Origin of the sequence: Duganella zoogloeoides, from assembly GCF_034479515.1 — a bacterium.
GTDB lineage: Bacteria > Pseudomonadota > Gammaproteobacteria > Burkholderiales > Burkholderiaceae_D > Rugamonas > Rugamonas zoogloeoides.
On the sequence record NZ_CP140152.1, the window covers coordinates 4,871,723 to 4,987,065 of the forward strand.

At 63.6% G+C, this 115,343-nt stretch carries 101 protein-coding genes and 1 other RNA gene (2 of these 102 running past the window's edge); 37 read left to right on the forward strand and 65 right to left on the reverse strand.

Annotation, left to right across the window (positions count from 1 at the left end):
- The 3 genes in view from deoC to xapA are tightly spaced (at most 55 nt apart) and all read right to left on the reverse strand, a layout consistent with a single transcriptional unit that may run on beyond the window.
- Positions 1-606: the 5' portion of a deoxyribose-phosphate aldolase gene (deoC, locus tag SR858_RS21485; protein ID WP_019921497.1), read on the reverse strand. It extends 366 nt beyond the left edge of the window; only the first 606 of its 972 coding nucleotides appear in the window; the start codon lies at positions 604-606; the stop codon falls past the left edge of the window.
- A complete protein-coding gene (locus tag SR858_RS21490; protein ID WP_019921496.1) occupies positions 603-1,796 on the reverse strand; it encodes a phosphopentomutase in 1,194 nt (397 codons plus the stop codon). The genes deoC and SR858_RS21490 overlap by 4 nt, the downstream gene beginning before the upstream one ends.
- A 55-nt stretch (positions 1,797-1,851) precedes the next feature.
- Positions 1,852-2,691: a xanthosine phosphorylase gene (gene xapA, locus SR858_RS21495; protein WP_019921495.1), complete on the reverse strand. Its 840-nt coding sequence runs from the start codon at positions 2,689-2,691 to the stop codon at positions 1,852-1,854.
- Between the two features lie 265 nt (positions 2,692-2,956).
- Between xapA and SR858_RS21500 the strand changes: the two genes are divergently transcribed.
- From SR858_RS21500 to SR858_RS21510, 3 genes are read left to right on the forward strand one after another with little or no spacing between them, the layout of a single operon-like run.
- Positions 2,957-4,123 carry a carbohydrate kinase gene (locus tag SR858_RS21500; RefSeq protein ID WP_019921494.1) on the forward strand — a complete coding sequence of 389 codons (1,167 nt, stop codon included), beginning with the start codon at positions 2,957-2,959 and terminating at the stop codon, positions 4,121-4,123.
- A gap of 12 nt (positions 4,124-4,135) precedes the next feature.
- Positions 4,136-5,047 (forward strand): pseudouridine-5'-phosphate glycosidase, encoded by a 912-nt coding sequence (locus SR858_RS21505; protein ID WP_019921493.1) that lies wholly within the window; start codon positions 4,136-4,138, stop codon positions 5,045-5,047.
- Between the two features lie 13 nt (positions 5,048-5,060).
- Complete coding sequence (locus SR858_RS21510) at positions 5,061-5,978, forward strand: LysR family transcriptional regulator (protein WP_019921492.1); 918 nt, start codon at positions 5,061-5,063, stop codon at positions 5,976-5,978.
- Here the strand turns inward: SR858_RS21510 and pcp are convergent.
- From pcp to SR858_RS21530, 4 genes are all read right to left on the reverse strand, one after another.
- The gene (gene pcp / locus SR858_RS21515; RefSeq protein ID WP_019921491.1) at positions 5,968-6,618 is read right to left on the reverse strand and encodes a pyroglutamyl-peptidase I; all 651 of its coding nucleotides are present in this window, start codon (positions 6,616-6,618) and stop codon (positions 5,968-5,970) included. The genes SR858_RS21510 and pcp overlap by 11 nt on opposite strands.
- A gap of 80 nt (positions 6,619-6,698) precedes the next feature.
- Positions 6,699-7,658, reverse strand: coding sequence for a DUF979 domain-containing protein (locus tag SR858_RS21520; RefSeq protein ID WP_019921490.1), 960 nt, complete (start codon positions 7,656-7,658; stop codon positions 6,699-6,701).
- Positions 7,655-8,353, reverse strand: a complete 699-nt coding sequence (locus tag SR858_RS21525; protein WP_019921489.1) for a DUF969 domain-containing protein — start codon at positions 8,351-8,353, stop codon at positions 7,655-7,657. The genes SR858_RS21520 and SR858_RS21525 overlap by 4 nt, the downstream gene beginning before the upstream one ends.
- A gap of 68 nt (positions 8,354-8,421) precedes the next feature.
- Positions 8,422-10,773, reverse strand: a complete 2,352-nt coding sequence (locus SR858_RS21530; RefSeq protein ID WP_026637226.1) for a TonB-dependent receptor — start codon at positions 10,771-10,773, stop codon at positions 8,422-8,424.
- 507 nt (positions 10,774-11,280) lie between these two features.
- Between SR858_RS21530 and SR858_RS21535 the strand changes: the two genes are divergently transcribed.
- The 4 genes from SR858_RS21535 to SR858_RS21550 all read left to right on the forward strand — a co-directional run bounded on the left by SR858_RS21535 (position 11,281) and on the right by SR858_RS21550 (position 15,958).
- The gene (locus SR858_RS21535; protein ID WP_026637225.1) at positions 11,281-12,276 is read left to right on the forward strand and encodes a BMP family lipoprotein; all 996 of its coding nucleotides are present in this window, start codon (positions 11,281-11,283) and stop codon (positions 12,274-12,276) included.
- A gap of 88 nt (positions 12,277-12,364) precedes the next feature.
- Positions 12,365-13,894 carry an ABC transporter ATP-binding protein gene (locus tag SR858_RS21540; protein ID WP_019921486.1) on the forward strand — a complete coding sequence of 510 codons (1,530 nt, stop codon included), beginning with the start codon at positions 12,365-12,367 and terminating at the stop codon, positions 13,892-13,894.
- Positions 13,891-14,970: an ABC transporter permease gene (locus tag SR858_RS21545; protein WP_019921485.1), complete on the forward strand. Its 1,080-nt coding sequence runs from the start codon at positions 13,891-13,893 to the stop codon at positions 14,968-14,970. The genes SR858_RS21540 and SR858_RS21545 overlap by 4 nt, the downstream gene beginning before the upstream one ends.
- A gap of 16 nt (positions 14,971-14,986) precedes the next feature.
- Positions 14,987-15,958 carry an ABC transporter permease gene (locus SR858_RS21550; protein WP_019921484.1) on the forward strand — a complete coding sequence of 324 codons (972 nt, stop codon included), beginning with the start codon at positions 14,987-14,989 and terminating at the stop codon, positions 15,956-15,958.
- A 29-nt stretch (positions 15,959-15,987) separates the two neighbouring features.
- Here the strand turns inward: SR858_RS21550 and SR858_RS21555 are convergent, their stop codons facing one another.
- Positions 15,988-16,383: a c-type cytochrome gene (locus SR858_RS21555; protein ID WP_019921483.1), complete on the reverse strand. Its 396-nt coding sequence runs from the start codon at positions 16,381-16,383 to the stop codon at positions 15,988-15,990.
- Between the two features lie 211 nt (positions 16,384-16,594).
- Between SR858_RS21555 and SR858_RS21560 the strand changes: the two genes are divergently transcribed.
- Positions 16,595-18,256, forward strand: a complete 1,662-nt coding sequence (locus SR858_RS21560) for a methyl-accepting chemotaxis protein (RefSeq protein ID WP_019921482.1) — start codon at positions 16,595-16,597, stop codon at positions 18,254-18,256.
- Positions 18,257-18,271: 15 nt separating this feature from the next.
- On the opposite strand, the gene SR858_RS21565 is transcribed toward SR858_RS21560, so the two are convergent.
- Positions 18,272-20,239 (reverse strand): methyl-accepting chemotaxis protein, encoded by a 1,968-nt coding sequence (locus SR858_RS21565; protein ID WP_019921481.1) that lies wholly within the window; start codon positions 20,237-20,239, stop codon positions 18,272-18,274.
- A 21-nt stretch (positions 20,240-20,260) separates the two neighbouring features.
- Positions 20,261-21,061, reverse strand: a complete 801-nt coding sequence (locus tag SR858_RS21570; protein WP_322533931.1) for a TorF family putative porin — start codon at positions 21,059-21,061, stop codon at positions 20,261-20,263.
- Between the two features lie 198 nt (positions 21,062-21,259).
- Here SR858_RS21570 and SR858_RS21575 point away from each other — a divergent pair, with 198 nt between their 5' ends.
- Positions 21,260-22,183 (forward strand): type 2 periplasmic-binding domain-containing protein, encoded by a 924-nt coding sequence (locus SR858_RS21575; RefSeq protein ID WP_019921479.1) that lies wholly within the window; start codon positions 21,260-21,262, stop codon positions 22,181-22,183.
- A 72-nt stretch (positions 22,184-22,255) separates the two neighbouring features.
- Here SR858_RS21575 and SR858_RS21580 read toward each other — a convergent pair whose 3' ends face one another.
- The 10 genes from SR858_RS21580 to puuE form a co-directional block, all read right to left on the reverse strand.
- Positions 22,256-23,323 carry a S1/P1 nuclease gene (locus SR858_RS21580; protein WP_154819918.1) on the reverse strand — a complete coding sequence of 356 codons (1,068 nt, stop codon included), beginning with the start codon at positions 23,321-23,323 and terminating at the stop codon, positions 22,256-22,258.
- Positions 23,324-23,331: 8 nt separating this feature from the next.
- Complete coding sequence (locus tag SR858_RS21585; RefSeq protein WP_026637224.1) at positions 23,332-24,570, reverse strand: phospholipase D-like domain-containing protein; 1,239 nt, start codon at positions 24,568-24,570, stop codon at positions 23,332-23,334.
- Between the two features lie 9 nt (positions 24,571-24,579).
- Positions 24,580-26,316 (reverse strand): bifunctional metallophosphatase/5'-nucleotidase, encoded by a 1,737-nt coding sequence (locus SR858_RS21590; protein WP_026637223.1) that lies wholly within the window; start codon positions 26,314-26,316, stop codon positions 24,580-24,582.
- A gap of 160 nt (positions 26,317-26,476) precedes the next feature.
- Positions 26,477-29,908, reverse strand: a complete 3,432-nt coding sequence (locus SR858_RS21595; protein WP_019921475.1) for a TonB-dependent receptor — start codon at positions 29,906-29,908, stop codon at positions 26,477-26,479.
- 702 nt (positions 29,909-30,610) lie between these two features.
- Positions 30,611-32,092 (reverse strand): amidohydrolase family protein, encoded by a 1,482-nt coding sequence (locus SR858_RS21600; protein ID WP_026637222.1) that lies wholly within the window; start codon positions 32,090-32,092, stop codon positions 30,611-30,613.
- A 25-nt stretch (positions 32,093-32,117) separates the two neighbouring features.
- Positions 32,118-33,422: a guanine deaminase gene (gene guaD / locus SR858_RS21605; protein WP_019921473.1), complete on the reverse strand. Its 1,305-nt coding sequence runs from the start codon at positions 33,420-33,422 to the stop codon at positions 32,118-32,120.
- A gap of 16 nt (positions 33,423-33,438) precedes the next feature.
- Positions 33,439-34,554 carry a xanthine dehydrogenase accessory protein XdhC gene (gene xdhC, locus SR858_RS21610; RefSeq protein ID WP_019921472.1) on the reverse strand — a complete coding sequence of 372 codons (1,116 nt, stop codon included), beginning with the start codon at positions 34,552-34,554 and terminating at the stop codon, positions 33,439-33,441.
- Position 34,555: 1 nt separating this feature from the next.
- Positions 34,556-36,889, reverse strand: a complete 2,334-nt coding sequence (gene xdhB / locus SR858_RS21615) for a xanthine dehydrogenase molybdopterin binding subunit (RefSeq protein ID WP_019921471.1) — start codon at positions 36,887-36,889, stop codon at positions 34,556-34,558.
- Entirely contained in the window at positions 36,886-38,370 is a 1,485-nt protein-coding gene (gene xdhA, locus SR858_RS21620; protein WP_040377758.1) for a xanthine dehydrogenase small subunit, read from the reverse strand. The genes xdhB and xdhA overlap by 4 nt, the downstream gene beginning before the upstream one ends.
- Before the next feature lie 7 nt (positions 38,371-38,377).
- Positions 38,378-39,331 (reverse strand): allantoinase PuuE, encoded by a 954-nt coding sequence (gene puuE / locus SR858_RS21625; RefSeq protein ID WP_019921469.1) that lies wholly within the window; start codon positions 39,329-39,331, stop codon positions 38,378-38,380.
- 126 nt (positions 39,332-39,457) lie between these two features.
- Here puuE and uraH point away from each other — a divergent pair, with 126 nt between their 5' ends.
- The 5 genes from uraH (at position 39,458) to SR858_RS21650 (ending at position 45,927) form a co-directional block, all read left to right on the forward strand.
- Entirely contained in the window at positions 39,458-39,811 is a 354-nt protein-coding gene (gene uraH / locus SR858_RS21630) for a hydroxyisourate hydrolase (RefSeq protein WP_019921468.1), read from the forward strand.
- A 58-nt stretch (positions 39,812-39,869) separates the two neighbouring features.
- Entirely contained in the window at positions 39,870-41,381 is a 1,512-nt protein-coding gene (locus SR858_RS21635) for a tetratricopeptide repeat protein (RefSeq protein WP_322533937.1), read from the forward strand.
- 170 nt (positions 41,382-41,551) lie between these two features.
- Positions 41,552-42,841: an HlyC/CorC family transporter gene (locus SR858_RS21640; protein ID WP_026637221.1), complete on the forward strand. Its 1,290-nt coding sequence runs from the start codon at positions 41,552-41,554 to the stop codon at positions 42,839-42,841.
- Positions 42,842-42,976: 135 nt separating this feature from the next.
- Entirely contained in the window at positions 42,977-44,701 is a 1,725-nt protein-coding gene (gene pilB / locus SR858_RS21645; RefSeq protein ID WP_040377740.1) for a type IV-A pilus assembly ATPase PilB, read from the forward strand.
- An 11-nt stretch (positions 44,702-44,712) separates the two neighbouring features.
- The gene (locus tag SR858_RS21650; protein ID WP_019921464.1) at positions 44,713-45,927 is read left to right on the forward strand and encodes a type II secretion system F family protein; all 1,215 of its coding nucleotides are present in this window, start codon (positions 44,713-44,715) and stop codon (positions 45,925-45,927) included.
- 120 nt (positions 45,928-46,047) lie between these two features.
- Here SR858_RS21650 and SR858_RS21655 read toward each other — a convergent pair whose 3' ends face one another.
- Positions 46,048-46,404 carry a histidine kinase gene (locus tag SR858_RS21655; protein ID WP_154819917.1) on the reverse strand — a complete coding sequence of 119 codons (357 nt, stop codon included), beginning with the start codon at positions 46,402-46,404 and terminating at the stop codon, positions 46,048-46,050.
- Between the two features lie 178 nt (positions 46,405-46,582).
- Here SR858_RS21655 and SR858_RS21660 point away from each other — a divergent pair, with 178 nt between their 5' ends.
- From SR858_RS21660 to SR858_RS21675, 4 genes are all read left to right on the forward strand, one after another.
- Positions 46,583-47,461: a prepilin peptidase gene (locus SR858_RS21660; RefSeq protein ID WP_019921462.1), complete on the forward strand. Its 879-nt coding sequence runs from the start codon at positions 46,583-46,585 to the stop codon at positions 47,459-47,461.
- On the forward strand, positions 47,458-48,063 hold the full coding sequence (coaE, locus tag SR858_RS21665; protein WP_019921461.1) for a dephospho-CoA kinase: 606 nt from the start codon (positions 47,458-47,460) through the stop codon (positions 48,061-48,063). The genes SR858_RS21660 and coaE overlap by 4 nt, the downstream gene beginning before the upstream one ends.
- A gap of 106 nt (positions 48,064-48,169) precedes the next feature.
- Positions 48,170-48,925, forward strand: coding sequence for a cell division protein ZapD (gene zapD / locus SR858_RS21670; protein WP_019921460.1), 756 nt, complete (start codon positions 48,170-48,172; stop codon positions 48,923-48,925).
- A gap of 9 nt (positions 48,926-48,934) precedes the next feature.
- On the forward strand, positions 48,935-49,108 hold the full coding sequence (locus SR858_RS21675; RefSeq protein ID WP_019921459.1) for a DNA gyrase inhibitor YacG: 174 nt from the start codon (positions 48,935-48,937) through the stop codon (positions 49,106-49,108).
- Positions 49,109-49,239: 131 nt separating this feature from the next.
- Here the strand turns inward: SR858_RS21675 and SR858_RS21680 are convergent, their stop codons facing one another.
- From SR858_RS21680 to argJ, 6 genes are all read right to left on the reverse strand, one after another.
- Complete coding sequence (locus SR858_RS21680) at positions 49,240-50,007, reverse strand: anti-sigma factor (protein ID WP_026637220.1); 768 nt, start codon at positions 50,005-50,007, stop codon at positions 49,240-49,242.
- On the reverse strand, positions 50,004-50,570 hold the full coding sequence (locus tag SR858_RS21685) for a sigma-70 family RNA polymerase sigma factor (protein WP_019921457.1): 567 nt from the start codon (positions 50,568-50,570) through the stop codon (positions 50,004-50,006). The genes SR858_RS21680 and SR858_RS21685 overlap by 4 nt, the downstream gene beginning before the upstream one ends.
- A gap of 86 nt (positions 50,571-50,656) precedes the next feature.
- The gene (locus SR858_RS21690) at positions 50,657-51,202 is read right to left on the reverse strand and encodes a DUF3455 domain-containing protein (RefSeq protein WP_019921456.1); all 546 of its coding nucleotides are present in this window, start codon (positions 51,200-51,202) and stop codon (positions 50,657-50,659) included.
- Between the two features lie 104 nt (positions 51,203-51,306).
- The gene (locus SR858_RS21695) at positions 51,307-51,729 is read right to left on the reverse strand and encodes an NUDIX domain-containing protein (protein ID WP_019921455.1); all 423 of its coding nucleotides are present in this window, start codon (positions 51,727-51,729) and stop codon (positions 51,307-51,309) included.
- The gene (locus tag SR858_RS21700; RefSeq protein WP_019921454.1) at positions 51,726-52,601 is read right to left on the reverse strand and encodes an ATP-binding protein; all 876 of its coding nucleotides are present in this window, start codon (positions 52,599-52,601) and stop codon (positions 51,726-51,728) included. Before SR858_RS21700 ends, SR858_RS21695 begins: the two co-directional genes overlap by 4 nt.
- Positions 52,601-53,839, reverse strand: coding sequence for a bifunctional glutamate N-acetyltransferase/amino-acid acetyltransferase ArgJ (gene argJ, locus SR858_RS21705; protein WP_019921453.1), 1,239 nt, complete (start codon positions 53,837-53,839; stop codon positions 52,601-52,603). The genes SR858_RS21700 and argJ overlap by 1 nt, the downstream gene beginning before the upstream one ends.
- A 320-nt stretch (positions 53,840-54,159) precedes the next feature.
- On the opposite strand from argJ, the gene SR858_RS21710 reads away from it, so the two are divergent.
- Entirely contained in the window at positions 54,160-55,380 is a 1,221-nt protein-coding gene (locus tag SR858_RS21710) for a porin (RefSeq protein WP_026637219.1), read from the forward strand.
- A 13-nt stretch (positions 55,381-55,393) separates the two neighbouring features.
- Positions 55,394-55,804 carry a hypothetical protein gene (locus tag SR858_RS21715; protein WP_019921451.1) on the forward strand — a complete coding sequence of 137 codons (411 nt, stop codon included), beginning with the start codon at positions 55,394-55,396 and terminating at the stop codon, positions 55,802-55,804.
- A 59-nt stretch (positions 55,805-55,863) separates the two neighbouring features.
- Here SR858_RS21715 and SR858_RS21720 read toward each other — a convergent pair whose 3' ends face one another.
- The 3 genes from SR858_RS21720 to secA all read right to left on the reverse strand — a co-directional run bounded on the left by SR858_RS21720 (position 55,864) and on the right by secA (position 59,613).
- Positions 55,864-56,370, reverse strand: coding sequence for a GNAT family N-acetyltransferase (locus tag SR858_RS21720; protein WP_322533943.1), 507 nt, complete (start codon positions 56,368-56,370; stop codon positions 55,864-55,866).
- Positions 56,351-56,641 carry a type II toxin-antitoxin system TacA family antitoxin gene (locus SR858_RS21725; RefSeq protein WP_026637217.1) on the reverse strand — a complete coding sequence of 97 codons (291 nt, stop codon included), beginning with the start codon at positions 56,639-56,641 and terminating at the stop codon, positions 56,351-56,353. Before SR858_RS21725 ends, SR858_RS21720 begins: the two co-directional genes overlap by 20 nt.
- A gap of 173 nt (positions 56,642-56,814) precedes the next feature.
- Entirely contained in the window at positions 56,815-59,613 is a 2,799-nt protein-coding gene (gene secA, locus SR858_RS21730; RefSeq protein WP_019921448.1) for a preprotein translocase subunit SecA, read from the reverse strand.
- A gap of 241 nt (positions 59,614-59,854) precedes the next feature.
- Here secA and SR858_RS21735 point away from each other — a divergent pair, with 241 nt between their 5' ends.
- Entirely contained in the window at positions 59,855-60,334 is a 480-nt protein-coding gene (locus SR858_RS21735) for a DciA family protein (protein WP_019921447.1), read from the forward strand.
- A gap of 118 nt (positions 60,335-60,452) precedes the next feature.
- Here the strand turns inward: SR858_RS21735 and lpxC are convergent, their stop codons facing one another.
- From lpxC to SR858_RS21760, 5 genes are all read right to left on the reverse strand, one after another.
- Entirely contained in the window at positions 60,453-61,388 is a 936-nt protein-coding gene (gene lpxC, locus SR858_RS21740; RefSeq protein ID WP_019921446.1) for a UDP-3-O-acyl-N-acetylglucosamine deacetylase, read from the reverse strand.
- Between the two features lie 42 nt (positions 61,389-61,430).
- Complete coding sequence (locus SR858_RS21745) at positions 61,431-62,273, reverse strand: DMT family transporter (RefSeq protein WP_019921445.1); 843 nt, start codon at positions 62,271-62,273, stop codon at positions 61,431-61,433.
- Between the two features lie 209 nt (positions 62,274-62,482).
- A complete protein-coding gene (locus SR858_RS21750) occupies positions 62,483-63,811 on the reverse strand; it encodes a type II toxin-antitoxin system HipA family toxin (RefSeq protein WP_019921444.1) in 1,329 nt (442 codons plus the stop codon).
- Positions 63,812-64,270 carry an XRE family transcriptional regulator gene (locus SR858_RS21755; protein WP_322533947.1) on the reverse strand — a complete coding sequence of 153 codons (459 nt, stop codon included), beginning with the start codon at positions 64,268-64,270 and terminating at the stop codon, positions 63,812-63,814.
- Between the two features lie 37 nt (positions 64,271-64,307).
- Positions 64,308-65,105: a helix-turn-helix transcriptional regulator gene (locus tag SR858_RS21760; RefSeq protein WP_019921442.1), complete on the reverse strand. Its 798-nt coding sequence runs from the start codon at positions 65,103-65,105 to the stop codon at positions 64,308-64,310.
- Positions 65,106-65,199: 94 nt separating this feature from the next.
- Between SR858_RS21760 and SR858_RS21765 the strand changes: the two genes are divergently transcribed.
- From SR858_RS21765 to SR858_RS21775, 3 genes are all read left to right on the forward strand, one after another.
- The gene (locus SR858_RS21765; protein WP_019921441.1) at positions 65,200-65,970 is read left to right on the forward strand and encodes a class I SAM-dependent methyltransferase; all 771 of its coding nucleotides are present in this window, start codon (positions 65,200-65,202) and stop codon (positions 65,968-65,970) included.
- A 70-nt stretch (positions 65,971-66,040) separates the two neighbouring features.
- Positions 66,041-66,496 carry a DUF2628 domain-containing protein gene (locus SR858_RS21770; RefSeq protein ID WP_019921440.1) on the forward strand — a complete coding sequence of 152 codons (456 nt, stop codon included), beginning with the start codon at positions 66,041-66,043 and terminating at the stop codon, positions 66,494-66,496.
- A gap of 104 nt (positions 66,497-66,600) precedes the next feature.
- Positions 66,601-67,389 (forward strand): nucleotidyltransferase domain-containing protein, encoded by a 789-nt coding sequence (locus tag SR858_RS21775; protein WP_040377739.1) that lies wholly within the window; start codon positions 66,601-66,603, stop codon positions 67,387-67,389.
- A gap of 52 nt (positions 67,390-67,441) precedes the next feature.
- Here SR858_RS21775 and SR858_RS21780 read toward each other — a convergent pair whose 3' ends face one another.
- The 18 genes from SR858_RS21780 to rnpB form a co-directional block, all read right to left on the reverse strand.
- On the reverse strand, positions 67,442-67,945 hold the full coding sequence (locus SR858_RS21780; protein WP_019921438.1) for a peroxiredoxin: 504 nt from the start codon (positions 67,943-67,945) through the stop codon (positions 67,442-67,444).
- 124 nt (positions 67,946-68,069) lie between these two features.
- A complete protein-coding gene (gene ftsZ / locus SR858_RS21785; RefSeq protein ID WP_019921437.1) occupies positions 68,070-69,287 on the reverse strand; it encodes a cell division protein FtsZ in 1,218 nt (405 codons plus the stop codon).
- Positions 69,288-69,465: 178 nt separating this feature from the next.
- Positions 69,466-70,698, reverse strand: coding sequence for a cell division protein FtsA (ftsA, locus tag SR858_RS21790; RefSeq protein WP_019921436.1), 1,233 nt, complete (start codon positions 70,696-70,698; stop codon positions 69,466-69,468).
- Between the two features lie 34 nt (positions 70,699-70,732).
- A complete protein-coding gene (locus SR858_RS21795) occupies positions 70,733-71,557 on the reverse strand; it encodes a cell division protein FtsQ/DivIB (protein ID WP_019921435.1) in 825 nt (274 codons plus the stop codon).
- Positions 71,558-71,564: 7 nt separating this feature from the next.
- On the reverse strand, positions 71,565-72,524 hold the full coding sequence (locus SR858_RS21800) for a D-alanine--D-alanine ligase (protein WP_019921434.1): 960 nt from the start codon (positions 72,522-72,524) through the stop codon (positions 71,565-71,567).
- Positions 72,525-72,526: 2 nt separating this feature from the next.
- Complete coding sequence (gene murC / locus SR858_RS21805) at positions 72,527-73,918, reverse strand: UDP-N-acetylmuramate--L-alanine ligase (protein WP_019921433.1); 1,392 nt, start codon at positions 73,916-73,918, stop codon at positions 72,527-72,529.
- Positions 73,919-73,935: 17 nt separating this feature from the next.
- Positions 73,936-75,012 carry an undecaprenyldiphospho-muramoylpentapeptide beta-N-acetylglucosaminyltransferase gene (gene murG, locus SR858_RS21810; protein WP_026637214.1) on the reverse strand — a complete coding sequence of 359 codons (1,077 nt, stop codon included), beginning with the start codon at positions 75,010-75,012 and terminating at the stop codon, positions 73,936-73,938.
- Positions 75,009-76,229 (reverse strand): putative lipid II flippase FtsW, encoded by a 1,221-nt coding sequence (gene ftsW / locus SR858_RS21815; RefSeq protein ID WP_019921431.1) that lies wholly within the window; start codon positions 76,227-76,229, stop codon positions 75,009-75,011. The genes murG and ftsW overlap by 4 nt, the downstream gene beginning before the upstream one ends.
- A complete protein-coding gene (gene murD / locus SR858_RS21820) occupies positions 76,229-77,737 on the reverse strand; it encodes a UDP-N-acetylmuramoyl-L-alanine--D-glutamate ligase (RefSeq protein ID WP_019921430.1) in 1,509 nt (502 codons plus the stop codon). The genes ftsW and murD overlap by 1 nt, the downstream gene beginning before the upstream one ends.
- A complete protein-coding gene (mraY, locus tag SR858_RS21825) occupies positions 77,734-78,903 on the reverse strand; it encodes a phospho-N-acetylmuramoyl-pentapeptide-transferase (RefSeq protein ID WP_019921429.1) in 1,170 nt (389 codons plus the stop codon). Before mraY ends, murD begins: the two co-directional genes overlap by 4 nt.
- A gap of 2 nt (positions 78,904-78,905) precedes the next feature.
- On the reverse strand, positions 78,906-80,306 hold the full coding sequence (locus SR858_RS21830) for a UDP-N-acetylmuramoyl-tripeptide--D-alanyl-D-alanine ligase (protein WP_019921428.1): 1,401 nt from the start codon (positions 80,304-80,306) through the stop codon (positions 78,906-78,908).
- Positions 80,306-81,862 (reverse strand): UDP-N-acetylmuramoyl-L-alanyl-D-glutamate--2,6-diaminopimelate ligase, encoded by a 1,557-nt coding sequence (locus SR858_RS21835; protein WP_154819916.1) that lies wholly within the window; start codon positions 81,860-81,862, stop codon positions 80,306-80,308. Before SR858_RS21835 ends, SR858_RS21830 begins: the two co-directional genes overlap by 1 nt.
- Positions 81,859-83,634, reverse strand: a complete 1,776-nt coding sequence (locus SR858_RS21840; RefSeq protein ID WP_019921426.1) for a peptidoglycan D,D-transpeptidase FtsI family protein — start codon at positions 83,632-83,634, stop codon at positions 81,859-81,861. The genes SR858_RS21835 and SR858_RS21840 overlap by 4 nt, the downstream gene beginning before the upstream one ends.
- Positions 83,631-83,906 (reverse strand): cell division protein FtsL, encoded by a 276-nt coding sequence (gene ftsL, locus SR858_RS21845; protein ID WP_019921425.1) that lies wholly within the window; start codon positions 83,904-83,906, stop codon positions 83,631-83,633. The genes SR858_RS21840 and ftsL overlap by 4 nt, the downstream gene beginning before the upstream one ends.
- A complete protein-coding gene (gene rsmH / locus SR858_RS21850) occupies positions 83,903-84,901 on the reverse strand; it encodes a 16S rRNA (cytosine(1402)-N(4))-methyltransferase RsmH (RefSeq protein WP_019921424.1) in 999 nt (332 codons plus the stop codon). The genes ftsL and rsmH overlap by 4 nt, the downstream gene beginning before the upstream one ends.
- An 8-nt stretch (positions 84,902-84,909) precedes the next feature.
- Positions 84,910-85,338: a division/cell wall cluster transcriptional repressor MraZ gene (gene mraZ / locus SR858_RS21855; RefSeq protein WP_026637213.1), complete on the reverse strand. Its 429-nt coding sequence runs from the start codon at positions 85,336-85,338 to the stop codon at positions 84,910-84,912.
- 657 nt (positions 85,339-85,995) lie between these two features.
- Positions 85,996-87,507 carry a glycerol kinase GlpK gene (gene glpK / locus SR858_RS21860; protein ID WP_019921422.1) on the reverse strand — a complete coding sequence of 504 codons (1,512 nt, stop codon included), beginning with the start codon at positions 87,505-87,507 and terminating at the stop codon, positions 85,996-85,998.
- 57 nt (positions 87,508-87,564) lie between these two features.
- An RNA gene (rnpB, locus tag SR858_RS21865) (RNase P RNA component class A) lies at positions 87,565-87,912 on the reverse strand.
- 116 nt (positions 87,913-88,028) lie between these two features.
- Between rnpB and SR858_RS21870 the strand changes: the two genes are divergently transcribed.
- Positions 88,029-89,741 (forward strand): thiamine pyrophosphate-binding protein, encoded by a 1,713-nt coding sequence (locus SR858_RS21870; RefSeq protein WP_019921421.1) that lies wholly within the window; start codon positions 88,029-88,031, stop codon positions 89,739-89,741.
- A gap of 2 nt (positions 89,742-89,743) precedes the next feature.
- Here SR858_RS21870 and SR858_RS21875 read toward each other — a convergent pair whose 3' ends face one another.
- Positions 89,744-90,271: a hypothetical protein gene (locus tag SR858_RS21875; protein ID WP_019921420.1), complete on the reverse strand. Its 528-nt coding sequence runs from the start codon at positions 90,269-90,271 to the stop codon at positions 89,744-89,746.
- 74 nt (positions 90,272-90,345) lie between these two features.
- Positions 90,346-91,443 (reverse strand): porin, encoded by a 1,098-nt coding sequence (locus SR858_RS21880; protein ID WP_019921419.1) that lies wholly within the window; start codon positions 91,441-91,443, stop codon positions 90,346-90,348.
- Between the two features lie 865 nt (positions 91,444-92,308).
- On the opposite strand from SR858_RS21880, the gene ftsY reads away from it, so the two are divergent.
- The 4 genes from ftsY (at position 92,309) to rpoH (ending at position 96,133) form a co-directional block, all read left to right on the forward strand.
- Entirely contained in the window at positions 92,309-93,349 is a 1,041-nt protein-coding gene (gene ftsY / locus SR858_RS21885; protein WP_019921418.1) for a signal recognition particle-docking protein FtsY, read from the forward strand.
- Between the two features lie 23 nt (positions 93,350-93,372).
- Complete coding sequence (ftsE, locus tag SR858_RS21890; protein ID WP_019921417.1) at positions 93,373-94,029, forward strand: cell division ATP-binding protein FtsE; 657 nt, start codon at positions 93,373-93,375, stop codon at positions 94,027-94,029.
- Positions 94,026-94,943, forward strand: a complete 918-nt coding sequence (ftsX, locus tag SR858_RS21895) for a permease-like cell division protein FtsX (protein WP_019921416.1) — start codon at positions 94,026-94,028, stop codon at positions 94,941-94,943. Before ftsE ends, ftsX begins: the two co-directional genes overlap by 4 nt.
- Before the next feature lie 290 nt (positions 94,944-95,233).
- On the forward strand, positions 95,234-96,133 hold the full coding sequence (gene rpoH, locus SR858_RS21900; RefSeq protein ID WP_026637211.1) for an RNA polymerase sigma factor RpoH: 900 nt from the start codon (positions 95,234-95,236) through the stop codon (positions 96,131-96,133).
- Positions 96,134-96,223: 90 nt separating this feature from the next.
- Here rpoH and SR858_RS21905 read toward each other — a convergent pair whose 3' ends face one another.
- The gene (locus SR858_RS21905) at positions 96,224-96,487 is read right to left on the reverse strand and encodes a hypothetical protein (RefSeq protein ID WP_019921414.1); all 264 of its coding nucleotides are present in this window, start codon (positions 96,485-96,487) and stop codon (positions 96,224-96,226) included.
- Positions 96,488-96,656: 169 nt separating this feature from the next.
- On the opposite strand from SR858_RS21905, the gene SR858_RS21910 reads away from it, so the two are divergent.
- Positions 96,657-97,172 (forward strand): hypothetical protein, encoded by a 516-nt coding sequence (locus SR858_RS21910; protein ID WP_019921413.1) that lies wholly within the window; start codon positions 96,657-96,659, stop codon positions 97,170-97,172.
- Positions 97,173-97,180: 8 nt separating this feature from the next.
- Here the strand turns inward: SR858_RS21910 and SR858_RS21915 are convergent, their stop codons facing one another.
- Positions 97,181-97,504: a helix-turn-helix domain-containing protein gene (locus SR858_RS21915; protein WP_019921412.1), complete on the reverse strand. Its 324-nt coding sequence runs from the start codon at positions 97,502-97,504 to the stop codon at positions 97,181-97,183.
- On the reverse strand, positions 97,504-97,689 hold the full coding sequence (locus SR858_RS21920) for a type II toxin-antitoxin system RelE/ParE family toxin (protein ID WP_019921411.1): 186 nt from the start codon (positions 97,687-97,689) through the stop codon (positions 97,504-97,506). Before SR858_RS21920 ends, SR858_RS21915 begins: the two co-directional genes overlap by 1 nt.
- Positions 97,690-98,003: 314 nt before the next feature.
- Here SR858_RS21920 and ggt point away from each other — a divergent pair, with 314 nt between their 5' ends.
- From ggt to SR858_RS21935, 3 genes are read left to right on the forward strand one after another with little or no spacing between them, the layout of a single operon-like run.
- Complete coding sequence (gene ggt / locus SR858_RS21925; RefSeq protein WP_019921410.1) at positions 98,004-99,764, forward strand: gamma-glutamyltransferase; 1,761 nt, start codon at positions 98,004-98,006, stop codon at positions 99,762-99,764.
- A gap of 19 nt (positions 99,765-99,783) precedes the next feature.
- Positions 99,784-100,521, forward strand: coding sequence for an ABC transporter ATP-binding protein (locus tag SR858_RS21930; RefSeq protein ID WP_019921409.1), 738 nt, complete (start codon positions 99,784-99,786; stop codon positions 100,519-100,521).
- Positions 100,514-102,901 carry a type II CAAX endopeptidase family protein gene (locus SR858_RS21935; RefSeq protein ID WP_019921408.1) on the forward strand — a complete coding sequence of 796 codons (2,388 nt, stop codon included), beginning with the start codon at positions 100,514-100,516 and terminating at the stop codon, positions 102,899-102,901. Before SR858_RS21930 ends, SR858_RS21935 begins: the two co-directional genes overlap by 8 nt.
- Here SR858_RS21935 and SR858_RS21940 read toward each other — a convergent pair.
- Both SR858_RS21940 and garD read right to left on the reverse strand, forming a co-directional pair.
- The gene (locus SR858_RS21940) at positions 102,891-103,697 is read right to left on the reverse strand and encodes an NAD-dependent epimerase/dehydratase family protein (RefSeq protein WP_026637209.1); all 807 of its coding nucleotides are present in this window, start codon (positions 103,695-103,697) and stop codon (positions 102,891-102,893) included. The genes SR858_RS21935 and SR858_RS21940 overlap by 11 nt on opposite strands.
- Before the next feature lie 79 nt (positions 103,698-103,776).
- Entirely contained in the window at positions 103,777-105,297 is a 1,521-nt protein-coding gene (gene garD, locus SR858_RS21945) for a galactarate dehydratase (RefSeq protein ID WP_051120310.1), read from the reverse strand.
- 414 nt (positions 105,298-105,711) lie between these two features.
- Between garD and SR858_RS21950 the strand changes: the two genes are divergently transcribed.
- From SR858_RS21950 to SR858_RS21965, 4 genes are all read left to right on the forward strand, one after another.
- Positions 105,712-106,410, forward strand: coding sequence for a FadR/GntR family transcriptional regulator (locus SR858_RS21950; protein ID WP_026637207.1), 699 nt, complete (start codon positions 105,712-105,714; stop codon positions 106,408-106,410).
- 160 nt (positions 106,411-106,570) lie between these two features.
- Positions 106,571-107,377, forward strand: coding sequence for a rhamnogalacturonan acetylesterase (locus SR858_RS21955; protein WP_019921404.1), 807 nt, complete (start codon positions 106,571-106,573; stop codon positions 107,375-107,377).
- Entirely contained in the window at positions 107,374-108,801 is a 1,428-nt protein-coding gene (locus SR858_RS21960; protein ID WP_084669929.1) for a pectinesterase family protein, read from the forward strand. Before SR858_RS21955 ends, SR858_RS21960 begins: the two co-directional genes overlap by 4 nt.
- Before the next feature lie 12 nt (positions 108,802-108,813).
- Positions 108,814-110,664: a glycoside hydrolase family 28 protein gene (locus tag SR858_RS21965; protein WP_019921402.1), complete on the forward strand. Its 1,851-nt coding sequence runs from the start codon at positions 108,814-108,816 to the stop codon at positions 110,662-110,664.
- 64 nt (positions 110,665-110,728) lie between these two features.
- Here SR858_RS21965 and SR858_RS21970 read toward each other — a convergent pair whose 3' ends face one another.
- The 5 genes from SR858_RS21970 to SR858_RS21990 form a co-directional block, all read right to left on the reverse strand.
- Positions 110,729-111,613, reverse strand: a complete 885-nt coding sequence (locus tag SR858_RS21970; RefSeq protein WP_019921401.1) for an SMP-30/gluconolactonase/LRE family protein — start codon at positions 111,611-111,613, stop codon at positions 110,729-110,731.
- Positions 111,601-113,175: an aldehyde dehydrogenase (NADP(+)) gene (locus SR858_RS21975; protein WP_019921400.1), complete on the reverse strand. Its 1,575-nt coding sequence runs from the start codon at positions 113,173-113,175 to the stop codon at positions 111,601-111,603. The genes SR858_RS21970 and SR858_RS21975 overlap by 13 nt, the downstream gene beginning before the upstream one ends.
- Before the next feature lie 71 nt (positions 113,176-113,246).
- Positions 113,247-114,155: a 5-dehydro-4-deoxyglucarate dehydratase gene (gene kdgD / locus SR858_RS21980; RefSeq protein ID WP_019921399.1), complete on the reverse strand. Its 909-nt coding sequence runs from the start codon at positions 114,153-114,155 to the stop codon at positions 113,247-113,249.
- 189 nt (positions 114,156-114,344) lie between these two features.
- Positions 114,345-115,130 carry a FadR/GntR family transcriptional regulator gene (locus tag SR858_RS21985; protein WP_019921398.1) on the reverse strand — a complete coding sequence of 262 codons (786 nt, stop codon included), beginning with the start codon at positions 115,128-115,130 and terminating at the stop codon, positions 114,345-114,347.
- Positions 115,131-115,257: 127 nt separating this feature from the next.
- Positions 115,258-115,343: the 3' portion of an HDOD domain-containing protein gene (locus tag SR858_RS21990; RefSeq protein WP_019921397.1), read on the reverse strand. The gene runs 745 nt beyond the window's last position; 86 of the gene's 831 nt are visible here — the last part of the coding sequence; the start codon falls outside the window, past its right edge; its stop codon occupies positions 115,258-115,260.

Below are 115,343 nucleotides of genomic sequence, written 5' to 3' on the forward strand. Positions count from 1 at the left end.
CACCAGTTCGCCGGTGGCCAGGATGGCTTTCACATGCGCGTCGCCGCAGGCCTGGCGGTAAGCCAGCATCTCGTCGTACAGCGCCTGCCAGTTGCCGGTCAGGACGTGCTGGCGCGTGATGACGATATCGATCTCGGAAGCGCCGGCAGCCACCGACAGTTCGATCTCGCGCACCTTGGTTTCCATGCTGGTGAGACCAGCCGGGAAGCCGGTGGAGACGGCGGCGATCGGCAGGCGGCCTTGCAGCACTTCACCCGCCGGCTTGATCATCTCGTGGTACACGCACACGGCGCCGGTGGTGAGCGGGTAATCGGACAGGCCCAGCGCCTCGACCAGGTCGGCGCGCAGCGGACGCATGGCCTTGCGACACAGGCGCTCCACGCGGCCCGGGGTATCGTCGCCGGACAGCGTGGTCAGGTCGATCAGGCCGATGGCCTTGACCAGCCACGCGGCCTGGTATTCCTTTTTCACCGTGCGGCGGTTGGCCAGGCTGGCGGCGCGGCGGTCGGCCGCGCTCTTGTTGATGTGGATGTGGTTGATCCAGCCCAGGTCCAGCGGGACGGCTTCGTTACGCTTGAAATCAGCGAGGTGCAAGTCTTGGCTCATAACAGGTTGTTTCCGTTGGAAAGTGGTGGCACGCCCAGGTGGTGCGCGAGGGTCTGGCCGATGTCGGAGAACGATTCCGAGATCGGCAGCTGCTGCGGTATTACGCCAGGGCCGAAGAAGATCATCGGAATGTGTTCGCGCGTGTGGTCGGAGCCGGGCCAGGTCGGATCGCAACCATGGTCGGCGGTGATCACGGCCACGTCGCCTTCCTGCATGCGGGCGAGGAACTCGGGCAGGCGCGCATCCATTTCATGCAGCGCGTTCGAATAGCCGGTGACGTCGCGGCGGTGGCCGAAGGCCTGGTCGAAGTCGACGAAATTGACGAACGTGAGCGACTTGTCGCCCGCCTCGTCCTGGACTTTCAGCAGCGCGTCGAACAGCGCCATATTGTCCTTGCCCTTGACCACGCGCGACACGCCTTGCGTAGCGAAGATGTCGCTGATCTTGCCGAGCGCGATCACTTCGCCGCCATCGTTCTTCACGTGGTCGAGCAAGGTGGGCGCCGGCGGCGCGACCGCGTAGTCGTGGCGATTGGTGGTGCGGGTGTAATTGCCGTTGGCGCCAGTGAACGGACGCGCGATCACGCGGCCGATGTTGTACGGCTCCACCAGCTTGAAGGCGATCTCGCACACTTCGTACAGGCGCTCGAGGCCGAACGATTCTTCATGCGCGGCGATCTGCAGCACCGAGTCGGCCGAGGTATAGATGATCGGCTTGCCGGTGGCGACGTGTTCATCGCCATGCTTGTTGATGATTTCCGTGCCCGACGCGTGGCAGTCGCCGAGAAAACCCGGCACGCCAGTCAGATCCTGCAGCTTTTGCGTGAGCTCCGCCGGGAACGACGGCACCGTTTTCGGGAAGTAGCCCCAGTCGAATTCCACCGGCACGCCGGCGATCTCCCAGTGGCCGGACTGGGTATCCTTGCCGGTGGAGCGCTCGCGCGCGGCGCCCCAGGCGGCGGTGAAACCGTCACGTTGACTGAAGCCCTGGGCCCACTCGCCGCTGGCGGCATGGGCGGCCGCGGCCAACCCCAGTTTTTCCATCACCGGCAATTGCATCGGCGTGCCAGCCTTGGCGGCCCAGTCGGCGATATGGCCAAAGGTGTTGACGCCGACATCGTTGTACTTGTCCGCGTCGGGCGTGGCGCCGAGGCCGAAGGAATCAAGCAGGAGGATAAATGCGCGTTTCATGGTGTGCTCCTTCAAAAGCAAAAAAGGGCGGACCAGCCGCCCCTTCGGGTATTACTTACGCTTGCGGGGTTTTGCCCACGTTGGCCAGGAAGGCCAAAATCACTTCGATCAGCGATGTGGCGGCAACGGCTGCGTATTTCAGCGTTTGCTCGTGCGACAGCGGGAACGGCGACAGGCCCTCTGCCAGGTTGGTGATGGCGGACACGCCCACCACTTTCAGGCCGCAATGACGGGCCGACACCACTTCAGGCACCACCGACATGCCGACCACGTCGGCACCCAGCGTCTTGAAGGCGCGGATTTCGGCCGGGGTTTCGAAGTTGGGGCCGGCGTAGGCGATGTACACGCCTTCGTGCAGCGGCACGTTCTTTTCCTTGGCCGACGCGTGCAGCAGCGCGCGCAGGTCGGCATCGTAGGCGTTGGCCATGCTGAAGAAGCGCGGACCGAAACGCTCGTCGTTGGGACCCATCATCGGGGTGCCAGGCAGGTAGTTGATATGGTCGGTGAGGGCCACCAGCGAGCCGGCATCGACTTCGGTGCGCAGCGAACCGGCCGCATTGGTCACGAACAGCATTTCGCAGCCCAGCAGCTTCATGGTGCGCACGGCGCTGGTCATCACGCCCAGGCCATAGCCCTCGTACACGTGGCCGCGGCCCTTCATGCACACCACCTGCACGCCCGCCAGGGTGCCCACCACCAGTTCGCCGGCGTGGCCATGCACGGTGCTGATCGGGAAGCCCGGCAGCTCGTTGAAGCTGATGGTAACCGCGTCGGTCATCTGCTCGGCCAGCACGCCCAGGCCGGAGCCCAGGATCATCGCCACGCGTGGCTTGAAGTCTGCAGGAATGCGGGCACGGACGATTTCGGCGGCCTGGAATGGGGAGTTGCTGGACATGGTTTTCCTCTGTTGTTCTTGGGATGGGCCGATCGGGTCGAGCGGAGATACGGCCATGGGACGAGCATGGAGATTCGACATGATGCCTCATCCCCATTATGTATGGCAAATACCATTTTTCTTAACCATTTATACTTGGTGCATATAAATGGGCCAGTATTATAAATCATCCGAAACTTCGCTGACGCAAGCTACTGATAGCGGTTGACCACTTTCAGACATTTGTTTACCATCACAGACAAATGTTTAAACCAAATCAACCCGTGTGAACGAACTCTCGAAGAAGGAACAGCTGTACCAGCTGATCCACGCCAATCCCTTCATCTCGCAGCAGGACCTGGCGGCGGACCTGGGCCTGTCGCGCTCCGCCGTGGCCGGCCATATCGCCAGCCTGATCCGCGAGCGGCGTCTGCTCGGCCGCGCCTACGTGCTGCCGGCGCCGCGCGAGCAGCGCCCGGTGGTGTGCATCGGCGCGGCCAACGTGGACCGCAAACTGCGCACCATCGCTGCCCTGCAAGCCGGTACCTCGAATCCCGCCACCGCCTCGGAAGCCTATGGCGGCGTGGCGCGCAATATCGCCGAGAACCTGGCGCGCCTGCACACCCCGGTGGCGCTGCTGACCGCCCTCGGCGACGACGGCGCCGGCCGCGCGCTGCAAGACCATGCGCAGGCCACCGGGATCGACACGCGCGGCAGCCTGGCGCTGGCCAATACCGCCAGCGGCACCTACACCGCCATCCTCGACGCCGAGGGCGAACTGCACGTGGCCCTGGCCGACATGGCGCTGTACGACCAGCTGACGCCCGAATTTCTGGCCAGCCGCGCGCCGCAACGCGCCGCCGCCGCGCTCACGGTCGCGGACCTGAACCTGCCACGCGACACGGTGGCCGCGCTGATCGACAGCGCCCGTGCCGACGCCGCTGGCGCACCGCTGGTTCTTGTCGCCGTCTCGCAGCCCAAGATGGCGCGCCTGCCGCACGACCTGCACGGCGTGCGCCTGCTGATCCTCAACCGCGCCGAACTCGAAACCCTGGCCGGCCGCCCGCTCCCCACCGAAGCCGACGTGCGCGCCGCCTGCGCCGAGGTGCAGCAACGCGGCGCGCGCGACGTCATCGTTACCTGCGGCAGCCAGGGCGTGTTCCACACCCGCGCCGGCCAGCTGGTGTGGCTTGCCGCGCACCAGGTAAAAGTGGTCGATGTAACCGGCGCCGGCGATGCCTTCTCCGCCGCCGTCTGCTGGTCGCTGGTGCAGGAACAAGACAGTGCCGACCTGACCCTGGCCTGCCGGCGTGGCCTGGCGCTGGCCGCCGTCACCGTGCAAAGCGCCAGCACCGTGGCGCCGCTGCCCGATGCCGGCCTGCTCGACAACATCTCCGATACCGATGCGGCGCACGACCCCGGCCATGCCGCGCCGCTCTATACCAACGCATAACAAGGAACCATCATGCATCAATACCTGCTGTTTTCTCCCGAAGTTGCCGCCGCCCGCGCTGCCGGCAAGGCCATCGTCGCACTGGAATCGACCATCATCTCGCATGGCATGCCGTATCCGCAAAACGTGCAGATGGCGCGTGAAGTGGAACAGATCATCCGCGACGGCGGCGCCGTGCCGGCCACCATCGCCATCATCGGCGGCAAGATCTGCATCGGCCTCTCCGATGAACAGTTGGAGCTGCTCGGCACCTCGCCCGACGCCATGAAAGTGAGCCGCCGCGACCTGCCGTTCGTGCTGTCGCAGTCGAAGCTGGGCGCCACCACCGTGGCCGCCACCATGATCTGCGCCGAACTGGCCGGCATTTCCGTGTTTGTCACCGGCGGCATCGGCGGCGTGCACCGTGGCGCCGAGACCAGTTTCGACATCTCGGCCGACTTGCAGGAACTGGCGCAGACGTCGGTGGCCGTGGTGTGCGCGGGCGTGAAATCGATCCTCGACATCGGCTTGACGCTCGAATACCTGGAAACCCACGGCGTGCCGGTGGTGAGCGTGGGCCAGCGCGGCTTCCCGGCGTTCTTTACCCGCGAGAGCGGCTTCAATGCCGACTTCCAGCTCGACACCCCGGCCGAGCAAGCAGGCTTCATCCGCACCAAGTGGGCACTGGGCCTGAAGGGCGGCGTGGTGGTCAGCAACCCGGTGCCCGCCAGCGAAGCGATGCCGAAAGAAGAGATCGACGCCATCACGCTGCAGGCGCTGGGCGAAGCGGATGATCAGGGCGTGACCGGCAAGAACGTCACGCCGTTCCTGCTCGCGCGCATCAAGGCGCTGACCGCAGGCCGCAGCCTGGTGACCAATATCGCGCTGGTGAAAAACAATGCGCGCTGCGGCGCCGCGCTGGCGGTGGCGATGCTCGCCGCCTGATACACTAACGCCCATGTCCATCGACCTGAAACAACTGAAATACTTCCTCGCCGTCGCAGAAGAAAAGAGTTTCAGCCGGGCGGCCGAGCGGCTGCACATATCGCAGCCGCCGCTCAGCCAGCAGATCATGAAGCTCGAGAGCGAACTCGGTGTGAAGCTGTTCGCCCGCACCACGCGCACGTTCGAGCTCACCGTGGCCGGCAAGGCGCTCATGAGCGAGGCCTCCGACCTGCTGGGCCGCATGCGCATGACCATCGACACCATCCGCCAGATCGATCGCGGCGAAGTCGGCCGGCTGCGCGTGGGCATCGTCGGTTCGGCCATGTGGGGGCCGATCCCCAGCCTGCTCGAGGAATTCCAGACCAAGTTCCCGCGCGTGACCTGGACCATCCATGAGCTGGGCCCCACCCTGCAATACGAGGCGCTGCGCGCCAAGCAGGTGGACGTGGGATTCTGGCGCGAGCCGCGCATCGACGAAGATCTGCTGCGCCAGGATCACCTGCGCCAGGAGCTGTGCTTCAGGGAGGATGTGTGTGTGGCGATCAACGAGCACCACCCGCTGGCCAAGGCCGACGCCATCGAGTTGATCGACATCGCCAACGAACCGATGCTCACGCTGGCGCTCGACAAGTCGTCGTTCCCGCGCTATTTGATCCAGTGCTGCGTGGATGCCGGCTTCCAGCCGACCATTTTCCAGGAAGCGACCGAGCCGCAAACCCTGCTGGCGATGGTAGGCGCGGGCCTGGGCGTGACGCTGCTGCCCGAAACTACCAGCCGCATCGGCTGGCCCGGCGTGGTGTTCGTACCGATCCGCACCAACCCGCCATCGGCCAATCTTTACATTACCTACACCGCGCTGGACGACGCGCCGGTAGTGCGCGCCTTCCTCAACATTCTCAATCCACCGGCCCGCACCGACATCAGTGAGTGACGCCACCCGACTCGCGCACATCGACGGTGTGGGCGAGCGTGGTGCGGATCGCGATGCGCAAGCCTTCCACCATGTCGTCGAGCCGCATGCTGGCAGTGCCCGGATGGGCGGCGGCCTGCTGCGGCAGGTACGGAATATGGATAAAGCCGGCGCGCATGGTGGTGCCCCAGTCGCGCGCCTGGTGCATCAGGCCATAGAACACGTGGTTGCACACGAAGGTGCCGGCGGTTTGCGACACCGACGCCGGCAGCCCCGCCTCGCGCAGCGCGTGGACGATGGCCTTGATCGGCAAGGTGGAAAAGTAGGCGGCCGGCGCGCCATACACTACCGGTTGATCGATGATCTGGCGCTGCACGTTGTCGGCAATCGGGGCATCGTCGATATTGATGGCGACGCGTTCGATCGACAGATCGACGCGGCCACCCGCCTGCCCCACCGCGATCACCATGCATGGCTGCAGCTCTTCCACCGCGTGGTGCAGCACCTTGTTGGCCTGGCCGAATACGCACGGCAGCTGACGCGCGTGGACGATGAAGTCGCCCTCGCTCCAGCCCTGCAAGGCACGCACGGCTTCCCACGATGGGTTGATGGTCTCCTGGTTGAACGGCTCGAAGCCCGTCAACAGGATGATTTTTCGCATTGGCATATTGGTTACCTCCTACCTCCTACCAGGACGCTACTCTACTCCAATTGTCGTTGCCCGGCATGACCGTTACAAATTCATCCGAGGTTCATCAGAAAGTACAGCAGCGCGATATTGGCCAGTAATACCGGCACTGCGGTGGCCACCTGCGCCTTGATCACGGCGTTCTTGTCCGGCAGTTCGAGCAGTGCGGCCGGCACGATATTGAAGTTGGCCGCCATCGGCGTCATGAGCGTGCCGCAGTAGGCGCTGAACATGCCGATCGCCGCCATCACCGCCGGATTGGCGTCGAACACACCGACCAGCACCGGCACCCCGACGCCGCCAGCGATCACCGGGAAGGCCGCAAAGCCGTTCCCAATGATGATGGTAAACAGCGCCATGCCGAGGCAGTACACGGCCACCGCCACCAGCTTCATGTCCATGTCGATGTACGATGTGACAACGTGCGCCACCGCCTTGCCCATGCCCGCCTCGGAAAACAGCAGGCCCAGTACCGCCAGCATGTGCGGCAGCACCACCGCCCAGCCCAGGTGATCGACCAGCCGCCGCGATTCGCGCAGCGCCTGCACCGGCGTGGCGCGGGTGAGCGCACAGGCGATGGCGACGGCAATCAGCGAACCGCAGCCCAGGCTCGCCAGGGTCAGATTTTTCTGGTCGAGCAGGAACCGGCCGTCGAATTGCACATCCTTTAATAGCGTGGAACCGATCATGGTCACAAACGGGATGGCCAGCGCGGGCAGCAGCAGCTTGTGACCGAGCCGCGCAGCGCTGCTTTGCCGTTCCTGCGGCGTGCGTTCGCCGTGGCGGCCCAGCGCCACGCCACCGAAGCCGGCGATCAGCGCCATCACCACCATCAGCGCACCGGCAGCCATGGGTGGCAGTTCTTCGCCGGCCAGGTACACCAGCGCGTACAGGCCCCAGAACAGCGCGCTCGAATACCGTTTCGGATTGTGGCGGTCGCGCAGCGTCATCACGGCAATCGCCAGCAGCATCGCACCCAGCACATAATAAAAATAGTCGAGGCGGATGATCATGGCGCCATCCGTTTCATGGTGCGCGCAATCTGGGCGTCGAACCGGTGCAGCCGCCATGCGTGAATGATGAAGGCGGTAACCGCCGTCGGAATGCCCCACAGCGCGATGTGCAGCGGATCGACGTTCAGTCCCTCGCCGAGCAGGAAAGTCTGCATCAGCACGATGGCGCCGAAGGCGACAAACACGTCCTCGCCGAAGAACAGGCCGACGTTGTCGGTGGCGGCGGACATGGCGCGGATACGGTGGCGCAGGATATCGGGCAGCTGCGGGTAGCGTACCTCGGCCGCGCCTTCGGCCATCGGCGCGATCAGCGGGCGCACCATGTTGGGGTGGCCGCCGATGCTGGTCAGTCCGAAGGCGGCGCTCACTTCGCGGATGGCGAGATAGACGATCAGCAGGCGGCCGGTGGTGGCCGACTTGATGCGGGCGATCGACGCCTGCGCATGCTCCTTCAAGCCGTAGCGCTCGAGCAGGCCGATGGCGGCCAGCGGCAGCAGCAGGATCAATGGCAGGTTGCGGGTTTTGATAAACGCCGCGCCCAGCGTGGCCAGCAGGGTGGGCACGTCCATGGCGGCGGCAAAGCCGGTCACGAAACAGGCGGCGACCACCACCAGCACGGGATGGGCGCGCAAGGCAAAGCCCACGATGATCACGGCCACGCCCAGCAGCGGCCACAGATTGACGGTATGGTTCAACAAAATGCCTCCCAAAGTAAAAAGCCCCGCGCACTTTGCAGTGCGCGGGGCTTTGAATTTACAGCAAATTAGAAATTGACCTTGAAGGTACCGCCCCAGGTGCGCGGTTCGTTCATGATGCCGGTCAGGTTGTCGAAGTCGATCGCACCGAGGATCACCTGGCGGTCGGTGATGTTGCGGCCGAACGCTGCCACTTCGTATTTGCCGTTGCCCCACTTGTAGGCCGCGCGCACGCCGCCTTCGGTCAGCTTCTTGGCCGTGTACTCAGGTGCTTCGTACAGGAAGAAGTTGTAGCTGGTGCGGTAGGCCCAGTCGGTCATGGCGTAGAACTCGCCGTTGCCGATCTCGGTGCTGTACTTGAGCGTGAAGTTCAGCTGGTTCTTCGGCGCGCGCGGCAGCGGGTTGCCGTTGATGCTCGAGTAGCCGGGACGCGGGCTGGCGTTGGTCGGCGTACAGCCGCTCGAACCGTTCGAGCCTGGCGCGCTGTTGGCGTTGTTGCCGCAATGCTGAACGAACAGGTTCCTGTCCTTGATCTCGGTGTCGTTGTAGCTGTAGCCAGCGGTCATGCTGAATTCGTCGCTGAGGTTGGCCTGGAAGTCCAGCTCGATGCCCTGCCCGGTTACCTTGTCGGCGTTGATCAACTGGTTCATATTGATCGTGCCATTGCCGGCGGTGAGCTGCTTGTTCTTCATGCGGTAGTTGAACACCGAAGCGCTCAGGCGCGCGCGGCGGTCGAACAGGTCCTGCTTGACGCCCAATTCGTACGACACGGCTTTTTCGGCGCCGGCAAACGATGGACGGCTGGTCAGGTCGTCGAGTCGGCCCTGCATCGACGGTGCGCGGTAGCCGGTGGCCACGCGGCCGAACAGGTTGGTGGTCTTGCTCAGTTCATAGGTACCGCTCAAATCCCAGCTCACGTTGTGCGAGGTGTCGTCCAGGTTGAAGTCGGTGCGGCCGTCGGTCTGCACGCGCGAGGCACGGAAGTCCTTCTTGTCGTTGGTGTAGCGCACACCGCCGCGTACCTTGAACTGGTCCGATACCGTGTAGTTGAGCGAGCCGAAGGCCGCGTACGACTTGGTGTCCTGGAATTGCACCGCGTAGTTGGCGTTCTGCGGATTGCCGGGCGCGAAGCTGTTGAAGCTGATGCTGTCGATCTGGATGCTCTCGTCGAAGTAGAACAGGCCGGCGATCCACTGCAGCGGGCCGCGGTAGTTCGACTCGGCGCGGAACTCCTGCGAGAACTGGCGGTGGTTCGGCAGCACGTCGGCGGTCTCCACCGGGAACGGGATGTAGCCGGGGCCCGACGGCGGCGCGAAGGCAGCGCCATAGCCGCCATCGACGTCGGCGCGGCTGTAGAACTCAAGCTTTTCGTAGCCGGTGATCGAGTGCAGCGTGATGTCGCCGGTGGTGTACTTCAGGCGCATGCTGCCGCCCTTGGTTTCCAGGTCCTGCTGGTTGATGCCGTCGCTGGCGTATGAACCGTAGTCGAAGCCGTCCACCAGGTCGTTGGTGCCCTTCTTGATGATATTGGCGCGGAACAGTGCGGCATTGCCGTGGTAGTTACGGGCGTGGACGTTGAACAGGGCCGAGAAGTCCTTGTTCGGCTGCACCAGCGCCTGCAGGCGGAATGCCTGGTCGCCATAGCCTTCGAAGTCCTGGGTGCCCTTGCCGGCGGTGGGGTTGGTGTTGTGCACGCGGTTGTCGCGGTGCTGGCTGGTGCCCGAGAAGCGCAGCGCCACGGTGTCGCTGACCGGCATGTTGAACACGCCTTCGGCCGTCTTGGCCGAGAAGCTGCCGATGCCCAGCTGCAGATAGCCTTCGGTCTTGAAGACCGGCTTGGCCGAGTCGAACTTGATCACGCCGGCCGGGGAGTTACGGCCGAACAGCGTGCCCTGCGGGCCGCGCAGCACTTCCACCTGGTCCACGTCGAACACCGGGAAACCCTTGAGCATGGCGTTTTCCATCACGATGTCGTCCATCACCAGGCCGACCGGCTGCGACGCGTTCAGGTCGAAGTCGGTGTTGCCGAGACCACGGATGTAAAAGCGCGGGAAGGTGCGGCCGTAGTCCGACTCGATGCTGACCGACGGCGTGCGGCCGGACAGGAAGCGGATGTCGGCGGCGCCGGAGGTGAGCACATCGAGCTTGTCGCCCTTGACGGTGGCGATCGACATTGGCACATCGCGGATGTTCTCGGCGCGGCGCTGGGCGGTGACGATCACGGTTTCGAGCTGGTTGCGGGCGGCCGGGGCAGCGGTACCGGCGGCACTGGCGTCCTGTTCCGCCCCCTGTTCTGCCACGGCTGCTGCGACGGCCGCCGCTTCGGCGGCCAGGGCCGACGACAGCGGGAAGGCGCTGGCCACGGCCAGGGCGATCAGCGATGGTACGGCGGACCGCAAGACGAAACGATGTGTGCTCATGGATACTGCTCCCGGATATTGTTTATATGGTTATGTGGAAAACGCTGGATGCGATGCTAGCACGGGCAAAAAGCCCCGCAAACCGGGATTTTCCCCAGCTTGATTAATAGCTAATCGATATAAATAGCCAAGCAAAAACGAATTTGTCGTACATATCAAGACTGATGCATAGTTGTAGGCTGCTTAAAAAATAGTCGCGAGCGGCATGTTTGCTGCGTTGCAGAGTGAAAACGCGGCGGCGGCGGAGAAATTGAAGAAGGCAAGCAGCGCAAGGCGCCGTGTGAAATCGGGCCGGTGTGCATGAAAACGCAACAGTGAAAAAATATTTTATTTGGTTTGCAACGTTGCTGCGGTGCGACACGTGCGAATGCTAGTGATGGTTTCACGCAGCGGCCCCTGAAATGGTCCGATTGATTAAAAATCAGGCAGTCGATGCGAGAAAACGCGGCCAAAGTACATGTTTCGTCCAATAAAAATATACAATATCGTTCTTCCAGGAGCCTATTCATGAAACTTAAACAACTTAGTTTGACGGTTGCAGCCGTGTTGGTCGCTGCCAGCGCGTCCGCAGCGGCCCCAAAACTGGCCGTCGTGTATGACGCCGGCGGCAAGTTCGACAAATCGTTTAACCAGTCCGCATTCGAAGGCGCCTCGCGCTTCAAGCAGGAAACCGGTATCAACTTTATCGAGGTGCAAGCCTCCAGCGACACCCAGGCCGAACAGGTGCTGCGTGGCCTGGCCCGCAAGAACCTGGACCTGATCGCTTCGATCGGCTTCGCCCAGCAGGCCGCCGTGCAGAAGGTCGCCAAGGAATTCCCGAAAGTGCGTTTCGTGCTGATCGACGGTGTGGCGCAAGGCGCCAACGTCAACTCGATCACGTTTAAGGAAGAAGAAGGTTCGTACCTGGTCGGCGTGGCCGGCGCCATGGCGTCGAAATCGAAAAAGCTCGGCTTCATCGGCGGCATCGACATTCCGCTGATCCGCACCTTCGCCTGCGGCTACACGCAGGGCGCCAAGGCCGTCAATCCGAAGATCGACGTGTTCTCCAACATGGTGGGCACCACTGCCGCCGCCTGGAACGATCCGGCCAAGGGCGGCGAACTGGCGCGCTCGCAGTTCGACCGTGGCGTGGACGTGGTATTCGCCGTGGCCGGCGGTTCGGGCATGGGCACGCTGCAAACGGCCAAGGAAAAAGGCAAGCTGGCGATCGGCGTCGATTCGAACCAGAATGCGCTGTATCCGGGCTCGATCCTGACGTCGATGGTCAAGCGCGTGGACAACGCCGTGTACGACTCGTTTACGCAGGTGAAGAACGGCACCTGGAAGGCCGGCGTCACCGCCAAGGGCCTCAAGGAAGGCGGCGTCGATTGGGCGCTCGATGCGAGCAACCGCAAGCTGATCACCCCGGAGATCGAAAAGCGCGTACTGGGCGCCCGCAAGGACATCATCGACGGCAAGGTCAAGGTGATCGACATCCGTTCGGGCGCGGCCTGCCCGGTCTGATCCCTGTTTGACTTCAGAGCGCGCCGCCGGGGAGCATCCCCGGCGGCGCGTTTGGTTTTTTTCTTATTACTCCGCACCGACTACGACTATGCAGCCAGCAGTAGAATTTCGCGGCATCTCCAAGCACTTTGGGGCTGTCAAGGCGAACACGGACGTCAGCTTCGCCATCGCCAAGGGTTCGATCCATGGCCTGGTGGGCGAGAACGGCGCCGGCAAATCGACCCTGATGAGCATCCTGTACGGATACTACCGCGCCGATGGCGGGGAGATCCTGCTCGATGGCCAGACGCGCCACATCCGCACCAGCCAGGAGGCGATCGCGATGGGCATCGGCATGGTTCACCAGCACTTCATGCTGGTCGAGAACATGACCGTGCTCGATAACGTCATGCTGGGCAGCGAAGGCGGCTTCCAGCTCAAGCCCAAGCGCGCGGCGGTGGAAGCGAAGCTGCGCGAGATCTGCGCTCGCTACCGCCTCGACGTCGATCCGCTGGCCGTGATCCACGACCTGTCCGTCGGCGCGCAGCAGCGCGTGGAGATCCTCAAGCAGATCTACCGCAGCGCCAACATCCTGATCCTCGATGAGCCGACCGCCGTGCTCACGGCGCAGGAAACCGCGTCGCTGTTCGAAATCCTGCGCCTGTTCAAGGAACAGGGCAAGACCATCATCCTGATCACCCACAAGCTGCAGGAAATCCTCGACATCACCGACACCGTCACCGTGATGCGCGGCGGGCGCGTGATCGGCGCCGTGCCCACCGCCGGCACCACCAAGGAAGACCTGGCCAACATGATGGTAGGCCGCCAGATCATCAACAACCTGCCCCGCGCGCCCTACAATCCGGGCGCGCCGGTGCTGCACGTGCAGAACCTGCAATTGCAGGACGGCCAGGGCGTCAAGCTGCTGGCCGATATCGGCTTTACGCTGCGCGCGGGCGAGATCGTCGCCATTGCCGGCGTGTCCGGCAACGGCCAGAGCGAACTGATGGAGATTTTGTCGGGCATGCGCCTGCCGTCGTCGGGCCAGGTGGACTTCGAGGGCAAGGCCCTGCCGTTTGCCGGCCGCTCCGACGCCGACGGTCTGCCGCGCACCATCCGCGACCTGGGCATCGCCCACATTCCGGAAGACCGCCTGCGCGACGGCGTCGTCAAAAACTTCTCGGTCATGCACAACACCATCCTCGGCTACCAGGACAAGCTCAAGGGCCGCTGGGGCCTGTTCGACTTCAAGGCCATCGCGGCCCGCTGCGCGGCGCTGATGAAGGACTTCGATGTGCGCCCCAACAACCACGACCTGCGTATCGGCCTGCTCTCGGGCGGCAACCAGCAAAAGGTGGTGATCGCGCGCGAAGTGCTGGCGCAACCGACCTTGATGCTGGTGGGCCAGCCCACCCGTGGCGTCGATATCGGCACCATCGAGAGCATCCACCGCCAGCTGCTCGCCCTGCGCGATTCAGGCGTGGCGATCCTGCTGGTGTCGGTCGAACTGGAAGAAGTGCGGGCGCTGGCCGACCGCATTCTCGTCATGTGCGGCGGCCGCATTACCGGCGAACTGAAAATTGAAGAATTCGATACCACCCGCATTGGCTTGCTGATGGGCGGGATGCACAAATCATGAACAACCAAGACCTGCCACGCTGGGCGACAGCCTTTGTCATGCCCCTTTTGAACCTGCTGTCGGCCCTGCTGGTGACCGCGCTGGTGATCCACATGCTGGGCGAAAGCCCCACCGAGTCGCTGGCCATCCTGGTCAACAGCGCCGTCGTCAATCCGGAAGGCCTGAGCTACACGCTGTTCTATGCGTCCACGTTCATCTTCACCGGTCTCGCCGTGTCGATCGCCATGCAGGCGGGCCTGTTCAACATCGGCGCCGAAGGCCAGATGTACCTGGGCGGCCTGGGTCTCACGCTGGCCATGCTGGCCTTCGACAGCTCGCTGCCGGCGTGGGCGCTGATCCCGGTGGGCGTGCTCGGGGCCGCGCTGTTCGGCGGCCTGTGGGCGTTCCTGCCCGGCTACCTGCAAGCGAAACGCGGCAGCCACGTGGTGGTGACCACCATCATGTTCAACTTCATCGCCGCGTCCCTGATGAACTTCCTGATCGTCAAGTACATGATCCCGGACGGCGAACAGAACCCGGCCAGCCGCCTGTTTACCGAGGCGGCCGAGTTGCCGCGCCTGAACCAGTGGTTCCCGATCCTGGGCGAGACACCGCTCAACATCAGCTTCTTCCTGGCCATCCTCGCGCTGGCCGTGTACGGCGTGATGACCACCCGGTCATCGTGGGGCTTCAAGGTGCGCGCCACGGGCCTGAACAAGCACGCGGCCCACTACGCCGGCATCCGCATCAGCAAGATGATCATCGTGGTCATGCTGATCTCGGGTGCGCTGGCCGGCCTGGGCGCGGTCAACTCGGTCATGGGTTCCACCCACTACCTGTCGCTCAACTTCGTCGGCGGCGCCGGTTTCATCGGCATCGCCATTGCGCTGATGGGCCGCCAGCACCCGGTGGGCATCTTCCTGTCGGCGGTGCTGTTCGGCGCACTGACCCAGGGCGGCTTCGATTTGTCGCTGGAAAAGCAGAACATCCCGCCCGAAACCGTGATCCTGATCCAGGGTCTGATCATCCTGTTCTGCGGCGCCATGGAAAACCTGTACGCGCCGGTCATCGCCAAGATGCTGAACCTGAAGAAGTGACTAGTGAGCTAACGATATGACTTTTGACGACCTCCATCTTGGCAGCATCCTGGTATCGACCGTGCGCAATGCGCCGGTGCTGATTTTCGCCGGCATGGCCGGCCTGTTCGCCGAACGCTCGGGTGTGATCGACATCGGCCTGGAAGGCAAGATCCTCGCCAGCGCCTTCGTCTCGGCCGCGGTGGCGTACATCACGCAAAACCCGTGGAACGGCATCGCCGCCGGCATGCTGGTGTCCATCCTGCTGGCCACCCTGCAAGCCTACGTGGCCATCACCCAGAAGGGCAACCAGCTGGTCGCCGGCATCGCGATCAACATCGCCATGAGCGGTTTGACGTTTGTCGTCGCCCAGTACATCTTTCAGCAGGGCGGCCGCACGCCGGACATCGGCTCTGCGCGCCTGTTCGACGTAGTGCTGCCGGGGACCGCCGCGATTCGCGACGTGCCGTTCATCGGCTGGGTGTACGCGCACCTGATCGGCGGCCACTCGGTGCTGGTGTACCTGGCGTTCGCGCTGGTGCCGCTGGTGCACTGGCTGCTGTACCACACCCGCTTCGGCCTGCGCCTGCGCGCCTGCGGCGAGAACCCGCACGCGGCCGATGCCGCCGGCGTCAACGTCGCCCGCCAGCGCTACATCACGATGATCGTGGCGGGCGTATTGTGCTCGTTCTCGGGCGCCTACCTGTCGATCGTGCAAAGCGGCTTCTTCCTGCGCGACATGTCGGCCGGCGCCGGCTACCTGGCCTTGACAGCCATGGTGTTCGGTAACTGGCGGCCGTTGTACACGTTCCTCGGCTGCCTGATGTTCGGCTTTTTCGCTGCCGTGCAAATCCAGATCGAAGGCGTGGACCTGCCGGTGGTCGGCCGCCTGCCAGGCTCGCTGATCCAGATGGTGCCGTACGTGGTGACGGTGATCGTGCTGGCGGGATTGATGGCCAAGTCGGTGGCGCCCAAAGCTTTGGGTACGCCGTTCGTCAAGTCGCGCTAACTGCGCACTGCACCTCGCGGCTTGCCCATTCAGCGCAAGCCGCGCATATAGGCCAGCAAATCGGCCACCTGCTGCTCGTCGCTGATGCCCCAGAAGCGCATGCTGGTGCCTGGCACCACGTCGTGCGGGGCGCGCAGGAAGGCGGCCAGGTTGGCTTCGGTCCAGACCAGGCCCGAGCGCTTCATCGCTTCCGAGTACCTGTAACCGGCCGACGTGCCGGCCTTGCGGCCGACGATGGCGTTCAACTGCGGACCGTAGGCCGGTTGCGCGTACTTGCCCACCTGGTGGCACGACGCGCATTTGAGGAACGCGGCTTCACCGGCCTTCGGGTTGCCGATTTTGGCGGCAGCCGGGGCGGCGTGGACCACGGGTGCGACCAGCGCTACAGTGGCGGCGCACAACAACAGGAACTGGCGGTTTTTCATCTGAGACAAGGCTAAGCTGGCGTGACGCCGATAGCGGCGAAGTTTACAGCAAACCACGTTCAATCTATCTTTTTGGAAAGGATAGATTTCCACATGGAAACCCTTGTACAATCCTGTCCATCTATCTGCATGTCCCAGCCCCGCCTTGCAGCATCCCAGTATTACTCCGGCCCCAAGCTCCGCCGCTGTCCACCTTCACCGGAGCAGCACCATGAAACTTACCAATATCAAGATCGGCCCACGCCTGATCATCGCTTTCAGCTTCGTCCTCACCATGCTGCTGGTGGTCGCAGTCCTCAGCGTCACCCGCATGTCCGCCATCCAGCAGGCGATGGTCGAAATCACCAAGGGCAATAATATGGAAGCGAGCATGGCGTCGGCCATGCGCCTGGCCGTGGACGATCGCATGATCGCGCTGCGTAACATCGTGCTGTTGCAGGATGCGGCCGACATGCAGGCGCAGGTCGAGCGTATCCGCCACCAGGCCGCCGACTACGCCAGCGCCGAGCAGAAACTGCGCCAGACCTTCGAGGTGTACGGCATCCTGCCCGAAGAAACGGCGCTGCTCGAAGACATCAAGACCCAGGCTGCGGCAGCCCTGCCGCTGATGGAAAAGATCCAGGCGCTGGGCCTGTCGAACAACAACGCCGAAGCCACACGAGTCCTGATGCACGAGCTGCGCACCGCGCAAAAAAAATGGCAGGACAGCTTGGCCGCACTGGTCGCCAGCGAAAATCGCCAGAACGAGGAAGCCACCGCGCAGGCCGACGCTACCTATGAACTGGCGCGCAACCTCACCATCGGCATCAGCACCCTGGCCATCCTCGCCGGCCTGATCACCGCCTGGCTGATCACGCGCAGCATCACCACGCCGATCAACCGCGCCGTGGTGATCGCCCAGACCGTGGCCGCCGGCAACCTGACCAGCGACATCGTGGTGCAGGGTCGCGACGAGACCGCGATGCTGCTGGGCGCTCTGAAGGAAATGAACGCCAGCCTGCAGCAGATCGTCGGCCAGGTCCGCGCCGGTACCGACACCATGACCACCGCTGCCGGGGAAATCGCCAGCGGCAACCTGGACCTGTCGTCACGCACCGAGCAGCAGGCCGGCTCGCTGGAAGAAACCGCATCGTCGATGGAAGAGCTGACGTCCACCGTCAAGCAAAACGACGACAACGCCCGGCAGGCCAACAGCCTAGCTACCAGCGCCTCTGAGCTGGCCGGCAAAGGCGGCGTGGTGATTGCCAGCGTGGTGCAGACAATGGAAGCGATCAATGATTCGTCGAAGAAGATCGTCGAGATCATCAGCGTGATCGACGGCATCGCGTTCCAGACCAATATCCTTGCGCTCAATGCGGCGGTGGAAGCGGCGCGCGCCGGCGAGCAGGGTCGCGGCTTCGCGGTCGTGGCAACCGAGGTGCGCAACCTGGCCCACCGCAGCGCGGCGGCGGCTAAGGAAATCAAGACCCTGATCGGCGACTCGGTGGCCAAGGTCGATGCCGGCGCGGCGCTGGTGGACGAAGCCGGCACCACCATGAGCGACGTGGTGGACAGCGTGCGCCGGGTACGCGACATGATTGCCGAAATCGCCGCTGCCAGCCGCGAACAAAGCATGGGCATAGAGCAGGTCAACCACGCCATCATCGAAATGGACGGCGTGACCCAGCAGAACGCCGCGCTGGTCGAGCAGTCGGCGGCCGCCGCCGCGTCGATGCAGCAGCAGGCGGAGGAACTGGCCGACCTGGTGGGCAAGTTCGTGCTGCCCTCCTCTCCTGTCCCGGCGCAACTGGCGGCGCACCGCGCACCGCCAGTCGTCAGCGGGCGAGGCCGGGCTGGCGCAGCCAATCCAGGGCTGCGTATCGCGGCAGTGTGACCATCCCGGCAGCGGTCAACGTATCCTGAGCAGGTGCGCGCCAGCGGCCGGCGGGGCGGCGCCGCGATCGAGCTTGAATACGCTCACGGCCTGCGCCAGGTTGGCGGCCTGCTCCTGCAGGCTCTCGGCGGCGGCGGCGGCCTGCTCCACCAGCGCGGCGTTCTGCTGTGTCACGCCGTCCATCTGCACCACCGCCTGGTTGACCTGGGCGATGCCTTCGCTCTGTTCGGCCGTGGCCACCGTGATTTCGCTCATGATCTCGGCAACGCGGCGCACGCTGGACACCACGTCGTCCATCGTGCTGCCCGCTTCATCCACCAGCCGCGTGCCGGCGGCCACCTTGCCCACCGAATCGTCGATCAGTTCCTTGATCTCCCTGGCGGCCGCCGCGCTGCGCTGCGCCAGGTTGCGCACTTCGGACGCCACCACCGCGAAGCCGCGTCCCTGCTCGCCGGCGCGCGCCGCTTCCACGGCCGCGTTCAGCGCCAGGATGTTGGTCTGGAAGGCGATGCCGTCGATCACGCTGATGATCTCCACGATCTTGTTCGACGACGCGTTGATCGAGGCCATGGTGGCCACCACCTGCGCCACCACCGCGCCGCTCTTTTGCGCCACGGTCGATGCCGAGCCGGCCAGCTCGTTGGCCTGGCGCGCGTTGTCGGCGTTTTCCTTGACCGTGGACGTCAGCTCTTCGATCGACGCGGCGGTTTCCTCCAGCGCGCTGGCCTGCTGCTCGGTGCGCGCCGACAGGTCGGTGTTGCCATGCGAGATTTCGGCGCTGCCGCGCGCCACGTTCTCGGCGCTGGCGCTCACCCGCAGCAGCACGTCGTGGATATTGCCCACGAACTGGTTGAAACCGCTGCCGATCACCGCCAGTTCGTCGTTGCCGCGCACGTCGAGCTTGACACTCAGATCGGCGTCGCCGCTCGATAGCGCTGTCATGCGCGCGCCCAGCGCCCGCAACGGCGCGGTCAGGCGGAACACCACGCCGACCAGGATCAGCGCCGTGGCGACCGCGCAGATCAGGGAGACAATCAAGGTATAGAGCAGCAGCTCGCGGGCGGGCGCCGTCGCCACGCTTTTCGGGAACGTCAGCTGCACCGACCACGGCGCCGACTGGGCGTGGATGAACAGCGGCTGCAGCAGGTGCACCCAGCCTTGCTCGTCCACGTATTCGTAGGGCTGGCCCTGGCGCACGCGCTCGAGCGCTGCTGGCGGCAAGTCGTCGGCTTTCTTGCCCAGCTTTTCCGGCGCCGGATTGCTGGCGTACAGGCCACCGCTGGAAATCAGGCTCAGTTTCGCGCCTTCGATGGTCTTGAGTTCGGCGAGGATAGTCGCCAGCCGGGTAAGCATGAAGTCGGCGCTGGCCACGCCCTTGAACTGGCCGTCGATCATGATCGGCGCCACCAGCGATGCCATCAGCGTGGGCTTGCCGTCCACCGGATAGTTATACGGCTCGGTAAAGAACACCTTGCCGCTGCGCTTGGGGATGTCGTACCAGTCATTGGCGCCGGCGGCGGTATCGAACACAATGGGCTCCACGTGCAGCGCACCGCCGGCGCCGCGCGTCCAGTACGGCATGAAGCGCCCGGTGGCGTCGTACAGCGGCGCCTTGCCCGCGTACTCGGCATCCTTGCCGTCCAGTGCATTCGGCTCCCACGTGACGGCCGTGCCGACCAGGTCTTCGGACCCGGTGAGCGTGGCTTTGACCAGTTCATTGATCTGCTCGCGCGCCAGCGGCAGGTTGGCCGTGCGCGTGCCGCGCATGGCGCCGGCCAGGTTGACGATGGCCGCCAGGTTGGTGGCGATGCGCGCCTGCAGTACGCCCGACACCTCGCGGCTGGACGTGCGCGCCAGGTCCATCGCGGCCGCCTCCGCGCTGGCGCTGCTGCGGATGCCGGTGACGGTAGCGGTGATCGCCAGGCTGGCCACCACCAGCGCGGTGGCAGCGGCGCAGATCTTGCCGTTGAGAGAGAGGTTCATGGGAGGCCTGTGCAAAGAAAATCAAAAGGTGCGCAACAGCGCCACCACGAAAGTGCCCCTGGCCGGATCGGATGTCTCGATCACACCGGCGCCATTGGGCACGCCCGTGGTGTAGCGGTCGTAGGCATCGGTCGCGCCATGGGCGCGGGTATAGGCGGCCGACAGTGTCCAGCCGGGCGCCAGCACCTTGGCCACGCCCACGCGGTAGTCGCGCCAGTTCCACACGGCGTTGTTGGCCACCCGCCCTTGGCCCGCGTGCAGCTGCATCGTGTAGCCGTCGCCCAGGTCGAGGTTGGCGCCGAGGTCCAGGTAGCCGGTGCCGCGCGCGTTCTCGATGCCGAAGAATTCACGGCTGACGGTGTAGTTGTAATTGAGGTAGGCCCAGCGGTACGTGAGCCCCAGCGCTACCTCGGTGTAGTCGTAGGTGGTATCGGTGGCGGCGATATGCGCGCCCGGGTACTTGTAGACGTACACGCCAGCGCTGTAGCCGACGGCGCCATCGTTGCCGAGCTTTCCCGTATAAGTGCCGTACAGGTCCCACTCCACCGTGCCGTCTTCGACGTAACGGTCGCTGATGGTGGACAGCCAGGTGCCGAAGGCGAAGCCGCCCGGTCCCGCGTAATCGACGCCGCCTTGCAGCGCGGGCTTGCCCCAGCCCTGGCGGAAACCGCGCGAGATGTATTGCGACGCGGCGGTGACGTTGGCACTCCAGGGCGAGGCTACGGTCTGCACCACCTCCTGGCCGCGCGCCGGCGCGCACAGCGCCGCCGCAATCACCAGGCCCATGACCGGTATCGACCGGACAGCCGCATGCATTGCCATAGCACCTCCGCCTGCGCTCTCCTGCAAAGGCAGGAGTTCTGTCCCTAGCATAAGCAGTAGCCATGCTCGAAGTCAACACGCATAGCGCTGCGCGGGCCGATCCGTTGTAAAGACGACGAGGCGGCCCGCGCCGGCAGCAAGGGCGTTGGCAAGGGCCGGCGCCGCGTGGCACACTGCGGATTTTTCCTGGCTCCCTCCATGCGGCACCCCGATACCGAAGGCCGGCGCACTACCTGGCGGCGGCTGCTCGCTGCAGGCCTGCTGCTGTGCGGCGCCCCTGCCCGCGCCACCGTGGCCGCACCGACAATATTGACGTATCCGCTCACCAGCGAGGGCGTGGACAGCCGCTACGACTACGAGTGGGCGGTGCTGCGCATGGCGCTGGAGAAGTCCGGTGCACGCGCGGGCGAGTTCGATGTGCGGCGCTCGGCGGTGGCCATGTCGCCGCCGCGCGTGCTGCACGAAATGCGCGCGCAGCCGGGCCGGATCAATGTGTTCGTGCGCGCCACGTCCGCCGAACTGGAGCGCGAGTTTTTGCCGGTGCGCCTGCCCGTTGATCGCGGCCTGCTGGGCTATCGCCTGTTGCTGATACGCGCTGCTGATCAACCGCGCTATGCGCGCGTGCGCGGCGCGGCCGACCTGGCGTCCATGCGCGCGGGCCTGGGCCAGGGCTGGACCGACGTCGCCATCCTGCGCGCGGCCGGGATACCGGTGGTGGAAGGCAGCAGCTACACGGGCTTGTTTTCCATGCTCGATGCCAACCGCTTCGATTTTTTCCTGCGCTCGATCGACGAGGCCTCGCGCGAGATCGACGAGCGCCACGACGAATATCCACGGATGGCAGTCGAGCAAACGCTGCTCGTGCACTACCCGCTGCCGCGCTACTTCTTCCTGCGCCGCGATGCGCAAGGCAGGCAGCTGGCCACCCGCATCGAAGCGGGCATGGAGACCATGATCCGCGACGGTTCGCTGGGCACGCTGTTCCAGCGCTACAAGGGCGACCTGGTACGCAAGGCGCGCCTCGACCAGCGCCGCGTGATCCGCCTCGCCAATCCGCAACTGGGACCGGAGACGCCGCTGGCGCGGCACGAGTTGTGGTTCAATCCGGTGACGGGGAAGTGATGGCAGACGCCGACTGAATCCTCGCCTGCACGGCAGTTCACCGAGGCGGGATGACGGCGCAAACGCGGTCGCTTACGGCCAGATTGCTTGCAGCACCGCCGCCAGCTGGTAACCGCCCTGCGTGAGCTGCTGCTTGGCGATGGCCGAGCTGGGGACCGGGTAGTTGTCCGGCATCGCCAGCGCCCACACGTTATAGCTCTCGCCCGTGCTTTTGCTGGTCTGCTTGGTCGCCGCGCCCACCGTCACGTCGGCGTAGGCTACCTTGGAGATCGCCAGCGACTGGTCCGCCCATTGATACGGCCAGGTGGACAGGTCGCCCTTGGCCGAGACCACCGTCGGGTTGCCGGCGATGACCAGCTTGGCGAACTGCTCGGGCGTGCGCGCGCCGATGCGGCGGAACGCGTAGTTGACCACCGTGGTGTCCCAGTACGAGTGGAACGGGCGCGTGGTCTGCGGCGCGCGGGCAGGTGCCCCCGCAGCCTTGGCCTCATCCACCGGCGCGGCCGGGATCAGCTGGTCGCTGGTGGCGGTGAGCTTGACGTCGTCGAGCAGCAGGTTGTTGCCGCCGCGCGCGTCGAACACTTCGCCGGCGTCCAGCTGCGCCTGGGTGGGCACCACGAACTTGCCGTCCTTGCTCACAAAACCGGCGCCCACGTGCAGCGGCTGGGCGATGTCGCCGGCCAGGTGGGTGAGGATCAGCAGCGCCTGGCGCGGCGTGAAGTTGTGCGGGTTGGTCGCCGCATCGGCCTTGCCCTGCAGGACCGCGATGCACTGCTTGGCCGTCTGCACGATATCGTCTTCGGCCGTGCCCACGCCGTGGTCATGGTAGCTCGGCAGCTGGAACGGCACGTCGGTGTAGTGGTATTCGCTGTGCTTGGGATTGGCCGCCACGTACGAGGTCATCTCGGCGCTTTGCGGTCCGCAGTACGTGCCCTTCACGCAGTCGGCCCAGGTGGCGATTTTTTCCAGGCTCTCGCCCGGCAGCAGCAGCGCCTGCACGTGCTGCTGCGCATTGCTGCCCTTGAGCAGCTGGTCGGCGATCGCACCCACGGCGCGGTGGCCGTCGTTGCCCCAGGCCTGTACGTTGAACGAGACCAAGGCGCCCGACAGCGCCAGGATCAATGGGAGCTGCTTTTTCATCAATTGCTTCATTCTGCTTTACCTTTGACCGGTTTCGGATACTGCTTGTTGATGTTGAGCGGCTGCGCGTACGGCGACGTCCAGATCTGCTCTTGCGTGGCGGCCAGGCGCTCGGCCATTTTCTCGTTGCGCATCACCACCTCGAAATTGCGCGACAGGTCCATATAGCCGCCGGCCCAGTTGCTGGTGCCCACCCAGGCGACCTGGTTGTCGATCACCATGGTCTTGCTGTGGATGACGCGCGCGAACGGAATGAAGCCGCTCGACGACATCGGCAGGGTCACCACGCGGATCTCGACGTTGGGCAGCACCGCCAGGCTTTTCAGGTACGCCTGCGCCGGCATTTCCAGGTTCCAGTTCGAGACCATCAGCTTGACCTTCACGCCGCGGTTGGCGGCGGCGCGCACGGCGTTGTCGATCACCGCGTAATAAGGACGGGTGCCGTTCGGACCATAGCTGACCGGCGCGTAGTCGAGCAGTTGCACCCGCACTTCGGTCTTGGCGTCGGCCAGCAGCGCAGGCAGCCCGCTTTCGGAGTCGCCGATACCACGGGTGTTGTACTTGTTGGGACTGGCCAGCAGGTAGGCGTCCTGGCGGTAGTCGGCCGCCACCACTTTCTTGTTCACCTCGGGCACCTTGCCGCCCTTGGCCAGCAGGCCCTGGGCGCGCCAGTCCTGGTTGAAGACGGCCAGCACCTCGCCGACGATTTTCGCGTCGGTGATGCGCAGTCCTGTTTCGTGGATATGCTCGAACGCGCGCCAGTCGAAGTTCTGGCTGCCGATAAAAGCCTCTTTACCATCGACCACCAGGTACTTGGCGTGGATGATGCCGTTGCCGGTCAGCTTGGAAAAATCGAGGATGCGCAGCTCCAGGTTCGGAATCGCTTTCAGGCGTTCCAGCGTGGCCGGCTCGGAGAGACCCACGCCCTTCTGGTCGATCAGGAAGCGGATCTTGACGCCGCGCTGGCCGGCAGCAGCCAGGCGTTCCACCACTTTTTCGAACGCGCTGCCAGGCTTGGTGACGGCGTAGAACTGGCCGATCACGATGTCCCTCTTGGCATTGTCGAACATCTCGCTCCACACCGTCACCGGGTCGCGCAGATCGGGATTGCGCAGCACCGTTTCGGCCGGCGAGGTTTGCACCAGTTCGAAGCCGGGGATCGAAAACTCGGCGCGCGCCGGGGCGCTGACGATGGCGGTGGCAGCCAGCAGCGCTGGCACGAGGACGGACAGTAAAATTCGACGCATGGGTAACTCCTATTGCACGCGCTGGTAGCGCTGTTGTGGCTGGGCGGCGCCGGCGGGTTTGCCGGCCTGTTCGCGCTTGACCAGGTAATCGTTGAGGGCATCGATATCGCGGATACCGGTATCGGTGCGGTTGCGGCCATTGGCAAACATCGGGAAACCGTCGCCGCCTTCGGCCAGGAAGTTATTGACCATCACGCGGTACGACGCTTCGCGCTCTAACGGCTTGCCATTGAGCTTGGCGCTGCCCGGCACCACCTTGCTGCCATCGCCGCGCCGCGCATCCCACTGGTAGGTAAAGCCCTCGGACACTTGCAGCAGGCCGCGAATGTCTTCGCGCCCGCCGCTCCACTGCTGTTCGAGCAGGTCGAAAATTTGCCAGCCCTTGAGGTTCATCACCACCAGCGTGTTCCCGAACGGCAGGACCATGCGGGTCTGACCCACGCTGGCGCGGCCATTGTCGGTATCGAGATCCTGGCGCATGCCGCCGTTGTTCATGAAGCCGATCTGTACGCCGAACGGACGGCCCGCCTGCAGCACCGAATCGGCCACCAGGTCGCCCAGCGCGGACTCGCCGCTGTCGGCGCGCTTGCGCACCACGCTGGGTACCGCCAGGCGCGCCACCGGCTGCGCCAGCAGCGCCGCGCTGCGTGCGCGCGCGGTCTCCAGGTAGGCCGCCAGTTGCGCATCCTTCGGCCATTTGCCGGGCACCATCACCTCTTGGCGCGCGCGGATGTCCTTGAGCGTGTTGGTCTGCGTATCGACGGTGAGCGCGATGCGGCCCAGCACGTGGCCGCCCGTGTCCGACTGCGTGACAGTGCGGCCATCGACCTGGCACAGGTAGCCCTTATGCGAGTGGCCGCTGACCACGAGGCGCACCGCCGGATCGAGGCGCTTGACGATATCGACCACGGGGCCGGTGAGCTTGCTGCAATCGGGCTGGTCGAATTTTTCCACCGTGCTGCCGCCCTGGTGCACCAGCACCACGAATACGCCCACGCCCTGCGCTCGCAGCTCGGGCAGCTGGCGGTTGATGGCGTCCGCTTCGTCGATGAATTCGAGGCCGGCGATGCCGGAGGCCAGCGCCGCCTCGGCGGTGCTTTTCAGGACGGTGCCGATGAAGGCGACCTTGACGCCATGGGCCGTCTCGATTTTATAGGCGGGCAGCACCGGCTTGCGGGTGGCGGTGTCGATCACGTTGGCGGCCAGGTACGAAAATTTGGCGCCGCCGAAGTCTGGCTCATACTTGCAGGCCTTGTCGGCCCGCGGCGACTTGCAGCCGCCCATCTGCTGGCGCAGCAGCTCCACCCGGCCGGCATCGAACTCGTGGTTGCCCACCGAGCTGGCGCGCAGGCCCAGCAAGTTCATGGCGCCGATAGTGGGCTCGTCGGCCCACATCGACGAGATGGCGGGACTGGCGCCCACCAGGTCGCCGGCGCCGACCAGCAGCAGTTGCGGATCCTCGCGGCGCCATGCTTGCAGCGCGGCGCCGATGGTGTCGATGCCGCCCGCCTCGATGGTGCGCGTACCGCCGCCGTTGGCGCTGTCCCACACGTACTTGCTGGGCTCGAGGTTGCCGTGGAAATCGTTGAGCGTGACCAGCTCGATCTGCACCAGCTTAGAAGTGGCAACGGAAGCAGAAACCGGAGCAGCGGACGGCGCCGGCAGGCGCGTCGAGCAAGCTGACAGCGAGGCCGCCAGGGAGGCGGCCAGCACGATCGCGGCCACCGGACGAAGAGATAAGTTCATTGCAGTCCAGGCGTGTCGGAATCGATTATTGTACCGCGCAAAAGCAGGCCGGGAACAGCGTAAAAGCCCGCTGGAATAATACGTTACAAAGCAGTGCGGGCATAAAAAAACGGCCGGTGTCGCCACCGGCCGTTCCGTGTTTCAAAGACGTGTTACGAACTTAGAATTCGTACTTCACAGTCGCCTGAACGGCCCACTGCGATTCGCCTTTGGCCTGGCGTACTTCCAGGTTTTCGACGTTCTCGCGCACCTGGTAACGGTAACGACCCTGGGCATCGAGACCGGCATAGTCCACGAAGCTGCGTGCTTGCGCGCCGCCACCCTGGAACAGCACTTCATTGATACGGCCCCACTTCTTGTTCAGCAAGTTGCCGACGTTGAAGATATCGAACGTGAAGACAGCTTTATGACCGCTGAAGAAGCTCGGGATTTCCTGGGCAATGCGCATGTCGAAGCTGTTGGTCCATGGCGAGAAGTCGGTGTTACGACCGACCACGCCACCGGCTGCCTGTTTCAGCGCCTTGTTGCTGTTCACGATGTTCCAGAACTTGGTTTCGTTGGCGTTGTTGGTCGGGGTATCGCCCACGAACACCACCTGGCCCGAACCTGGCGCCGACGGGATGTACATCAGGTCGTTACCGGAGATCGAGTCGCCGTTCAAGTCATTGTTGACGGTCCAGCTGTATGGCTTGCCCGAGCGGCCTTCGTAGAACAGACCGAAGGTGGTCTTGTAGTTGTCGAAGAAACGCTTCTGGAAGTTCAGCACCGCGCTGATACGGTCTTTGACCAGGTAGCTCGAGTTGGCCGACACTTCTTCGTTCGGATTGAATACCGAACGGCCGCTGAAAGTCGAGTTCGAGGTCGACGAGGTCAGTGGCGACACTTCCTTCGCTTCGGTGTACGAGTACGCCAGCGACCAGCTATAGCCGCTCGACATCGGACGCGACAGCGACACGGTGGCGACGTTGCTGTAGCCCTTGTTGGTGCCGGTGGCGACCAGGACGTTACCGAACGAGGCATTGCTGCCTGCCTTGTTGCGGAAGGTGCTGCAAGTGCCCGAGGTGATGGCGGTGCCGCTGGCATTCCAGCAAGCGCCGTTGTAGCCGGCGGCGGTGTAGTACAGCGAACGGCCATCGGTACCGGTGCGGGTGGCCGCGCCCAGGTTGTAGTTCTGGTAGTAGATGGCGTCACGCACCTGGGTGCGCAGCAGTTCCGCGCCCAGCACGATGCCATACCATGGCAGTTCGTGGTCCAGCGCGATATTGGCTTTCCATACCGACGGCTGGCGCAGGCCTGGGGCCAGGGCATCAATCGGCGGCACCGGGGTCGAAGCTGCCAGCGTGCCTGGCGCTACACCGACGGCCGGGTTGAAACCGCCATCGGCGATCGAGCAAGGGCTGGTGGACGAGCCGCACGACAGGGTGCGGGTTGCCACGCCATTGTTCTGGAACGGGTTGGCCAGCCATACGGTCGCTGCCGCGCCCTGGAACAGGCCGGCGCCGCCGCGCAACTGGGTCTGGCGCGGGGTGTCGAACTTGAAGTTGAAGCCAGCACGCGGCTGCCACAGGGTCTGGCCGTCGAAAGTGACGGTGTTGTCGATGCCGAAGCCACCGGTCTGGCGGCCAGCAGCATTGACCGGGCCGACAGCCTGGGCGACGGCCGCATTCTGGGTTGGGCGCTCAGGGATGCTGGCACGGTCAACACGCAGGCCGTAGCTCAGGGTCAGCTGCGGGTTGACAGTCCAGACATCTTGCAGGAACAGGCCGGTGTTCTTCATGGTGAAGTTGGCGGCGGCGTTCTGCTCGAGCGTGTTGCCGGCCGAAGCAGTCAGCAGCGTGTAGCTGGTTGGACGGCCGCGACGGAAGTTCTCCAGCACCGCTTGCTCTACCTGGGCGGCAGTAGCCTGGCCGCAGTTCAGGGCGGCACCGTTATTGAACTGGTACGCGAAGTTCGTGGCAGGAACGCCGGTCAGATTGGTGTTCTGGCAGCCGAACGAATAGTTACCGTAGGTGTTTTGCAGGAACGCGTTGAAGATCTCGTTCTTGGCATAGTCGCCGCCGAACTTGATTTCATGGTCGCCCACGGTCCAGTTGGCGCCACCGTACAGATCCAGGGTCTTGGTGTTCAGGTTGTTGAACTGGCGGCTAGGCTCGGTACCGAAGTTCAGCGAACGGCTCGTTGGCACGTTGGTGAGGCCGGCCGGCAGCGCGCCGTTGAACGACAGGCTGACCGCTGGCAGCGTCGAGTTGTTGGCAGGAACACTCTGGTAATCGCGTTGCGATGCCTTGAACTCGGTCGAGAAGGTCGGGGTCCAGTCCGAGGTCAGTTGCGCAACCTTGGTCTCGATGTTTTTCTCGGTGGCGTACCACTGCGAGTTCAGCGACAGGGCGCTGCTGGTGATGTTCGGGAAGACCGGTTCCGACTGCTCGGTCTTCGAGTAACGCACCATCAGGCGGTGGTCGTCGTTGATGTTCCAGTCCAGCTTGAGCAGCTTGTCGGTCACGTCCAGCTTGGTGCCGCTTGGCGTTTCGCTGCCGCCGATGTCGATGCCGTAACCCTGGGCGATGCTTTGCGCCTGAGCGATGGCCGCTGGCGAGATCGCCACGTTGGTCAGGCTGCTGCCGATCGGACCGAAGGCCGGCGTGGTGCGCGACGATTCCAGTTTTTCGTAGTTAGCGAAGAAGAACAGCTTGTCCTTGATGATCGGACCGCCCAGGGTCACGCCCTTGGTGGTGTCCTTCGATGCAGGCGGGGCGAAGTATTCGCCGGTGGTCTGGTTGTAACGGTCGCCGGCCAGCTTGTCGTCACGGAACACGTAGTACACGCTGCCCTTGACGGTGTTGGTGCCGGACTTGGTGACGGCGTTGATGTTGCCGCCGATGTAGCCCTTCTGAGTCACGTCGTAGTTGGCGACGTTGACCTGCACCGACTGGATCGCTTCGATCGAGATCGGTTGCTTGGAGGTCGGCGAGCCGCTTGCTTCCAGGCCGAAGGTGTCATTGACGGCCACGCCGTCGATGGTCAGCGAGTTGTAGCGCGAGTTCTGGCCGGCCACGGACATTTCGCCACGGTCTTTATCGGTCTGCGACACGCGCGGGTCGGTACGGGCGTAGTCTTGCAGGTTGCGGTTGATCGAACCCTGGATCGCCAGCTCGGTCGCGCTGATGCTGGTGCCGGCGCCCATGTTCGACTTCGAGAATTTTTCGGAACGGGCGGCCGAACCGGCCACGGTCACGACTTGCATTTGCGCGCCGAGGGTCGCGTCCACGGTGGCGGTTTCCGCCAGCTGGGTGTACACGTTGTCGCGCTTCTCTTCAACGCCATCCTTGGAGATGATGATCGTGTACGGACCACCGGTACGCAGACCGCGCTGCAAGTAGCGGCCTTCGGCATCGGTCACCACCTTGGTGCTGGTGCCGGACTCGGTGTGGACGATGGTAACGGTCGCGCCAGCGGCAGGCTTGCCGTCACCAGCCGAAATGCGGCCAGCGATCGACGACGTCGTGTTCTGAGCCATGGCTGGAACTGTCGCAAGCGCGATAGACAGGCTGAACGCGATTTGCGTCAGCTTGAGCCGTTTGTGATTGATCATTGTATAACCCCAAAAAAGACTAATAGTTATGGAAACCCCGGAAAACCTACTGCGCGTCCCGCTATCGTCTCTGCGTTGCTCAGCGTACTTTCGTACGCTTCCGCTACTCGAGCCGATACCAGGCCGCTCGCTACGGTTTTTCACGGTTTCCTTTTGTCGAAACCTGCTCGTGGCAGGGATCTCCCTCTTACGTTTGCTGCAACTGGTCAGACCGTCCAAGTCCCCCCGGCACAAACGTGCAGCGGGTGAGTGTAGCGGTGAAATATGTCAGGGCTATGACGGGGATAAGCTCCGGGCAAGGAAAAAAACTTGCCTTTTTGGATCATTTAATCCGACTATGCATTAACCAAAAATCGCTGACAAATACGTTTTACCTTAAAGATTCAGATCGAAAAACTATAAATGAGCTGAAAAAAACGCTAAAAATCTGGCTGTAGCGACCGCCCCGTCAAAAACAGGCGAAATTATAAGTCAGCGGTTCTCACGTGAAATCCATTCATTGCCAAATAAGCATCAACCCCGCTCTGCTTGGCGAAATTGTGTAGCTTGTGGGCCACATTTGGCAAAAAAGATATATCCAGTGGAAGGAAATAAAGGTAGGAGTGACAACAGTCTATTACTGTCGTGCGAGGGGAAAAATTTCTGGCAAAGTGCGCGCGGGTGTGGACGTTGCGCCACACACCCGTACTTTTCAACGCTGGATCAGCGCTTTTTCTTAGGTTGCGCCTTGGCAATATCAGCTTCAAATTTGTCGAATTTGCCGTCTAAAGCTTTCAACAAGCGTTGTTTGTCTGCATCAGGCAGGAACGAATAACGGATGCTGTCGTACGAAAGTTTCTTCACTTCGCCATATGTCGGCTGGTAACGCGACGCGAATAGCACGTATTCCCCCGACAAATTGTTGCGCGAAACGCCAGCATCGTCGGTGCTGAGCACGAACGGCACGCCGTATTTGCGGAACAGAGTGACCGGGTGTTCCTGGTCTTTGATGCCCAAAATAAAGTCGTTACTGCTCAAATTGACCTCGACCGGGATATTCCGATCACGCATTTTTTTCATGATGCCGAGCGGATCGTGCTCATGGACGATGTCCATGCCGTGGCCGATGCGGCTGGCGCCGGCCACGTCGAGCGCATCCTTGATGTGGAATTTCAACCCCTCCGGTTCCACCATGCCCAACGACAGCTCACCCGCGTGCAGCGCCAGTTTCACGGCCGGATACTTCGCTTTCAGGAAGCCGTACATTTTCATGTGCAGCGCGTAGTCGCGCATCGACACGTGGGTGCTTTCCTGGCCGACGATGTTCACGCCGACGATCATCGGGCTGGCCGTGGCCAGTTTAAAGCTCGACACCATTTGCGAGAACACCTGCGACGGCGTGAGGAAACGCAGCGCGAACGGCTGGTAGCGCAGCGTGAAATCCTGGTCGTCGATGCCGGCGCCCGATTTCCTGACGTTGTCCAGGTACGCGGCGATCCAGCCGTTGAAGGCCTGGTCGCCTTCGAGCCTGGTCATGTACGCGGCCAGGTCGGCGTCGGTGACGGTGCCGGCGCGGGCCTTGTCGTCGAAACCGGCGTCCTGGGCGATCGGCGCGATCTCGAAGATGGTCTCGATGTAGCTGAGGTTTTCGTCGATGGCGCGGCGCTTGAGCGTTTGCAGGCCCTCGGCGGTATTGGTGGACGCGACCGGGTTGAAGTAGGCGAAGGTGTCGAAGAACTGGCGGTCGGGCGGGTTCTGGATGGCGCCGTGGTTGTGGTAATCCTTGTCGGACCAGCGCTGCAGCAGGTTGGCCAGGAAAGTATTGTCCTGCAGGCTGTCTTCGCCCGACAGGCACGCGCGTTCGGCCAGCGGCCTGGCGCGTTCGGCCTTGGCGACCGCCTGGTCGACGTTGATGGTATAGCCGGCCCTGTTGACGCAGAAGCCTTCCTTGTCCACCCAGCGCAGGTACTGCTCGGCGTACAGCGCGCCGGAATAATGGTGGTGCAGGTCGCCGCCCTTGGGCATCTGGGTAAAGAACATGGTCAGCTCGGCCAGCTTGGGATCCTTGCCGGCCACCATCGCAGCAAACACGTTGCTGGTGACCGCTTCATTGGTCGCTGTCTGCGCGGCCAGCGGCGTTGCGCACAGCATGGCAACGGCTAGGGGGATGGCCAGGACTCTGGAGCTGACGAAGTGTTTGTGCATGGTGCTTCCCGATGTGAATGGTGGATTAAGTGCGGACGTGGACCCGGCGCCCCCCCGAATACGTGGCGGCGATCGCCCGGTCGTCGCCCAGCAGCGCCAGCGCGAACAGCAGTTCCTCCAGGCTGGCGACACTGCTCGAGCGGCGCTGCAACAGCGGCGTACCCTGCGGATCGACGACGATGAAATCGGCCTCCGCGCCGGGGGCGAAATTGCCGATCGTGCCTTCGAGCTGCATGGCGCGCGCCGCGCCGAGCGTGGCCAGGTAAAACATCCGCAAGGCTGGCAAATGGCTGCCCTTCAAGCGCGCTACTTTATAGGCTTCATTCATGGTTTGCAACATCGAGAACGACGTGCCGCCGCCCACGTCCGTGGCCAGCGATACCAGCATGCCCGCCTGGTCGGCACGCTCGAAGTCGAACAGGCCGCTGCCCAGGAACAGGTTCGACGTGGGGCAGATCGCCGCCGCCGCGCCGGTTTCCGCCATGCGCCGGCGGTCGGTTTCGTCAAGCCAGATGCAGTGACCGTACATGGCGCGCGGGCGCAGCATGCCGTAGCTGTCATACACATCGATATAGCTGCGCGACTGCGGGAACAATTCGCGCACCCACGCGCATTCGGCTTCGTTTTCCGACACGTGGGTCTGGATATAGGTGTCGGGGTACGCGCGCGCCAGTTCGCCGGCCAGGTGCAATTGCTCGTTGGTGGACGTGGGCGCGAAGCGCGGCGTGATCGCGTACTGCGACCGGCCGCGGTTGTGCCAGCGGTTGATCAGGGCCTCGGTATCGCGCGCGCCACTTTCGGCGGTGTCGCGCAAGAACTCCGGGCAGTTGCGGTCCATCAGGACCTTGCCGGCCACCATGCGCAAGCCGCGCGCCTCGCTGGCGGTGAAGAACGCGTCCACCGACTGCGGATGCACGGTGCAATACACCATGGCGGTGGTGGTGCCGCAGCGCAGCAGCTCGTCGAGGAAGAATTCGGCCACGCCGGCCGCGTGGAGCGGGTCTTCGAAGCCCCGCTCCACCGGGAACGTATATGTCTCCAGCCACGGCAGCAGCCCTTCCGACGGCGACGCGATCATGTCGGTTTGCGGGTAGTGGATGTGGGTGTCGATAAAGCCGGGCATGAGCAGCTTGCCGCTGTAGTCATGCACCGTGGTCCCCGGCGGCAACATGGCGTGCAAGGTGGCGTAGTCGCCCGCCGCCTGGACCTTGCCATCGGCAACGATCAGCAGGCCGTCTTCATGCCAGGCGTGTGCGTTGTCGCTGAAGGCCGGATCGGCGAGAAAGTGCAGCAAGCTGCCACGGTAGGCTTGCAGGTCGGTGGTGGACATAGGGGTCTTTCTGAAATTAGGGTGTCACGGCGATGCGTTGGTGTTGCCGGAGTTGCAGACTTTGCCGAGGTTGCGGATATTGCGACTCCCAGACCATCAGCAATTGCGCGCACACGGAGGCGGCGATGGCGGCCGGGAACTTGCTGGTAATGCCGGGCAGCCCGATCGGGCACACCATGGCGGCGATGCGGTCCTGCGCGATGCCGCGCGCGGCCAGGCGCCGCTCGAATTGTACCCGTTTCGTGCTTGACCCGATCAGGCCGAACCAGCCCACGTGCGGGCGCGCCAGGATGGCTTCGGACAGGCGCTGGTCGAGCGCGTGGCTGTGAGTAAGTACCAGGTAGCTGGCGCCGTCCGGCGCGCGCGCCACCAGCGCCTCGGGGGTGTCGGTGGCTTCCACCGTGACGTTGGCCGGCACGGCAGCAGGGAACATGTCTTCGCGCTCGTCGATCCAGGTGACGGTGCACGGCAGTTCGCCCAGGGTGCGGACGATGGCTGCGCCCACGTGGCCGGCGCCGAACAGCAGCAGATGGGCACGCGGGGCCGGGCAGGCGTCGAGCAGCCAGCGGCGGCCGATTACGTCGCGGACCACGGTGGTGATGCCGGAAGTTGCGAAAGTGGTCGCGCTGGCCGTCGCGCTGAAGTCCGGCATACGAGTGCCGGGCTTCGCGCCAATCATGTCGATCGGGGTGGCAGGGTCGAGGGCCGGTGCGGCGCCCTCCCCGGCAAACACAACACCGCCGGTATCCAGCAGCAGCGCTGCCGGCGCACCGTCGATAGCGCTCAAGCGCCAGCAGTCTTCGCCCGTCCGGGTGCGCAGTCCGGTCAGCACCGCGCGCAGCGCATCATCGACCATCTCGAACGCCAGGTGCACCACGCCGCCGCAGCACTGGCCCAGCGTGGGGCCGAGCGCATAGCGTTCGAGCCTGGTGGCGCCAGCGGTGGGGTCGTCCAGCATGGCGCGGGCCAGATCGACCGCGCACAGTTCCAGGTGGCCGCCGCCGATGGTGTCGAGCCGGCGGGCGCGGGTGACCAGCATCTTGGCGCCGGTCTCGCGCGGGCCGGAACCCTCGACGATGGCCACCGTCACCAGCACCGCCGGCTCGTCCACGTTGGTCAGCCACGCATTCATCTCAGGCCCCGAGTTCGACGATGGACACGGCGCGCAGGATTTCCTCGCTGGTGGCCGGGGCGTTGAGCGGCGGGTTGACGCGGTGGCCGCCCACGCTCGAAATCGCGTCGCGAATCGCAAAGAACACCGAAAACGGCAGCAGCAGCGGCGGCTCGCCCACGGCTTTCGAGCGGTGAATGCTGTCCTCGACGTTGTCGTTCTGGTAGAGCGTCACGCGCAAGTCCTCCGGGCAGTCCGAAATGCCCGGAATCTTGTACGTCGATGGCGCGTGCGTCATCAGCTTGCCGGCGCCGTTCCACCACAGCTGTTCTGTGGTGAGCCAGCCCATGCCCTGGATGAAGGCGCCCTCCACCTGGCCGATATCGATGGCCGGGTTGAGCGAGCGGCCGGCGTCGTACAGGGCGTCGGCGCGCAGCAGCTTCCATTCGCCGGTCAGCGTATCGACCACCACTTCGGACACTGCCGCGCCGTAGGCGTAGTACGAGAACGGGTGGCCGTTCATGGTTTTCGGATCCCAGTGCAGGCCCGGCGTGGCATAAAAGCCGTCGGACCACAGCTGCACCCGCGCCAGGTAGGCTTTTTGTACCAGTTCGGAAAATGGCACGACGTGGCCGTTGACGTGCACCGCGTTGTCCGCGAAGCGCACCGGCTGGCCGTCGTCGGCGCCGTACAGCTTTATCGCGTGGTTTGTGAGGCGTTCGCGGATCTGGCGCGCGGCGTCCTGCGCGGCCTTGCCATTCAAGTCCGCGCCGGTGGAAGCGGCCGTGGCCGAGGTGTTCGACACCTTGCTGGTATCGGTGGCGGTCACCCGCAGGTTTTCCATGGAGACACCCAGTTCGTGCGCCACCACCTGCATCACCTTGGTGTTGATGCCCTGCCCCATCTCGGTGCCGCCATGGTTGACCAGCACCGAACCATCGACATACACGTGCACCAGCGCGCCGGCCTGGTTCAGGTGGGTGACGTTGAAGGCGATGCCGAATTTGAGCGGCGTGAGCGCCAGCCCCTTTTTCAGCACCGGGCTGTTTTGATTGAAGGCGTCGATGGCGGCGCGGCGGGCGCGGTAGGCGCTGCTGCGTTCCAGTTCGGCCGTCAATGCTTCGATCACGTTATCGACGATCTCCTGGCCGTAGGGCGTGATATTGCGTGAGGTAACGCCATAGAAATTGACGCGGCGGATATCGAGCGCATCGCGCCCCAGGTTGCGCGCGATGTCGTCAATGATGTATTCGATGGCGATCGCGCCCTGCGGTCCGCCGAAGCCCCGGAAGGCGGTGTTGGACTGGGTATTGGTCTTGCCGCAGCCGGCCAGGATTTCCACGTCCGACAAATAATAGGTGTTGTCGAAATGGCAGACCGCGCGCGTGGCCACGGGGCCGGACAGGTCAGCCGAGTAGCCGGCGCGCAGCGTCATGTCCACCTTGGCGGCCAGGATCTTGCCGGTATCGTCGTAACCCACTTCGTACTCGTAATAGAAGCAATGGCGCTTGCCGGTGACCAGCATGTCGTCGTCGCGGTCGGCGCGCAGCTTGACCGGGCGTTTCAGTTTGGCGGCAGCGATGCCGGCAGCGGCGGCCCACAGGGCCGACTGCGACTCCTTGCCGCCGAAACCGCCGCCCATGCGGCGGCATTCCACTTGTACCTTGTGCGAGTGCACGCCCAACGCATGGGCCACCACGTGCTGCATTTCGCTCGGATGCTGGGTGGAGCATTGCACCAGCATGCCTTGATCTTCCTTCGGTATCGCGTAGGCGATCTGGCCTTCCAGGTAAAACTGCTCCTGGCCGCCCACGAACAGTTTACCTTTGACCACGCGCGGCGCCAGGTCGAACGCGGTGCGAAAATCGCCGCGCTTGAGCGCCATTGGCGGCAGCACGTACGATTGCGCAGCCTTGGCTTCCTGCGGCGTGAGGATGGCCGGCAGCTCTTCGTAGTCGATCACGGCGCGGCGCGCGGCGCGGCGGGCGTTGTCGTGGGTGTCGGCCACCACGATGAAGATCGGCTGGCCCACGTACAGCACTTCGCCGGCGGACAGGATCGGATCGTCATGGATGATCGGGCCGCAGTCGTTGGTGCCGACGATGTCGGCAGCCGTGTACACGGCCACCACGCCGTCTGACGCGCGCACCGGCGCCAGGTCGATGCTTTTGATACTCGCGTGCGCTTTCGACGACAAGCCCAGCGCCGCGTGCACGGTGCCTTGCAGTTCGGGGATGTCGTCGGTGTACGTGGCCTGGCCCAGCACATGCAGCTCGGCCGATTCGTGCTTGCGCGGAATGCCAACGGCTTGCCAGCCTGCTTCACGCACGCGGTTGGGGGCGGTGGGCTGGTTCATGCGGACTCCCTGGCGTCTTTGAAAGCGAAGGCATTGACCGACTCGTTGCCGAGCGGCGCATCGGGGCGCGTCTCGAACCAGAACCGGCGCAGCAGGTTTTGCGCGGTCTGCATGCGGTAGGTGCCTGATGCGCGCATGTCGGACAGCGGTTTGAAATCCTGCGCCAGCATGTCCATCGCCACCCGCAGGTTGGCTTCGTTCCAGCGCAGGCCGGTGAGCGCACTTTCCGCGCGCGGCGCGCGGCGCGGTGTGGCGGCCATGCCGCCGTACGCGATGCGGGCATCGATGATCTGGTCGCCGTCGAGCGTGAACGCGAACGCCGCGCATACGGCCGAGATATCCTGGTCGAAGCGCTTGGCCAGTTTATAGGTTCGGAACTGGACATTCTCGCGCGGCAGCGGCACCCGCACGGCGGCGACGATTTCGTCAGGCTGCAAATCCTTTTTCTGGTAGTCAAGGTAGAACGCTTCGAGCGGCAGCACGCGCTGGCCCGCCGGACCTTGCAGCACCACTTCGCTGCCCACCGCGATCAGCCACGGCATCGAGTCGCCGATCGGCGAGCCGTTGGCGACGTTGCCGCCCAGGGTGCCGGCGTTACGGATCGGCAGCGACGCAAAACGCTGGCGCAATTCGCCCAGCTGCGTCGGATACAGCTCGCACAGCGCATTGTAGGCGTGTTCCAGCGACACGCCGGCGCCAATTTCCAGCATATCGCGCACCTCCTCCACCGTTTGCAGCGCGGCCACGTGGCCCAGGTAGATGATGTCGCCCAGTTCGCGCAGCTGCTTGGTCACCCACAGGCCGATGTCGGTCGAGCCGGCCAGCAGCGTGGCTTGCGGATGGGCGGCGCGCAGGGCGACGAGTTCCGCCAGCGTGCGCGGCGCGTAAAAGGTGCGGCCGTGGGCCGTATAGCTGCTGCCTGCATCGCGTTGCAGCGCTTGCAGCTGCGTGGTCAGCGCGGCGCGGTCGAAGGCGACAGCCGGCAGTTCGGTCATGCGGTGGGCCGCGTCGATGATGGGACGGTAGCCGGTGCAGCGGCACAGGTTGCCGGACAGGCAGTCGTCGATCTCGCGGCGCTGCGCCGGTTCACCGTTTTTATCGAGGTACATGCCCCACAGCGACATCACGAACCCAGGGGTACAGAAGCCGCACTGGGAACCGTGACACTCCACCATGGCCTGCTGCACCGGGTGCAGCGCGCCGTCCTGCTGCTGCAAGTCTTCGACCGTGAATAGCGCCTTGCCGTCGAGCGTGGGCGCGAACTGGATGCAGGAATTGACCGCCTTCATCTCCAGCTGGCCGGCAGGGTTGAGGCTGCCGACCACCACGGTGCATGCGCCGCAATCGCCTTCGGCGCAGCCTTCCTTGGTGCCGGTGCAATGGAGGTCTTCGCGCAGGTGCTGGAGCACGGTGCGGGTCGGTGCGCCACCGGCAAATTCGCGCACGGCGCCACGGAAGTAAAAGCGGATCGGTTCGGACATCTTGGCCTCAGGCTGCAAAAGGATGGGTGGAGCGCCAGTGGTCGGCGATATCGATGCGGCGCGTGATCCACACCTGTTCGTGGCCCTGCACATAGTCGAGGAAACGCGCCAGCGCGGCCAGCCGCGCCGGCCGGCCCACGATGCGGCAGTGCAGGCCGATCGACAGCATCTTCGGCGCGTTCAGGCCGGCCGGGTCGCCTTCGGCATACAGCACGTCGAACGCATCTTTCAGATAGTCGAAGAACTGCGTGCCCGAATTGAAGCCCTGGGCGGCGGCAAAGCGCATGTCGTTGGTGTCGAGCGTGTAGGGTACGATCAGTTGCGGTGCGGTGGTCGGCTGGCCATCGGCGCCCATGTGGGCCACCTGCTGCCAGAACGGCAGGTCGTCGCCATAGTGGTCGGCATCGTATGCGAAGCCGCCATGTTCCATCACCAGCCGGCGCGTGTTGGGCGAGTCGCGGCCCGTGTACCAGCCTTGCGGTGCGCTGCCGGTGAGCTCGCGGATGATGTCCACGGCTTCTTTCATATGGGCGCGCTCGGTGGCTTGGTCGATGTTCTGGTAGCTGATCCAGCGCAGGCCGTGGCAGGCGATCTCGTGGCCCAGCGACTGGAAGGCGGCGACGGCCTCCGGGTGACGCTTGAGCGCCATCGCCACGCCGAACACGGTGAGCGGCAGCTTGCGGTCCTCGAACAGGCGCAGCACGCGCCACAGGCCGGCGCGCGAACCGTATTCGTACAGCGACTCCATGCTCATGTGGCGGTCGGGGAACGACGCGGCGCCAATGATCTCGGACAGGAAGGTCTCGGAGCCGGCGTCGCCGTGCAGTACGCTGTTTTCGCCGCCCTCCTCGTAATTGAGCACGAATTGCAGCGCCACCCGGGCGGCGCCGGGCCAGCGGGCGTGGGGCGGGGTGCGGCCGTAGCCGATCAGGTCGCGCGGGTAGTTGTCGTAAGTGCTCATAGGTTTGTGCGGGAACGCGGGCCGGGGTATGGGGAATATATCCTTAATCATATAGGCGCCGGCGCGCGCCGGTATATGATTTACACGATAGCCGCTTGTCATTCACCGATATAGGACACTACCGCCATGGGCAAACTCAGCACGCACGTACTCGATATCACCCAGGGCAAGCCCGGCGCCGGCGTCAGGCTGGCGTTGTACGCGGTCAACGCAGAGGGCCGCACCCTGCTCACCACCGACGTCACCAATGCGGACGGACGCTGCGCCACGCCGCTGCTCGCAGGCGAACAGCTCACCGCAGGCAAGTATGAGCTGGTATTCGCTGCCGGCGATTATTTTGCAGCGCAGGGCGTGCAGGTGCCCGAACCGCGTTTTGTTGACGAGGTGACCATCGCCTTCGGCGTGGCCGACGCCGAGCAGAACTACCACGTGCCGCTGGTGGTTTCGCCGTGGGCGTATTCGACCTATCGCGGCAGCTGAGGCCACCCCGGGGGCGCCGCGCTTGCCGTGCCCGGCAAAGCCCCCTAAGATGCGCACCATGACCACCTCCCACCCGGCGTTGACCGCCTCCCTGCTGCGCCAGGCCGTGCAATTACAACAGCAAGGCCAGTTGCCGCCCGCGCAGGCGCTGTACCGGCAGGTGCTGGCGCTCGACCCGCAGCAGTTCGACGCCCTGCACCTGCTGGGCGTGATCGCGCGCCAGCAGGGCGATGCGGCCGGCGCCATCGATTTGATTGCGCAGGCAATCGCGGTCGATCCGGCGCAGCCGAAGGCCCATGCCAACCTGGGCGTGGCGCTGATGGATGCAGGCCGGGTGCAGGAGGCGCTGGACAGCCACGAGCGCGCCATCGGGCTGCAACCCGACTACGCCATGGCGTGGAGCAATCGCGGCAACGCCCTGCGCCAGCTGCAGCGCCACGACGAGGCGCTGCACAGCTACCAGCGCGCCGTCTTCCTCCAGCCCAACTACCCGGAAGCGCACTGCAACCGCGCCATCGTGCTGCAGGAAATGGGCCGCTACGCCGAAGCGCTGGGTGCGGCCGAGGACGCGCTGGACCTGCGCGAGCGCTACGCCGACGCCTGGTTCGCCCGTGGCAATGCGCTGCACGGCTTGCGCCAGCTGGCCGATGCGGTGGACAGTTTCGAGCGGGCCATCGCGCTGCGCCCGCAATGGGCGGAGGCGCACAGCGCGCTGGGCGCCAGCCTGCAAAAGCTCGGTGACTTCGACGCCGCGCTGGCCGCCTACGACCGCGCGCTGACGCTCAAGCCCGGCCACGCGCTGGCGCACTACCATCGCGGCAATACGCTGCGTTCTCTGGGCCGCACCGACGAGGCGATTGCTGCCTACCGCGCCGCACTGGCGCATGGCGACGATCCGCAAACCATCGCCTTCGCGCTGGCCTCGGTGGGCGCGGGCGAAACGCCAGCCACACTGCCGGGCGACTACGTGCGCACCCTGTTCGACCAGTACGCCAACCACTTCGACCAGCACCTGACCGAAGTGCTCGGCTACCGCACCCCGGCCGCGCTCGATGCACTGATCCGCAGCGCCGGGCATAGTGCAGCGCTCGATATCGTCGATCTCGGCTGCGGCACCGGCCTGTGCGGCCCCTACTTGCACGCGTACGCGCGCCGCCTCGACGGCGTGGACCTGTCGCAGCAGATGCTCGACAAGGCGGCCGAACGGGCACTGTACAACGAGCTCGCCTGCACCGACCTGGTGGACTACCTGGGCGGGCGAGGGCAAGCGTGGGATCTGGCGGTGGCTGCCGACGTGTTCGTCTATATCGGCGACCTGGCGCCCGTGTTCGATGCCGTGCACCTGGCGCTGCGCCCGGGCGGGCGCTTCTGCTTTTCGGTCGAAGCGGGCGCACCAGACGGCGCCGACTACGTGTTGCAACCATCGAACCGCTACGCCCACACGCTGCCATACCTGCGGAAGCTGGCGACCGCCACCGGCTTCACCGTCCTCGCCACCGACAACCTCGCCGCGCGCCAGGAAAACGGCACCCCCATCACCGCCCACACCCTACTCCTGCACAAATCCTGAGTTCGGGGTCAGTGCCGACATTTGGACACGAACCCATCATTATGATGATCGATGTCGTGCGATTAAGTTCAAAAATGTCCGAATGTCGGCACTGACCCCGAAGTGGACAAACTTGCATGTGGTGGGGGAGTGACTTAGAATTCGAGGCTTCTCCGCCACCGATCGCCATCTTGGATACCGTGCCCTTATGGGTGCAGCTGCTTGCACTCGGCCTGCTGATTTTGTTTTCGGCTTTCTTCGCCATGGCGGAGACGGCGCTCATGGCGGCCAACCGCCATCGCTTGCGCCATGAAGCCAAACGCGGCAATCGCCGCGCCATCACCACCCTGTGGCTGCTCGAACGGACCGGCAAGCTGCTCTCGCTGGTGCTCATTGCCAATACGCTGATCAACGCCACCGCCACCGCGCTGGTCACCTCGATCGCGATCCAGGCCTTCGGCCATGACGACAACGTCATTATCGTCTCCACCGCCTGCATCGCCTTTTTGCTGATCGTGTTCGCGGAAATTTCGCCGAAGATGATCGGCGCCACCTACCCCGAGAAAATCGCCCTGCCCACCAGCATGGTGCTGCGCCCGCTGATGGCGGTGTTCAAGCCGGTGATCTGGTTCGTCAACCTGTTCGTTACGCAAATCCTGCGGCTGTTCCGCACCCAGGCCGGCGGCCAGGTGAACGATGCGCGCGTCTCGCCCGAGGAGCTGCGCTCGATCGTGCTTGAGGGCGGCAACTTCATTCCGCAAAAGCACAAGAGCATCCTGCTCAACCTGTTCGACCTCGATACCATCACCGTCGAAGACATCATGACCCCGCGCTCGCAGGTGGAGGCGCTGGACCTGGAACTGCCGGTCGAACAGATCAAGCGCGAGCTGACCACCTGCCAGCACAACAAGCTGCCCGTGTATGAAGGCGAGATCAACCGCATCGTCGGGATTTTGCACGTGCGCAAGGCAGTGGCGCTGCTCAACCAGGAGGACGACCTGACCGTCGATCATTTCCGCCAGTTGCTTACCCCGCCGTACTTCATTCCGCAGGAAACCGGCGCCTTCACCCAGCTGCAATATTTTCAGGAAAACAAGCAGCGGCTCGGCATCATCGTTGACGAGTACGGCGAGGTGCAGGGCCTGGTCACGCTTGACGACATCATCGAGGAAATGATCGGCGAATTCACCACGTCTCTGCCCGACAATGCGCCGCCCGACACCTTTGGCTGGAACGACGCCGGCGCCTGCACGCTGGAAGGCACGACCGCGCTGCGCGACGCCAACCGCCGCCTGGGCCTGGACTTTCCGCTCGACGGTCCCAAGACCCTGAACGGCATGCTGCTTGAATTATTGCAGGACATCCCCGACGCGCCGATCAGCATCAAGGTTGGCAATTGCATCATCGAAGTCGTGGAAGCTGATGATCAAGCCATCAAAGTGGTCAAATTGCTACGTACCGGCGGCAAACGCAGCCATTGAATCGTGCGCCGGTGGGTGCACGCAACAGCAGAGGTACAATCGGCTCGACCAGCGGACCTTGCGCTTTACAAAGGATATGCCTGAGGGCATGATTCAGAAGGGCAACAGGTTCGCCCTCCACCATCGGAAGCAGCCATGGCCGCAGTCCTACCGAACACCGTTACGATGCCGGGCCTGGCGCGCGCCCTGATGCAGGCCGGCCGCCTGTCGCCGCCGCAGGCCGAGGCACTCAACAAGAAAGCCCACCACGAAAAACAGCCGTTCATCGACGTGCTGCTGGCCAGCGGCGCCATCGACTCGCGCGCACTGGCCACGTTTTGCGCTGAAACCTTCGCCTATCCGCTGCTCGACGTGTCCATGCTCGATATCGAGGCGCTGCCCGCCAAGGCCATCGACGCCAAGCTGATGCAGGGACAGCGCGTGGTGGCGCTGGCCAAGCGCGGCAACAAGATGGCCGTGGCAATTTCCGACCCCACCAACACCCAGGCGCTCGACCAGGTCAAGTTCCAGACCGAGTCCACCGTGGAACCGGTGATCGTGCCGCACGACGCGCTGCTGCAGCTGCTGGCGCGGTTCGGGCGCAGCGCCGAGCAGAGCATCGCCGACCTGGCCGGCCCGGAGACCGACTTCCAGTTTGCCGAGGAAGAAGAAGCGCCGGCCAGCGCGGCCGACACCGCCGCCGCCAACGAGGTGGAAGATGCGCCGGTCGTCCGCTTTCTCAACAAGATGCTGCTCGACGCCGTCACCATGGGCGCGTCCGACCTGCACTTCGAGCCGTTTGAAAAATTCTACCGGGTGCGCTTTCGCGTCGATGGCGTGCTGATCGAGCATGCGCAGCCACCGGTGTCGATCAAGGACAAGCTGGTGTCGCGCATCAAGGTGCTGGCCAAGCTCGACATCTCCGAAAAACGGGTGCCGCAGGATGGCCGCATGCGCCTGGTGGCCTCGCCCACCCGCACCATCGACCTGCGTGTTTCCACGCTGCCCACGCTGTTCGGTGAAAAGACCGTGATGCGTATCCTGGACGGCAGCCAGGCGCAGATGGGCATCGACGCGCTCGGCTACGAGCCGGAACAGAAGGCGCTGTTGATGGACGCCATTCACCGCCCCTACGGCATGGTGCTGGTGACCGGCCCCACCGGCTCGGGCAAGACGGTGTCGCTGTACACGTGCCTGAACGTGATCAACAAGCCGGGCATCAATATCTCGACCGCCGAAGATCCGGCCGAGATCAACCTGCCCGGCGTCAACCAGGTCAACGTCAACGACAAGGCGGGGCTGACGTTTCCGGTGGCGTTGAAATCGTTCCTGCGCCAGGATCCGGACATCATCATGGTCGGCGAGATCCGCGACCTCGAAACCGCCGACATTGCGGTCAAGGCCGCGCAAACCGGCCACCTGGTGTTTTCCACGCTGCACACCAACGATGCACCATCGACACTTACCCGGCTGATGAACATGGGCGTGGCGCCGTTTAATATCGCCTCGTCGGTGACCCTGATCACGGCCCAGCGCCTGGCCCGGCGGCTGTGCGTGTGCAAGCAGCCGGTGGACATTTCTGCGGACCTGCTGATCAAGGCCGGCTTCCAGCCCGCCGATCTCGATGGCACCTGGAAGCCTTACGGTCCCATCGGCTGCGAACGCTGCAACGGCGGCGGCTACAAGGGACGCGTGGGCCTCTACCAGATCATGCCGATCACGCCGGCCATCGAGGCGCTGATCCTGGCCCACGGCAACGCCATGCAGATCGCCGCCCAGGCCCAGCTCGAAGGCGTGAAATCGCTGCGGCAGTCGGGACTGCTCAAGGTCAGGCAAGCCATGACCAGCCTCGAAGAAGTACTCGGCTGCACCAACGAATAGGACCGCGACCCATGGCAAACACCGGCAACCAGGTCAAGGAAACCATTTTTGCGTGGGAAGGCAAGGACAAGACCGGCAAGACCGTGCGCGGCGAACTGCGCGCCGGCGGCGAAGCCGTGGTCAACGTCACCTTGCGGCGCCAGGGCATCATGGTCACCAAGGTGCGCAAGAAAACCTACCGCAGCGGCAAGCGCATCAAGGAAAAGGACATCAGCCTGTTTACGCGCCAGCTGGCCACCATGATGAAAGCCGGCGTGCCGTTGCTGCAAGCGTTCGATATCGTCGGCAAGGGCCATGCCAATCCGTCGGTCTCCAAGCTGGTGCTGGATTTGCGCGCCGATATCGAGACCGGCACCAGCCTCAACCAGGCGTTCCGCAAGTTCCCGCTGTACTTCGACGCGCTGTTCTGCAACCTGGTGGCCGCTGGCGAACAGGCCGGCATCCTGGAAGACCTGCTCACCCGGCTGGCCATCTACAAGGAAAAGACGCTGGCCATGAAGGCCAAGATTCGGTCGGCGCTGATGTACCCGATCTCGATCCTGGCGGTCGCTTTCATCGTCACTGCGGTAATCATGATCTGGGTGGTGCCCGCGTTCAAGGAAGTGTTTGCCAGCTTCGGCGCCAACCTGCCCGCCCCCACGCTGTTCGTGATGGCGCTCTCCGAATTCTTCGTGAACTGGTGGTATGTAATTTTTGGTAGTCTTGGCTTCGGCATCTGGTTGTTTTTCCGCACCTGGAAACGCTCGGTGCCGATGCAGCGCGCCATGGACCGGCTGATCCTGCGCGTGCCCGTGTTTGGCGAGGTGGTGCGCAAGGCCACGATTGCCCGCTGGACCCGCACCCTGTCCACCATGTTTGCCGCCGGCGTGCCGCTGGTCGAATCGCTCGACTCGGTGGGCGGCGCAGCCGGCAACGCCGTCTATGCCGACGCCACGCGCCGCATCCAGAACGAGGTGAGCACGGGCACCAGTCTCACCGCCGCCATGCAGAATGCCGACGTATTCCCGAATATGGTGACGCAGATGGTGTCGATCGGCGAGGAATCGGGCGCGCTCGACGCCATGCTGGGCAAGGTGGCCGACTTTTACGAGGAAGAAGTGGACGAGGCCGTGGCTTCGCTGTCGAGCCTGATGGAACCGGCCATCATGGTGATCCTGGGCGTGCTGATCGGCGGGCTGGTGATTGCCATGTATTTGCCGATCTTCAAGCTGGGGTCGGTGGTCTGAGGGGCTGCGCCGCGTTATTCGGCAGCCGCTCGGCCGCGTGGTGCGGCTGCGACTTGGCTGTGTGGTGCGGCTGCGCCCAGGCCCCGTAATGTGGCTGCGACTTGGCGGTGCAACGGTGGTTCAGTCGCGCTTTTTCGACGGCGGACGCAGCGCCTGCAGGCGCTGGCGGCCATCGGCCAGGGCGGCGTCGCCCTGGTCGAGCAGGTGTTCGATGGCCGCGCGCTCGGCGCTGCCGGCGGGAAAGCGCTGGCCCACGCTTTGAAAGCTCAGCAGGATGCCCTGCATGCCTTGCAGCAGCGCATCGTGGACGTCGCAGGCCAGGCGTTCGCGCTCGGCCAGCTGCGCCAGCAGGTCGCGGCGGCGGCACATGGCCTTGCACCAGCGGTCGTGGCACAGCAAGCCCAGCATCAGGCAGAGTAATAGTCCCAGCAACAGGCAGCCTGCCAGCCATAGCCATGGGGGTAAGGAAGTCGGCAATCGAGGCTCCAACCAGATCAGTTCCGCCACCTTGCCATTAACTTTTGGTTACGCCCATATCTCGTACGGGGGAGAAACTGCGCCAAGATGGGGCAAATTTGACTGGCGCGTCGGCGGCCATGCTTTAATATGCGCTGGGGTCATCAATCGACCAATTTTTCAGGAAAATTACTCACTCATGCTGCAACCGTCCCTGCTGTTCGCTCCCGCCGGCGAGCTTGTCATCAGCCTGATCGCCGGGCTGTTCGGCCTCTTGATCGGCAGCTTCCTGAATGTCGTGATTCACCGCCTGCCGCAAATGATGCAGCGCGAGTCGGACAATTATTGCGATGAAGAAGCCGGAAAACCGCCGCGCCACACCACGCAGTACAGCCTTGTGGCCCCGCGTTCGGCCTGCCCGCACTGCGGCCACCAGATCACGGCGCTGGAAAATATCCCGGTCATCAGCTGGCTGGCGCTGCGCGGCAAATGCAGCCAGTGCAAAGCGCCGATCTCGGTGCGCTACCCGCTGGTGGAATTGCTGACGGCTGCGCTGTCGGCGCTGGTGGTGTGGCAGTTCGGCAGCGGCTGGCAGGGACTGGGCGGCTTGCTGCTGCTGTACATGCTGGTGGCGCTTACCTTCATCGACTTCGATACCCAGCTGTTGCCCGACGACCTGACCTACCCGCTGCTGTGGGCCGGCTTGCTGCTCAATCTCAATGCCACCTATGTCACGCTCGAGAGCGCGGTGATCGGCGCGGCGGCCGGCTACCTGGTGCTGTGGTCGATTTACTGGGCCTACAAATTGCTGCGCAAGCGCGAAGGCATGGGCTACGGCGACTTCAAGCTGCTGGCCGCGCTCGGCGCCTGGCTCGGCTGGGCCATGTTGCCGGCCATCGTGCTGATGGCCTCGCTGGTGGGTTCGGTGGTCGGCATCGTGCTGATGGTGCTCAACCGTCGCGGGCTCGACTACCAGATTCCGTTCGGCCCGTACCTGGCGGCCTCGGGCCTGATCTGTTTCCTGTACCGCGCGCCGCTGGCCGATGTCAGCGCCATCCTGTACCCGGTGCTGCGATGACGGGCACTTTTGCGGTCGGCCTGACGGGCGGCATCGGCAGCGGCAAGAGCACCGTGGCCGACCTGTTTGCCGCGCGCGGCGCGTCCATAATTGATACCGACGTCATCGCCCACAGCCTGACCGCGCCGGGCGGCGCGGCCATGCCGGCCATCGTGCAGGCGTTCGGCGCCGAGTTTGCCGATGCCGATGGCGCACTCGACCGTACCCGCATGCGCGCGCTGGTGTTTTCCGATGCCAAGGCGAAAGCCGCGCTCGAAGCGATCCTGCACCCGCGCATCCGCGCCGGCGCGCTCGCTGCTGCCGAGGCCGCTACCGGCGATTATGTGATGTATGCGGTGCCGCTGCTGGTGGAGTCGGGAACGTGGCGTGACAGGGTGTCGCGCGTACTCGCGGTAGACTGTCGCGAAGACGTGCAGATTGCCCGCGTCATGGCACGCAACAATCTGTCCGAAACGCAAGTGCGCGCCATCATGGCAGCCCAGGCCAGCCGGGCCGAACGGCTGGCAGCAGCCGACGATGTCATCGACAATAACGCCGGTCGCGACGCCCTGGCGCCGCAAATCGACCGCCTGCACGCCCAATATCTGCACATGCGCGGTTAATTTGGGCCCGATCGCGCACTATGCTGTCGCAATGTTTGTAATTTTGCTTGGCTTGCTTCAAAATCACGTGCATTGCTTGCAGGTCCACCTATAGAGGGATGTTATTTTGATCGTCTACGAATATCCTTTCAACGAACGCATCCGAACCTTGTTGCGCTTGGAGGATCTGTACGAGAAATTCCAGTTCTTTGTGCATCAGCCCGACCCGATGCAGCACCATGTCGCCCTGTCCACCATTTTCGACATGCTCGAAGTGGCCGGTCGCGCCGATCTCAAATCCGACCTGCTGCAAGAACTCGAACGCCAGCGCCAGACCCTGCTCGGCTACCGCCTCAATCCCAACGTCCAGCCCGAAATGCTCGACGCCATCCTGGCCGAAGTGGACTCGGTCAGCAGCGCCCTGGTCGCCGCGCAAGGCAAGACCGGCCAGAACGTGCGCGACAACGAGTGGCTGATGAGCATCCGTGGCCGCACCATCATTCCCGGCGGCGCCTGCGATTTCGACATGCCGTCGTACTACGCCTGGCAGCAACGGCCGGCCGAGCAGCGCTACAGCGACATCGTTACCTGGTTCACGCCGCTGGCGCCGCTGTTCGATGCGCTGGCCCTGGTGCTGCGCCTGCTGCGCGACTCGGGCGCGCCGGTCAAGATGATTGCCGTGGCCGGCAGCTACCAGCAAATGTTGCAAGGCAAGGTGTACCAGATGCTGCGCCTCACGCTCGACGAAACCTCGGGCGCGATTCCAGAAATCTCCGCCAACAAGTACATGTTGTGGGTCCGGTTTACCACCCAGGGCGGGGACCTGAAACCCAAGCCGCTGGAAGATCAGGTACCATTCGAGCTCACCCTCTGCAACTTCTGATCAAATCATATGGTTACCGTAGTCTCCTGCCCGACCTGTTCCGCCAAAGTGGAATGGAAGCCTGAAAACAAGTATCGCCCGTTCTGCTCGGAACGCTGCAAGCAGATCGATCTCGGCGCCTGGGCCGAGGAGAAGTACGCGATTCCGGCCGCGCCCCCAAAAGACCCGCACGAGGAAGAGTAAGCGCAGCCAGCGCGCTGCACATGCCGCTGTAACTTGCGAAAAACTCGAGTCCCGCCTGCGCGGGAATGACGGCTCACCGGCTGGTGATCGATGCTGCCGCCGACCGTTACACTGCCGTTCCCCGGCTCCCCCTACATCGCTACCTTGACCGCCCTGCCGATATACAGGATCGGCCCGGTCGGCTTGCCGGTCGGCGAACCCGCTTCCGGTTCCAGCGTAATTTCAAACAGCTGGTCCTGCTGCACCTGCGGCAGTTGATCGAGAGTCAGCTTGACCGATTGATTCGGTCGCACCAGCCCCAGCGATACCGGCGCCTTCCAGTCGGTGCCCTTGGTCCAGAATTGCAGCGACTTGTTGCCCGGCACGGCCACGCCTTGCAGCGGCGTCAAGGTCAGCTTGCGGTTCAGGCTGGCCTGGACCACGTAGCCGGCGGTACGTTCCTGCGGCGCCACCAGCACCACCATGTACGCCGGCTGTAGTGCCTCACTGGACGGTTGGCGCGTGAGCAGCACGGCCAGCACCAGCGTGGCAAACACGGCCCCGCCGCTGAGCGCACGCCACAGGCGCAGATCGTCCCACCAGCGGCGCCAGCCACCGGCGGCTGTTACGGCCGACGGTGTCAGACTGCTTGCCAGCCTGTTGGCAGATTGGTCCGCCGCAGCCGTGGCGCGGCTGCTGGCCACGCTATTGCTGATTTTCGGCCACAGTTCCGGCGACGGTTCAGTTGGCTCTGCCAGCGCGGTCAGCGGCAGCAGGCGCTGCTCCCACGCGGCCACTTCGGCGCGCAGCAGCGGCTCCAGGGCCAGCCGCCGTTCGACGTCCTGGCGCGCCGCCAGCGGCAAGGTGCCGAGCACGTACTCGCCAGCGAGCTCCCGTAATGTTTCGATAGATTCCGTCATGCCATGCACTCCCGCAAAGCGGCCAGGCCGCGCTTGAGCCAGGCTTTGACCGTGCCCAGCGGCGCGTTCAGCCGCGCCGCGATTTCACTGTGGCTGCACCCATCGACATAGGCGCAGACGATGCTGTTGCGCTTGGCGCTGTCGAGGTGGCCAAGGCAGTCGTTCAGGCGTCCCATATTCGCTTGCAGCTCGAACTGCTCGGCGACCGTGTCGCCCTGACCGTCCTGCGCTTCCTGCAAGGCGTCGAGTGCATCGTTGTCATCGGTATAGACGTCGCGTTCACGCGAGCGCAGCGCGTTCAATGCCTGGTGCCGCACCACGCTGAAAATCCAGCCGCGCCCGGCGCCACGGCCGGCATCGAAGCTGGCCGCTTTTTGCCAGATGCTGACAAAGGCATCGTGCAGCACGTCTTCGGCCAGGTCGCGCCGGCGCACGATGCGCAGCGCCACGCCCAGCAAATGGCGGCCATCCTGCTGGTACAGGCGGTGCAGCGCCTGCTGGTCGCCGAGCGCACAGGCGTGCAGCGCAGCGTCGTAATCGAATCCGTCGGCGGTTGGTGGCATCGGTATTCTGTGGTGAGGTGGGCGGAGCGCTGCTGCGGCTGATTATAGCCGAGGGCTGCGCGCCAGCCCGCTCCGGTTCATTGCTCTCAGGCGGCTTTCCAGAAGATGTAGTCGGCCTGGTACTGCACCTTCTCCTTGGCGCCCGCGTTGCCCGCGCCGCACATGCCGGCCGGCGCCACGCCACCCTTGGTGGCCACGCGCTGGATGTACGTCACACCCATCATGGCGCCATTGCCCATGGCCGGGTTGGCCTTGACCAGCTGCGACGGGATATTGCCGGCGCCGGCCGGTGCGACCGCGAGCTGGGTGGCGGTGACTTTCGAGCCGTCGTTGCTCTGCCAGGTGGCCGGCGGACCGAAGTACTTACCGACGCTCATGCCGCCGCGGTCGGTCAGCTGCGCATCGGGGCCGATGAAGGTCCATTCGAACTGGTCGGCGCTGTCTTTCTTCAGTTTGCATTCGTAGGTGATGTCGCCGGCGCCCACGGTTTCCATGGCGACCTTGTGGCCGGCCGGTACCTGCACCGTGGCGGGCAGCGCTTGTTGATTGAAGCTGGGCATGCTCGGTGAGTTGGCGCAGGCCGAAAGCATGACAGCTGCGGCAATGGCGGACGTAATGGCGAAGGTTTTCATGGCGGGCTCCGGAAGTCGTTGTGAGGTGGCGGCGCATGGTTGTGCGCCGATACCTGTACTACCCGCCGGCACTGGGTTTGGATGCAGTGCGATGCAAAAATATTTTAGCGGCCGAGGTTACCACCAAAGCGCAGCTGGTCGAGCCACTCGATCAGCGGAATGGTGGCCGGCAGCAGCGGCTCCACGCCCACCGCGCCCTGCCACGCGAACGCCTGCCCCTCCAGGCTTTGCGGCTCGCCATGCCAGTCGCGGCTGATGAAGAAATGCAGGCGCACGTGCGCGTGCGGATACACGTGCTCGACGCCGCACCATTCCTCGGCGCTGTTGATGGTCAAACCCAGCTCCTCGACAAACTCGCGTTTCAAGGCTTCGAGGATGGTTTCGCCGGGATCGACTTTACCGCCCGGGAATTCCCAGTAGCCGTCGTACGGTTTGCCGGCCGGGCGCTGGCCCAGCAGCACATCGCCGTTCGGCTGCATCAGGATGCCCACGGCCACGTCGATAGGCTTGATTGCTGCGCCGCTCATGCCAGCCGCCCCGCGTAATCCTTGGCGAACTGCCACGCCACCCGGCCCGAACGCGAACCGCGTTGCAACGCCCAGCGCAGCGCGTCGCCACGGGCATCAGTGATCTGCGTCTCGGTGCAACCGAGCGAGGCCAGCCAGTGGTTGACGATCTGCAGGTAATCGTCCTGCTTGAACGGATAGAACGTCAGCCACAGCCCGAACCGTTCGGACAGCGAGATTTTTTCCTCGACCGTCTCGCCCGGATGCAGGTCGCCATCGTCGCCGTGTTTATAGCTCATGTTGTCGGACATGCGCTCGGGCAGCAGGTGGCGGCGGTTCGACGTGGCGTAGATCAGCACGTTGTCGGACTGCGCCGAGATGCTGCCATCGAGCGCCACCTTGAGCGCCTTGTAGCCGCTCTCGCCTTCTTCGAACGACAGGTCGTCGCAAAAGATGATGAAGCGCTCGGGCCGGCCGGCCACGAGATCGACGATATCGGGCAACTCGGCCAGGTCGGCCTTGTCCACCTCGATCAGGCGCAGGCCATCCTTGGCGAACTGGTTCAGGCACGCCTTGATCAGCGACGACTTGCCGGTGCCACGGGCGCCGGTCAGCAGCACGTTGTTGGCCGGGCGGCCGGCCACGAACTGGCGCGTGTTCTGCTCGATCTGCTGCTTTTGCGGGCCGATGTGCTGCAAGTCGTCCAGCGCGATATCGGACACGTGCGCGACCGCCTGCAGGTAGCTGGCACCACCCATGCCACCGCTGCGCTGGCGCCAGCGGAACGCATAGCCACGCGTCCAGTCCGGTACTGGCGGCGCCGGTGGCAGCACCGCCTCTACCCGCGCCAGCACGGCCTCGGCACGGGCCAGGAATTGTTCGAGCGTGGTCATCACGAACGGTAGTCGGCGTTGATACTCACGTAGTCGTGCGACAGGTCGCAGGTGTACACGGTAGCGGCCTGGTCGCCGCGCGCCAGTTTCACGCGCACCAGGATTTCGCTCTGCTGCATCACGCGCTGGCCATCGGCTTCCTGGTAATCGGGATTGCGGCCGCCGTTCTTGGCCACCCACACGTCGTCGAGGTACAGGTTGAGCTTGCTGACGTCGAGATCATCGACGCCGGCATAGCCGATCGCGGCCAGGATGCGGCCCAGGTTCGGGTCGGACGCGAAGAACGCGGTTTTCACCAGCGGCGAGTGGCCGATCGAATAGGCGATCTTGCGCGCTTCGGCCACGCTGGACGCGTCTTCCACGGTAATGGTGATGAACTTGGTGGCGCCCTCGCCGTCGCGCACGATGGCTTGCGCCAGGAACAGCGACAGCTCGGTGACGGCGGCAGCCAGCTCGCGGTATTCAGGCGACTCGACCGAATCGATGACCAGGCTGCCGGCGCCGGTGGCGATCAGCATGAAGGAATCGTTGGTCGAGGTATCGCCGTCGATGGTGATGCAATTGAAGGTCTGGTCGGCAACCTGCTTGACCAGCACGTCGAGCACCGGCTGCGCCACCTTGGCGTCGAACGCCAGGTAGCCGAGCATGGTGGCCATGTTCGGCTTGATCATGCCGGCGCCCTTGGAGATGCCGCTCATGGTGACCGTGTGGCCGCCGATGGTGACCGTGCGCGAACCGGCCTTGGGCTGGGTGTCGGTGGTCATGATGGCTTCGGCCGCGTTGAACCAGTTATCGGCTTGCAGGCCGGCCACCGCTTGCGGCAGGCCGGCGATCACCTTGGCCGCCGGCAACGGTTCGAGGATCACGCCGGTGGAGAACGGCAGGATCTGCGTCGCTTCGCAACCGAGCTGGGCCGCCAGCGCGGCGCAGGTTTCGTTGGCCAGTGACAGGCCCAGTTCGCCGGTACCGGCGTTGGCGTTGCCAGTGTTGACCAGCAGCGCGACGACCGGCTTGCCGGTCTCCTTGGCCGCCGCCAGGTGGGCCTTGGCGATCTGCACCGGCGCGGCGCAGAAACGGTTGAGCGTGAACACGCCGGCAACGGTGGCGGTAGGCGCCAGCCTCATCACCAGCACGTCCTTGCGGCTGGGCTTTTTGATGCCGGCTTGGGCGAAGCCGATCTCGATACCGGCAACGGGTTTCAGGTCGGCGGCGACGGGCAGAGGGGAATTGACGGCCATATTCAGTGATCTCGTAGGTGGCAGGGAAGCCGATATTGTAATGCCTGACCGACAAAACGGCGCGGTGCGTGAGCGACGACTTTCAGTCGTGGCATAAATGTTAAACATGCCTGCACGATTACTGACACGATGTCGTACAACTTACTGATTTTGCAGGTCTTTTGCATAAAAACGACGGAATATAGAACGATCGTCCACTTTTTTGCACTTATTTTCATGCCACATGGCAATTTAGTTTAAGTTGAGCAACGAATGCCCCATCCCCGCATCGCCCCAGACAACGTAGTACAAGACAACCCCTCAGCAAGGACGAGTACCTCATGAAAAAGCAACTATTAGTAGCAGCGGTCCTGGCCGCCATGGCCACGATGCACGCCCACGCCGGCGCCCTCGACGACGGCAACCTCAGCATCAGCGGCTTCGGCACCGTCGGCGTTGCCAAAGGCAATTCCGATACCGCCGAGTTCGCCCGTTACAACCAGGCCAAGGGCGTGGGCGACAGCCCGCGCATCAGCCTCGACACCAACCTCGGCCTGCAAGCGACCTACAAGATGAACGACTGGCTGTCGGGCACGGTGCAAGTACTGAGCCGCAAGGGCCCGGAAGGCAACTTTGGCACCGAAGTGACCTGGGGCTTCCTGAAAGCGAAAATCAACGACGAAGTCAGCGTACGCGTGGGCCGCGTGGTCGTGCCGACCTTCCTGATCTCGGACTACCAGAACGTCGGCTACGCCAACACCATGATGCGCCCGCCGGTCGAGCTGTACGCGCAGAACCCGATTGAAAACTCGGACGGCGCCGACATCAACTACCAGACCAACTTTGGCGACCTCAACTTCACCGCCCAGGCCTTTGTCGGCGTTTCGCGCGGCAAGATCTACGTGTCGTCGGGCAGCGGCTCGGTGGCCACCTACCGCGCGCCGGACGCCGGCATCAGCATCAGCGGCGAATACGGCCCGTTCATCGTGCGCGCCGCGCACGCCCGCGCCGAGATGGAAATCAACGACATCGGCTCGCTCAACACCTTGAGCAACACGCTGACGGCCGTGGGCTTCGGCAAGCTGGCTTCCGACCTGAATTTCAAAGACGGCAAGAAGATCGCGTTCACCTCGGTCGGCATGACCATGGACTGGAACAACATCCTGCTGCAAGCCGAATACGCCCAGCGCCGCGCCAAGGAACCGGTGTACCTGGCCGACACCAACGCCTGGTACGCGATGGCCGGCTACCGCATCGGCAAGTTCGTGCCTTACGTTGCGCACTCGAAGGTGGAAGGTCACGGCAGTTCAGTCACCGTGCCGGCTGCGTTTGCCGCCGCGCCAGCCGCGTTGCGCGGCGCCGTTACCGGCCTGATGGGCGCGCAGGAACAAAGCACCAGCCTGGTGGGCGTGCGCTGGGACTTCGCCAAGTCGATGGCACTCAAGGTGCAACTGGACCACGTGACACCGAAAGCCAAGTCGGGCTACCTGATCCACGCACCGGCCGCCGGCACCACCAAAGACATCAACGTGGTCGCAGTCGGCCTCGACTTCGTATTCTGATCCGGGAGCACCTATGAACAACAATATTATTGCTGCAATACTGGTGGCGGCGCTGGGCGCCGTGGCACTGCCGGCCTCGGCCGAAGTGGTCGTGATCGTCAGCCAGAAAAATCCTGCATCGCGCATGTTCTCGGAACAGGCTTCGCAGTTCTTCCTCGGTAAGTCGAACCTGTTCACGCCGGTGGACCTGCCGGAAAGCTCGGCCGTACGCGCCGAGTTCTACAAGAAGGTGGCGGACAAGGATACGGCGCAAGTCAAAGCCTTGTGGTCGAAGCTGGTGTTTACCGGCAAGGCGACCGCGCCGAAGGAATACGCCAGCGCCGCCGAGGTAAAGAAAGCCGTGGCAGCCGATCCGAAAGCGATCGGCTATATCGAGAAGTCGGCCGTCGATGATACGGTGAAGGTGATTTTGACGTTGCCGTAAGATGAAGTAGTGGCGGTCACTGTGGGTCCCGGTGGCCGCCATGTTCCAGGCAGTAAGAGTTACCCGTTCGGAAATTCAGGCATCGACGCGATCGGCAGTACCAGGATGTCCGGATCGTTGGGAAGCTGCAGGAAGCCGTATTTCTTGTAGAAGTCGACAGCGCCGTCTTTGGCGTCGACGAACATGGCAAAGCCGCCAACCAGCCGCGCGGCCTGGCACACCCGCTCCATCGCTTCAAACAACAGGCGCTCGCCGTAGCCGCGATGTCGCGCGTTGGTTGATACCGCCAGCCTCGCCAGCGTATATCCCGCCACGTTCATCGGTAACTTTTTTGCCATCGCAACTGGCAAATCATCCTTGGGTGTGACATCCCGGATGGCCATGGTCACGAAGCCTTGAACCACTGCCGGGCTCTCTTCCTCGATCAGCACAAACGTTTTAGAGGTATTATTTTTTTGATGCTGGCGCGCCGTGGTCCTCAACCAATGATTGAGATCTGTACTGCCGCAGTCAAAATTGGCTACATCATGCGCTTTACCGAGCGCCTCAATCTTTACGACCGCCATATTTCTCTTCCATGAATCGCTTGAAGCCCCGCTGCATCGCCTCATTGGGTTGCGGCGGGTTATCAAGCAGGTTGAGCAACATGGCGGCATCATCCCGAGAAATGGTGATGCGTTTTTCTCGATCCACAATCTTCTGCGCTTTTTCCAGCGCTGCCTGCACCACAAAACCATTCAAGGTAGTACCGGTCAACTCGGCTGCAGAGTTCAATACATCCGCTACCGCAGATGAAATTCTTGCGGTAATCCGCTCTTTCTCAAGTAGTGCGCTCATGGAATACCTTTTATAAGTTGACCTTAACAGTCGCTGTAACCCAAATATAGCACAAGACCAGATTTCGGTGTCAAATTGACGCCATGCGACAATTTGACACCGACAGCGATGAACGTAAAAAAGCCGCCATCATCGCGCGAGCGACAACGGCGGCTTTTTCCAATTAAAGCCGCTTACGCCAGCTTGCCGTGGCAAGCCTTGTACTTCTTGCCGCTGCCGCATGGGCAAGGGTCGTTGCGGCCGACTTTCAGGCCCATTTCCATCAGCTGCTCGCCCGTGAGGTTTTGCAGTTCCGGTGGCAGACCGGCGTAGTTGTTGGCAGTTGCCGGCGCGGGCGCCAGCAGGTCTTCCGGCGCCGCGTTCGGGTCGAAGTCGGCGTGCTGGTAGCTGACGTTTTCCACGTGCGACTTCTGCATCTCGGCTTCGGCCAGTTCGATCTCGTCGCGCGACTGGATGCGCACGGTCATGATCAGCTTGACCACTTCGTTCTTGATCATGTCCAGCATCTGGCCGAACAGCTCGAACGCTTCGCGCTTGTATTCCTGCTTCGGATTCTTTTGCGCGTAGCCGCGCAGGTGGATACCCTGGCGCAGGTGGTCGAGTGCGGCCAGGTGCTCGCGCCAGTGGCTGTCCACGCTTTGCAGCATGACGTTGCGCTCGAAACCGGCAAACGATTCGCGGCCGACAATGGCGATCTTCGCTTCGTACTGGGCATCGGCGGCAGCCAGCACGCGTTCCAGAATGTCGTCGTCGTTGATGTCTTTTTCGGTCTCGAGCATGTGCGCGAGCGGCAGGTCGATTTGCCATTCGGACGCCAGCGACGCTTCCAGGCCGGCGATATTCCACTGCTCTTCGACTGATTCGGCCGGCACGTATTCGCGTACCAGGTCGGTGAAGGCGCCGTGGCGCAGCGAGTCGATCAGTTCCTTGGTGTCGGTGGCTTCGAGCAACTCGTTACGCTGCTGGTAGATCACCTTGCGCTGGTCGTTGGCGACGTCGTCGTATTCCAGCAATTGCTTGCGGATATCGAAGTTGCGCGCTTCCACCTTGCGCTGGGCCGATTCGATCGAGCGCGAGACGATGCCCGCTTCGATCGGTTCGCCTTCTGGCATTTTCAGGCGGTCCATCACGGCGCGCATGCGGTCGCCCGCGAAAATGCGCAGCAGCGGATCGTCAAGCGACAGGAAGAAGCGCGACATGCCCGGATCGCCCTGGCGTGCGGCACGGCCGCGCAATTGATTGTCCACGCGACGCGATTCGTGGCGTTCGGTGCCGATGATGTGCAGGCCGCCGGCGGCCACCACTTCTTCGTGCAGCGCCTGCCAGCCGTCGCGCAGTGCCTTGGCCTGCCTGGCCTTGTCGGCGTCGGACAGGTCGGGATTGGCTTCGATGAACTGGATCTGCTTTTCCACGTTACCGCCCAACACGATGTCGGTACCGCGACCGGCCATGTTGGTGGCGATGGTGATGGCTTTCGGGCTACCGGCCTGGGCGATGATCTCCGCTTCGCGGGCGTGCTGCTTGGCGTTCAGGACGTTGTGCGGCAGGCCGGCCTTGGTCAGGATGCTCGACAGCAGTTCAGAATTCTCGATCGAGGTGGTACCGACCAGCACTGGCTGGTTGCGGTCGTAGCACTCGCGGATTTCCAGCATCATGGCGTTGTACTTTTCCTGCGCCGACTTGTACACCTGGTCCTGGCGGTCCTTGCGGGCCGATGGACGGTTCGGCGGCACTACCACGGTCTCGAGGCCGTAGATTTCCTGGAATTCGTACGCTTCGGTATCGGCGGTACCGGTCATGCCGGACAGCTTGGCGTACATGCGGAAGTAGTTCTGGAACGTGATCGAGGCCAGGGTCTGGTTCTCGTTCTGGATCTTGACGCCTTCTTTGGCTTCGACAGCCTGGTGCAGGCCGTCGGACCAGCGGCGCCCGGTCATCAGGCGGCCGGTGAATTCATCGACGATGACGACTTCATCGTTCTGCACCACGTACTGCTGATCCTTGTGGTACAGCGCGTGCGCGCGCAGCGCGGCGTACAGGTGGTGCACCAGCGTGATGTTGGCGGAATCGTACAGCGACGCGCCTTCGGCCAGCAGGCCCATCTGCGTGAGGATGGCCTCAGCTTTCTCGTGGCCGGCTTCGGTGAGCAGCACCTGGTGCGATTTCTCGTCCTTGGTGTAGTCGCCCGGCACTTCGATCTTGCCCTTGCCGTCGGACGTTTCTTCGCCGATTTGCAGGGTCAGGTGCTGCGGCACTTCGTTGATCTTGTAGTACAGGTCGGTATGATTTTCAGCCTGGCCCGAGATGATCAAAGGGGTACGCGCTTCATCGATCAGGATCGAGTCGACTTCATCGACGATGCCGAAGTTCAGTTCGCGCTGGACGCGGTCCTTGGCGTCGAACACCATGTTGTCGCGCAGGTAGTCGAAGCCGAATTCGTTGTTGGTGCCGTAAGTGATGTCCGAACGGTAGGCCAGCTGCTTGGTGCCGTGGTCCATCTGCGACAGGTTGATGCCGGTGGTGAGGCCGAGCCAGCTGTACAGCTTGGCCATGGTCTCGGCATCGCGCTGGGCCAGGTAATCATTGACGGTGACGATGTGCACGCCCTTGCCGGACAGTGCGTTCAGGTAGGCAGGCAGGGTGCCGGTCAGGGTTTTGCCCTCGCCGGTGCCCATTTCAGCGATCTTGCCATGGTGCAGAACCATACCGCCGAGCATTTGCACGTCGAAGTGGCGCATCTTGAACACGCGCTTGCTGGCCTCGCGGCAAACCGCGAACGCTTCGGGCAACAGGGCATCGAGCGACTCGCCCTTGGCGACCCGGTCCTTGAACTCGGGCGTCTTGGCTTGCAGCTCGGCATCCGACAGTTTTTCCATGGCCGGCTCGAGGGCATTGATCTCGCGTACCGTTTTTTGGTATTGCTTGAGCAGCCGCTGGTTGCGGCTGCCAAAAATCTTGGTCAGTAATGACATGCTTGAATTCTTGAAAAAACGCCGTTAAAAAAGCTCTGTAGGTGAAAAACGCTAGACCGCACGGAGTTCGACTATGGCAAAAGACGGTGATTTTATCACGCGTCCGGGGGTACATTGGGTTGATGGTCTGGATAACAATAGCCACAAGGTGAACAATGTCACCAAACCAATCTATTTTACCCGGTGGTGACAGATTGGCCGGCGACTGACGTGCGGGGCGCCGTTGTGATATGTTCGCGCCATGCGATTCAATTCCTCCAACCTGACAATCAAGCGCCGCACCGCCGTGGTGGCCACCGACTTCCTGCGCCGCGACGACAAGATGGCCGCCCTGCTGCCGGCCATCGAACGCATGGCCGCGCTGCAAAAAGACTGCGCTGCGGCGCTGCCGGCCATGTTCCGCTACTGCGACATCCTCGCTTTCGAGGACGGCCAGCTGACCTTGTCGGTACCGAACGCGGCGTTGGCAGCCAAGCTCAAACAGCAAATTCCGAAATTGCAGGAAACCCTGGCCAAGCGCGGCTGGCAAGTGAGCGCCACGCGCCTGAAGGTGCAGATGACCAAAGCGGCCGAAATCAAGGAGCAGATGCGCTCGCTGTCGCTGTCGGAAGCGGCGGTCACCGCGTTCGACGACCTCGGCAACAACCTCGAGCAGTCGCCGCAGAATGCCACGCTGATTGCCGCCCTGAAGGCGATGGTGGCAAGGCGTCGCACACCTTAACGCATTGGGGCCCTATGCTGGCTCTGCGATGGGAAGGGCTCCGTATCGGCGCTCTTTACCCCTCGACCCATGGGGTCGGACCCCGTATGGGGTCCGACCCCGGTTGGGCTTGCGGGTTTCAGGTTTGCGCCCACTCGCTGGCCATCTGGCGCGCATACGACTGCGGTGCCGCCTCGACCTTGTCGAAGGTGACGATCTCGTAGGCATCGGGATGCTTGAGCAATTCCAGCAGCAGCTGGTTGTTGAGCGCATGGCCCGACTTGTGCGCCTCGTAACCGGCGATCAGCGGATGGCCCACCAGGTACAAGTCGCCGATCGCATCGAGGATCTTGTGGCGCACGAACTCGTCGTCGTAGCGCAGCCCGTCCGAATTCAAGATGCGATATTCGTCCATCACGATGGCGTTTTCCAGCGAACCGCCACGCGCCAGGCCGATGCCGCGCAACATTTCCACGTCCTGCATGAAGCCGAAGGTACGCGCGCGCGCCACGTCGTGCACGTACGAGACGTCGCCGAAATCGACCACGGCGCGCTGCTGCGTGCCATCGACGGCCGGATGGTTGAACTCGATGAAGAAATCGAGCTTGAAACCGTCGTGCGGCACCAGGCGCGCCCATTTTTCGCGGTCGCCGGTGCCCTCGCGGATTTCCACCGGTTTCAGGACGCGGATGAATTTCTTGGCGGCCGGCTGCTCCAGCACGCCCGCTTGTTGCAAGAGAAACACGAACGAGGAGGCCGAGCCGTCCATGATCGGAATTTCCTCGGCGCTCACTTCGATGTACAGGTTGTCGATGCCGAGGCCGGCGCAGGCCGACATCAGGTGCTCGACCGTGGAGACGCGGGCGCCGTCCTTGACCAGCACCGACGCCATGCGCGTGTCGCCGACCGCCATCGCGCTCGACGGGAACTCGACCATGGGCGAGAGATCGACGCGGCGGAACACGATGCCGGTATCCGGTTCGGCCGGGCGCAGGGTCAGCTCGACCTTGCGTCCGGAATGCAGGCCCACGCCAGTGGTGCGGACCAGTTCTTTGATGGTGCGTTGTTTTAACATGGGCTGATTATATCCAAGTTGTCCGGCCGGGGTTGGCCAAGGCTACGGATGTTCCGACTCCTTGTGAGCGGACTCGCGCCGCACCAGGTAGATGCCGCTGGCAATGATGATACCCGCTCCCAGCAAGGTGTAGCCATCCGGCAGCGCCTGCCACAACAACCAGTCGATCGCCACGCCCCAGGCCAGCGCCGTGTACTCGAACGGCGCCACGATCGATGCGCGGCCCGTGCTGAAGGCCTTGGTAATCGCCAGCTGGCCGAAAAAGCCCGACAGCGCCAGCGCCAGCAGCACCCAGCCGTCGGCCGCGCGCACCGGCACCCATACCGGCCAGGCCAGCGCCACGCCGCCGATCGCCATCAGGGTAAGCAGCCAGAACATCATCGACTCGGTACTGTCGGTGCGCGCCAGCAGCCGCGCGGTGATGGCCGAGACCGCGTAGCACGCGGCAGCCGCCAGAATCGCCAGCCCGCCCAAGGTCAGAAAACCGCTGCCTTCAGGGCGCAGCACCACCAGCACGCCAACCAGCCCAACCACGATGGCGACCCACTGCCCCGCCACCACGCGCTCCTTGAGCACGAACACCGACAGCATGGTGATGAGCGCAGGCGCGATGAAGAAGATCGAATACGCCTCGGCCAGCGACAGCGCCTTGAGGCCATACGCAAACGTGGTGAGCATGCCGATGCCGAGCAACGCGCGGAAAACGTGCATGCCCCAGCGCACCTTGAAAATGCCGCGAAACGCGCCGCGATACCAGATGTAAACACACAGCAGCGGCAGCGAACTCAAGGCGCGCAAGGCGGTCACCTGGGTGGCGGGATACGTGGCCGATAACAGTTTCATGGTGGTATCCATGAACGAAAACATCATCACGGCAGTCAGCATGGCGTAGATGCTGTGCAGGTTTTCCTTGCGGGAGATGGTGGAAGTAAAAGCGGAAGTCAGGGGAAGCTCCTTGCTACGCTGGCCCAAGGCGGGCCACTGGGAACGTCATCATGGCGACGTCCGGAGCCAGGACGGCGCGAGTTGGCTCATGCGCGGTCGGCCATGATTATAGCAAGTTGACAATGGGCGTGCTGGTGGGCGAGGTTTGCCTACTCCCTCAATGGTGAGCGGCGCGCCCTGGTTGGCGTATCCGCATAGGCCTCGCTTAGGAAGCCTCGCCGCTGGGACAGTAGCGCCTCGCCATCGATGCGTTGCGCGAGCTCTTCGATATCGGCATCGGAAACACCATAGGCCTTGAAGTGCTCTTTCCATCCATCCACGACGAGAATAACCTGCGCCACCTCGCTGCAGGCCTCGCGCGCGGTCAGGCCGAATAAGGCGTGCTGTGACATCGCATTCACGAGCGTCGAGTCACGGCCGTCTGCGCCGATACCGAGCTCCTGGTGCCCCTGTCCGGAATTTGTGGGAAGCACGTCGTAGGCAGGCGCCAGCGCGAGCCGACGTACCCTGGCGGACGCGCCCTTTCCTGCAGGCTCGGGGATAACCAGAAGCGTATGGTTCTTTTCATGATCGTCGGTGTTATCGATGAGAATATTGAACACCATGCGCCGAAATAACTCAGCCATTTCGCGCCTGTTTTCGCCACTCGCAGTCCTGCCGGATCGGCGCAGTAGTTGCGCCAGGTTCGGGTAGCTCAGGTCAGGTTCCTGGGTTGCGGTGACCAGCGCACGCAGGGCAGTGCCTGCCGAGATACAGTGCACACGCTGTGCGCCCTTGCGGTCGAATCGTCGCACCGCTATGGCGTTTTCCCCGGCGAGCGGCACCAGCCTAGTCTCTGCCACGGTAATGCCGGCTTTGCCGCAAAGCGTCATGGTGGCGTGCTCGATCAGCGGAACGTCCACCGGTTCGTCGTTGAAGAATTTAATGACCCACTGCTCTCCCCCAATTTCGATTAGCGCCTTTGGCTTGGCGCCGCCGAAGCTGCCGCCTGATGCGGCCATGCGCCCTTCCAGCTCGGTGATCGGCTCTTTGCCGCTGATTTTCGCGATAATCTCGCTGAGCTTTTGCGCGCTCTCGAGCCGTGGTAGCGGCCCGACGACGCGGGGCAAGTATGCGTCTTGTGAAGTGGAAACACCCAACGCGCCAAAGCGGTCGTCACCGGCGTAGTACAGGAACTCCATTAACGACAACCGGGCAGGCTTGTTGATGAATCGGATAACCCGCTCCCCCCAGCGGTCCGGGCGGGCATCATCGACGGCGCCCGCAGCAACCTCCTTGGTGCGTGGCAAATGTTCGATATCGACCAATGGCAGGTCTTCGCTCAACGGAAAACCCGATGCCAACCATGTGGGCGCATAGGTCAACGAGACGCCCTTGCCCACGGTCACCAGGCTCAAGGTACCGACGAGACGGGGATTGTCGGGCTCTTCAATAAACCAGAGATAAAGCTCGTTAGAAACAAGCTGATGGGTTGCCACCTAAGCCTCCTTGGCTTCCTTGCGTTTCTGGCGCGTTTGTGCCGACGCCTGGGCGCGGGCTTTGCCGAGCGCTACCGCTTTTCTGACGTCCAGTTCCAGTGCGCCACGATCCTTGTCAGGAGAGGCCAGCTCCGCAAGTGCACCGTCGCGGCCGATCAACCACAGGGCTGTGGCATAAATTCCCATGCCAACGCCAGGCTCGCCGGCCTCCAGCCGCATCAGTGTCGGCACAGACACGCCCAGCCGGGACGCCCATGACGCCAGTGACTCTTTACGGCGCAGTCTTGCGACTGCCAGGTCCGCCCCCAGGCGCTCAAGTGCCGACAGTGTGGCGGGCGGGAGTTGCTGTAGGGCGATAGGCATCTTAGGCATAATAAAAAGAATAGTAAAAACAACTGTTTCGTACAAGTCTTTGTTAGTTTCCCGAATATTCGATTGTCGCCTGAAGCCAATATACACAAAGAATTACATGAAATTTCTATTTTCGTGCAATTCTTTATTTACGTGAGTATGAATATGGCTGCCGCGATGGCAGCAACATCACCAGCTTCAGATCATGCCGCTTGGCCAGATGCATGGTTACCTGCGTCAACGCCAGCTCTCCCATGGCCGGATGCTGGAAGCGGCGCAGGCCGCCGTCGCGGGCGACCACGTCCTGCAAGGTCCAGAGAGCCTGGAACTCGGCACTGCCTTGCGACAGCTCGGCGATCAGGCCGGCGACGGCGGGCAGGCCCGCGTGCTTGCCGATGTCGGCGCGGAACTCGGCCACCAGGCGGCTGGCGCGGTCGTCCCAATCGACGATCAGGCCGCGCGCGGCAGCGCTGCGGAACATGAAGCGCAGCAGGTTCGGACGCAGCGGCGCATCGGTCTCGACATCGAGCCAGCCACCGAACAGCGCCAGCGCGTCGGCGTTCCAGGCCAGCGCATCCCACTGGCGATCGAGCACATAGGCCGGGGCGTTGATGGCATCCACCATCGCCTGCAATGGCTGCGATTCTTCGTGCGTGGCGCTTGCTTGCGGGTCAATTCTATCGGCGAGGCTGAACAGATAACCACGCTCGGCCGCGCTCAGTTGCAGCACGTCGGCCAGGCGCGCCAGCAGGTTGCTTGACGCGGCCACATCCCTGCCCTGCTCGAGCCAGGTCAGCCAGGTGGGGCTGACGTCGCATAGCTGCGCCAGTTCCTCGCGCCGCAGGCCGGGCGTGCGGCGGCGGCCGCCCGCCGGCAAACCTGCGCGGTCAGGCGTGATGCGCTCGCGGTGGGCGCGGATGAAGTCGCCGAGATTGTGTTGCATGGTAGTTCCTTATACCAGGATAAATCCTTGTCTTGTTACAGGATATGAATCCACCTATTCTGCCCTGACCACCACCTTTTTTGGAGAAAATCTCATGCAGCAGCCAGCCCTCGTCGCCCAGCAGTTCGGCAACACTGCCAGCGCCTACCTGACCAGCGCGGTCCACGCGCAAGGCGCCGACCTGACCGCATTGCGCGACATCGCCGCCGGCTTGACCGGCAGCGCCAAGCGCCCCGTCGTGCTCGATCTCGGCTGCGGCGCCGGCCACGCCAGCTTCGCGGTGGCGCCGGTGGCCGAGTCGGTCACGGCGTTCGACCTGTCGCCGGAAATGCTGGCCGTGGTGGCCGGCGCCGCGCGCGAACGGGGCTTGGCGCAGATCGTCACGCAGCAAGGCAACGTGGCCAGCCTGCCGTTTGCCGACGCGTCGTTCTGCATGGTGATGACGCGCTTTTCCGCCCACCACTGGCTCGACGTGCCGGCGGCCCTGCGCGAAGTCAACCGCGTGCTCAAGCCGGGCGGCGTGTTGGTCGTCATCGACATCACGGCGCCCGAATCGCCGCTGCACGACACCACCTTGCAGGCCGTGGAATTGCTGCGCGACGGCTCGCACGTGCGCGACTACCGTACCTCGGAGTGGCTGCGCATGCTCGATGACGCCGGCTTCGCAGGCGAGCGCGTGAGCGACTGGAAACTGCACATGCAATTCGACGAATGGACCGCGCGCATGCGCACGCCAGCCGAACGCGCGACCGCGATCCGCAGCCTGCTGCGCAGCGCGCCTGTGGAGACGCGTGACTGTTTCGCGGTGCAGGACGATGGCTCGTTCACCATCGATTCCACCCTGTTCAGGGCGTCATTGCGATGAGTTGCCAATAGTCAATGCCCGTCCTTCGTTTCGCTGGAATCATGGCCTTCCAACGTGAATTGGAGGAAATATGGATACGTGCCAGCAGTGCGGTTCCGGTATCAATGTCGTCAAGCCCGCATGCGGGACATGCGGTACGCCTATCCCGCGCGGCGGTGAACAGCAGTCCGCTGCTGACCTGTCGCCAGCGTGGCGCGCCAGGTTTGCACTGATCGACAAAGCAGGCGGCCCGTCGCTGCCCGGTGTGAAAACCCTGCCAGTCAGTGAACGCTTCAAGCTGATGAACTGGTGGGCGCTGTTTTTCGGCGCGTTTTATTACATTGCGAAAGGGATGTGGAGAAAGGCGATCTCCCTGTCGGTAGCGTTATCCATCGCCTTTTTATTATTGGAGTTGTTCATGGCCGCTCTGGCGATGCCCGATGCTGGCAATGGGATTGCGACCGGCGCAGCAGCCGCTCTTTTCGGCATCCGCGCCAACATCGATTACTACAAAAAAATCGTGCTGCGGCAAAATGGCTGGTGGTAGCAAAATTAACGACTACCCGCCCGGAGGTTGATGTCGCCTCAAGCCGCATATTAACGCTCTCGGCAGCACTAACCAAGGCGGCCCGGCTGCGATATAGTTGCGGAATGATTCCAACTGACATCCGTGAAGAAATACTGAACCGCATGCGCCGTGCCGAAGCCGAGCATGGCGTGCGCATCCTGCTGGCGGTCGAATCCGGCAGCCGTGCCTGGGGCTTTGCCTCGCCCAATAGCGACTACGATGCGCGTTTTATTTATGTCCATCCGCAGGACTGGTACCTGTCGGTCGGGCTGGAGGAGCAGCGCGACGTGATCGAATATCCGATTGTCGATGATATCGATCTCAACGGTTGGGACTTGCGCAAGGCGCTGCGCCTGTTCGCGCGTTCCAACCCGGCGTTTGTCGAATGGATACAGTCGCCGATCATCTATGCCGAACACGGTCCGTTTGCTGCGGCGGCGCGCGCGCTGCTGCCGGACGTGTACTCGGGCGAGACCGGCATTTACCACTACCGCAGTATGGCCAAGACCAATTATCGCGGCTACCTGCAAAGCGAACTGGTGCCGCTGAAAAAATACTTTTACGTGCTGCGCCCGTTGCTGGCGGTGCGCTGGCTTGAGCAGTACGGTACAGCTGCGCCGATCGAGTTTGAAAAACTGCTGCACCTGGTCGCCGACCAGCCGCAACTGCTGGCCGACATCGATGCCTTGTTGGTGCAAAAGCGCGCGGCGCCGGAACTGGGTCTGGCGCCCGCCATTCCCAGCATCAACGCGTTTGTCGAAAGCGAACTGGCGCGACTGGAATCGATCAAACCAGCGCCGCAACAGCGCGGCGACCTGGTACCGGCGCTGAGCGACGTCTTCCTCGACTGCCTGCATCATGCCTGGTCGTGAAACACAAAACGGCGCCTAAGCGCCGTCTGTCATTGCTGCCAACTGAAGCCGGTTACAGCTGGCCCAGCAAGGTCTCCGCGTTCGACACTTCGAACTTGCCGCCCTGCTCGATGTTCAGCTGGGTAACCTTGCCGTCTTCCACCAGCAGCGAGTAGCGCTGCGAGCGGGTGCCCATGCCGTGCTTGCTGAAGTCGGCGTCCAGGCCCAGCGCCTTGCTGTAGGCGGCGTTACCGTCGGCCATCATGCGGACGATGCCGGTGGCTTTCTGGTCGCGGCCCCAGGCGCCCATCACGAATGCGTCGTTGACCGAGATGCACCAGATTTCATCGACGCCCTTGGCCTTGAATTCTTCCGCGTGCTGCACGTAACCTGGTACGTGCTGTGCCGAGCAGGTCGGCGTGTAGGCGCCTGGCAGGCCGAAGATGGCGATCTTCTTGCCCTTGACCAGGTCCTGCACGTTGAATACGTTCGGGCCCAGTGCGCAGCCTTCGGTTTCGGTTTCGATGAATTCGGCCAGGGTGCCTTCCGGCAGTTGATCGCCGATCTTGATGGTCATGGTGACTCCTTGATATAAATTTGGGAACGAAAAAAAGCCGCGACGCGCGCGGCTTTTCACGGCTAGCAACAGCCAGTATGCCTGAACCGCCGTGATCGTGCAGGCGACGGTTCAGCAAACCGGATTAGTCGGCTTGCTTGCGCAGGAAGGCTGGAATGTCATAGGTCTCCATGCCATTCTTTTCCATCGCGCGCACTTGTTCCGAGGCCGACTCGCGGCGCCATACGGCTGGCGCCTTCATGCCGTCGAAGCCGGCCGCGCCGGAACCCATCACGCCGGTCGCGCCCATCGACACGTTGACCGCCGCGCCGCCCATGCCAGCCGATGGCATCATCGGGCTGTTGTGGGTGCCGGTGCGCAGCATTTGCTGCGGTACCAGTTGCACGTGCTTCTTGGTCTTGCCGAGGCCGGTGGCAACCACGGTGACGCGGATCTCGTCGCCCATCGAGTCGTCGTAGGCAATACCCTGGGCGATCGACGCATCCGGTGCGGCGAAGGCGCGCACGGCGGCCATGACTTCCTTGATCTCCTTACCTTTCAGGCCACGGCTGGCGGTCACATTGACCAGCACGCCACGAGCGCCCGACAGGTCCACGCCGTCAAGCAGCGGCGAGGCCACGGCCTGTTCGGCGGCGATGCGCGCGCGGTCCACGCCCGAGGCGGTCGCGGTGCCCATCATGGCCTTGCCCTGCTCGCCCATGATGGTCTTGACGTCGTTGAAGTCGACGTTGATGTGGCCCGGCACGTTGATGATCTCGGCGATACCGGCCACCGCGTTGTTCAGGACATCGTCGGCGTGCTGCAGCCATTCGATCAGCGATTCGTCTTCGTAGATCTCTTCAAGTTTCTCGTTGAGGATCACGATCAGCGAGTCGACGTTGGCCGACAGCTGCTCCAGGCCTTCGTCGGCGATGTCCATGCACTTCTGGCCTTCGTGCGAAAACGGCTTGGAGACCACGGCAACGGTCAGCGCGCCCAGCGACTTGGCCACTTCGGCCACGATCGGTGCGGCGCCGGTGCCGGTACCGCCGCCCATGCCGGCGGCGATGAAGACCATGTGCGCGCCGCGCAGCGCGTCTTCGATGCGCGCGCGCGAATCTTCGGCCAGCTTGCGGCCGACTTCCGGCTTCATGCCGGCGCCCAGGCCGGTCTCGCCGATCTGGATGATGTTGTCCGCGCGCGAGGTAGCCAGCGCCTGCGCATCGGTATTGGCGGCGATGAACTCCACGCCGGACATGCCCTTGTTGATCATGTGTTGAACCGCATTGCCACCTGCTCCGCCGACACCGACCACCTTGATGACGGTGCCCAAAGCTGCGTTATCGACCATATCGAACTCCATGATGTGCTCCCTATCAGTTTGCCGTTTCCAAGCGCCAGTCCTCATAGTAATAGGAGAACTGGAGATTGAAAACTGCGGATTAATTTAAATAATTTAGATGCTTACGTTTTCGTTCAGTTTTGTTCAACTGCATACTGCGTTCGTTCTGCTTTGTGCTGCATATCCTGTACTGCCCTGCTTAAAAGTTCCCGAGGAACCATTCCTTCATGCGCTGCCATACCGCCTTCACCGAACCATCCTGGCGCGTGACGATGTGTCCGCGCAGGTACTGCTTTTTCGCTTCCAGCAGCAGGCCCAGCACCGTCGCGTAGCGCGGGCTGCGCACCACGTCGGCCAGCTGGCCCCGGTAGTCGGGCGTACCCAGGCGCGCCGGGCGCAGGAAGATGTCTTCCGCCATCTCCACCATGCCCGGCATGATGGCCGTGCCGCCGGTGAGGACGATGCCCGACGACAGCACGCCTTCGTAACCCGACTCGCGCACCACCTGGTGCACCATCGCGAACAGCTCTTCCACGCGCGGCTCGATCACGGCCGCCAGCGCCTGGCGCGACAGCGTGCGCGGACCACGGTCGCCCAGCCCCGGCACCTCCAGCGTTTCGCCCGGATCGGCCAGCACCTGCTTGGCCACGCCGAAGCGGATCTTGATCTCCTCCGCTTCCGCCGTGGGCGTACGCAGCGCCATGGCGATGTCGTTGGTGATCTGGTCGCCTGCGATCGGGATCACCGCCGTGTGGCGGATCGCGCCGTCGGAGAACACCGCCACGTCGGTGGTGCCGCCGCCGATGTCGATCAGAACCACGCCCAGTTCTTTTTCATCGGTGGTCAGCACCGCGTCGGCCGAGGCCATCGGTTGCAAGATCAGGTCCGAAACTTCCAGCCCGCAACGACGCACGCACTTGACGATGTTTTGCACCGCAGACACGGCGCCGGTCACGATATGGACTTTGACTTCGAGACGGATGCCGCTCATGCCGATCGGCTCGCGCACATCTTCCTGGCTGTCGACAATGAACTCCTGCGGCACGGTGTGCAGCAATTGCTGATCAGTCGGAATGTTAACCGCCTTTGCCGTTTCAATGACGCGCGCTACGTCGGTAGCGGTCACTTCCTTTTCCTTGATGGCCACCATGCCGCTCGAATTGAAGCTGCGGATATGACTGCCAGCAATACCTGCGTACACATTGCGGATCTTGCAGTCGGCCATGAGCTCGGCTTCTTCCAGTGCGCGCTGGATCGATTCGACGGTCGCTTCGATGTTGACCACCACGCCTTTTTTCAGGCCCTTCGATTCGTGCTGGCCCAGCCCGATCACTTCGTGGCGTCCATCCCCCATCACCTCCGCCACCACGGCCACCACCTTGGAGGTGCCGATGTCGAGACCGACGATCAGGTTTTTCGCGTCTTTTGTCATGTTGCCTGCTCTGTTCTACTTAATGTTGTGGTGGTTATCGTGTTGCCGGCGATGGCTTTTGCGCACCGCCCGTGGTCTTCTTCATCGCCTGCTTTTTCGGCCAGGCGCCGTCCTTCGGTATCTTCAATCCCCTGGCGCTCAGCGCCAGGCCGTTCTGGTAACGCATATCGATGGTCTCGATTTCCGGCAGGTGCTCCACCAGTTGCGGGTAGATGCCCAGCAGACGCTCCACGCGTTCCTTCAACGTGGTACTGGTCTGCTCGCGGCCCAGCGCCACGCTCGTGCCGTTGTCAAGCCTGACGGTCCACGCATAGCGCGAGGACAGCGACAGCGCTGCCGGCACCAGTTGCAGCGGCGCGAACCAGGTCCGCAGTTCGGCGTAACGCGCCAGCACTTCCTTCTCGCTGCCATCGGGGCCGTCGAATTCCGGCAACTCGTGATCCTCTTCCGCCTCGGCCAGGTTGGCGGTAAATACATCGCCCTTGGTCGAAAGCAGGCGGCCGTCCTCGCCCCACGTGCCCAGCGCCTCGTGCTCTTCCAGCGTGACGATCAGCTGGTCGGGCCACTCGCGGCGCACCGTTGCGCGGCGTACCCACGGCACCGCCTCGAACACCTGGCGCACCGCGTCGAGGTTGGTGGTGAAGAAGTTGCCCTTCAGGCGCCACAGCGCGCTGTTACGCAAGGTCAGCTGGTTCACGTGGCGCAGGCCGTCCTGGTCCATGCTCTCGATGCGAATCGTGCGCAGGTCGAACATCGGACGCTGCGCCACCCACCACACGCCGGCGCCGATGCATGCCAGCAACGCGGCTGCGAACAGCGCGCTGGCGGTAGCATTCAAGGCTTTAGCGTCTTGCCACATCGTGCGTTCAACCCTTCATTTTCAAACGGGCCGTGCGCAGGATCGCCACGCACAGGTCTTCGTAGCTCATGCCTTCGGCCCGCGCCGCCATCGGCACCAGCGAGTGGCCGGTCATGCCGGGCGAGGTGTTCACCTCGAGCAGGAACGGTTTCTGGTCGCGCTCGCGCAGCAGCACGTCTACCCGGCCCCAGCCCTCGCAGCCGATGTTGCGGTAAGCCGCTACCGCGATGCGCTGCATCTCGGCGGTCAGTTCCGCCGGCAGCACGGCCGGGCAGATGTACTGGGTGTCGTCGCTGAAGTACTTGTTCTGGTAGTCGTAGTTGCCGGCTGGCGCGACGATTTCCACGATCGGCAGCGCGCGGGCATCCACGCCAGAGCCAAGCACCGCCACCGTGAACTCGCGGCCGGTGACGAATTCCTCGGCCAGCACGGCATCGTCGATGGCGGCGGCGATATCGCACGCGGCCTTGAAGTCGGCTGCCAGCTCCACCTTGGTGATGCCGATGGTCGAGCCTTCGTGCGGCGGCTTGACGATCAGCGGCAGGCCCAGGTCGGCACTGACGGCATCGAGGTCGGAGGCGGCGTCGATCACCGCGTAGCGCGGCGTGGGCAGGCCGGCGGCCAGCCACAGGATCTTGGTGGTGATCTTGTCCATCGCCACGGCGCTGGCCATCACGCCGCTGCCCGTGTACGGAATGCGCAGCAGTTCCAGCGCGCCCTGCAAGCTGCCGTCTTCGCCGTAGCGGCCGTGCAGCGCGATGAACACGCGGTCGAATTGTTGCTCGGCCAGTTCGGCCAGCGTGCGCTCGCCGGTGTCGAAGCCGTGGGCGTCAACGCCCTTGCTTTGCAGCGCTTTCAGTACGCCGGCGCCGGACATCAGCGACACTTCGCGCTCGGCCGAACGGCCGCCGAACAGCACGCCCACCTTGCCCAGCGCCTTGATATCTTCAGTAGAGATGATGCTCATGGTCAGACCTTTGGATAATGAGTCAGTTTGGCCGGCACGGCGCTGATGGCGCCGGCGCCCATGGTGATGACGACGTCGCCGTCCTTCACCACGCTCATGATGGTTTCCGGCATATCGCCGATGTTTTCCACGAAAATCGGTTCGATCTTGCCACGTGCGCGCAAGGCGTGCGCCAGCGAACGGCCGTCGGCAGCCACGATCGGCGCTTCGCCGGCCGCGTACACCTCGGCCAGCACCAGCACGTCGGGCGCGCCCAGCACCTTGACGAAGTCCTCGAACAGGTCGCGCGTGCGGCTGTAGCGGTGCGGCTGGAACGCCAGCACCAGCCGGCGGCCCGGGTACGCGGCGCGCGCGGCAGCCAGCGTGACTTCGGTTTCCACCGGGTGGTGGCCGAAATCATCGACCAGCGCAAAGGTGCCACCGGTTGGGATGGCAACCTCGCCATAGCGCGTAAAGCGGCGGCCGACGCCACCGAAGCCGGCCAGGCCCGCTTGGGTGTGGTGGTCGGCGATGCCGATCTCGCGGGCGATCGCAATCGCCGAGCAGGCATTCTGCACGTTGTGCATGCCGGGCTGGTTCAGCACCACGTCCAGGTCCGGGTAGCCGTCCTGCAGCACGGTGAAGTGCATTTCCACGCCCACGGCGCGGGCATTGATGGCGCGCACTTCCGCTTCTTCGTGGAAGCCGTAGGTGGTGACCGGCTTGGTCACGTGCGGAATGATCGAGCGCACGTGCGGATCGTCGATGCACAGCATGGCGCGGCCGTAGAACGGCAGACGGTGCGTGAAGTGCACGAACGCCTGCTTGAGCTTTTCGAAATCGTGCTCATAGGTGTCCATGTGGTCGGCGTCGATGTTGGTGATCACTTCGATCATCGGCGTCAGGTTCAGGAACGATGCATCCGATTCATCGGCTTCGGCCACCAGGTAGTCGCCGGTGCCCAGTTTGGCATTGGCGCCGGCGGCGGTCAGGCGACCGCCGATGACAAACGTCGGATCGAGGCCGCCCTGCGCCAGCACCGAGGCCACCAGGCTGGTGGTGGTGGTCTTGCCGTGGGTGCCGGCAATCGCGATGCCGCGCTTCAAGCGCATCAATTCGCCGAGCATCACCGCGCGCGGCACGATCGGCACCTTGCGCGCGCGCGCTGCCAGTACTTCCGGATTGTCCTGCTGCACAGCGGTCGAGGTGACGACAGCGTCGGCCGCGCCGATATTGTCGGCGGCGTGACCCTGGAACACTTTGGCGCCCATGTCCGCCAGGCGCTGGGTGACAGCGTTGCTGCCCAGGTCCGAGCCGGAAACGGAATAGCCGAGCGTGAGCAGCACTTCGGCGATGCCGCTCATGCCGCTGCCGCCGATGCCGACGAAGTGTATGTTCTGTACTTTATGTTTCACTGCCTGGTTCCTATGTTCTAAGCTTTTGCTGCCAGTTGTTCGATTACCTGTGCGATCGCCTCGTTCGCATCGCGCTTGCCCACCTTGTGCGCTGCCGTCGCCATGGTGAGACACGCGGTGCGCGTGAGCGTCTCGAGCAGCGTCGCCACGCTTTGCGCGCTCATTTCCGTCTGCGGCATGTGAATCGCCGCGTTCTGCTTCGCCATCCACTGCGCGTTGTCGCGCTGGTGGCTGGTGGTCGATGCCACCAGCGGCACCAGCACGCTGGCCACGCCGGCGGCAGTCAGTTCCGACACCGTGATGGCGCCAGCACGGCAAATCACCACGTCGGCCTGCGCATAGGCGCTGGCCATATCGTCGATGAAATCGACCACGTTGGCCGCCACCCCGGCTTGCGCATACGACGCGCGCAGCGCATCGATATTCTTCTTGCCCGACTGGTGCGTGACTACCGGCCGCTGCTCCGCCGGGATCAGCGCCAGCGCTGCCGGCAGATTGTCGTTGAGCGCCTTCGCGCCCAGGCTGCCGCCAACGACCAGGATGCGCAGCGCGCCGCTGCGGCCCACGAAACGCTCGGCCGGCGCCGGCAGATCGAGGATCTCCTTGCGCACCGGGTTGCCGGTCACCACCGCCTTGTCGGCCGCCTTGCCGAAGTTGGCGGGGAAGCCGAAGCACACGCGCTCGGCGAACGGCACCAGCGTCTTGTTCGACAACAGCAGCGCGGCGTCGGCGTTCACCAGTGCCAGCGGCGTGGCACGCAGCTTGGCCATCAAGCCCCCCGGTACAGTAACGTAGCCGCCCATGCCGAGGATGACATCGGGCTTGCGCCGGCCGATGAAGCCGTGGCACGCGATGAAGGCCTTCACCATTTTCAGCGCGCCGCCGATCGAGTGCGACAAGCCCTTGCCGCGCATGCCGGTAAAGTCGATGCTGTCCATCGCGATGCCGCTTTTCGGCACGAGCTCCTGCTCCATGCCGGCGGACGTGCCGAGCCAGGTTACTTCCCAGCCGCGCGCGCGCATGGTCTGCGCAATTGCCAGGCCGGGGAAAATGTGGCCGCCGGTGCCGGCTGCCATGATCATCAGTCGTTTCATAATCTGCCACCACGCATCAGGACCCGGTTCTCGTAGTCGATCCGGAGCAGGATCGCCAGGCCGATGCAGTTAATTACCACGCCCGTGCCGCCATAGCTCATCAGCGGCAGGGTCAATCCCTTGGTGGGCAGCAGGCCAAGGTTTACGCCCATATTGATAAAGGTCTGCACACCGATCCAGATGCCGATGCCCTTGGCCGTCAGGCCGGCAAAGGTCTGGTCGATGGCAATGGCCTGGCGGCCGATGTCAAACGCCCGCTTGACGATCCAGTAGAACATCGAAATCACGATCAGCACCCCCACCAGGCCCAGTTCCTCGCCGATCACCGCCATCAGGAAGTCGGTGTGCGCTTCGGGCAGGTAGTGCAGCTTTTCCACGCTGCCGCCGAGGCCCACGCCGAAGATTTCGCCACGACCGAACGCGATCAGCGAGTGCGTCAGCTGGTACGCCTTGTTCATCGCATTGTTCTCGTCCCACGGATTGAGGTAGGCGAAATAGCGCTCGCGGCGGAATTTCGACAGCGCGATGATGGAACCGAAAATGGCAACCAGCATCACGCCGATGCCGCCGAACCATACGGCGTTGATCCCGCCCAGGAACAGGATGCCCATGGTGATGCAGACGATCACGCCGAACGCGCCCAGGTCGGGCTCGAGCAGCAGCAGCAAACCGACGAAACCGACGGCGGCGGCCATCGGCAGGAAACCCTTGGTCAGCTTGTGCATGTATTCCTGCTTGCGCACCGTGTAGTCGGCCGCATACAGCACCGCCACGACCTTCATCAGTTCCGACGGCTGGATCTTGATGACGACCAGCGACAGCCAGCGGCGGCTGCCGTTCACCACCGAGCCCAGGCCCGGGATCAGCACCATGACCAAGAGCACCAGGGTGCCGATGAACAGGTAAGGCGCCCACTTTTGCAAGGTGGCGATGCGGGTGCGGAACACGAACATGCCGATCACCAGCGACACCACCACGAACATGGCCTGGCGTTGCAGGAAGTAGGTATTCTGCCAGCGCACGTAGTTGGCAAAGCGCGGCGAATCGGGCAGCGAGATCGACGCCGAATACACCATCACCATCCCCAGCAGCATCAGGATGATGGTGACCCAGACCAGCGGCTGGTCGTACTCCATCATCTTCGACTGCCGCGCGCGGCCATCGATCGGCGTGACCGCCGATTTCTGTCCGAAGCGGAACGGCATCTGGAAGGCCATCAGAGCTCCTGTCCGTTGTCGAGGGCGATCTCGCGCACGGTGTCGATGAACACCTGGGCGCGATGCGCGTAATTCTTGAACATGTCCATGCTGGCACACGCGGGCGACAGCAGCACGGCGTCGCCGGTCTGCGCCAGGTCGCGCGCACGCATGACCGCCTTGGGCAGATCGGTGCCGCAGTCTTCCAGCGCGATGCCGGTATCCGCCAGCGCAGCGCGCAGCAGCGGCGCATCCCGGCCAATCAGCAGCGCGGCGCGCACGTAGCGAGCGGCCGGTTCGGCCAGTGGACCGAAGTCCTGGCCCTTGCCGTCGCCGCCCAGGATCACCACCAGGCGCTGGTCGGCGCCCGTGAAGGCTTTACCGAGGCCGTTCAATGCGGCCACGGTGGCGCCCACGTTGGTACCCTTGCTGTCGTCGTAGTATTCGACGTCATTGATCGCGCCCACCAGTTCCACCCGGTGCGGCTGGCCGCGGTAGTCGCGCAGGCCGTGCAGCAGGGGCGCGAGCGGCAGGTCGATGGCGCGGCACAGCGCCAGCGCGGCCAGCGCGTTGGCGGCGTTGTGCACGCCACGAATTTGCAGCGCGTCGGACGGCATCAGGTTTTTCACCGTGGTCTCGACCGGTGGCGGCGGCGGATCGTTCTTCTTGCGCTTCTTCGGCTCGCCCTCTTCCTCGGCCGGCACGGCGGTGGCGAGCCACAGCACGTTGCGCTCGTTGTTGAGGCCAAAGTCGCCCAGGTGTTTCGGGGCATCGGTACCGAAACTGACATTGACGCCGTTATTGCTGGCCATGCGCATCACGGTCGCGTCGTCGCGGTTCAGTACGCGCACGGTGTCGTGGGCGAAGATGCGGTGCTTGGCGGCGGCATACGACGGCATGTCGCCGTGCCAGTCCAGGTGGTCCTGGGTGACGTTCAATACGGTGGCGGCGTGCGCTTCGAGGGTGAAGGTGGTTTCGAGCTGGAAGCTGGAAAGTTCCAGTACCCACACGTCAGGCAAGCTGTCGTTATCGAGTACCTCGCGCAGCACGTCGAGCGCCGCCGGGCTGATATTGCCCGCCACGCGCACGGTCTTGCCCGCGCGTTCGCACAACTGGCCCACCAGCGTGGTCACGGTCGTTTTGCCATTGGTGCCAGTGATCGCGATGATCTTCGGTGCATAACCGCGTTCACCCTTCAACGACTCCAGCGCCCGGGCGAACAACTCGATCTCGCCCCAGACCGGAATACCGGCGGCACCGGCTGCCGGAGCGATCACGGCCAGTTCGCGGCCCGGCGCCAGGCCCGGACTGACAGCGACGAAATCGACGCCAGCGAGCAGCGCCGCGTCGAACGCACCGGCGACGAACTCCACGCCTGGCACCGCAGCTTGCAAGGCAGGCAGGCGCTCGGGCGACTCGCGGGTATCGGCCACGCGTACGCGCGCGCCGCTGCGGGCGAGCCACAGCGCCATCGCCAGGCCGGATTCGCCGAGGCCTAAAACCAGTGCGTTTTTGCCGTCGTAGCTCATCGCAGCTTCAAGGTAGACAAACCAACCAACACCAGCATCATCGTGATAATCCAGAAACGCACGACGACCTGGGTCTCTTTCCAGCCTTTTTGTTCGAAATGGTGGTGCAGCGGCGCCATCAGGAACACGCGGCGGCCCACGCCGTAACGCTTCTTGGTGTACTTGAACCAGCCCACCTGCATGATCACCGACACCGTCTCCGCCACGAAAATGCCGCCCATGATGAACAGCACGATTTCCTGGCGCACGATCACGGCAATGGTGCCCAGCGCGCCGCCCAGGGCCAGCGCACCGACGTCGCCCATGAACACCTGGGCCGGATGGGTGTTAAACCACAAAAAGGCGAGACCGGCGCCAGCCAACGCGCCGACGAAGATGATCAACTCGCCCGCGCCCGGAATGTGCGGAATCAAGAGGTACTTCGAATACGTGGCGCTACCGGTCAGGTAGGCGAACAGGCCCAGGGCCGCGCCGACCAGGATGGTCGGCATAATGGCCAAACCGTCGAGACCATCGGTAAAGTTGACGGCATTGCTGGTGCCGACGATGACGCAGTACGTCAGCGCGATGAAGCCCCATACGCCCAGCGGGTAGCTGATGGTCTTGAAGAACGGCACGATCAAATCGGCCTTGGGCGGCAGGTCCATCTGGAAGCCCGACTGCACCCAGGCGAAGAACAGCTCGAACACCTTGCCGGCATTTGGCGCGGACACGGAGAACGCCAGGTACAGCGCGGCGGCCAGGCCGACCAGCGACTGCCAGAAGTACTTTTCGGCGGAGCGCATGCCCTCCGGGTCCTGGTTGACCACCTTGCGGTAGTCATCGACCCAGCCGATGGCGCCAAAGCCCAGCGTAACCACCAGCACCGGCCAGATCAGGCGGTTGGACAGGTCGCACCACAGCAGCGTGGACACGCCGATGGCGATCAGGATCAACAGGCCGCCCATGGTGGGGGTACCATGTTTTTTCAGGTGCGTTTGCGGACCGTCGGTGCGCACGGCCTGGCCGTACTTGAGCGACGTCAGCATGCGGATCACGGCCGGACCGGCCGCCAGGCCGATGATCAGGGCGGTGGCCGCAGCGGCAACGGCGCGGAAGGTGATGAAGTTAAAGACCCGGAGCGGGCCTATCTCGTCCTGGAAAAACTGAGCGAGCCAAAGCAGCATGATTAGTGACTTCCTTTAATAGCTTGTTGCAATCCAATCAAATGCTGCACGACCCGTTCCATTTTCATGAAGCGGGAGCCCTTGATCAATACGGTTGCGTTCGACGTGACTGCCGCATCCACTGCGGACAGCAAGGCGTCGAATTGTTCAAAATGACGAATGACGTCCCCACGCATGTGGGCGGCCAGTTCGCCGGTAACGAGCACCTGTTCGATGCCCTTGCTCTGCGCGTAAGCGCCGATCTCTTGGTGGAACTCGCGGCCCTGCGTGCCCACTTCGCCCATGTCGCCCAGCACCAGCACGCGCGGCGCAGCGGCTTTCGCCAGCACGTCGATGGCGGCGCGCACCGAATCCGGGTTGGCGTTGTAGGTGTCGTCGATGACGGTGGCGCCGTTGACGGCGGCCTTGCGTTGCAGGCGGCCGCTGACCGGTGCAAAGGTGTCAAGTCCCAGCTTGATGTGTTCCAGCGCGATGCCGGCCGCGTACGTACACGCTACCGCTGCCAGGGCATTGCGCACATTATGTTCGCCGGCCGCCTGCAAGTTGACGAAGAACTGTTCTTCGCCCTTGCTGTTGCTTGCGCGGATGGTGACGAACATCTCGTTGCCGAATGTGGTACCTGAGTCGTTGGCACGGAAGGTGCACGACACCTCGGCGGCCTTGCTCAAGCCGAAGCGCAGCACGCGGCGGCCGGCGGCCAGTTCGTCCCATACCGGCGTGTACTCGTCGTCGTGCGGATAGACAGCCACGCCATCGGCCGGCAAGGCCGCCAGCACGGCGCCGTTTTCGCGCGCTACCGCTTCCACCGTGTGCATGAATTCCTGGTGTTCGCGCTGGGCGTTGTTGACCATGGCAATGGTCGGTGCGGCAATCGCGGCCAGGCGCGCGATTTCGCCCGGATGGTTCATGCCCATCTCGATCACGGCCGACTGCTGCTCCGCATCCATGCGGAACAAGGTCAGTGGCACGCCGATTTCGTTATTCAGGTTGCCGCGCGTGGCCAGCCGACCTGCCTCGCCGTGGGCGGCGGCCAGGATGGTGGCGATCATTTCCTTGACCGTGGTCTTGCCGTTGCTGCCGGTCACGCCGATCACCGGTACCGCGAACTGGCCGCGCCACCAGTTGGCCAGCTGGCCCAGGGCGACGAGCGTGTTCGGCACGACGATGGCCGGCACGCTCAAACCATCTGGCACTTCTTCCACCACCACGGCAGCGACGCCCTTCGCGACGACATCGTGCAAAAACGCGTGGGCGTCGAACACCTCGCCGCGCAGGGCGACGAACAGGGCGCGGGCGGCCACGCTGCGGCTGTCGGTGGAGACGCCATTGAATTCAAGCGCGCCGTCGCCGATGAACGCAGCGCCGGTAAGCGAAGGCAGGACCTGTGCGAGTGCAGCGCGCATCAATGGGTCCTCATCATGGTCAGGCGCGCCGACAGCGCCAGCTGGGCGTGGTCGGTGTCCGAGAACGGCAGCTTCTTGCCCTTGATTTCCTGGTACGGCTCATGGCCCTTGCCCGCCAGCAGGATCACGTCGGCCTTGGCCGCGTGCTTGATCGCCGACAAGATGGCGCCGGCGCGGTCGTCCTGGGTTTGCACGCGCGAAGCCGGGTTGTTCAGGTCCATGCCGGCGACGATTTGCTCGATGATGGCGTGCGGATCTTCGCTGCGCGGATTGTCGCTAGTGACGATCACCTGGTCGGCCGCCTGGGCAATCTTGCCCATTTGCGGCCGCTTGCCCGGATCGCGGTCGCCGCCGCAGCCGAACACGCACCACAGCTGACCGTTGCGATCGGTGGCGACAGCGCGCAGCGCGGCCAGGGTTTTTTCCAGCGCGTCCGGCGTATGGGCGTAGTCGATCACGATCAGCGGCGCATCCTGGCCGCCCACCTGCTGCATGCGGCCCGGCGCCGGGACCAGGGCTTCCACCGCCTCGATGGCGCCGCGCAGGCCGGTGCCCCTGGCCAGTAGCGCGCCCATCACGCCCAGCGCATTGCTGATATTGAAGGCGCCCACCAGTTGGGTTTTTACCAGCGCCACGCCCAGCGGACAGTCGAGGTGGAACTCGGTGCCGCCCGCGCGGCCGGTGCGCAACTGGCTGGCGCGCAGCACCAGCACGTCGTCGATATCGGGTTGCGCGGCTTGGTCCTGCAGCGTGTAGCCGATCAGCGGGATGGTGCCGGCCAGGGCCGGCCTGGCTTTCAGGTGGGCGATCAGGCGCAGGCCGGCCGGATCGTCGAGATTGACCACGGCGGTTTTCAGGCCCGGCCAGTCGAACAGTTTGACCTTGGCCGCTTCATACGCGGCCATGTCGCCGTGGTAGTCGAGGTGGTCGCGGGTGAGGTTGGTAAACACGGCCACATCGAAATGCATGCCGGCCACGCGGTGCTGATCGAGGCCGATCGACGACACTTCGATGGCCAGCGATTTGGCGCCCTGCTCGCGCAGGCCGGCCAGGGTGCGCGCCAGCAGCACGGCGTCGGGCGTGGTGTAGCCGGTAACGTCGTAATCGACTTCGCCGCGGGCGCGGAATACGCCCACGCCCAGCGTGCCGACCACGGCAGCGAGTTCGCCACTGCGCGCCAGGGCCTGCCCCAGCCAGACGGCGCTCGAAGTCTTGCCGTTGGTGCCGGTCACGCCAACCGTAAACATGGCGCTGTCAGGCTGTGCGTAGTAGGCGTGGGCGATCGGGCCCGCGTGTTGTTTGAGATCGGCCACGCCGATGCTGGCGACACTGGCGCTGTCGGGCAGAGCACCGCCAGCGGCGTCGAACACCACCAGCGCGGCGCCGTTGGCCACCGCGCTGTCGATAAAGGCGCGGCCTTCGGCAAAAGCGAAAAACACGTCGCCCGGTTCCACGCGGCGCGAGTCCGAGGTCAGGCGGGCGCCAGGCGCCAGCTTGCGGATCGCGTCGGCGATGGCGGGTATTCCGGCCAACGGGTCGAAGTTTAAAGTCGTCACATGTTCCCCTGTGCTGCGGATTCAGGAATGATGATATGGGTCAGGTCGGAGTCCGGCGCCACGTTCTTGGCGCGCAGCGCCTGCGCGGCCAGTGCGGAAAACACCGGGCCGGCGACGTCACCGCCGTATTTGAGAGGGCCGCTCGGCTCGTCGATCATGACGGCAATGATGAAGCGCGGGTCCGACATCGGCGCCATGCCGACGAAGTTGCCGATGTACTTGGTGTGCGAGTAGCGGCCACCGATGAATTTTTGCGCGGTACCGGTCTTGCCGCCCACGCGGTAGCCGGGCACTTGCGCCTTGACGGCGGAGCCGCCCGGCAGCGTGACCATTTCCAGCATCTCGCGCATTTCGGCGGCGGTCTTGGGACTGATCACCTGGGTGCCGTGCGGTGCTTCGTGCACCTTCTGGAACGACAGCGGAATGATGTCGCCATCGCGCGCCAGCACCAGGTAGGCGCGCGCCAGCTGGATCAGCGACACCGACATGCCCTGGCCAAAGCTCATGTTGGCGTGTTCGATCGGACGCCACGATTTGTACGGGCGCACGCGGCCGGCCACGGCGCCGGGGAAGCCCCACTTGGGTGGCTGGCCGAAACCGAGCTTGGTGAACATTTCCCACAGGTCTTGCGCCGGCATCGCCATGGCGATCTTGGTGGTGCCGATGTTGGACGACTTCTGGATCACGGTCTGGACGTCGATCACGTGGTGCGGCGAGGTATCGTGGATGACGCGGTCGGCGATCACCATGGCGCCGTTGCCGGTGTCGATCATGGTGTGCGGCGTGACCTTTTTGGCGTCGAGCGCCATCACCACCGGGAACGGCTTCATCGACGATCCCGGCTCGAAGGTATCGGTCATCACGCGGTTGCGCAGCTGCTCGCCGGTGAGCTTGGAGCGGTCGTTCGGGTTATAGGTCGGATAGTTGGCCAGCGCCAGCACTTCGCCCGTGTGCACATCGAGCACCACGGCAGCGCCGGCCTTGGCCTTGAATTTTTCCACTGCGTCTTTCACCTGGGTGAAGGCGATGTACTGGATCTTGCTGTCGATCGAGAGCGTGAGATCCTTGCCGTCGTGCGGTTCACGCACCGAACCGATATCTTCGACGATGTGGCCCAGGCGGTCGCGGATCACGCGGCGCGTGCCGGGCTGGCCGACCAGGCTTTTTTGCTGGGCCAGTTCCATCGATTCCTGGCCCACGTCCTCCAGGTTGGTGAAGCCCACCACGTGGGTGGTCACTTCGCCCTGCGGGTAGAAGCGCTTGTATTCTTTTTCCGAGCCGATGCCGGTGATCTTGAGCTTGGCGATCTTGTCGGCCACGTCCAGCTCGACCTGGCGCTTGAGGTACACGAAGCTGCGGTCGGAGTCGAGCTTCTTCTGCAGTTCGGCATTGGTCATGCCCAGCAGCGTGGCCAATTCCTTGAGCTGGTCGGCCGGTGCGTTCTGCACGTCGTCCGGGTTGGCCCAGATCCCCTTGACCGGCACCGACGACGCCAGCACCTGGCCATCGCGGTCGGTGATCTTGCCGCGCGTGGCGGGCAGCACCAGGGTGCGGGCATAGCGGGCTTCGCCCTGCTTTTGCAGGAACTGGGTGGACATGCCCTGCAACCACATGGCGCGGCCGGCCAGCGCGGCAAACGCGAAGAACAACACGAACAGCACGACGCGCGAACGCCATACCGGCAGGCTCACCGCCAGTACCGGGTTCTTCGAGAACGGCACGCCCTTGGAGCGGGCGACCCGTGCGTTGTTCTGGTTGCCGCCGCGGCTCATTTCGATGCCTCGGGGGTCAGGTACTGCGTGCGCGCGGCGGTCAGCGCGGTCATGCCCAGGTCGCGGCGGGCGATTTCCTCGATGCGCGCGTGCTTGCCCAGGGTGGACTGGTCGAGCTGGAGCTGCGACCATTCGATGTCGAGCTGGCGCGCCTGCGACTGCGAGCGTTCCAGCTCGATGAACAGGTGGCGCGCCTGGTACTGGGCGTTGACCAGCGACAGGCCGCAGCCCACCAGCAAGGCGGACAGCACGATGTTGATCTTGCCGCTCACGCCGCGTCCTCGGGGAAAGGCAGGCGGCGCGCCACGCGCATTACCGCCGAGCGGGCGCGCGGGTTGGCGTCCACTTCGGCGTCGGACGGCTTGAGCTTGGCCAGCAGCTTGATCTCGGGCTGCGGCAGGTCCACGGCGCGGATCGGCAGGCGGCGGTCGGGCTGTTCGACATTGGCGCGGGCAGCAAAGAAGCGCTTGACCATGCGGTCTTCCAGCGAATGGAAGCTGATGATGGCCATGATGCCGCCCGGGGCCAGGCTGTCGTACGCCTGGTTCAGACCGATTTCGAGGTCTTCAAGCTCTTTATTGATGAAAATCCGGATAGCCTGAAAGGTGCGAGTGGCCGGATCCTTGCCCTTCTCCCGGGTTTTGACCGCGCCTGCCACGATGCCGGCAAGCTGTCGTGTGGTCGAAATTGGTTCGATTGCCCGGCGAGCAACAATCGCCTTTGCAATCTGGAAAGCAAACCGTTCTTCCCCATATTCTTTGATAACCTTTTCCAGTGTCTGTTCGTTTTCGATGGCAAGCCATTCGGCTGCCGACATGCCGCGCGTGGTGTCCATGCGCATGTCGAGCGGACCGTCGTTGCGGAAGCTGAAGCCGCGTGCGGCGTCGTCCACCTGCGGCGACGAAATGCCCAGGTCGAGCAGGATGCCGTCCACCTGCGCCGCGCCGCGTGCGGCAAGCGCCGCGCGCATGGTGGCAAAGCTGTCGTGGACGATGGTGAAACGTGGATCGTCGATTTGTTCGGCGGTGGCGATTGCCTGCAGGTCCTTGTCGAAGGCGATCAGGCGCGCGTTGGCGCCCAGCTTCGACAGGATCAGGCGTGAGTGGCCGCCCCGGCCGAAGGTGCCGTCGACGAACAAGCCGTTGGCGCGTGCGCCGTGCAGCGCCAGGGCATCGACCGCCTCGTCCAGCAGGACGGTGCGATGCTGGAAATCGGATGCTGCACGGTCGGATACCGGGCTGTCAGGTACCGTAGTAGTAGTGATCACGGAGTACCTTAGAAAGAGAAATTGGCGAGGACATCGGGGGTGCCGGCATCAATGGCCTGCTGCTCTTTTTCCGCCATCTTGGCGGCATCCCAGATTTCGAAATGCGAGCCCATGCCCATCAACATCACTTCGCGCTCGATGCCGACGGCGGTGCGCAGTTCGGGAGCGATCAGGATGCGGCCGGCGGTGTCGAGTTCGACGTCGGTGGCGTAGCCAAGGAAGATGCGTTGCCAGGCGCGCGCCTGCATGGGCCACTGGGCGATCTGCTGGCGGTGCTGCTCCCACACGGGACGGGGGAACAGCATGACGCAGCCGTCGGGATGGCGGGTGAGCGTGAGGCGGCCATCGCATTGGATGGCCAGCGCGTCACGATGCTTGGCAGGGATGGACATCCTGCCTTTTGCATCGAGATTGATTGCGGACGCGCCTTGAAACACGGGATTACCTTTGACCTCAGTATTGTTAGCGGAGTATGAATTGCAACTTTTATCGTTCAACTTCCGCTGCCGCTAAGTCAGTAGAAATTTCCCACAAAAAGACACTTTTTCACACAGATGCCCACTTTAGTGGATGGAACAATGGTGGTCAAGCGCTTTCCGGCAATCGAAAACCCGATTTTATTAATGAAATTAAGGACTTAGCGCGATTCCTTGAAGCCACCTAGAAACAAAATAGCTCAACAAATTAAGTACTTATCTCGAAAACTGAATGTGGACTCTCATCTGTACACGCGGTTTTGGGGTTTGCGCTCGATCAAAAATGACGGGAACAAAACAATAAAATAATTGCACAAAGTTGCTAGATAACAACATTGCATTAAATTATTTGCAACAGTCTGGTTCGGTAATGTCGAGGGGCCCAGCGGGGAAGAAATGCCATCAATTCCGGGCAGAGCGGCTACGGCAGCGGATAAACAGTGGATCAGTGACTTTCAGTCGGCTTCCGGCAAGCTGTCCTGGTTAGTCAGATTAACATACCATTTAGTTCAAGTTGTCTATACATATTATTTCAACCGGTGCGTCGCCGGGCGACATGACTGGCCGTCCGGCAGCACGATTTTCCGGTTCTTCGGGCTCGGAAAAGTTAATTAAGTATTAATTTTCCAGGTCTCGGTGCCAGTCGCGTGAACGCGCGACCGCCCTGCCCCAGGTCGCCAGCAAGGCCTGGCGCTGGTCATCGCCCATGGCCGGCTCGAAGCGCCGCTCGCAGGCCCATTGCGCCGCCACCTCCTCGCGGCTGTCCCAGTAGCCCACCGCCAGCCCGGCCAGGTAGGCCGCGCCCAGCGCCGTGGTTTCGGTCACCTGCGGACGCACCACCGGCACGCCCAGCAGATCGGCCTGGAACTGCATCAGGAGGTCATTGCGGGCGGCGCCGCCATCGGCACGCACCTCGGTGAGGGTGAAGTCGCGGTGCGACGCGGCCACGTCGCGCTGCATGGCGATCATCAGCTCGGCGCTTTGGTAGGCGATCGCCTCGAGCGCGGCGCGGGCGATATGGCCGCGATGGCTGCCCCGGCTCAGGCCCACCAGGGCGCCGCGCGCGTACGGGTCCCAGTGCGGCGCGCCCAGGCCGACAAAGGCCGGCACCAGGAACACGCCGCCGCTGTCGGGCACACTGGCAGCGAGCGCCTCGACCTCGCTCGACTGCCGGATCAGGCCCAGGCCGTCGCGCAGCCACTGCACCGTGGCGCCGCCCATGAACACGCTGCCCTCCATCAGGTAATCGGTCTCGCCGTCGACGCGCCAACCCACGGTGGTGAGCAGGCGGTTGTGCGAGGCCACCGGGTGGCGGCCCAGGTGCATCAGCATGAAGCAGCCGGTGCCATAGGTATTCTTGGCCATGCCCGGCTGCAGGCAGGCCTGGCCGAAGGTGGCGGCCTGCTGGTCGCCGGCGATGCCGGCCACCGGTATCGGCACGCCGAACAGCTCGGGCCTGGTAGTGCCGATTTCCTCGCTCGACGACACCACCTGCGGCAGCAACTCCTCGGGAATGTCGAACAGCGCCAGCATATCGCTGTCCCAGCGCAGCAGGTGGATGTTGAACAGCATGGTGCGCGACGCGTTGCCGACGTCGGTCACGTGGCGGCCGGTCAGCTGGAACGCCAGCCAGCTGTCGATGGTGCCGAACGCCAGTTCGCCGCGCCGCGCGCGGTCGCGCGCGCCGGGTACGTGGTCGAGCAGCCATTTCAGCTTGGTGGCAGAGAAATAGGCGTCCAGTTCCAGCCCGGTGGCGGCCTTGATCACGCGGTCCTTGCCCGCTGCGCGCAGGGCGTCGCAGGTATCGGCCGTGCGGCGGTCCTGCCAGACGATGGCCGGGGCGATCGGCTCGCCCGTCGCGCGGTCCCACACCATGGTGGTTTCGCGCTGGTTGGCAATGCCGATGGCAAGGATCTGGCGCGGGTCGATGTGGTTGTCGCGCAAGACCTGGCGGGCGACCTCGAGCTGGCTGCGCCAGATGTCCTGCGGATCGTGTTCGACCCAGCCCGGATGGGGGAAATGCTGGGGATATTCGGTCGCCGCGCTGCCGCAGATGTGGCCGGCGTGGTCGAATACGATGGCGCGCGAGCTGGTGGTGCCCTGGTCCAGGGCAAGTATGTAGTGTTTCATCGGCGTCCCCCGGTCGGCGCGGCGTCGCGTCGATCCGGCAGGCGCCGCATGGTCATTAGTTGAAGCAAGCCGATAGGCCGGATTTTGTTACGGCGCGGCAGAACCGCGCTATGACAGCCATTCCTCTAGGCGCTGGATTACTCCAGCGCTCAAGCTTCCTACCCGCACGCTCCGCGAGCAGCATCATCGCGTGCCTATTTGGAATTGCACCAGGTGGAGGTTACCGCGTTTCACCGTAACTTAATACGCTCGTCTCTGTGGCCCTGTTCCTCGCCTTATACCTCGCCGGCTTGCGCCAGCAAAGGCTTTCGGCGGACGGCCGTTAACCGTCACCCCGCTCTGTGGAGTCCGGACCTTCCTCCCGCCAGGCATTACGCGCTGGCCAGCGGCTGTCTGGCTTGCTTCAGGCGGTATTGTACCAGTCCATGCCGCCAATTCCGAATTTGATGTCGCCATTGTTAAAGCCCGCGCCGTGGCGCCGTCTTAGAATGACGCACCACCACCTGACAAGGCCTCCTACCATGACGCACCCCACCCGCAGCGGCGGCCAGATCCTGGTCGACGCCCTCCAGATCCACGGCGTCGATACCGCCTTCGGCGTGCCCGGCGAAAGCTACCTCGACGTGCTCGACGCGCTGCACGACTCCGGCATCCGCTTCATCATCAACCGCCAGGAAGGCGGCGCCGCCTTCATGGCCGATGCCTACGGCAAGATGACGGGCCGTCCCGGGATCTGTTTTGTGACGCGGGGGCCGGGCGCCACCAACGCCTCGATCGGCGTGCACACCGCGTACCAGGATTCGACGCCGATGATCCTGTTCATCGGCCAGGTGGGCAGCGACTTCATCGACCGCGAAGCGTTCCAGGAAATCGACTACCGCCGCATGTTCGGCCAGATGGTCAAGTGGGTAGCGCAGATCGATCGCGCCGACCGCATCCCCGAATACCTGGCGCGCGCGTTCCAGGTCGCTACCAGCGGCCGTCCCGGCCCGGTGGTGCTGGCCCTGCCCGAGGACATGCTCACCACCCTGGCCGCAGTCGCCGATACACGCCGCTACCAGCCGGTGCAGGCGTCGCCATCGACCGCGCAAATGGCCACCGTCCGCGCCATGCTGGAAGGTGCGCAGCGCCCGCTGCTCCTGATCGGCGGCGGCGGCTGGACCGAACCGGCATGCGCCGACCTGCGCCGCTTTGCGGAAATCAACGACTTGCCGGTGGCATGCGCGTTCCGCTTCCAGGACCTGCTCGACAACGACCACCCGAATTACGCCGGCGACGTCGGCATCGGCATCAACCCGGTGCTGGCCCAGCGCGTGCGCGAGGCCGACGTGATCGTTGCCATCGGCCCGCGCCTGGGCGAGATGACCACCGGCGGCTACGGCCTGCTGGCCGCGCCGGTGCCGCAGCAGCGCCTGGTGCATGTCCACGCGGACGCCGAGGAACTGGGCAGCGTGTACCAGGCCGAGTTGATGATCAACAGCGGCATGCCGCAATTTGCCGCCATGCTGGCCGCACTCGAACCACTCAACAGCGATGCCTGGCGCGCCAGCGTGGCGGCCGCCCGCGCCGACCTGGCCGCCTGGCAGCAACAGCCGCCGATCTTCCAGGACGGCAGCGCGCCGCTCGACCTGTGGCAGGTGGTGCAGGACATCGACCGCATCGCCCCGCACGACGTCATCATCACCAATGGCGCCGGCAACTACGCCACCTGGGCGCACCGCTTCCACCGCTACGGCGGCATGCGCACCCAGCTCGCGCCCACCAGCGGCGCCATGGGCTACAGCGTGCCGGCCGGCGTGGCGGCCAAGATCATCGACCCGGCCCGCACCGTGATCACCTTTGCCGGCGACGGCGAATACATGATGAACGGCCAGGAGCTGGCTACGGCGGTGCAGTACCGCGCGGGCGTGGTGGTGATCGTGTTTAACAATGGCATGTTCGGCACCATCCGCATGCACCAGGAGCGCGATTACCCGGGCCGCGTGTCGGGCACGGAGTTGCACAACCCAGACTTCGCGGCGCTGGCGGTGGCCTATGGCGGCCATGGCGAGGTGGTGACTGCGACGGCGCAATTCGCGCCCGCGCTGGCGCGCGCGCTGGCGTGGGCCGATGAGAAACAGCTGCCGGCGCTGATAGAACTGCGGTATGACGGCGAACTGATTACGCCAGGAGCGACGCTGACCACCATCCGCAACACGGCCCAGGCCGCTCAAGCGGCCAGGAAAGGCAACTAATCTCAGGCGCCGCCGTTCTCGACGGCTGGCGCATCCTTCTGCTCTTTTGGCAGCGGGCAAACGCGGCACACGCCGGCCTTGCGGCCGAAGTCGGTCACCAGCGGCAGCCGCATCGGCAGCGTGGCGTCGCCGCAGTAGCCGCCGTCAAGCACCAGCGCCTTGCCACCGTCGACGATCTTGCCGCTGATGGTGCGCTCATCTTCTCCCGGCGGCTCCACGGTGAAGTACATCTGCCTGCCGCGCGGGTCGATATTGACGTCGCTGGCCACCACCGGCCAGCTGATGCCGCCGGCCGTGTATTCGTACAGCACGGTATCGACTTCGTTAAACCGCTGCAAGGTGATGCGCTGGCCGCCGAACTCGCCGCTGTCGGCGTTGATGCACAGGTCGGAAAACACCAGCATGCCGTAACGCGGCAAACCGCGCTCGTCGGCGGCCTTGCGCGTGCCGGACGCCTTGGGCGCAGCCAGCACCGCGCACGATGCCAGCAGCAGAGCGCCGGCCAGCAGCGCACGTTGTCGGTTCTTCATTCGTTGATCGCTTTCCCAAAAGAACAACGGCTGCACCAGGCAGCCGTTGTGGATTCTAAATCTGAAAAATCAGATTAGAACGAGTGTTTTACGCCCAGGTTGAACGCTTTGTCGCCCGTACCGCTTTCGGTGTTGTTACCAACGGTGTAAGCAGCGCCGTTCTTGTTGTTGATTTTAGCGAAAGCAACATAGGTGCTGGTGCGCTTCGACAGCGCGTACGAGTAACCGACAGCCAGTTGGGTAGCATCGCGGTTCAGCGGATCTTTGTCGTTTTTGCGGGTGTACGAAGCCATCACGGTGCCGGCGTCGCCCACTGGTGCGGTCAGACCAACCAGTGCGTTGACGGTGTTTTCCGAGTTGCCGTAAGGAAGATTGCTGTATGCGTTAGGCACTGCAACGTTCGAGCTGTTCAGACCCTTGTTGTTGCCGTAAGCAACGTAAGCTTTGACAACCTTGAAGTTGTAGTTGGCAGCAACCAGGGTGTTGTGGCCGTTACGCAGGTTAGGATTGGTCGCGGTGTCGTTGTTGTGCGTGTTGTACGCGATACCAACGTTCAGGTCGCCATTGGTGTACAGACCCGATGCGCCGATTTGACGCTGCGCGCCCGAATCGCCAGCTTGTTCGCCCAGGCTGTACGAAACCGAACCCGAGAAACCGTAGTAGCTAGGGGTTTTGTACACAACAGCGTTGTCGTTGCGGGTGCCGGTCGTGACGTTAGCCACGGCGCTGGTCGAGCCCACTGGGAACAAGTTTTTGGCGGTACCGGCCATGCCCATTGCGAACGGGTCACCCACGTCGCGCAGAACTTCGTAGTAAGGGGTGTACTGACGACCCAGGGTCAGGGTACCGGCAGTTTTCGAGCTCAGACCAACATAAGCTTCGCGATTGAACAGACGGTTGGTGCTGTTGTCCAGTGCGCCGTCATCGGTTTTTACGCCGGCTTCCAGCTTGAAGATAGCGTTCAGACCGCCACCCAGGTCTTCAGTGCCTTTGAAACCGATACGCGAAGCCGAAGCGGTGCCGCTACCCAGTTTGGTAACGTTACCGTTGATACCGCCACGTTCAGCGACGATACCGGCATCGACGATACCGTACAGGGTAACGTTCGATTGCGCCATTGCGACGTTGCTCAGGGCGCCCAGGATGGCGATGGAGATCAGGGATTTTTTCATTCTTTATTTCCTTCAGTTGTATTGCTATCAAAAGGTAAAGCTAGTAGTGCGGCTCAATTCGGTTGCTTATCGACGCCTGCTCGGACGCCGTTTGTGCGTGAGGGCTTACTCCCCAGCAGCCACTGCTTGCTTACCGTGGCGCTATCGGCACCGGAGGCGGTACTCTACAGCTGCTTGGTTATTTGGCTGGTACAAAAACGTTCATATTGCCCCGTTGTCGTGCTTGCCAGACATCCAAAACGCCCGTATTTTATCGCATCGCAATATTTCATGCCGAGCAAGCGAACCAGCCCCGTTTTTTCCGCACGATGAACATGACTTGGCAGTCCGTTGTGCGGCCTGCCTGTGTCACTGTGCCATGTCATGCACCAGCTACTACATCGTGGTCGGACCAAGTAAAAATAGCTACATTGCTATTTACCACGCTATTTTATAACGAAGAGCTCGTGTTAACCCCCAACTCATTGCTAATAAGCTTACAACTTGTCATCTGGTTTGCCGCTGAAATATCCCCGGAAGTGTCAAAAACCAACTTTGAAACCGGTATTACAGGCGTGTGACAGGGTTAACTTCTGTTCCAAATGCAACTTTGAGGGACATATCAGCATTTTGTAAGTAAATGCTACCTGTTGCGCCGTAGCCACAAAAACTGCACCACTTCGTGCGCTTACCGCCCCAAACAGGGGCGCGACGCACCGAAAACGCCGCCTTGCATATGAGCAAAACTCATGCGGAACAGTTTCCGACGATGACTGCCGGCTTCATTGCAAGGGCTGCGGTCCGCCGCACGCGCTCTGGTAAAATAGCATCATTTCCTCCCATGTCCGGCCTGGCCGGGCATCAGCTTGAAGCGCCCCAACCACCTATGTTTAGTTTCTTCAAGAAAAAACCTGTCGCCCCTGAAGTGCCGCAGGTGTCCGCTCCGGCGCCGGTTCCGGTTCCGGCCACGCCGGCCGCTGTTGTCACGTCCGACCTGCCTGACCTGCTGCCGATCGAGGAGCCGGCACAAAAGCAATCATGGATGTCGCGCCTGAAGGCGGGATTGTCCAAGACGTCGAGCAACCTGTCGCTGCTGTTCGTCGGCGCCAAGATCGACGACGACCTGTACGACGAGCTCGAAGCAGCACTTTTAATGGCCGATGCCGGTGTCGATGCCACCGAGTACCTGCTGACTGCGCTCAAGCGCAAGGTCAAGGAAGACAAGCTGCTCGATGCGGCCGCCGTCAAGGCCGCGCTCAAGCAATTGCTGACCGAACTGCTGCTGCCGCTGCAAAAGCCGTTCGAACTGGGCCGCCACCAGCCGATGGTGATGATGATCTCGGGCGTCAATGGCGCCGGCAAGACCACCACCATCGGCAAGCTGGCCAAGCACATGCAGTCGAACGGCCAGTCGGTGCTGCTGGCCGCCGGCGACACATTCCGCGCCGCCGCCCGCGAGCAACTGATGGTCTGGGGCCAGCGCAACAACATTACCGTGATCTCGCAGGCGTCCGGCGATCCGGCCGCCGTGTCGTTTGATGCGGTGCAGTCGGGCAAGGCGCGCGGCCTCGACGTGGTGATGATCGACACCGCCGGCCGCCTGCCCACCCAGTTGCACCTGATGGAAGAATTGAAAAAGGTCCAGCGCGTGATCGGCAAGGGCATGGACGGCGCACCACACGAAACCTTGTTGGTCATCGACGGCAATACCGGGCAAAATGCGCTGGCGCAAGTGAAAGCGTTCGACGACGCCCTCAAGCTGACCGGCCTGGTCATTACCAAGCTGGACGGCACTGCCAAGGGCGGCGTGCTCGCTGCCATCGCCCGCGTACGCCCGGTGCCCGTGTACTTCATTGGCATCGGTGAAAAAATCGAAGACTTGCAGCCGTTTGTCGCGGCCGAGTTTGTTGAAGCGCTGCTCGGCTAATCACGGATAACCACACCATCAGAATGATCGAATTCCGCAACGTCTCCAAGCAGTACTCCCCCGATGCGGTGGCGCTGCGCGACCTCTCGTTCAACGTTGACAAGGGCGAACTGGTGTTCCTGGCCGGCCCGTCCGGCGCCGGCAAGTCCACCCTGCTGAAAATGATCGCCGCCGTGGAACGTCCCACGGCGGGCCAGGTGATCGTCAACGGCCAGGATATTTCGCGCATCCGCTCATCGGCCGTGCCGTTCCTGCGCCGCAAGCTGGGCCTGATCTTCCAGCAGCAGCGCCTGCTCACCGACCGTACCATCCTGGCCAACGTGATGCTGCCACTGCTGGTCACCGGCTCGTCGCATCGCGAAGCCGAGCAGCGCGCCCGCGCCGCGCTCGACAAGGTGGGCCTGCTCGAGCGCGCCAGCGCCCAGCCGCTGGCCCTGTCCGGCGGCGAGCAGCAGCGCGTGTCGATCGCTCGCGCCATCGTCAACCGGCCGCAGGTGATCCTGGCCGACGAACCCACTGCCAACCTCGACCGTGCCAGCGCCAACAAGGTGCTCGATGCACTCAAGGCGTTCCACTCGGTGGGCGTGACCTGCCTCATTTCCAGCCACGACGAGCAGATGCTGGACGCGGCCGCACGCGTGATCCGGCTCAACCATGGTCAACTGGAGGTGGCGCCATGACTTACTGGTTCCGCCAGCACCATTACGCGCTGTCGGTCGCGCTGGTGCACCTGCGCCGTGCGCCGGGAAGTTTTCTGTTCAATATATTAGTGGTGGCGATTGCGCTGGCGCTGCCGTTCATGGGCGCCACCCTGCTCGACAATGTGCGCCCGATGTCCGAACAGTTGTCGGTCGATCCCGAGCTGAGCATCTTCCTCAAGCAGGATACGCCGCGCCAGCAAGCCGAAGAACTGGCCGTGCTGCTGCGCCAGGCCGTGCCCGACAAGCAGGCCAAGATCATTTTCACCGAGCGCGAAAAGGCGCTGGAGACGCTCAAGGAAAAAAGCGGCCTGGCCGACGTACTGACCACCCTGGGCGAAAACCCCTTGCCGGACAGCTATGTGCTAAAGCTCGATGCGTTCCGCCTGGCCGAGTCCGGCGGCGACGTGGATGTGCTGGCCGAGCAGATCCGCGAGCTGCCCGGGGTCGATACGGTGCAAGTCGATTCGGCCTGGGTCAAGCGCCTGGCCGCCCTGCTGGGCATCCTGCGCCTGGCGCTGCTGCTGGCGGCCACGCTGGGCACGGTGGTGGTGGCCGTGGTGTTCAACACCATCCGTTTGCAGGTGCTGACCCAGCGCGAGGAAATCCAGGTTTCCAAGCTGATCGGCGCCACCGACAGCTTCATCCACCGCCCCTTCTATTACACCGGTGCGCTGCTGGGCCTGTGCTCGGGCGCGCTGGCCCTGGGCGCGGTGGCACTGGCGCTGCGCCCGCTCAATGCAGCAATTGCCGAGTTCGCGCGCCTGTATGCGTCGGAATTCCAGCTGACGCCGCTCTCTGCGCCGCTGATGGCCGGTTTGCTGGCCCTGTCCGCCGGGCTGGGCCTGATCGGCGCCGTCCTGTCGGTGCAGCGCCACCTGGCGCGCGTGCAATAATCTCCCGCCGCCGCAACCGCCTGGTTGCGGCCCCCTCAGGTGCGGCCGCGCACCGACTTCCCAAGCCCCTCCCCTCAGCATAGGCACGAGATTAAGTCCAGTCTAAGCTGCAACGCGCACACTTCATACATGGAAGCGATGAGCTTCATCAAGCTCATAGCAAATTTACTATCAAGGCCATAGATTTGCAGCGATTGGCACTCTCGGACAGAGAGTGCTAATATATGAACACTGCAGAGCTAATCAATGTCTTTGTAGCAACCAGCAATCATCGAGCGAAGGAAATGAAAATGACTATGATGTCCGCAACGACCTCGTTGGCCGCTGCCAACAACAGTGCTTTGGGACTCGGGTTCACTGGCAACCTGGGGAACCTGGACGCCTATATTTCGGCTGTCAACCGCCTGCCGATGTTGACGCACGCCGATGAGGTATCGCTGGGTAAACGCCTCAAGGAAAGCAACGATCTGGCCGCTGCGCAGCAACTGGTGCTGTCGCACCTGCGCCTGGTGGTATCGATCGCCCGTGGCTACCTCGGTTACGGTTTGCCGCATGCCGATCTGATCCAGGAAGGTAATATCGGCCTGATGAAGGCGGTCAAGCGTTTCGACCCCGACCAGAACGTGCGCCTGGTGTCGTACGCCATGCACTGGATCAAGGCCGAGATGCATGAGTACATCCTGAAAAACTGGCGCCTGGTCAAGGTGGCCACCACCAAGGCCCAGCGCAAGCTGTTCTTCAACCTGCGCAGCCACAAGACCGGCCTCGATGCAATGAGCCCGGCGCAAGTGGATAGCCTGGCGAAGATGCTCGACGTCAAGCGTGAAGAAGTAATCGAGATGGAAACCCGTCTCAGCGGTCGCGACATCGCGCTGGAGTCGCCAACCGACGACGAAGACGACAAGTTCGCGCCGATCGCCTATCTGTCGTCCGAGCAATCGGAACCGACCCGGGTGCTGGAAGCGGAGCAAGTCACGCGCCTGCAATCGGAAGGCCTGGAGCAGGCGCTGGGCAAGCTCGACGCCCGCTCGCGTCGCATCGTCGAAGCGCGCTGGCTGGCCAACGACGACGGCTCGGGCGCCACGCTGCACACGCTGGCGGAAGAGTTCGGCGTATCGGCCGAGCGCATCCGCCAGATCGAGTCGGCAGCGTTGAAGAAAATGAAGGGTTCGCTGGCGGCTTACGTTTAATCCGCACTGCCAGCCGGTGTCGGGCCCAGCGGGTCCGACACCAAGCAATAAAACCCGCGTCACGCTGACCGCGTACGGGGTAGCAGTTTCTTATTCAGCCAGGCTTTTCGCCAACAATTCGCCCACCAGCTGATTCATATCAATGCCACGCGCCGTTGCTTGTGCATTTAATTGCGCAACCAGGTCGCTATTCAATTTGACGGCAAACGGCACCAGGCCCAGGGCCTGGTCGCGGCGGCGCTGTTCGCGCTTGTCGATCACTTCCGGCGCCTTGCCGAAGCTGGACGCGTGGCCCGCCGACATTTTGCCCATGATTTTTTTGGCATCGGCCTTGGCCAGTTCGGTCTTGCGCATGGTAATTCCCTGTGAGTGTTTGCTAAGTGCCGACATTCTACGCAGCTTGGGCGCTGCCGGTGGGGTTTGTTTGCCCCTGAGCCGTCACGCCGTCACCGCAGCTTAACCGTGCGACACACAAATGATAGTTTTGTTAAGATTTTTAACCACAATATTCAGAGAGGTCAAGATGAAGAAATCCATTTTGCGCCAGCTGATCGTCCTGCCCCTGCTGACGGTCGTGATGGCCGGGCTGTATGCCTGTGGTTCGGCATCCGGCACCAGCCGCGCCGCTTCCACGCCGCAACCGTTCAACACCACTTACGTGCTGGCGCAAGGCGCCAGCGCCATGATCACGCCAGCCGCCCAGCCCGCTGCCAGCGGCAAGGCAGGCACGCTGGTCGCCCCTGTCGTGCGCCTCGACCGCGTCAACGACAGCCGCTGCCGCGAAGGCGCCGTGTGCGTCTGGGCCGGCTATATCAGCTACAGCTTCAGCCTCACCCGTCCGGACGGCGCCACCAGCAATTTCGTCCTGTCCGACAGCATGCCCAACGGCGCCACCAGCGTCACACAAGACGGCCTGACCTTCACCCTGGTCGGCGTCGAGCCGCAAACAGTGCCGCCCAAGAACGATATCATTCCCGATTACCGGGTCAGCATCCGGGTCAGCAACGTGGCGGCAGCGCCGGCCGCGCATTCGTCGTAAGTCTGCGCTCAGCGATTCCGGATCTGCTGTAACGACCGTTTGAAAGCTTTCAGTTCTCTAGTAGAAAACAACTGGCTGCGCCCAACCTGGCCCACGGCTCGAATACTCTGCTGCCTCACATAACGGCGGAAGGTTGGGAGCGACACTTCCAGGTACTCGGCCGCCTCGGCCGCAGTGAAGCGCGCATCGGCCAAGTGGCCAAACACCTGCTCGTATGAGTAGCTATCTGCATCAATTCCCGGCTCGGCCAGCAGGAAAAAAAACCTCGCCCTCTCTTGGGCTGGCAACTTCTTGAAACTTTTAAATAAGCTTTCCGCGTTAACTTGCGCCATCACGTTCCTCGCGATTTCAAATACTTTTTGAGGTTCGCATAGAAATTCTCGTGCGTACCCAACTGATAAAAGTCTATCGATAATGATTCCCTCGCCGCCCCGACCAACGACATCTCGGCCGCAGAAGGAGGCCGGTAAGCCACCAGGTATTGCTGGCGTTGAAAAGTAAATTTGACCACGCGCATTCCCTGTAGATCGCCCGCCTTGGCCTCGCCAATATGCGGGTTGGAACATACCCTTTTCCACCATGTCTACAATCGCGAGCTGAAACGGTCGAGACTGCTTTTTGACAAATGAGGCAAATGACGCCTTGAAGACAGGTTTTATGGTGAGTATATATGTATTCAGATCTGATTACATATAGCACCACCCCTCACACCGAGATGCATGCACGCCGTCGAAGTATGCGATGTATCAACACGTCGACTGGACAGGAATTTCGGTTAAGCTAAGGATGATGCAACCAACTTCCTTTCTGGCAAACGCCCGCCCCTATTCCATGACACCATTCCCCCGCCCCGCCAGCCATCTGCTGATTCCCACCATCATACTCACCCTGGCGCTGCCCCCAGCCTGGGCCAAGACGCCGGTGGCAACCGGCACCGGCGGGGCAGTGGCCACGATCAGCGAGCCGGCATCGAAAGCGGCGATTGCCATTCTCAACCAAGGCGGCAACGCTATCGATGCGGCAGTGGCGGCCGCCGCCACACTGGGCGTGACCGATCCGTTCAGTTGCGGCATCGGCGGCGGCGGCTTCATGGTGATCTACCTGGCCAAAGACAAGCGCGTGATCACCATCGACCACCGCGAAACGGCGCCCGCCAGTTTCACGCCCACCGTATTCCTCGACCAGGGCAAGCCGATCGATTTCGAGACCGTGGTGGCCAGCGGCATGTCGGTCGGTGTGCCCGGCACCGTGCGCGGCTGGGATGAAGCGCTCACCCGCTATGGCTCGATGTCGCTCAAACAGGTGCTCGCACCTGCCGTCAAGGTGGCCACCGATGGCTTTACCGTCAACGACAACTTCACCCGGCTGCTCGGCATCAATCTCGACAAGTTCGGCAAATTCCCGGCCACCGCCGCCATCTATCTCAAGAACGGCAAGCCGCCGGTGGCGGGCAGCGTGCTGCGCAACCCGGACCTGGCGCGCGCTTACCGCGAACTGGGCGCCGGCGGCGTCAAGGCTTTTTATACCGGCAAGATGGGCCGTGCCGTGGTCGATGCCGTCAACCGTCCCACGGTGGCAGCGGGCATGAGCGTCCGTCCCGGTAACATGAGCATGGCCGACCTGGCCAATTACGAAGCACGCCTGCGCCTGCCGGTGCACAGCACCTATCGTGGCTACGACATCTATGGCATGCCGCTGCCCGGCTCGGGCGGCATTGCGATTGCCGAAGCGCTCAACATCCTCGAAGGCTACGACCTGAAAGCCCTGCCGCGCGAGCAGGCCGAGCACCTGTACCTGGAAGCGAGCCGCTTGGCCTTTGCCGACCGCAACGCCTACCTGGCCGACCCGGAATTCGTCGAGGCACCGGTAGCCGGCCTGCTGAGCAAGGACTACGCCGCGCGCCGCCGCGAAGCGATCGATCCGGCCCGCGCCACGCTGCACGCGCCGGCCGGCGATCCGTATCCGTTCCAGAACGACACCAGCGTGCCGCTGCGCCCCGCCAGCGCCAAGCTGCTGGCCGAGGGCGCCCACACCACGCACCTGACGGTCGCCGACAAGGACGGCAATATCGTCTCGTACACCTATACCATCGAGTCGTGGGGCGGCAGCGGCATGGTGGTGCCGGGTTACGGCTTCCTGCTCAATAACGAGTTGACCGATTTCGACTTTACCGGTCCGGCGCCGAATGTGCCGGAAGCGGGCAAGCGTCCGCGCAGCAGCATGTCGCCCACGCTGGCCTTCAAGGACGGCAAGCCGGCATTTTCGATCGGCAGCCCGGGCGGCGCCACCATCATCACCACCGTGCTGCAAACCATCGTCAATTACATCGACCTGGGCCTGACCATGCCGCAGGCGGTCGATGCGCCGCGCCTGTCCGAACGCAATGGCATGGCCACCGATATCGAGCCGGGGTACGCCGCGCTGCCGGCGGCGCGGGCGCTGGCCCAACGCGGCCAGCGTTGGAGCACGGAGCCCGAGGAAATCGGCGCCGCCAACGCGCTGGTGTTCAACCCAGACGGCACGGTAACGGCGGTGAGCGAAGGCTGGCGCCACGGCGTGGGCAGCGCCATGGTGCAAAAGTCGGCGCATTGAGCATAGGGACTGCGCTGCCATGATCGAATTCCAGGGTTTATCCAAGACCTACGGCGCCTTTGACGCCGTCAAGCCGTTGCACCTGACCGTGCCGCGCGGGGAGCTGTTCGGCTTCCTCGGCCCCAACGGTGCCGGCAAGACCACCACCATCCGCATGATGATGGGCATCCTGGTGCCCAGCGCCGGGCGGGTGCTGATCGACGGCTTCGATTGCCACGCACAGCCGGCCGAGGTCAAGCGCCGGGTGGGCTACCTGCCCGACACGCCGGTGTTTTACGACTACCTGCGCGGGCGCGAGATCCTGGCTTTTGTGGCCGAGATGCACGGCTATCCGCGCGCGGAGGCGGCAGCGCGCAGCGCGCGCCTGCTGGCCGACTTCGGCCTGGCAGAAGCGGGCGAAGACTACGCGGTCAACTACTCGCTGGGCATGAAGAAGCGACTGGGCCTGGCCTGCGCGCTGATCCATGACCCGGTGGTGCTGATCCTCGACGAACCGATCAACGGCCTCGATCCGCGCGCCTCGCGCGATGTGCAGGAACTGCTGCTGGCTGCCGCCGCGCGCGGCGTAACCATTTTTGTCTCCACCCATTTGCTCGACATGGCCGAAAAGCTGTGCGACCGCGTGGGCATCATCCACCGGGGCCAGCTGGTTGCCACCGGCACGCTTGACGATATTCGCGCCGAAGCGGCGAGCAGCGGTTCGCTCGAGGATGTGTTCCTCAAGATTACCGACGACGCGGCTGCCGGCCATGCGTGACCAGCACGCGGTGCATGCGCCGCCGTCACCGGCGCGCGCGATATGGCTGATGACCAGGATGCGGCTGCGGCGCCAGCTCAACCAGGTCGGCAGCGTGTTCGCCCGCAAGAAGAAACCTCCGAAGGCCGGCGCCCCCGTCACCCGCGTCGCCAACGGCGGCAAGCGCAACGGCATGTGGATCGTCTCGGCCGTCGTGGCGGTGCTGATGCTGTTCGTGTGCCTGAACATGTCGCGCATGGCGGTGCTCAATATGCAGTGCCGGCTGGTGGACGGCGGCGCCTGCGCCCAGGCTGGCGCAGACCGGCGCGGCTACTTCAACTTCGAGGCGGCAGCGGCCGAACTGCACGCGGCGCCATTCGATCCGTCATTGCTGGGCGGCCTGGCGATGGTGCTCACTGCGCTGTTTGCCATCGCGGTGCTGCTGCCGCTGGCCGGCAAGGAACTGGCCAAGCCGGACTGGGACCTGGAATGGCTGGTGACGCTGCCGGTCGAGCGTTCCACCCTGCTGTGGGGGCGGCTGGTGGAACGCAGCGCCAGCAACCTGTCCGGCATCTTCGCGCTGTTTCCGCCGTACGCGATGATCGCCTGGTACTCCGGCTACCAGTGGACCGCCGTGCCGATCGCAGTGCTGGCCACCGCGCTGCTGCTGCCGCTGGCAGCGCTGCTGCACACGCTGGCCGACACCGGCGTGCGCCTGTGGCTGGCGGCAGCGCAGTTGCGCAACCTGCAGGCGCTGCTCTCGCTGCTGAACGCGCCCATGCTGTACCTGGTGTTCGCGCTGTCGATGCCCGCCGCCAGCAGCTTCGTGATGGATCTGGCGCGCGGCTTTCCGGCCTGGGGCTTGTGGCTGCCGCCCGGCGTGCTGCTGCAGGCAATTCAAGCCCAAAGCCTGCAACAATTGACCATGCTGGCAGCGCTGCTGGCGGCGCAACTGGTCGTGCTGCTGTGGCTGGGAGTGGCGCTGATGCGCCGGCAACTGCGCCATGGCGTGGTCGGCTCGGGCGTGCGCGAGAGCGGTCGCAAAGCCGCCGCATCCACGCAGCCGGAGAAGCCGGGCCTGCACCTGCCGCTGTCGCCGGTGATGCGGCGCGAACTGCGCCTGCTGGCGCGCGACCGCAACTTCCTGGTGCAAACCCTGGTGCTGCCGCTGATCGTGGTGGGCAGCCAGCTGGTGTTCAACGGCAAACTGGACACCCTCTCCCAGTTCGGCACCATGCCGACCGTGGCGGCGGCGATTGCATTCGGCATCGGCGTATATGTGCTGATGCTGTCGGCCTTCCAGACCCTCAACAACGAAGGCAACGCCCTGTGGCTGCTGTACACGGTGCCCCATTCGGTGGAAAGCGTGTTGAAGCAAAAGGCGCGGCTGTGGGGTGCGCTGGCCTTGGTCTATCCGCTGATGGTGGCTGTGCTCACCCTCGCCACCGCGCCAACGCCAACCTGGCAGATGCTGGTGCTGCTCTTGATCGTGCTGGCCGGCATTCCGATCTATTCCACCATCGCCGTGGCGCTGGGCGTGTTCGCGTGCGACCCCACGGCCATCGAAGTGCACAAGCGCATCCGCCCCACCTACAGCTACCTGTTCCTGCTGCTGGCCGGCTTTTACACGTGGTCGATCTACACCAGCGTATGGTCGCAGAAATTGGTGATCATGGTGCTGAGCGCAGCGCTGGCGCTGGCCCTGTGGCAGAAGGCGCGCGACGCCCTGCCCTACCTGCTCGACCCGGGCGCGTCGCCGCCGGCGCGGGTATCGGCCTCCGACGGCCTGATCGCCGCCACCGGCTTTTTCATCGTGCAGGCCATCGTTGCGCTGCTGCTAATGCAAGGCAAACCGCAGGCCACGCTACCAGCATTGACGATAGCCTTCGGCGTTGCCGGCCTGCTGGTGTATGTGCTGATGCGTTTGGTTTACTGGCGCGCGAAAACTACCGAAGTACCGGCGATACTGCGCGGCGCAGGCTGGTGGTCGTCGATAAAAATCGCGGTGCTGCCGTGTGTATTGGCCTGCGCGGTGGCGCTGGCGTACCTGGCCGCGCTCAAGGCGTGGCACGTGCCGCTGCCGGCCGGCGATACTCTCGTCGATGCGGTGGCCTATTCGGGGCTGTGGATGATGGCGTTGACGGTGGTGGCGGCCCCGCTGTGCGAAGAATTCATCTTCCGGGGTCTGATCTACGGCGGCTTGCGCCGATCGATACCGGCCTGGCAGGCGCTCGCCGCGAGCGCGGCGATCTTCGCGGTGGTGCATCCGCCGCTGGCGATGCTGCCGGTGTTCGTGCTGGGCTGCTGCGCGGCGTGGGCCTATGAACGCAGCAGGACGCTGCTCGCGCCCATGCTGGTCCATGCGGTGTACAACGCGGTGGTGCTGGCTGCTAGTCCTTGAAACGCATCGGCGCCAGCGCAAAGGCGCCGCCGTGGTAGGTGACGGAGCTGTTCGGGTCCGGGTACACGCCGCTGTCGGGGAACTTGCCGTCGAACTGCTTCGAGCTGTCCTTGGGGCGGTAGCCGATGTGCGAGGCCTTGCTGTTGTCCCACCATGCCACGTCGTTGTCGGACGTGCCGAACAGGATGGTAAAGCCCACGCGGGTGGCGAACAGGGAGCTGCGCAGCGCTTCCACCAGGTCGTCGTAGCTGAGCCACGTGACCATCATGCGGCGGTCGGCCGGTTCCGGGAACGAGGAGCCGATGCGCAGGCAGACGGTTTCCAGGCCGGTGCGGTCGTAGTAGTAGCTGGCCAGCTGCTCGCCGAAGCATTTCGACACGCCATAGAAGCTGTCCGGGCGGGTGGGCGCGGTGGCGTCGATGTAATCGGTGTTGCGGTAGAAGCCCACCGTGTGATTCGAGCTGGCGAAGATGATGCGGCGGGTACCGTGCTTGTGCGCCGCCTCGTACAGGTTGGCGGTGCCGATGATGTTGGCCTGGACGATGTTTTCAAACGTGTTCTCGGTGGAGATGCCGCCGAAGTGCAGCACCGCTTCCACGCCTTCGAGCAGCTGCATTACCGCAGCCTTGTCCGACAGGTCGCATTGGATGATTTCCTCGCCCTCCCGGGCTTCGCCCAGGTCGGCGATGTCGGACAGCACCACTACATCGGCCCAGGGTTTGATGCGATCACGCAGAACCTTACCCAGGCCGCCGGCAGCGCCGGTCAGCAGCAAACGTTTGAATGGCTTAGTCATAGTCTCTTTTTATCTGTGTAACTGTAGTCTTATAAAGTACGCTTGCTGCCAACCGGCCGGGATCGACCGCGCGATGCGGTTACGTCACCGGGGCCGGGTTGAACAGCACGAGCGCGTTTTGCAGCTTCCATTTTTCGGCCCAGGTTTCGCGGCCGCTGGCCACGTCCAGCACCAGCTGGAACATCTCCCAGCCGACGTCCGCGATGGTGGCGTCGCCGCTGGCGATACGGCCGGCGTTGATGTCCATCAGGTCGTGCCAGCGCTTGGCCAGATCGTTGCGGGTAGCGACCTTGATCACTGGGACTTCGGCCAGGCCGTAAGGGGTGCCGCGGCCGGTGGTGAAGATGTGAACATTCATCCCCGCAGCCAGTTGCAGTGTACCGCAAATGAAATCGCTGGCGGGAGTGGCGGCATAGATCAAACCCTTCTGTTTGAGCTTTTCACCCGGACTAATCACGCCGTTGATTGCACTGCTGCCCGACTTGACGATCGAGCCCATGGCTTTCTCGACGATGTTGGACAAGCCGCCCTTCTTGTTACCGGGCGTGGTGTTGGCACTGCGGTCAACGCCGCCGTGGTCGAGGTAGCGATCGTACCAGGCCATCTCGCGGATCATGGCCGCTGCCACTTCCGGCGTTTCGGCGCGCGAGGTCAACTGGTCGATGCCGTCACGGACCTCGGTGGTTTCCGAGAACATCACGGTGGCGCCGGCACGCACCAGCAAATCGGTGGCAAAACCGACGGCCGGATTGGCAGTCACGCCCGAGAAGGCATCGCTGCCGCCGCACTGCACGCCCACCACCAGTTCGGACGCGGGCACGGTTTCGCGCTGGCGCGCGTTCAGGCGCTTGAGGTTGGTCTCGGCCTGCTTCATGATCGAGTCGATCATCGACATGAAGCCCACATGCTCGCCGTCCTGCAGGCAGACCAGCGCCGGGTCGGCGCCGCCTTCGTTCTGGATCGGGATCGAACCCTTGGGGAACAGGCGCGTCGGTTGCAGCTTTTCGCAACCGAGGCTCACGACCATGGCCTGGCCGCCAAAGTTGGGGTTGAGCGCGATATTGCGCACGGTGCGGATCGGAATCTCGGCGCCGGGGGCGTCGATCGCCACGCCGCAGCCGTAGGTGTGCTCGAGGCAGACGACATCGTCCACGTTCGGGTACTTGGGCAGCAGCTCTTTCTTGATGCGGTCCACGGCGAATTCCACCACGCCCGAGACGCATTGCACGGTAGTGGTGATGCCCAGGATGTTGCGGGTGCCGACGCTGCCGTCCGGGTTGCGGAAGCCCTGGAAGGTGTAGCCTTCCAGCGGCTCGGCCTTCGGCAGCGCGCGGGTGGAGATCGGCAGGCCTTCGAGGCCCAGGGCGCCCGGCATGATCACGTTGCCTTCGTTGAGCCAGCGGCCAGCTGGCAGGTCTTCACCGGCAAAGCCGATGGTGACGTTGTAGCGGATCACTTCATCGCCCTTGGCCAGGTCGCGCAGCGCCACCTTGTGGCCTTGCGGGACGGCTTCGAGCAAAGTCAGGCCATTTTCAAATACGGCGCCGGCTGGCAGGCCGCCGTCGTTGACGACAATGGCGACGTTGTCGTTGTCGTGCATGAGGATGTAGCGCGGGGTGCTGACCGGGGTAGCGCCGGGGGCGGTGGCAGGGACACGCTTGATATCGGTAATGCTGGATGGTGGCGTCATTCTGGCTTCCTTTCCGGGAGTCTCTACCCGGCTAACGTTGTTTTTTCGGCTTTCAAATTGGTCAGGCCAATTTAGTTATTGGTCCGCCCAATTTTTTCATGTGGGGACAAACCGCGCCCTTGCAACCCGCATTCCACCGTGCTTTAATTGCATTTTTAAGCTATTGGCACGGTACTCGGGAGGCTATTTGACGCTCCGAGTATGCCACCTAAAAAAGTATTTGGCTAGTCCGCGTTGACCAATTTGGTCAGACCACCTTAGAATGGCCTGACCAAATGGCAGAGAAGTCATCCCTAAAGCCATACCTAAAAAAACGAGACAATGATGCAGAAGAGAACTTCCGCACTCCCCGACCCGCATGTCCATGAAGCGCGCCTCTACCGCGTGGTGGCCAACCGCATCCAGGACCTGATCCGCACCGAAAATATCGCGCCCGGCGAACGCCTGCCGTCCGAACGCGACCTTGCCACCAAGCTCAGTGTCAGCCGCGCCTCGCTGCGCGAAGCGCTGATCGCGCTCGAACTCGGTGGCGTGATCGAGGTGCGCGGCGGCTCCGGCGTGTATGTCAGCGAGCGCCCCGCGCCCGCCGACCTGCCGGAAGTGGGCCCCGGCCCGTTCGAGGTGCTGTCCGCGCGGCGCCTGATCGAAGCCGAGATTGCCGCGATTGCCGCCCGCGTGGCCACCGACAGCGCCATCGACGCCATCCTGCAGGCCGTGGTGGAGATGGAGCAGAGCCACGCCAACTACTCGAGCAACGAGCAGGCCGACCGCAACTTCCACCTGGCGATCGCCCGCGCCACCGGCAACAGCGCGCTGGTCGGCTCGCTCAACTACCTGTGGGACCAGCGCGGCCGGCTGTGGCACAAGCTCAAGGAACACTTCCAGACCGAGGAACTGCGCCAGGAGACGCTCAAGGATCACCGCCGCATCCTGGAAGCCATCGCCGCCCACGATCCGGCCGCCGCCCGCAAAGCCATGCGCGCCCACCTCGAACGCGTGACGCGTACGTTCTCGCGCGGCTGACCGCTTCATCCGACCGCCGCGCGCGGCGATCAACTTATTGAGTGTTTCCGGCTGGTCGTGCTTTACGTGTGCTTTGCACAACAGTCGTCCCAAAAAACAGTCGCCAACCCGGCGCCGGACCGGCACACCGCGGTCCGCGTCAACTGCCTGTGAGAAGACCATGATTACCCGCCTGATCTTAGCCGCCTTTGCCTCGTCCGTTGCTACCTCCGCCACCCTGATGTCCGCGCCCGTGCACGCGGCCGAACCAGCCAAGCCGGCGCGCCTGATCCTGGTGGGCGACTCCACCATGGCCAGCAACAGCGGCTACGGCGACGCCTTCTGCGCGCGCGTCCACCGCGCCAATACCTGCATCAACCTGGCCAAGGGTGGCCGCAGCTCCGGGAGCTTCCGCGCCGAGGGCCGCTGGGACGAAGTGGAAGGCCTGCTGCGCGGCGCTGCCGCCTACAGCACCACCTATGTGCTGATCCAGTTCGGCCACAACGACCAGCCGGGCAAACCGGGCCGCTCCACCGATCTCGCCACCGAGTTCCCGGCCAATATGGCGCGCTACGCGCAGGAAGTAAAAGCGCTGGGCGGCATCCCGGTGCTGGTCACTCCGCTCACCCGGCGCAGTTTCAAGGACGGCGTCCTGCAAAACAACCTGGTGCCGTGGGCCGACGTGATCCGCACTACCGCCAGGGCGCAGCAGGTGGCGCTGCTCGACCTCAACGCCGACAGCTTTGCCGCCGTGCAGGCAATGGGGTCCGAACAGGCCGATACCTTTGCGGTGGAACCGCCGCCGGCAAAAAAAGATCCCGCTGCGCTCACGGCCGGCAACGTGGAAGTGGCCGGCGCCGCCAAGTCGGCATTCGACTACACCCACCTCGGCCCCAAGGGCGCGGCCTATTTCGCCGACATGGTGGTGGGCGAAATGAAAACGGCGGTGCCGGTGTCGGCAGGCCTGTTCATCGCACCACGCCCATGACGGCCACCGTACGTGCAGCCGCGACGGCGCTAATGCTGCTGACATGTTCGGGCAGCGCCCAGGCCCAAAGCGAGCCGGCGCGGCGCCCGCAGCTCACCGTGGAACAGGCCAGGCACTATGCCTACGGCGAAGTGCTCAAATACGTGGGCCCGGCCGGCAGCGAACGGATCGATCCCTGGGACCCGCTGGCCGATCCGCTGGCGCGCGGCGCAGTCTTTACGCCTGACTACGTGGTGGACCAGGCGGCCAAGGCCGATGGCGTGAAAGTATTCAATACGGTGCAGGCGGCCGTCAGCCGCGCGGTGGCCGACAGTCGCGCCGCGCCGACGAAGCGCCTGTATCTGCTGGTCAAACCGGGCACCTACCCGGAACTGGTATACGTGCCGGCCATTGCGGCGCCAATCACTTTGTACGGCGACGGCAAGGATGCCGCCGCCACCCGCATCACGGCCAAACTCGATGCGTCCGCCACCGGCGCCGACTACACGGCCACGTATAGCGCGCAGTTTTCCGCCGTGGCGCCCGAGATCCGCGCCATGTTCGACAGCGTGAAGGACCGCGACCAGATCCGCACCTTCGGCACCGCCACCGTGTGGGTGCAGAGCGACGGCTTCCAGGCCCGCAACCTGACGTTCGAGAACGGCTACAACAAGGACATCGGCAACGCCCGTGCGGAAGCGCTCCCCAATGTAAACAACGTCCACCACCAGGCGCTGGCGCTGCAAGTGGACGGCGCCGACAAGGCGCAGTTCGAGAACGTGCACCTGATCGGCTTCCAGGACACTTTGTACGTCAAGGCCAAGGCGGTAGCGACGAGTACACGCAGCTTCTTCAACAAGTCGTACATCGAAGGCGATGTCGATTTCATTTTCGGCGACGGCACCGCGTACTTTTACCAGAGCGAGATCAGGACGCTGGGCGACCGCGGCGTGTCGTACGTGGCCGCACCGAACACCAACGTCAAAACGAAGTATGGCTTCGTGTTCGACAGCAGCCGCTTCACGCACGATGGATCAAGCAACGCCCGCGCCGGCCAGTTCCACCTGCTGCGCCAATGGTTCCACAATTCCAAGTGCACGCCGTACGCCAAGCTCGCATTGACCGGCTACAGCTGCACGCTTGGCGCGACGGACGTGTATCGCGCGCCGGTCGGCACGCTCACCAAAACCACGCTGGAAACGGTGGGCAAGATGGTGGTACTGAACTCCCGCATCGGCACCCACATCAACCGCCAGCGTCCGTGGGCGGACTGGAACAAGCCGGGAGCGATTGCCTACCGGCCGGTCCAGTACAGCAGCAACGACTACTGGCACAACCTGGCCAGGAACGGCATCGATCCGGTGCAAGACCTGGGCTACGGCGAGCAGCCGTCGCCGGCCGCCATCTTTGTCGCGGAATTCAATAACCAACACGACGATGAATAACAAGGAGACTGCATGACCCTCACTATCAATACCCGGCGCCGCGACCTGATGAAAGCCCTGCCGGCGGCAGGCATCACGCTGGGCCTGCCAGCTGGCGCCGCCGTGGCGCCCGATCCGTGGCTGCAGGCGCAAGCCATTATCGACCACGTCTCGAAGCCGCTTAAATTCCGCAAGCAGGATTTCGTGGTGACGAAGTTTGGCGCCAGGCCGTGCAAGCTCACCAACATCAAGGCCTGGGTATCGTTCGAGGGACAGGACAAGCTGGCGACGCCCGCCGCCAAATCGCCCGACTGCTACGGCGCCATCAAGGCCGCCATCAAGGCCTGCCACGAAGCGGGCGGTGGCCGCGTGGTGATCCCGGCCGGGAACTGGTACTGCGCCGGCCCGATCGTGCTGCTGTCGAACGTCAACGTGCACTTGAGCGCGGGCGCGCACATCTACTTCAGCCACGACCCGGCCGACTACGCCAGGTACGGCGACATTGACTGCGGCAAGAACGGCAAGCTGGTGATTTCGCGGTGGCAGAGCAACGACTGCCTCAATTACTCGTCGATGATCTACGCCTACGGCCAGGACAATATCGCGCTGACCGGCGAAGACTGGACCAGCGTGCTTGATGGCCAGGGCGGCGTGCCGTTCAACGAAGCGGGCGACTGCTGGTGGACCTGGAAGGGCAAGCAGAAAACCATCAACTCGATCGGCCAGGGCAACACGCCCAATTTCGTCGCCGGCAAAATGTCGGAAAATACCGAGAACCCGAACAACGCCACATCGCTGCGCGATGTCGCCCCCGGCATCACCGACGCCGAGCGCGCACTTATCGAAGGCAAGGACGGCACCTGGCGCACCGACTCGAAATACCTGCCGGCGCTGTCCGAAGCCGGCGTGCGGCTGGCGAAACGCGTCTTCGGCGTGGGCCACTATTTGCGGCCACCGATGATCCAGATTATCGGCTGCACCAACGTGCTGCTGCAGGGTTACCACGTGATGCGCACGCCGTTCTGGATGCACCACCCGGTCCACTGCCGCAACCTGGTGATCCGCAAGGTGCACTGCGAAAGCCATGGCCCCAACAGCGACGGGTTCGATCCCGAAGCGTGCGACCACGTGCTGGTGGAAGACTGCACCTTCGACACCGGCGACGACTGTATCGCCATCAAGGCCGGCAAGAACCAGGACACGCAATACGGCCCGTCGCAAAACATCGTGATCCAGAACTGCATCATGCACAGCGGCCACGGCGCCGTCACGCTGGGCAGCGAGATGGCCGGCGGCATCCAGAACGTGTTCGCGCAAAAGCTGGTGTTCCAGAACGCCAACTGGCAAACCAACCCGCTCAATATCGCCATCCGCCTGAAGACCAACCTCAATCGCGGCGGCTACCTGCGCAATTTCTACGTGCGCGACGTCTCGATCCCGAACGGCGTGCAGCTGACTGCATCGCACTACGCCACCTTCCCCGACTCGCCGATCAACGGCAAGCAGGTGGCCACCGCGGCCGGCGCAGTGGTCGCCTTCGACTGCGACTACATCCCCACCGCCGACCACGTGCGCACCCGCCCGCCGGTGGTCAACAACATCCATATCTCGAACGTGCGCGTCGGTAACGTGACCAAGGACGGCAAGACCGGCTCCTGCTTCCAGGCCATCATGCTGCTCGGCCCCGTCGCTTCCGACTACAACGGCCCGCAACCGGCGCCGCCGGTGGTGCCGATCACGGACGTGACGATCACCGACTGCGATTTTGGTGCGCCGACCAACGCGGCCGAGCCGTGGTTCATGTATAACGTGAAGGGGGTGACGCTCAAGAACGTCACCATTGCGGGCAAGGTGTACAACCAGACCTTGAACGCGCCGGCATAAGTCATCATCAAAATAAAAAAAAGGCAGGTGCTTCCGCATCTGCCTTTTTTACTTCGCTACGCCATCAAGCCCCGAACGGCGTTTCCGCAATGCCTTTGACCCCAGGCTCGAGCAAAATCACCGCCCCGCCCCACTCCGCATCTTCCGGTTTCCCGGACGGAATCGACGTCACCAGCAACTGGTCCAGGTTCTTGCCGCCGAACGCGCACATGGCCGGTTTCAACATCGGCACATCGAGCTTGCGATCGAGCTTGCCTTGCGGCGTGAAGCGCAGGATGTAGCCGCCGTCGTTGCCGCAGACCCAGTAGCAACCTTCGCTATCGACTGCCGCGCCATCGGGCCGGCCCACCGACTTGGTCAAATCGGCAAACACGCGCTGGTTGGTCGGTACGCCATCATCGATGTCGTAGTCGAACGCCCACACCATGCGCCGCAACGGATGCGAATCCGACAGGTACATGGTGCGGCCATCGGGCGAAAAGCCGAGGCCGTTTTGCGTGAGCAGGTCCGACACCATCGGTTTTGATATGCCACGGCTGTCGTAGCGATAGAGCTTGCCCACCGGGCGCGCCTGGCCCATGTCCATGAACATGGTGCCGGACCAGAAACGGCCCTGGCGGTCGCACCGGCCGTCGTTGAAGCGCATGCCTTCGCCCAATGCCGCGCCCGGCGTGGCCAGCTTGGTCTGTACGGCAGCTTGGATTTCAACTTCGTCGCCCAGATCGAGCTGGAACACGCCGGTTTCCATGCCGGCGATCAGGCCGCCGCCGGCCCGGGTCGCGACGCAACCTGCCATCTCGTCCAGGGTCCAGAAGCGGGTGGCGCCGGTGGCCGGGTCAAGGCGCCAGACGCGTTTGGCGGGAATGTCGGTCCAGTAAAAGACCGACTCCGCCGCGCTCCAGGTGGGGCTTTCCCCCACCGCACACTTGATGTCGCTTACGCGTTCCATACCAGGTCACCGTTGACGATGCGCGGAAGTTTTTCCGGGTTGTCGTCAGCCAGCGAGGATGGCAGCAGGTACGACGGCACGTCCTGGTAGCTCACCGGACGCAGGAAGCGGTCGATGGCCGACGCGCCCACCGAGGTCGTGCGGCTGTCGGAGGTCGATGGGAACGGGCCGCCGTGAACCATGGCATGCGCCACTTCCACGCCGGTGCCAAAGCCGTTGAACAGGATGCGGCCCACTTTACGCTCGAGGATAGGCAGCAGGCGGGCAGCCAGTTCGCGGTCGTCGGCGGTGGCGTGCACGGCGCCGGTCAACTGGCCTTCGACGTGGTTGGCCACTGCCAGCAATTCGGCTTCGTCTTCCGCCACGACCAGCAGCGAGGTTGGTCCGAAGATTTCGCCTTCGAGCTTGTCGTCGGCCAGGAATTTTTTCGCTGGTACCTGGTACAGGAATGCCTGGGCGGCGCATGGGGCTTCGGTGCTTTGACCAACGGCGACTTGCTCGACGCCTTCCACGCCGGCCAGGTTTTTCACGCCGGACACGTAGGCTTTGTGGATGCCCGGGGTCAGCATGGTCGAGGCGGCCTTGGCGCCGATGGTGCCGGCGGTGGCGTCAACGAATGCTTGCAGCTTGTCGCCCTTAATACCGATCAGCAGGCCTGGGTTGGTGCAGAACTGGCCGGCGCCCATGGTCAGCGAATCGGCAAACGCTTGCGGCAGCTTGGCGTTGTCCAGCGCGCCCGGCAGCAGGAATACCGGGTTGATCGAGCTCATTTCGGCGTACACAGGAATCGGTTCCTTGCGTTCGGCAGCGGTTTTCATCAGCGCCAGGCCACCGGCGCGCGAGCCGGTGAAGCCTACTGCCTTGATGGCCGGGTGGCTGACCAGGGCCTGGCCCACGGTCTGGCCCGAGCCGATGATCATCGAGAACACGCCAGCTGGCAGGCCCGATTCTTCCACGGCTTTCGACACGGCTTTACCGACCAGCTCGGACGTGCCGAGGTGGGCCGAGTGGGCCTTGACGATGACCGGGCAACCGGCGGCCAGGGCCGAGGCGGTATCGCCACCGGCCACCGAGAACGCCAGCGGGAAGTTCGACGCGCCGAATACGGCGACCGGGCCCAGGCCGATCTTGCGCAGGCGCAGGTCTGGGCGTGGCGGGGTGCGTTCCGGCAGCGCGCTGTCGAGCGTGGCCGACTGGAAGCGGCCGTCGCGCACGACCTTGGCAAACAGTTTCAGTTGATTGACGGTACGACCGCGCTCGCCTTCGAGGCGGGCTTGCGGCAGGCCGGTTTCCTGCATCGCGCGTTCGATCAGGGCCGGGCCCAGATCCATGATGCGGTCAGCGATGGTTTCGAGGAACTTGGCGCGCACTTCCAGGCTGGTATTGCGGTACGGGTCGAAGGCCGCGTCGGCCAGTTGGGCCGCTTGCTCCAGGTCGGCAGCGCTGGCCAGGCCGAACGCCGGTTCGATTTCCACGTTGCGCGATGGGTCGATCGCCTTGATCGTGCCCTCTTTACCTACCAGTGCTTTACCGCCAATGATCATTTCGCCAGCTACTTGCATATCGACTCCTTAGATGTGTGAAAAGCGCGGACCAGCCGCGCTTGAATTCAAATCAGAAAACAGGCTTCAAATTACTTGGCTTGTTTTTTGATCAGTTTGTCCAGCATGTCGCATTCTTCCGCGGTCAGGTCGGTCAGCGGAGCGCGGACCGGACCGGCATCGTGGCCAACCAGGCGGGCGCCGGCCTTGACGATGCTGACGGCGTAACCGGCTTTGCGGTTGCGGATTTCCAGGTATGGCAGGAAGAACTCGTCGATCATGCGGTTTTGTTCTGCGAAGTTGTCCGCAGCAACTGCATGGTAGAAGTCCATCGCCAGTTGTGGCACGAAGTTGAACACTGCCGACGAGTATACCGGAGTACCGATGGCCTTGTAGGCAGCGGCGTACACTTCGGCGGTAGGCAGGCCGCCCAGGTAGCTGAAGCGGTCGCCCATTTTGCGCCAGATCGAGACCATCAGTTCGATGTCGCCGATGCCGTCCTTGAAGCCGATCAGGTTAGGGCAACGGTCGGCCAGCTTGGCCAGCGAATCAGGGGTCAGGCGGCAGTTGGCGCGGTTGTACACGACCACGCCCAGGTTGGTGGCCTTGCAGACCTCGGCAACGTGCTCGATCAGGCCGTCCTGGCTCGCTTCGGTCAGGTAGTGCGGCAGCAGCAGCAGGCCTTGGGCGCCGGCTTTCTCGGCTTCTTTGGCGTACGCAGCGGCAACGCGGGTCGGACCACCGACGCCGGCCAGGATCGGTACCTGGCCTTTGCAGGTATCGACAGCGGTTTTGATGATTTCAGGGAATTCTTGTGGGGTCAGCGAGAAGAACTCACCGGTGCCGCCAGCTGCGAACAGCGCGCTGGCGCCGAATGGCGACAGCCACTCCAGGCGCTCGATGTACGATTTCTTGTTGAAGTCACCCTGGGCATCGAAGTCGGTAATAGGGAACGACAGCAGGCCAGAGGAAAGGATTTTTTTCAGGTCATTCGGTTGCATAACAGTCTCCAAGAATCGACATCTAATGTGTGGAAGGGGTCTCACGCGGTGTGAACAAGATCATCTGCACCGGTTGTATGACATCGTACAACCATATCCGAGCGGGGGCAAGCACTTTCCTGAGAACCGCCACACGGTCTGTGGCCGCGCGGCAAAACAGTCAAGAATTTGATTGCCAGCCGCTGGCCGTCAGGCGTCCGGCGCGATGCCCTCCTGGGCCCGACGCAGGCGCTCGCGGCTGTTGCTCAGGTGGGTGCGCATGGCCGCGCGCGCCGCTTCGGCATCCTGGCGCAGGATGGCGCGGTAAATGTCGTCATGCTCGCGGTTGACGCGCTCCAGGTACGCCGCCGGGTCGGAATGGGCCAGTTGCGCGGAGTTGACACGCGCGCGCGGAATGATGGTGTTGCCGAGGTCGCTGAGGATATCGACAAAATAACGGTTGCCGGTCGATTGCGCGATCAACAGGTGGAAATGGACGTCCGCCTCCACCGAGCCGGGCTGGCCGGCCGAACTCTGGATGCGCGCCAGCGCTGCGCCCATCTGCTGCACCTGCTCTTCGCTGCGGCGGGTGGCGGCCAGCCAGGCCGCTTCGGTTTCCAGGCTGATGCGCAGTTCCAGGATGGACAGCACGTCGCCGATGGTGCGGATGGTGTCGGACGAAATGCGCAGGTTGGCCGGTTGCGGCGCCAGCACGAAGGTGCCGATGCCGTGGCGGGTTTGCACCAGGCCCGCTGCCTGCAAGTGCGAAATCGCTTCGCGCACCACCGTGCGGCTGACGCCGTGCATTTCCATGATCACCGACTCGGTCGGCAGCTTTTCGCCTGGTTTCAGGGTGCCGGCCTGTATGGTCTGGGTAAAGCTTTCCACCACGCCCTGGGCAAGGTTGCGGTGCTTCTTGCGCGGCGACGCGATTGGCGCCGGCGCCGGGGTGACCTGTCCCTCGGCGGGAATGGCGGCTGCTGCGGTGTGATTCATGGTAATGAGTTTGTTGTATGACGACTGTTGCCATTATCGCCGATGCAGCGGCGCCGATCGCCAGACGATGGCCTATTTCTGGTCAAAATGATGATCAACACATCGTTTATGCCACAAAAACGGGCAATCAGACCAGTAGCGCAGCGCTCATCGAGGCAGCGTCGTCGTGCGAGTCGCGCAGGATCTGCTCAAGCGCGGCATTGTCGTCGATAA

Bases quoted from the DNA above. Each gene is read 5' to 3' on its own strand.
- SR858_RS21490 (WP_019921496.1), bottom strand. From the start codon at position 1,796: ATGAAACGCGCATTTATCCTCCTGCTTGATTCCTTCGGCCTCGGCGCC.
- xapA (WP_019921495.1), bottom strand. From the start codon at position 2,691: ATGTCCAGCAACTCCCCATTCCAGGCCGCCGAAATCGTCCGTGCCCGC.
- SR858_RS21505 (WP_019921493.1), top strand. From the start codon at position 4,136: ATGCATCAATACCTGCTGTTTTCTCCCGAAGTTGCCGCCGCCCGCGCT.
- SR858_RS21510 (WP_019921492.1), top strand. From the start codon at position 5,061: ATGTCCATCGACCTGAAACAACTGAAATACTTCCTCGCCGTCGCAGAA.
- pcp (WP_019921491.1), bottom strand. From the start codon at position 6,618: ATGCGAAAAATCATCCTGTTGACGGGCTTCGAGCCGTTCAACCAGGAG.
- SR858_RS21520 (WP_019921490.1), bottom strand. From the start codon at position 7,658: ATGATCATCCGCCTCGACTATTTTTATTATGTGCTGGGTGCGATGCTG.
- SR858_RS21530 (WP_026637226.1), bottom strand. From the start codon at position 10,773: ATGAGCACACATCGTTTCGTCTTGCGGTCCGCCGTACCATCGCTGATC.
- SR858_RS21535 (WP_026637225.1), top strand. From the start codon at position 11,281: ATGAAACTTAAACAACTTAGTTTGACGGTTGCAGCCGTGTTGGTCGCT.
- SR858_RS21540 (WP_019921486.1), top strand. From the start codon at position 12,365: ATGCAGCCAGCAGTAGAATTTCGCGGCATCTCCAAGCACTTTGGGGCT.
- SR858_RS21545 (WP_019921485.1), top strand. From the start codon at position 13,891: ATGAACAACCAAGACCTGCCACGCTGGGCGACAGCCTTTGTCATGCCC.
- SR858_RS21550 (WP_019921484.1), top strand. From the start codon at position 14,987: ATGACTTTTGACGACCTCCATCTTGGCAGCATCCTGGTATCGACCGTG.
- SR858_RS21555 (WP_019921483.1), bottom strand. From the start codon at position 16,383: ATGAAAAACCGCCAGTTCCTGTTGTTGTGCGCCGCCACTGTAGCGCTG.
- SR858_RS21560 (WP_019921482.1), top strand. From the start codon at position 16,595: ATGAAACTTACCAATATCAAGATCGGCCCACGCCTGATCATCGCTTTC.
- SR858_RS21565 (WP_019921481.1), bottom strand. From the start codon at position 20,239: ATGAACCTCTCTCTCAACGGCAAGATCTGCGCCGCTGCCACCGCGCTG.
- SR858_RS21570 (WP_322533931.1), bottom strand. From the start codon at position 21,061: ATGGCAATGCATGCGGCTGTCCGGTCGATACCGGTCATGGGCCTGGTG.
- SR858_RS21575 (WP_019921479.1), top strand. From the start codon at position 21,260: ATGCGGCACCCCGATACCGAAGGCCGGCGCACTACCTGGCGGCGGCTG.
- SR858_RS21580 (WP_154819918.1), bottom strand. From the start codon at position 23,323: ATGAAAAAGCAGCTCCCATTGATCCTGGCGCTGTCGGGCGCCTTGGTC.
- SR858_RS21585 (WP_026637224.1), bottom strand. From the start codon at position 24,570: ATGCGTCGAATTTTACTGTCCGTCCTCGTGCCAGCGCTGCTGGCTGCC.
- SR858_RS21590 (WP_026637223.1), bottom strand. From the start codon at position 26,316: ATGAACTTATCTCTTCGTCCGGTGGCCGCGATCGTGCTGGCCGCCTCC.
- SR858_RS21595 (WP_019921475.1), bottom strand. From the start codon at position 29,908: ATGATCAATCACAAACGGCTCAAGCTGACGCAAATCGCGTTCAGCCTG.
- SR858_RS21600 (WP_026637222.1), bottom strand. From the start codon at position 32,092: ATGCACAAACACTTCGTCAGCTCCAGAGTCCTGGCCATCCCCCTAGCC.
- guaD (WP_019921473.1), bottom strand. From the start codon at position 33,422: ATGTCCACCACCGACCTGCAAGCCTACCGTGGCAGCTTGCTGCACTTT.
- xdhC (WP_019921472.1), bottom strand. From the start codon at position 34,554: ATGAATGCGTGGCTGACCAACGTGGACGAGCCGGCGGTGCTGGTGACG.
- xdhB (WP_019921471.1), bottom strand. From the start codon at position 36,889: ATGAACCAGCCCACCGCCCCCAACCGCGTGCGTGAAGCAGGCTGGCAA.
- xdhA (WP_040377758.1), bottom strand. From the start codon at position 38,370: ATGTCCGAACCGATCCGCTTTTACTTCCGTGGCGCCGTGCGCGAATTT.
- puuE (WP_019921469.1), bottom strand. From the start codon at position 39,331: ATGAGCACTTACGACAACTACCCGCGCGACCTGATCGGCTACGGCCGC.
- uraH (WP_019921468.1), top strand. From the start codon at position 39,458: ATGGGCAAACTCAGCACGCACGTACTCGATATCACCCAGGGCAAGCCC.
- SR858_RS21635 (WP_322533937.1), top strand. From the start codon at position 39,870: ATGACCACCTCCCACCCGGCGTTGACCGCCTCCCTGCTGCGCCAGGCC.
- pilB (WP_040377740.1), top strand. From the start codon at position 42,977: ATGGCCGCAGTCCTACCGAACACCGTTACGATGCCGGGCCTGGCGCGC.
- SR858_RS21650 (WP_019921464.1), top strand. From the start codon at position 44,713: ATGGCAAACACCGGCAACCAGGTCAAGGAAACCATTTTTGCGTGGGAA.
- SR858_RS21660 (WP_019921462.1), top strand. From the start codon at position 46,583: ATGCTGCAACCGTCCCTGCTGTTCGCTCCCGCCGGCGAGCTTGTCATC.
- coaE (WP_019921461.1), top strand. From the start codon at position 47,458: ATGACGGGCACTTTTGCGGTCGGCCTGACGGGCGGCATCGGCAGCGGC.
- SR858_RS21675 (WP_019921459.1), top strand. From the start codon at position 48,935: ATGGTTACCGTAGTCTCCTGCCCGACCTGTTCCGCCAAAGTGGAATGG.
- SR858_RS21680 (WP_026637220.1), bottom strand. From the start codon at position 50,007: ATGACGGAATCTATCGAAACATTACGGGAGCTCGCTGGCGAGTACGTG.
- SR858_RS21685 (WP_019921457.1), bottom strand. From the start codon at position 50,570: ATGCCACCAACCGCCGACGGATTCGATTACGACGCTGCGCTGCACGCC.
- SR858_RS21690 (WP_019921456.1), bottom strand. From the start codon at position 51,202: ATGAAAACCTTCGCCATTACGTCCGCCATTGCCGCAGCTGTCATGCTT.
- SR858_RS21695 (WP_019921455.1), bottom strand. From the start codon at position 51,729: ATGAGCGGCGCAGCAATCAAGCCTATCGACGTGGCCGTGGGCATCCTG.
- SR858_RS21700 (WP_019921454.1), bottom strand. From the start codon at position 52,601: ATGACCACGCTCGAACAATTCCTGGCCCGTGCCGAGGCCGTGCTGGCG.
- argJ (WP_019921453.1), bottom strand. From the start codon at position 53,839: ATGGCCGTCAATTCCCCTCTGCCCGTCGCCGCCGACCTGAAACCCGTT.
- SR858_RS21710 (WP_026637219.1), top strand. From the start codon at position 54,160: ATGAAAAAGCAACTATTAGTAGCAGCGGTCCTGGCCGCCATGGCCACG.
- SR858_RS21715 (WP_019921451.1), top strand. From the start codon at position 55,394: ATGAACAACAATATTATTGCTGCAATACTGGTGGCGGCGCTGGGCGCC.
- SR858_RS21720 (WP_322533943.1), bottom strand. From the start codon at position 56,370: ATGGCGGTCGTAAAGATTGAGGCGCTCGGTAAAGCGCATGATGTAGCC.
- SR858_RS21725 (WP_026637217.1), bottom strand. From the start codon at position 56,641: ATGAGCGCACTACTTGAGAAAGAGCGGATTACCGCAAGAATTTCATCT.
- secA (WP_019921448.1), bottom strand. From the start codon at position 59,613: ATGTCATTACTGACCAAGATTTTTGGCAGCCGCAACCAGCGGCTGCTC.
- SR858_RS21735 (WP_019921447.1), top strand. From the start codon at position 59,855: ATGCGATTCAATTCCTCCAACCTGACAATCAAGCGCCGCACCGCCGTG.
- lpxC (WP_019921446.1), bottom strand. From the start codon at position 61,388: ATGTTAAAACAACGCACCATCAAAGAACTGGTCCGCACCACTGGCGTG.
- SR858_RS21745 (WP_019921445.1), bottom strand. From the start codon at position 62,273: ATGCTGACTGCCGTGATGATGTTTTCGTTCATGGATACCACCATGAAA.
- SR858_RS21760 (WP_019921442.1), bottom strand. From the start codon at position 65,105: ATGCAACACAATCTCGGCGACTTCATCCGCGCCCACCGCGAGCGCATC.
- SR858_RS21765 (WP_019921441.1), top strand. From the start codon at position 65,200: ATGCAGCAGCCAGCCCTCGTCGCCCAGCAGTTCGGCAACACTGCCAGC.
- SR858_RS21770 (WP_019921440.1), top strand. From the start codon at position 66,041: ATGGATACGTGCCAGCAGTGCGGTTCCGGTATCAATGTCGTCAAGCCC.
- SR858_RS21775 (WP_040377739.1), top strand. From the start codon at position 66,601: ATGATTCCAACTGACATCCGTGAAGAAATACTGAACCGCATGCGCCGT.
- SR858_RS21780 (WP_019921438.1), bottom strand. From the start codon at position 67,945: ATGACCATCAAGATCGGCGATCAACTGCCGGAAGGCACCCTGGCCGAA.
- ftsZ (WP_019921437.1), bottom strand. From the start codon at position 69,287: ATGGAGTTCGATATGGTCGATAACGCAGCTTTGGGCACCGTCATCAAG.
- ftsA (WP_019921436.1), bottom strand. From the start codon at position 70,698: ATGACAAAAGACGCGAAAAACCTGATCGTCGGTCTCGACATCGGCACC.
- SR858_RS21795 (WP_019921435.1), bottom strand. From the start codon at position 71,557: ATGTGGCAAGACGCTAAAGCCTTGAATGCTACCGCCAGCGCGCTGTTC.
- SR858_RS21800 (WP_019921434.1), bottom strand. From the start codon at position 72,524: ATGAGCATCATCTCTACTGAAGATATCAAGGCGCTGGGCAAGGTGGGC.
- murG (WP_026637214.1), bottom strand. From the start codon at position 75,012: ATGAAACGACTGATGATCATGGCAGCCGGCACCGGCGGCCACATTTTC.
- ftsW (WP_019921431.1), bottom strand. From the start codon at position 76,229: ATGGCCTTCCAGATGCCGTTCCGCTTCGGACAGAAATCGGCGGTCACG.
- murD (WP_019921430.1), bottom strand. From the start codon at position 77,737: ATGAGCTACGACGGCAAAAACGCACTGGTTTTAGGCCTCGGCGAATCC.
- mraY (WP_019921429.1), bottom strand. From the start codon at position 78,903: ATGCTGCTTTGGCTCGCTCAGTTTTTCCAGGACGAGATAGGCCCGCTC.
- SR858_RS21830 (WP_019921428.1), bottom strand. From the start codon at position 80,306: ATGCGCGCTGCACTCGCACAGGTCCTGCCTTCGCTTACCGGCGCTGCG.
- SR858_RS21840 (WP_019921426.1), bottom strand. From the start codon at position 83,634: ATGAGCCGCGGCGGCAACCAGAACAACGCACGGGTCGCCCGCTCCAAG.
- glpK (WP_019921422.1), bottom strand. From the start codon at position 87,507: ATGAAACACTACATACTTGCCCTGGACCAGGGCACCACCAGCTCGCGC.
- SR858_RS21870 (WP_019921421.1), top strand. From the start codon at position 88,029: ATGACGCACCCCACCCGCAGCGGCGGCCAGATCCTGGTCGACGCCCTC.
- SR858_RS21875 (WP_019921420.1), bottom strand. From the start codon at position 90,271: ATGAAGAACCGACAACGTGCGCTGCTGGCCGGCGCTCTGCTGCTGGCA.
- SR858_RS21880 (WP_019921419.1), bottom strand. From the start codon at position 91,443: ATGAAAAAATCCCTGATCTCCATCGCCATCCTGGGCGCCCTGAGCAAC.
- ftsY (WP_019921418.1), top strand. From the start codon at position 92,309: ATGTTTAGTTTCTTCAAGAAAAAACCTGTCGCCCCTGAAGTGCCGCAG.
- ftsE (WP_019921417.1), top strand. From the start codon at position 93,373: ATGATCGAATTCCGCAACGTCTCCAAGCAGTACTCCCCCGATGCGGTG.
- ftsX (WP_019921416.1), top strand. From the start codon at position 94,026: ATGACTTACTGGTTCCGCCAGCACCATTACGCGCTGTCGGTCGCGCTG.
- rpoH (WP_026637211.1), top strand. From the start codon at position 95,234: ATGACTATGATGTCCGCAACGACCTCGTTGGCCGCTGCCAACAACAGT.
- SR858_RS21905 (WP_019921414.1), bottom strand. From the start codon at position 96,487: ATGCGCAAGACCGAACTGGCCAAGGCCGATGCCAAAAAAATCATGGGC.
- SR858_RS21910 (WP_019921413.1), top strand. From the start codon at position 96,657: ATGAAGAAATCCATTTTGCGCCAGCTGATCGTCCTGCCCCTGCTGACG.
- SR858_RS21915 (WP_019921412.1), bottom strand. From the start codon at position 97,504: ATGGCGCAAGTTAACGCGGAAAGCTTATTTAAAAGTTTCAAGAAGTTG.
- SR858_RS21920 (WP_019921411.1), bottom strand. From the start codon at position 97,689: ATGCGCGTGGTCAAATTTACTTTTCAACGCCAGCAATACCTGGTGGCT.
- ggt (WP_019921410.1), top strand. From the start codon at position 98,004: ATGACACCATTCCCCCGCCCCGCCAGCCATCTGCTGATTCCCACCATC.
- SR858_RS21930 (WP_019921409.1), top strand. From the start codon at position 99,784: ATGATCGAATTCCAGGGTTTATCCAAGACCTACGGCGCCTTTGACGCC.
- SR858_RS21935 (WP_019921408.1), top strand. From the start codon at position 100,514: ATGCGTGACCAGCACGCGGTGCATGCGCCGCCGTCACCGGCGCGCGCG.
- SR858_RS21940 (WP_026637209.1), bottom strand. From the start codon at position 103,697: ATGACTAAGCCATTCAAACGTTTGCTGCTGACCGGCGCTGCCGGCGGC.
- garD (WP_051120310.1), bottom strand. From the start codon at position 105,297: ATGCACGACAACGACAACGTCGCCATTGTCGTCAACGACGGCGGCCTG.
- SR858_RS21950 (WP_026637207.1), top strand. From the start codon at position 105,712: ATGCAGAAGAGAACTTCCGCACTCCCCGACCCGCATGTCCATGAAGCG.
- SR858_RS21955 (WP_019921404.1), top strand. From the start codon at position 106,571: ATGATTACCCGCCTGATCTTAGCCGCCTTTGCCTCGTCCGTTGCTACC.
- SR858_RS21960 (WP_084669929.1), top strand. From the start codon at position 107,374: ATGACGGCCACCGTACGTGCAGCCGCGACGGCGCTAATGCTGCTGACA.
- SR858_RS21965 (WP_019921402.1), top strand. From the start codon at position 108,814: ATGACCCTCACTATCAATACCCGGCGCCGCGACCTGATGAAAGCCCTG.
- SR858_RS21970 (WP_019921401.1), bottom strand. From the start codon at position 111,613: ATGGAACGCGTAAGCGACATCAAGTGTGCGGTGGGGGAAAGCCCCACC.
- SR858_RS21975 (WP_019921400.1), bottom strand. From the start codon at position 113,175: ATGCAAGTAGCTGGCGAAATGATCATTGGCGGTAAAGCACTGGTAGGT.
- kdgD (WP_019921399.1), bottom strand. From the start codon at position 114,155: ATGCAACCGAATGACCTGAAAAAAATCCTTTCCTCTGGCCTGCTGTCG.
- SR858_RS21985 (WP_019921398.1), bottom strand. From the start codon at position 115,130: ATGAATCACACCGCAGCAGCCGCCATTCCCGCCGAGGGACAGGTCACC.